Annotated in this window: 102 protein-coding genes and 6 pseudogenes (2 of these 108 cut by a window edge); 62 read left to right on the forward strand and 46 right to left on the reverse strand. The window is 37.9% G+C overall.

Annotation, left to right across the window (positions count from 1 at the left end; genetic code table 11):
• The 4 genes from AA637_RS08440 to pgeF form a co-directional block, all read left to right on the forward strand.
• Nucleotides 1–289, forward strand: the 3' end of a protein-coding gene (locus tag AA637_RS08440; protein WP_446682384.1) for an ATP-binding protein. 605 nt of this gene lie to the left of the window's left edge; the window shows 289 of its 894 coding nt (coding positions 606–894); the start codon falls outside the window, past its left edge; it ends in the stop codon at nt 287–289.
• A gap of 24 nt (nt 290–313) precedes the next feature.
• Nucleotides 314–490, forward strand: a complete 177-nt coding sequence (locus tag AA637_RS08445; protein ID WP_446682385.1) for a hypothetical protein — start codon at nt 314–316, stop codon at nt 488–490.
• A gap of 293 nt (nt 491–783) precedes the next feature.
• Nucleotides 784–1,971 carry a diguanylate cyclase domain-containing protein gene (locus tag AA637_RS08450; protein WP_446684561.1) on the forward strand — a complete coding sequence of 396 codons (1,188 nt, stop codon included), beginning with the start codon at nt 784–786 and terminating at the stop codon, nt 1,969–1,971.
• A 110-nt stretch (nt 1,972–2,081) separates the two neighbouring features.
• A complete protein-coding gene (pgeF, locus tag AA637_RS08455) occupies nt 2,082–2,876 on the forward strand; it encodes a peptidoglycan editing factor PgeF (RefSeq protein WP_446682386.1) in 795 nt (264 codons plus the stop codon).
• 43 nt (nt 2,877–2,919) lie between these two features.
• Here pgeF and nusB read toward each other — a convergent pair whose 3' ends face one another.
• The 3 genes from nusB to rlmB form a co-directional block, all read right to left on the reverse strand.
• Complete coding sequence (nusB, locus tag AA637_RS08460) at nt 2,920–3,546, reverse strand: transcription antitermination factor NusB (RefSeq protein ID WP_069791195.1); 627 nt, start codon at nt 3,544–3,546, stop codon at nt 2,920–2,922.
• 80 nt (nt 3,547–3,626) lie between these two features.
• Nucleotides 3,627–3,920, reverse strand: a complete 294-nt coding sequence (locus tag AA637_RS08465) for a DUF1816 domain-containing protein (RefSeq protein ID WP_446682387.1) — start codon at nt 3,918–3,920, stop codon at nt 3,627–3,629.
• A 150-nt stretch (nt 3,921–4,070) separates the two neighbouring features.
• Nucleotides 4,071–4,964, reverse strand: coding sequence for a 23S rRNA (guanosine(2251)-2'-O)-methyltransferase RlmB (rlmB, locus tag AA637_RS08470; RefSeq protein WP_446682388.1), 894 nt, complete (start codon nt 4,962–4,964; stop codon nt 4,071–4,073).
• Between the two features lie 465 nt (nt 4,965–5,429).
• Here rlmB and AA637_RS08475 point away from each other — a divergent pair, with 465 nt between their 5' ends.
• Together AA637_RS08475 and cpcA are read left to right on the forward strand one after the other, a co-directional pair.
• Complete coding sequence (locus AA637_RS08475) at nt 5,430–5,948, forward strand: phycocyanin subunit beta (protein WP_069791192.1); 519 nt, start codon at nt 5,430–5,432, stop codon at nt 5,946–5,948.
• Between the two features lie 71 nt (nt 5,949–6,019).
• Nucleotides 6,020–6,508, forward strand: coding sequence for a phycocyanin subunit alpha (cpcA, locus tag AA637_RS08480; RefSeq protein WP_446682389.1), 489 nt, complete (start codon nt 6,020–6,022; stop codon nt 6,506–6,508).
• Between the two features lie 200 nt (nt 6,509–6,708).
• Here cpcA and patD read toward each other — a convergent pair whose 3' ends face one another.
• Complete coding sequence (gene patD, locus AA637_RS08485; RefSeq protein WP_446682390.1) at nt 6,709–7,086, reverse strand: heterocyst frequency control protein PatD; 378 nt, start codon at nt 7,084–7,086, stop codon at nt 6,709–6,711.
• A gap of 319 nt (nt 7,087–7,405) precedes the next feature.
• Between patD and AA637_RS08490 the strand changes: the two genes are divergently transcribed.
• Nucleotides 7,406–9,646 carry a RelA/SpoT family protein gene (locus tag AA637_RS08490; RefSeq protein ID WP_446682391.1) on the forward strand — a complete coding sequence of 747 codons (2,241 nt, stop codon included), beginning with the start codon at nt 7,406–7,408 and terminating at the stop codon, nt 9,644–9,646.
• Nucleotides 9,647–9,836: 190 nt separating this feature from the next.
• The gene (locus tag AA637_RS08495; protein WP_446682392.1) at nt 9,837–11,078 is read left to right on the forward strand and encodes an FIST signal transduction protein; all 1,242 of its coding nucleotides are present in this window, start codon (nt 9,837–9,839) and stop codon (nt 11,076–11,078) included.
• Nucleotides 11,079–11,122: 44 nt separating this feature from the next.
• Here the strand turns inward: AA637_RS08495 and AA637_RS08500 are convergent, their stop codons facing one another.
• Nucleotides 11,123–12,211 (reverse strand): sulfate/molybdate ABC transporter ATP-binding protein, encoded by a 1,089-nt coding sequence (locus AA637_RS08500; protein WP_446682393.1) that lies wholly within the window; start codon nt 12,209–12,211, stop codon nt 11,123–11,125.
• 284 nt (nt 12,212–12,495) lie between these two features.
• Here AA637_RS08500 and AA637_RS08505 point away from each other — a divergent pair, with 284 nt between their 5' ends.
• Entirely contained in the window at nt 12,496–13,242 is a 747-nt protein-coding gene (locus AA637_RS08505) for a hypothetical protein (RefSeq protein WP_446682394.1), read from the forward strand.
• Complete coding sequence (locus AA637_RS08510) at nt 13,230–14,090, forward strand: hypothetical protein (protein ID WP_446682395.1); 861 nt, start codon at nt 13,230–13,232, stop codon at nt 14,088–14,090. Before AA637_RS08505 ends, AA637_RS08510 begins: the two co-directional genes overlap by 13 nt.
• A 38-nt stretch (nt 14,091–14,128) precedes the next feature.
• On the opposite strand, the gene modB is transcribed toward AA637_RS08510, so the two are convergent.
• Both modB and modA read right to left on the reverse strand, forming a co-directional pair.
• Nucleotides 14,129–14,770: a molybdate ABC transporter permease subunit gene (modB, locus tag AA637_RS08515; protein WP_446682396.1), complete on the reverse strand. Its 642-nt coding sequence runs from the start codon at nt 14,768–14,770 to the stop codon at nt 14,129–14,131.
• Nucleotides 14,770–15,564 carry a molybdate ABC transporter substrate-binding protein gene (modA, locus tag AA637_RS08520; protein ID WP_446682397.1) on the reverse strand — a complete coding sequence of 265 codons (795 nt, stop codon included), beginning with the start codon at nt 15,562–15,564 and terminating at the stop codon, nt 14,770–14,772. The genes modB and modA overlap by 1 nt, the downstream gene beginning before the upstream one ends.
• Before the next feature lie 130 nt (nt 15,565–15,694).
• On the opposite strand from modA, the pseudogene AA637_RS08525 reads away from it, so the two are divergent.
• The 8 genes and pseudogenes from AA637_RS08525 to rpmA all read left to right on the forward strand — a co-directional run bounded on the left by AA637_RS08525 (nt 15,695) and on the right by rpmA (nt 20,091).
• Nucleotides 15,695–16,437 (forward strand): annotated as a pseudogene (locus tag AA637_RS08525) (IS5 family transposase).
• Between the two features lie 69 nt (nt 16,438–16,506).
• Complete coding sequence (locus AA637_RS08530) at nt 16,507–16,827, forward strand: transposase (RefSeq protein ID WP_446682398.1); 321 nt, start codon at nt 16,507–16,509, stop codon at nt 16,825–16,827.
• Between the two features lie 305 nt (nt 16,828–17,132).
• Nucleotides 17,133–17,819 (forward strand): annotated as a pseudogene (locus tag AA637_RS08535) (ISAs1 family transposase).
• Nucleotides 17,803–17,997, forward strand: coding sequence for a hypothetical protein (locus AA637_RS08540; RefSeq protein ID WP_446682399.1), 195 nt, complete (start codon nt 17,803–17,805; stop codon nt 17,995–17,997). The pseudogene AA637_RS08535 and the gene AA637_RS08540 overlap by 17 nt, the downstream one beginning before the upstream one ends.
• Nucleotides 17,998–18,066: 69 nt before the next feature.
• A pseudogene (locus AA637_RS08545) lies at nt 18,067–18,946 on the forward strand (IS982 family transposase).
• A 13-nt stretch (nt 18,947–18,959) separates the two neighbouring features.
• A pseudogene (locus tag AA637_RS08550) lies at nt 18,960–19,235 on the forward strand (ISAs1 family transposase); the annotation flags it as partial.
• Nucleotides 19,236–19,400: 165 nt separating this feature from the next.
• Nucleotides 19,401–19,772, forward strand: coding sequence for a 50S ribosomal protein L21 (rplU, locus tag AA637_RS08555; protein ID WP_446682400.1), 372 nt, complete (start codon nt 19,401–19,403; stop codon nt 19,770–19,772).
• Nucleotides 19,773–19,827: 55 nt separating this feature from the next.
• Nucleotides 19,828–20,091, forward strand: a complete 264-nt coding sequence (gene rpmA, locus AA637_RS08560) for a 50S ribosomal protein L27 (RefSeq protein ID WP_069792118.1) — start codon at nt 19,828–19,830, stop codon at nt 20,089–20,091.
• Nucleotides 20,092–20,435: 344 nt separating this feature from the next.
• Here rpmA and AA637_RS08565 read toward each other — a convergent pair.
• Nucleotides 20,436–21,526, reverse strand: a pseudogene (locus AA637_RS08565) (transposase).
• A 65-nt stretch (nt 21,527–21,591) separates the two neighbouring features.
• Nucleotides 21,592–22,262: pseudogene (locus tag AA637_RS08570) on the reverse strand (IS5 family transposase); the annotation flags it as partial.
• Between the two features lie 671 nt (nt 22,263–22,933).
• On the opposite strand from AA637_RS08570, the gene AA637_RS08575 reads away from it, so the two are divergent.
• Complete coding sequence (locus tag AA637_RS08575; protein WP_446682401.1) at nt 22,934–24,145, forward strand: HhoA/HhoB/HtrA family serine endopeptidase; 1,212 nt, start codon at nt 22,934–22,936, stop codon at nt 24,143–24,145.
• A gap of 55 nt (nt 24,146–24,200) precedes the next feature.
• On the opposite strand, the gene AA637_RS08580 is transcribed toward AA637_RS08575, so the two are convergent.
• Nucleotides 24,201–25,532, reverse strand: coding sequence for a glycosyltransferase family 4 protein (locus AA637_RS08580; RefSeq protein WP_446682402.1), 1,332 nt, complete (start codon nt 25,530–25,532; stop codon nt 24,201–24,203).
• Nucleotides 25,533–25,609: 77 nt separating this feature from the next.
• On the opposite strand from AA637_RS08580, the gene AA637_RS08585 reads away from it, so the two are divergent.
• Together AA637_RS08585 and AA637_RS08590 are read left to right on the forward strand one after the other, a co-directional pair.
• On the forward strand, nt 25,610–26,341 hold the full coding sequence (locus AA637_RS08585; protein WP_446682403.1) for a tetratricopeptide repeat protein: 732 nt from the start codon (nt 25,610–25,612) through the stop codon (nt 26,339–26,341).
• Nucleotides 26,331–26,747 carry a hypothetical protein gene (locus AA637_RS08590; RefSeq protein ID WP_446682404.1) on the forward strand — a complete coding sequence of 139 codons (417 nt, stop codon included), beginning with the start codon at nt 26,331–26,333 and terminating at the stop codon, nt 26,745–26,747. Before AA637_RS08585 ends, AA637_RS08590 begins: the two co-directional genes overlap by 11 nt.
• A 44-nt stretch (nt 26,748–26,791) precedes the next feature.
• On the opposite strand, the gene AA637_RS08595 is transcribed toward AA637_RS08590, so the two are convergent.
• A complete protein-coding gene (locus AA637_RS08595) occupies nt 26,792–27,850 on the reverse strand; it encodes a hypothetical protein (protein WP_446682405.1) in 1,059 nt (352 codons plus the stop codon).
• Between the two features lie 625 nt (nt 27,851–28,475).
• Here AA637_RS08595 and AA637_RS08600 point away from each other — a divergent pair.
• From AA637_RS08600 to AA637_RS08620, 5 genes are all read left to right on the forward strand, one after another.
• Nucleotides 28,476–29,339: an ABC transporter permease gene (locus AA637_RS08600; protein WP_446682406.1), complete on the forward strand. Its 864-nt coding sequence runs from the start codon at nt 28,476–28,478 to the stop codon at nt 29,337–29,339.
• 28 nt (nt 29,340–29,367) lie between these two features.
• Nucleotides 29,368–30,834, forward strand: a complete 1,467-nt coding sequence (locus AA637_RS08605) for a transglutaminase domain-containing protein (RefSeq protein ID WP_446682407.1) — start codon at nt 29,368–29,370, stop codon at nt 30,832–30,834.
• Between the two features lie 100 nt (nt 30,835–30,934).
• Nucleotides 30,935–31,447: a flavodoxin FldA gene (gene fldA / locus AA637_RS08610; RefSeq protein ID WP_446682408.1), complete on the forward strand. Its 513-nt coding sequence runs from the start codon at nt 30,935–30,937 to the stop codon at nt 31,445–31,447.
• A 152-nt stretch (nt 31,448–31,599) separates the two neighbouring features.
• Nucleotides 31,600–32,628: a chlorophyll a/b binding light-harvesting protein gene (locus AA637_RS08615; RefSeq protein WP_446682409.1), complete on the forward strand. Its 1,029-nt coding sequence runs from the start codon at nt 31,600–31,602 to the stop codon at nt 32,626–32,628.
• A 234-nt stretch (nt 32,629–32,862) separates the two neighbouring features.
• Nucleotides 32,863–34,041 carry a M20 family metallopeptidase gene (locus AA637_RS08620; protein ID WP_446682410.1) on the forward strand — a complete coding sequence of 393 codons (1,179 nt, stop codon included), beginning with the start codon at nt 32,863–32,865 and terminating at the stop codon, nt 34,039–34,041.
• Between the two features lie 155 nt (nt 34,042–34,196).
• On the opposite strand, the gene chlG is transcribed toward AA637_RS08620, so the two are convergent.
• The 6 genes from chlG to apcB all read right to left on the reverse strand — a co-directional run bounded on the left by chlG (nt 34,197) and on the right by apcB (nt 41,425).
• Nucleotides 34,197–35,189, reverse strand: a complete 993-nt coding sequence (gene chlG, locus AA637_RS08625) for a chlorophyll synthase ChlG (RefSeq protein WP_446682411.1) — start codon at nt 35,187–35,189, stop codon at nt 34,197–34,199.
• A gap of 146 nt (nt 35,190–35,335) precedes the next feature.
• Entirely contained in the window at nt 35,336–35,536 is a 201-nt protein-coding gene (locus AA637_RS08630) for a hypothetical protein (RefSeq protein WP_069791478.1), read from the reverse strand.
• A gap of 145 nt (nt 35,537–35,681) precedes the next feature.
• Nucleotides 35,682–37,730, reverse strand: coding sequence for a GspE/PulE family protein (locus AA637_RS08635; protein ID WP_446682412.1), 2,049 nt, complete (start codon nt 37,728–37,730; stop codon nt 35,682–35,684).
• A 191-nt stretch (nt 37,731–37,921) separates the two neighbouring features.
• Nucleotides 37,922–39,013 (reverse strand): RNA polymerase sigma factor, RpoD/SigA family, encoded by a 1,092-nt coding sequence (locus AA637_RS08640; RefSeq protein ID WP_069791476.1) that lies wholly within the window; start codon nt 39,011–39,013, stop codon nt 37,922–37,924.
• A gap of 628 nt (nt 39,014–39,641) precedes the next feature.
• The gene (locus AA637_RS08645; protein WP_069791475.1) at nt 39,642–40,808 is read right to left on the reverse strand and encodes an HhoA/HhoB/HtrA family serine endopeptidase; all 1,167 of its coding nucleotides are present in this window, start codon (nt 40,806–40,808) and stop codon (nt 39,642–39,644) included.
• A gap of 104 nt (nt 40,809–40,912) precedes the next feature.
• Complete coding sequence (gene apcB, locus AA637_RS08650) at nt 40,913–41,425, reverse strand: allophycocyanin subunit beta (RefSeq protein ID WP_446682413.1); 513 nt, start codon at nt 41,423–41,425, stop codon at nt 40,913–40,915.
• A 358-nt stretch (nt 41,426–41,783) separates the two neighbouring features.
• Here apcB and AA637_RS08655 point away from each other — a divergent pair, with 358 nt between their 5' ends.
• Both AA637_RS08655 and AA637_RS08660 read left to right on the forward strand, forming a co-directional pair.
• Nucleotides 41,784–42,917 carry an HhoA/HhoB/HtrA family serine endopeptidase gene (locus tag AA637_RS08655; RefSeq protein ID WP_446682414.1) on the forward strand — a complete coding sequence of 378 codons (1,134 nt, stop codon included), beginning with the start codon at nt 41,784–41,786 and terminating at the stop codon, nt 42,915–42,917.
• Between the two features lie 133 nt (nt 42,918–43,050).
• A complete protein-coding gene (locus AA637_RS08660; RefSeq protein WP_446682415.1) occupies nt 43,051–43,761 on the forward strand; it encodes a M15 family metallopeptidase in 711 nt (236 codons plus the stop codon).
• Between the two features lie 47 nt (nt 43,762–43,808).
• Here the strand turns inward: AA637_RS08660 and AA637_RS08665 are convergent, their stop codons facing one another.
• Nucleotides 43,809–44,411: a nitroreductase family protein gene (locus AA637_RS08665; protein WP_446682416.1), complete on the reverse strand. Its 603-nt coding sequence runs from the start codon at nt 44,409–44,411 to the stop codon at nt 43,809–43,811.
• A 244-nt stretch (nt 44,412–44,655) separates the two neighbouring features.
• On the opposite strand from AA637_RS08665, the gene AA637_RS08670 reads away from it, so the two are divergent.
• Entirely contained in the window at nt 44,656–46,062 is a 1,407-nt protein-coding gene (locus AA637_RS08670) for a collagen-like protein (protein ID WP_446682417.1), read from the forward strand.
• On the opposite strand, the gene AA637_RS08675 is transcribed toward AA637_RS08670, so the two are convergent.
• A complete protein-coding gene (locus AA637_RS08675; protein ID WP_446682418.1) occupies nt 46,015–46,614 on the reverse strand; it encodes a molybdenum cofactor guanylyltransferase in 600 nt (199 codons plus the stop codon). The two genes, AA637_RS08670 and AA637_RS08675, sit on opposite strands and share 48 nt — an antisense overlap.
• Before the next feature lie 71 nt (nt 46,615–46,685).
• Here AA637_RS08675 and AA637_RS08680 point away from each other — a divergent pair, with 71 nt between their 5' ends.
• Nucleotides 46,686–47,141, forward strand: coding sequence for a DNA phosphorothioation-associated protein 4 (locus AA637_RS08680; protein ID WP_446682419.1), 456 nt, complete (start codon nt 46,686–46,688; stop codon nt 47,139–47,141).
• A 7-nt stretch (nt 47,142–47,148) separates the two neighbouring features.
• On the opposite strand, the gene ntcA is transcribed toward AA637_RS08680, so the two are convergent.
• Complete coding sequence (gene ntcA / locus AA637_RS08685; RefSeq protein WP_069791467.1) at nt 47,149–47,826, reverse strand: global nitrogen regulator NtcA; 678 nt, start codon at nt 47,824–47,826, stop codon at nt 47,149–47,151.
• 146 nt (nt 47,827–47,972) lie between these two features.
• Here ntcA and fabI point away from each other — a divergent pair, with 146 nt between their 5' ends.
• On the forward strand, nt 47,973–48,758 hold the full coding sequence (fabI, locus tag AA637_RS08690) for an enoyl-ACP reductase FabI (protein WP_069791466.1): 786 nt from the start codon (nt 47,973–47,975) through the stop codon (nt 48,756–48,758).
• A gap of 218 nt (nt 48,759–48,976) precedes the next feature.
• A complete protein-coding gene (locus AA637_RS08695) occupies nt 48,977–49,519 on the forward strand; it encodes a TM2 domain-containing protein (RefSeq protein WP_446682420.1) in 543 nt (180 codons plus the stop codon).
• On the opposite strand, the gene AA637_RS08700 is transcribed toward AA637_RS08695, so the two are convergent.
• Nucleotides 49,516–50,577 (reverse strand): hypothetical protein, encoded by a 1,062-nt coding sequence (locus tag AA637_RS08700; RefSeq protein ID WP_446682421.1) that lies wholly within the window; start codon nt 50,575–50,577, stop codon nt 49,516–49,518. The two genes, AA637_RS08695 and AA637_RS08700, sit on opposite strands and share 4 nt — an antisense overlap.
• Before the next feature lie 247 nt (nt 50,578–50,824).
• On the opposite strand from AA637_RS08700, the gene carA reads away from it, so the two are divergent.
• The 3 genes from carA (at nt 50,825) to AA637_RS08715 (ending at nt 54,570) form a co-directional block, all read left to right on the forward strand.
• Entirely contained in the window at nt 50,825–51,967 is a 1,143-nt protein-coding gene (gene carA / locus AA637_RS08705) for a glutamine-hydrolyzing carbamoyl-phosphate synthase small subunit (protein WP_446682422.1), read from the forward strand.
• Between the two features lie 349 nt (nt 51,968–52,316).
• Complete coding sequence (gene holA, locus AA637_RS08710) at nt 52,317–53,294, forward strand: DNA polymerase III subunit delta (protein ID WP_446682423.1); 978 nt, start codon at nt 52,317–52,319, stop codon at nt 53,292–53,294.
• A gap of 94 nt (nt 53,295–53,388) precedes the next feature.
• On the forward strand, nt 53,389–54,570 hold the full coding sequence (locus AA637_RS08715; protein ID WP_446682424.1) for an aldo/keto reductase: 1,182 nt from the start codon (nt 53,389–53,391) through the stop codon (nt 54,568–54,570).
• A 228-nt stretch (nt 54,571–54,798) separates the two neighbouring features.
• On the opposite strand, the gene AA637_RS08720 is transcribed toward AA637_RS08715, so the two are convergent.
• Nucleotides 54,799–57,117: an ATP-dependent helicase gene (locus tag AA637_RS08720; protein WP_446682425.1), complete on the reverse strand. Its 2,319-nt coding sequence runs from the start codon at nt 57,115–57,117 to the stop codon at nt 54,799–54,801.
• A gap of 130 nt (nt 57,118–57,247) precedes the next feature.
• Here AA637_RS08720 and AA637_RS08725 point away from each other — a divergent pair, with 130 nt between their 5' ends.
• A complete protein-coding gene (locus tag AA637_RS08725; RefSeq protein ID WP_069791458.1) occupies nt 57,248–57,544 on the forward strand; it encodes a DUF3593 domain-containing protein in 297 nt (98 codons plus the stop codon).
• Between the two features lie 163 nt (nt 57,545–57,707).
• Here AA637_RS08725 and AA637_RS08730 read toward each other — a convergent pair whose 3' ends face one another.
• On the reverse strand, nt 57,708–58,058 hold the full coding sequence (locus AA637_RS08730; RefSeq protein ID WP_446682426.1) for a TMEM165/GDT1 family protein: 351 nt from the start codon (nt 58,056–58,058) through the stop codon (nt 57,708–57,710).
• Nucleotides 58,059–58,263: 205 nt separating this feature from the next.
• On the opposite strand from AA637_RS08730, the gene AA637_RS08735 reads away from it, so the two are divergent.
• The 4 genes from AA637_RS08735 (at nt 58,264) to AA637_RS08750 (ending at nt 60,607) form a co-directional block, all read left to right on the forward strand.
• On the forward strand, nt 58,264–58,923 hold the full coding sequence (locus tag AA637_RS08735; protein ID WP_446682427.1) for a pentapeptide repeat-containing protein: 660 nt from the start codon (nt 58,264–58,266) through the stop codon (nt 58,921–58,923).
• Nucleotides 58,924–58,955: 32 nt separating this feature from the next.
• Complete coding sequence (locus AA637_RS08740; protein ID WP_069791455.1) at nt 58,956–59,279, forward strand: 2Fe-2S iron-sulfur cluster-binding protein; 324 nt, start codon at nt 58,956–58,958, stop codon at nt 59,277–59,279.
• Between the two features lie 79 nt (nt 59,280–59,358).
• Nucleotides 59,359–60,096 carry a cytochrome c biogenesis protein CcdA gene (locus tag AA637_RS08745; RefSeq protein ID WP_446682428.1) on the forward strand — a complete coding sequence of 246 codons (738 nt, stop codon included), beginning with the start codon at nt 59,359–59,361 and terminating at the stop codon, nt 60,094–60,096.
• Nucleotides 60,097–60,169: 73 nt separating this feature from the next.
• A complete protein-coding gene (locus AA637_RS08750; RefSeq protein ID WP_069791453.1) occupies nt 60,170–60,607 on the forward strand; it encodes a hypothetical protein in 438 nt (145 codons plus the stop codon).
• Nucleotides 60,608–60,674: 67 nt separating this feature from the next.
• On the opposite strand, the gene AA637_RS08755 is transcribed toward AA637_RS08750, so the two are convergent.
• The 4 genes from AA637_RS08755 to AA637_RS08770 all read right to left on the reverse strand — a co-directional run bounded on the left by AA637_RS08755 (nt 60,675) and on the right by AA637_RS08770 (nt 65,660).
• Nucleotides 60,675–63,236, reverse strand: coding sequence for a hypothetical protein (locus AA637_RS08755; RefSeq protein ID WP_446682429.1), 2,562 nt, complete (start codon nt 63,234–63,236; stop codon nt 60,675–60,677).
• A gap of 32 nt (nt 63,237–63,268) precedes the next feature.
• Nucleotides 63,269–64,378: a PulJ/GspJ family protein gene (locus AA637_RS08760; RefSeq protein ID WP_446682430.1), complete on the reverse strand. Its 1,110-nt coding sequence runs from the start codon at nt 64,376–64,378 to the stop codon at nt 63,269–63,271.
• A complete protein-coding gene (locus AA637_RS08765) occupies nt 64,305–64,778 on the reverse strand; it encodes a type IV pilus modification PilV family protein (RefSeq protein WP_446682431.1) in 474 nt (157 codons plus the stop codon). The genes AA637_RS08760 and AA637_RS08765 overlap by 74 nt, the downstream gene beginning before the upstream one ends.
• A gap of 111 nt (nt 64,779–64,889) precedes the next feature.
• On the reverse strand, nt 64,890–65,660 hold the full coding sequence (locus AA637_RS08770; protein ID WP_446682432.1) for a pilus assembly FimT family protein: 771 nt from the start codon (nt 65,658–65,660) through the stop codon (nt 64,890–64,892).
• A 677-nt stretch (nt 65,661–66,337) separates the two neighbouring features.
• Between AA637_RS08770 and AA637_RS08775 the strand changes: the two genes are divergently transcribed.
• Together AA637_RS08775 and AA637_RS08780 are read left to right on the forward strand one after the other, a co-directional pair.
• Nucleotides 66,338–68,362 carry a DICT sensory domain-containing protein gene (locus AA637_RS08775; protein WP_069791449.1) on the forward strand — a complete coding sequence of 675 codons (2,025 nt, stop codon included), beginning with the start codon at nt 66,338–66,340 and terminating at the stop codon, nt 68,360–68,362.
• A gap of 83 nt (nt 68,363–68,445) precedes the next feature.
• Nucleotides 68,446–69,447: an L-lactate dehydrogenase gene (locus AA637_RS08780; protein ID WP_446682433.1), complete on the forward strand. Its 1,002-nt coding sequence runs from the start codon at nt 68,446–68,448 to the stop codon at nt 69,445–69,447.
• A gap of 152 nt (nt 69,448–69,599) precedes the next feature.
• Here AA637_RS08780 and AA637_RS08785 read toward each other — a convergent pair whose 3' ends face one another.
• Together AA637_RS08785 and AA637_RS08790 are read right to left on the reverse strand one after the other, a co-directional pair.
• Nucleotides 69,600–70,301: a PEP-CTERM sorting domain-containing protein gene (locus AA637_RS08785; protein ID WP_446682434.1), complete on the reverse strand. Its 702-nt coding sequence runs from the start codon at nt 70,299–70,301 to the stop codon at nt 69,600–69,602.
• A 285-nt stretch (nt 70,302–70,586) separates the two neighbouring features.
• Entirely contained in the window at nt 70,587–71,336 is a 750-nt protein-coding gene (locus AA637_RS08790) for a class I SAM-dependent methyltransferase (protein WP_446682435.1), read from the reverse strand.
• Nucleotides 71,337–71,401: 65 nt separating this feature from the next.
• On the opposite strand from AA637_RS08790, the gene AA637_RS08795 reads away from it, so the two are divergent.
• A complete protein-coding gene (locus AA637_RS08795) occupies nt 71,402–71,713 on the forward strand; it encodes a cupin domain-containing protein (RefSeq protein ID WP_446682436.1) in 312 nt (103 codons plus the stop codon).
• A gap of 77 nt (nt 71,714–71,790) precedes the next feature.
• On the opposite strand, the gene AA637_RS08800 is transcribed toward AA637_RS08795, so the two are convergent.
• Nucleotides 71,791–72,855: a WD40 repeat domain-containing protein gene (locus AA637_RS08800; protein WP_446682437.1), complete on the reverse strand. Its 1,065-nt coding sequence runs from the start codon at nt 72,853–72,855 to the stop codon at nt 71,791–71,793.
• A gap of 136 nt (nt 72,856–72,991) precedes the next feature.
• Between AA637_RS08800 and AA637_RS08805 the strand changes: the two genes are divergently transcribed.
• The gene (locus AA637_RS08805; RefSeq protein WP_446682438.1) at nt 72,992–75,508 is read left to right on the forward strand and encodes a sugar phosphate nucleotidyltransferase; all 2,517 of its coding nucleotides are present in this window, start codon (nt 72,992–72,994) and stop codon (nt 75,506–75,508) included.
• 10 nt (nt 75,509–75,518) lie between these two features.
• On the opposite strand, the gene AA637_RS08810 is transcribed toward AA637_RS08805, so the two are convergent.
• Nucleotides 75,519–76,883: a CHAT domain-containing protein gene (locus AA637_RS08810; RefSeq protein ID WP_446682439.1), complete on the reverse strand. Its 1,365-nt coding sequence runs from the start codon at nt 76,881–76,883 to the stop codon at nt 75,519–75,521.
• A 353-nt stretch (nt 76,884–77,236) separates the two neighbouring features.
• On the opposite strand from AA637_RS08810, the gene AA637_RS08815 reads away from it, so the two are divergent.
• The gene (locus tag AA637_RS08815; protein WP_446682440.1) at nt 77,237–78,694 is read left to right on the forward strand and encodes a YifB family Mg chelatase-like AAA ATPase; all 1,458 of its coding nucleotides are present in this window, start codon (nt 77,237–77,239) and stop codon (nt 78,692–78,694) included.
• Nucleotides 78,695–78,697: 3 nt separating this feature from the next.
• Here AA637_RS08815 and AA637_RS08820 read toward each other — a convergent pair whose 3' ends face one another.
• The 3 genes from AA637_RS08820 to AA637_RS08830 all read right to left on the reverse strand — a co-directional run bounded on the left by AA637_RS08820 (nt 78,698) and on the right by AA637_RS08830 (nt 81,578).
• On the reverse strand, nt 78,698–79,426 hold the full coding sequence (locus AA637_RS08820; protein WP_446682441.1) for a M48 family metallopeptidase: 729 nt from the start codon (nt 79,424–79,426) through the stop codon (nt 78,698–78,700).
• A gap of 47 nt (nt 79,427–79,473) precedes the next feature.
• Nucleotides 79,474–81,063, reverse strand: a complete 1,590-nt coding sequence (locus AA637_RS08825; protein ID WP_446682442.1) for a glycoside hydrolase family 57 protein — start codon at nt 81,061–81,063, stop codon at nt 79,474–79,476.
• A gap of 224 nt (nt 81,064–81,287) precedes the next feature.
• Nucleotides 81,288–81,578: a hypothetical protein gene (locus AA637_RS08830; RefSeq protein WP_446682443.1), complete on the reverse strand. Its 291-nt coding sequence runs from the start codon at nt 81,576–81,578 to the stop codon at nt 81,288–81,290.
• Nucleotides 81,579–81,991: 413 nt separating this feature from the next.
• Between AA637_RS08830 and bfr (AA637_RS08835) the strand changes: the two genes are divergently transcribed.
• Together bfr (AA637_RS08835) and bfr (AA637_RS08840) are read left to right on the forward strand one after the other, a co-directional pair.
• On the forward strand, nt 81,992–82,456 hold the full coding sequence (gene bfr, locus AA637_RS08835) for a bacterioferritin (RefSeq protein WP_446682444.1): 465 nt from the start codon (nt 81,992–81,994) through the stop codon (nt 82,454–82,456).
• Nucleotides 82,457–82,519: 63 nt separating this feature from the next.
• Nucleotides 82,520–82,990: a bacterioferritin gene (gene bfr / locus AA637_RS08840; protein ID WP_446682445.1), complete on the forward strand. Its 471-nt coding sequence runs from the start codon at nt 82,520–82,522 to the stop codon at nt 82,988–82,990.
• Here bfr (AA637_RS08840) and AA637_RS08845 read toward each other — a convergent pair.
• Nucleotides 82,987–83,403 carry a secondary thiamine-phosphate synthase enzyme YjbQ gene (locus tag AA637_RS08845; protein ID WP_446682446.1) on the reverse strand — a complete coding sequence of 139 codons (417 nt, stop codon included), beginning with the start codon at nt 83,401–83,403 and terminating at the stop codon, nt 82,987–82,989. The two genes, bfr (AA637_RS08840) and AA637_RS08845, sit on opposite strands and share 4 nt — an antisense overlap.
• Before the next feature lie 254 nt (nt 83,404–83,657).
• Here AA637_RS08845 and lipA point away from each other — a divergent pair, with 254 nt between their 5' ends.
• On the forward strand, nt 83,658–84,548 hold the full coding sequence (gene lipA, locus AA637_RS08850; RefSeq protein WP_446682447.1) for a lipoyl synthase: 891 nt from the start codon (nt 83,658–83,660) through the stop codon (nt 84,546–84,548).
• Nucleotides 84,549–84,582: 34 nt separating this feature from the next.
• Nucleotides 84,583–85,833 carry a lipid-A-disaccharide synthase gene (locus tag AA637_RS08855; protein ID WP_446682448.1) on the forward strand — a complete coding sequence of 417 codons (1,251 nt, stop codon included), beginning with the start codon at nt 84,583–84,585 and terminating at the stop codon, nt 85,831–85,833.
• Nucleotides 85,834–86,055: 222 nt separating this feature from the next.
• Here the strand turns inward: AA637_RS08855 and AA637_RS08860 are convergent, their stop codons facing one another.
• From AA637_RS08860 to menD, 4 genes are all read right to left on the reverse strand, one after another.
• Entirely contained in the window at nt 86,056–87,183 is a 1,128-nt protein-coding gene (locus AA637_RS08860; protein WP_446682449.1) for an aldo/keto reductase, read from the reverse strand.
• 279 nt (nt 87,184–87,462) lie between these two features.
• Entirely contained in the window at nt 87,463–87,813 is a 351-nt protein-coding gene (locus tag AA637_RS08865) for a phenylpyruvate tautomerase MIF-related protein (protein WP_446682450.1), read from the reverse strand.
• A 176-nt stretch (nt 87,814–87,989) separates the two neighbouring features.
• Nucleotides 87,990–90,080, reverse strand: coding sequence for a recombinase family protein (locus tag AA637_RS08870; RefSeq protein ID WP_446682451.1), 2,091 nt, complete (start codon nt 90,078–90,080; stop codon nt 87,990–87,992).
• Between the two features lie 17 nt (nt 90,081–90,097).
• Entirely contained in the window at nt 90,098–91,855 is a 1,758-nt protein-coding gene (gene menD / locus AA637_RS08875; RefSeq protein ID WP_446682452.1) for a 2-succinyl-5-enolpyruvyl-6-hydroxy-3-cyclohexene-1-carboxylic-acid synthase, read from the reverse strand.
• A gap of 120 nt (nt 91,856–91,975) precedes the next feature.
• On the opposite strand from menD, the gene AA637_RS08880 reads away from it, so the two are divergent.
• From AA637_RS08880 to AA637_RS08920, 9 genes are all read left to right on the forward strand, one after another.
• Nucleotides 91,976–92,269: a hypothetical protein gene (locus AA637_RS08880; RefSeq protein WP_446682453.1), complete on the forward strand. Its 294-nt coding sequence runs from the start codon at nt 91,976–91,978 to the stop codon at nt 92,267–92,269.
• A gap of 224 nt (nt 92,270–92,493) precedes the next feature.
• Nucleotides 92,494–93,117, forward strand: a complete 624-nt coding sequence (locus AA637_RS08885; protein WP_446682454.1) for a class I SAM-dependent methyltransferase — start codon at nt 92,494–92,496, stop codon at nt 93,115–93,117.
• Nucleotides 93,118–93,141: 24 nt separating this feature from the next.
• Nucleotides 93,142–94,104 carry a CHAD domain-containing protein gene (locus tag AA637_RS08890; RefSeq protein ID WP_446682455.1) on the forward strand — a complete coding sequence of 321 codons (963 nt, stop codon included), beginning with the start codon at nt 93,142–93,144 and terminating at the stop codon, nt 94,102–94,104.
• 191 nt (nt 94,105–94,295) lie between these two features.
• On the forward strand, nt 94,296–95,492 hold the full coding sequence (locus tag AA637_RS08895; protein WP_446682456.1) for a Coenzyme F420 hydrogenase/dehydrogenase, beta subunit C-terminal domain: 1,197 nt from the start codon (nt 94,296–94,298) through the stop codon (nt 95,490–95,492).
• A 214-nt stretch (nt 95,493–95,706) separates the two neighbouring features.
• A complete protein-coding gene (gmd, locus tag AA637_RS08900) occupies nt 95,707–96,777 on the forward strand; it encodes a GDP-mannose 4,6-dehydratase (RefSeq protein ID WP_446682457.1) in 1,071 nt (356 codons plus the stop codon).
• A gap of 54 nt (nt 96,778–96,831) precedes the next feature.
• Nucleotides 96,832–97,764 carry a GDP-L-fucose synthase family protein gene (locus AA637_RS08905; protein WP_446682458.1) on the forward strand — a complete coding sequence of 311 codons (933 nt, stop codon included), beginning with the start codon at nt 96,832–96,834 and terminating at the stop codon, nt 97,762–97,764.
• 311 nt (nt 97,765–98,075) lie between these two features.
• Complete coding sequence (gene ruvB, locus AA637_RS08910; RefSeq protein ID WP_446684562.1) at nt 98,076–99,062, forward strand: Holliday junction branch migration DNA helicase RuvB; 987 nt, start codon at nt 98,076–98,078, stop codon at nt 99,060–99,062.
• 146 nt (nt 99,063–99,208) lie between these two features.
• The gene (locus AA637_RS08915) at nt 99,209–100,102 is read left to right on the forward strand and encodes an alpha/beta fold hydrolase (protein ID WP_446682459.1); all 894 of its coding nucleotides are present in this window, start codon (nt 99,209–99,211) and stop codon (nt 100,100–100,102) included.
• 96 nt (nt 100,103–100,198) lie between these two features.
• Entirely contained in the window at nt 100,199–101,254 is a 1,056-nt protein-coding gene (locus AA637_RS08920; RefSeq protein WP_446682460.1) for an aromatic ring-hydroxylating dioxygenase subunit alpha, read from the forward strand.
• Here AA637_RS08920 and pyrF read toward each other — a convergent pair.
• On the reverse strand, nt 101,251–101,988 hold the full coding sequence (gene pyrF, locus AA637_RS08925; RefSeq protein ID WP_446682461.1) for an orotidine-5'-phosphate decarboxylase: 738 nt from the start codon (nt 101,986–101,988) through the stop codon (nt 101,251–101,253). The genes AA637_RS08920 and pyrF overlap by 4 nt on opposite strands.
• Before the next feature lie 251 nt (nt 101,989–102,239).
• On the opposite strand from pyrF, the gene leuC reads away from it, so the two are divergent.
• Nucleotides 102,240–103,640, forward strand: coding sequence for a 3-isopropylmalate dehydratase large subunit (gene leuC / locus AA637_RS08930; protein ID WP_446682462.1), 1,401 nt, complete (start codon nt 102,240–102,242; stop codon nt 103,638–103,640).
• A 135-nt stretch (nt 103,641–103,775) separates the two neighbouring features.
• Nucleotides 103,776–104,228, forward strand: a complete 453-nt coding sequence (locus AA637_RS08935; RefSeq protein ID WP_446682463.1) for a single-stranded DNA-binding protein — start codon at nt 103,776–103,778, stop codon at nt 104,226–104,228.
• Between the two features lie 118 nt (nt 104,229–104,346).
• Here the strand turns inward: AA637_RS08935 and psbA are convergent, their stop codons facing one another.
• Nucleotides 104,347–105,414: a photosystem II q(b) protein gene (gene psbA / locus AA637_RS08940; RefSeq protein WP_069792042.1), complete on the reverse strand. Its 1,068-nt coding sequence runs from the start codon at nt 105,412–105,414 to the stop codon at nt 104,347–104,349.
• Between the two features lie 316 nt (nt 105,415–105,730).
• On the opposite strand from psbA, the gene dxr reads away from it, so the two are divergent.
• Together dxr and AA637_RS08950 are read left to right on the forward strand one after the other, a co-directional pair.
• A complete protein-coding gene (dxr, locus tag AA637_RS08945) occupies nt 105,731–106,900 on the forward strand; it encodes a 1-deoxy-D-xylulose-5-phosphate reductoisomerase (protein WP_446682464.1) in 1,170 nt (389 codons plus the stop codon).
• 18 nt (nt 106,901–106,918) lie between these two features.
• Complete coding sequence (locus AA637_RS08950) at nt 106,919–107,791, forward strand: hypothetical protein (protein ID WP_446682465.1); 873 nt, start codon at nt 106,919–106,921, stop codon at nt 107,789–107,791.
• Between the two features lie 86 nt (nt 107,792–107,877).
• On the opposite strand, the gene AA637_RS08955 is transcribed toward AA637_RS08950, so the two are convergent.
• The 5 genes from AA637_RS08955 to pflB all read right to left on the reverse strand — a co-directional run.
• Nucleotides 107,878–109,677 (reverse strand): choice-of-anchor Q domain-containing protein, encoded by a 1,800-nt coding sequence (locus tag AA637_RS08955; protein WP_446682466.1) that lies wholly within the window; start codon nt 109,675–109,677, stop codon nt 107,878–107,880.
• A 200-nt stretch (nt 109,678–109,877) separates the two neighbouring features.
• The gene (locus AA637_RS08960; protein ID WP_446682467.1) at nt 109,878–111,221 is read right to left on the reverse strand and encodes a DUF4214 domain-containing protein; all 1,344 of its coding nucleotides are present in this window, start codon (nt 111,219–111,221) and stop codon (nt 109,878–109,880) included.
• Between the two features lie 792 nt (nt 111,222–112,013).
• Entirely contained in the window at nt 112,014–113,639 is a 1,626-nt protein-coding gene (locus tag AA637_RS08965; RefSeq protein WP_446682468.1) for a hypothetical protein, read from the reverse strand.
• Between the two features lie 123 nt (nt 113,640–113,762).
• Nucleotides 113,763–114,152 carry a hypothetical protein gene (locus tag AA637_RS08970; RefSeq protein ID WP_446682469.1) on the reverse strand — a complete coding sequence of 130 codons (390 nt, stop codon included), beginning with the start codon at nt 114,150–114,152 and terminating at the stop codon, nt 113,763–113,765.
• 203 nt (nt 114,153–114,355) lie between these two features.
• A protein-coding gene (gene pflB / locus AA637_RS08975) for a formate C-acetyltransferase (protein WP_446682470.1) crosses the window boundary here: on the reverse strand, nt 114,356–115,343 show its final stretch. It continues 1,283 nt past the right edge of the window; only the last 988 of its 2,271 coding nucleotides appear in the window; its start codon lies beyond the right edge, outside the window; its stop codon occupies nt 114,356–114,358.

The following is a 115,343-nucleotide window of genomic DNA, read 5'->3' on the forward strand; positions in this document are numbered from 1 at the left end:
GCAACCTGATTTAATTTTTATGGATATGCGAATGCCCATATTAAATGGTTATGAGGCTACTAAAATAATTAAAAGCACTGTAATGGGTAATGCTACCGCAATTATTGCGGTGACGGCTAGTGTGTTGGAAGAAGAAAAAGAAATTATTTTGTCAGCAGGGTGTGATGATTTTGTGCGCAAACCCTTTCGCCAAGAAACCATTTTTGAAATGTTGAGCAAACATTTAGGGGTACGCTTTATTTATAATCAAGTGGAGTTAAATAAATCTTTTTCTAGTAATATCAAATAATTAAAACCATCGGATTTATTAATCATGCCCCAAGAATGGTTAAATCAACTATATCAAGCTAGTATTGATTTAGATGAACAATTAATTTTAAATTTAATTAAACAAATACCTAATATAGAAACAGATTTAATTGAGGGATTAACAAAAATAGTTAATTCTTTCGCATTAGATAGAATTACCAACTTGATCGAAGAATTATAACTAAAGATAAAGGCTTTTTCTAGCCAAAATATCAGTTATTTAGTAATTATTTTGTTTTTTTCTGCAACTAAAAATTAATCTTTAATAGCTATCAAAATATAAACCTTGTTTGGTATATATTATACCTTATTCACAATGTCAGAAAATTCTCAATATAATCTTTTAATTGTTGATGACATAGCAGAAAATATAAAAATTTTAGCTAATATCTTAAGTTCCTCTAATTATAATGTAAAAAAGCCCTGAGTGGTAAAGTTGCTTTACGCTCAATTCAGTCTAATCCTCCTGATCTAATTTTATTAGATATAACAATGCCAGAAATGGATGGTTATCAGGTATGTGAAGCCATAAAAAAAGATCCTTTTACTCAGCATATTCCGATTATTTTTATTAGTGCGTTAAATGAAGTATTTGACAAAGTAAAAGGCTTTCAAGTAGGTGGTACTGATTACATTACAAAGCCTTTTCAAATTGAAGAAGTGGTCGCCAGAATTGAAAATCAGTTGACTATTCAAAAACAAAAAAAATTATTAGAAAAAGAAATCACTAAAAGACAAGAAGCAGAAGAAATTTTATATCAATCAAGGGCATTACTGGCAAGTATTCTGAATACTTCTTCCGATGGCATTGCCGCCTTACAGGCAGTAAGAAAGTCTCTAAACACTGATATTGATGATTTTCGTTGTGTCGTGGTTAACCCAGTTTTTGCAAAAATGATTAACGCCCATAAAATAAACTTAGTGGGTAAATTAGTAGGTAAAAAATTGATCAATAAGATTGATCCTAATCTTTTTAATAGGTTAAAAGAGTTGGCACAAAATGGTAGTTTTTTATCGGAAGATATTTATTTAAAAACAGGAGAACATCGCCAATGGTATCATTTTATTGCTAATAAATTGGGAGATGGTTTTTCTTTGATTATCAGGGATATTACTCCACGAAAAAAAATGGAAATACAGCTAAAATCCCTTGCCAATAATGATAGTTTGACTGGAGTAGCTAATCGTCGTTTATTTGATAAGACCATAAAAAATGAGTGGCAAAGACATCTGAGACAGGAAAATCATTTATCCATTATTATGGCGGATGTAGATTTTTTTAAGGCTTATAATGATGGTTATGGGCATCTACAGGGAGATGAGTGTTTGAAGAAAATTGCCCATTGTCTTGGTGCTGTGGTGAAACGCCCGGGGGAATTAGTTGCTCGATTTGGAGGGGAGGAGTTTATTATCATTTTACCCTATACTTGCACCCAAGATGCGATCGCAATGGGGGAATTAATCCAAGAAAATATCAAAAGTTTAGAATTAAAACACGAATATTCTGATGTAAGTAATCAAATAACATTAAGTATGGGTATTACAACCACAATTCCCACTCAAAATCATTCATCTTCAGATTTAATTGCACTAGCTGATAAGGCTCTTTATTTAGCCAAAGAAAATGGTAGAAACTGTATTATTGCCAAGGAATTGAATTAATATTTTTTCGAGGATTATAATTAGTAAAATAATTTTGGTTAAATAGTGAGAAATTTGATTAAAATATAAGCAATTTATTTTTATTGATTATTATCAAAAATTATCCCACCATGACCTATTCATCATCTCATACTTCTCCGTGGCAATGGAAATCTACTTCCCAAGGAGAATTTTTGACCTGTGAATTGTTAAAAGATTGGTGTCATGGTTTTTTTTCGGTGGATTTTGCAGGGCAACCACCCAAGGTTTTGAGCCAATATCTGGATGATTCAGCAAAGGCTTTTCGTCTCAAGCAAATTCACACTAATATTATTTTTTCAACCTCGGCGGTAGAAGTGAGGAAGGATGAGGAGGGTAATGTTATATATTCTCAAGGAGATGGCATTATTACCGAAAAACTCCATGAGTCGGTATGGGTGGCTAGTGCTGATTGTACCCCAGTTTTGATGGCCGATCGCACTTTAGGAAAAGTATGTGCCATTCATTCTGGGTGGCGTGGCACTGCTTCAGAAATCGTCCCTGATGCGATCGCACTTTTCGACCATTTAGGCTCAAAAAAAGAAGACTTACTCTTTGCCCTAGGGCCTGCTATTCATGGAGAAGTGTATCAAGTGGATATTCCCGTGGCATTACAGGTATTATCAACCATTTTTGAAGGCACAGACCAAGAAATTTTGACCCAAGGTTATGATTCCCTCAACAAAGTTATTTTAGAGGACAATGAAGAAGGTAAGGTAAGGTTAAACGTAACCCAAGTAATAAATACTCAAATACAACAAAAGGGTATCGAAAAAGAACAAATTGCGATCGCACCTTATTGCACTTATCAAACCCCTGAGCGGTTTTTTTCCTACCGTCGCACCCATGAAAAAAATGTCCAATGGTCTGGAATTGTGGCTAAATAGGGAATGGAGAATAGTAAAATATTTAAAACCTAGCACCTAAAACCTACTTGGTAAGTTGATCACTAATTTTTCTTAAAACGCCATTAATAAAACGGAAACCATCATCATCAGAATAGGTTTTTGCCATTTCCACCGCCTCGTTAATAGCCACCTTTGGCTCAATTTGTAAAAAAGCCATTTCTGCCACCGCAATGCGCAAAATATTACCATCAATCAGAGACAAACGATTAAGTTTCCAATCAATCATCACATCGTCCAACATTTGGTTAATTTCTCCCTGACGACGATTGACAGTGGTAATTAACTCGATGGCATATTCCCTCACCTGTGCCTGTTGAGAAAGTTGGACAAATTCAGGTAACTCTAAAACAGTACCAAGACGGTTAATAGCTTTTTGGGTAAAGGCGATCGCATCTTTCAACATTTCCTTGGCACTACCCACATTAGTCGTGCGAGTTTCACTCTTAAAAATCTGTTCATTACTGCGATTCAACTCATCAGAAGCAGTTTCCAAAGCATTTTCTACCTCTGTGGTCAAACTACGGATTGCCCCTAACAATAAATCGTTAATTTCTAACTGCTCTATCTTTTCCGCATTGCCACGGAATTGAGCTAAACTAAGCAGTGCCAAAACTCTGGCGGTTCTTCTGGGTTGTTGTCTAATGGGCATTTTTTACTGGGGTAAAATCTTGTGATAGTGACCGAAGGCTATAAGATTATACCCCAAGACAGAGAATAAATGAATAATAATTACAAGTTTAAAGAAGGTTGGCCTGAAACCGTAACCCTTTGAGAAGGCTCATTAAATTCCCCTAACTCTTCAAAAATAGTTAATTCTGTGGGTTTAAATCTTTTCATGGAAATTTTAATTTCCTTTGCCCCTTCCTCCAGTAAATCATCAATATAACCCTGTTGGTTTTCCCTAGCTTCTTTTTTAGTCAAAAACGGCCCAAAATAATAGGTACATCTAGGATTTTCCGTAGTTAGTTTCATCCAACAAGCCAATCCCAAAAAGTTGAGAATTCTGATCAAAAGTTCCTTCATAAATGACACCTCGATAGTAGTGTTTGTTTAAGTTTAATCTTATTTATATGTTGCTAACCAAAAGTTTTTGAAGCGCATGAGAAATAATCTTTCCCTCTTACTTAACTTTAGTCCTTGATTTTGGGATTGACAAGGGGGGCATTTACCCAGTTATTTGGCCTCACGGACTAATTTTTGACGGCATACTTCATAAAGGCATATAGCCGTCGCCACAGAAGCATTCAAACTAGGGGTTTTCCCTGTCATGGGAATAGATACTAAAAAGTCGCAAGATTTAGCCACAGATTGGCTTAATCCCTTATCCTCCGAGCCTATAACTAAACCTACCGCCCCTTGTAATTTTGTGCTGTGTAAATAGTTACCACTTTCGGCTACGGTGCCATAAATCCAAAACCCTGCTTCTTGTAGTTGGGAAATGGCTTGGTTGAGGTTGATTACTCTGGTGACGGGAAAATGTTCTAATGCTCCCGCTGCTACTTTCATTACGGTGGAGTTTACCCCTGCGGCTCTGCGTTGGGGAATAATTAATCCTTGCATTCCTAGGGCTTCCCCTGTACGAATTATGGCTCCAAGGTTATGGGGATCACTGATCCCATCAGCTATAATGATTAAAGGGTTTTGGGTTTGTGCTTTTGCTTGGGAAATTAATTGCTCTAATTCTACATATTCGTAAGGGGCAACAGTTACGGCAATACCCTGATGGTTAGCAAAGTTGGTAACTTGACTAATTCTTTTGGAGTCAACTATATCGATGACAGCGCCGTTGCTTTTTGCTTCTTGAATAAGGTCGGCAAATCTTTTGTCATAGGCCATTTTACCTGTTACATAGATACGGTTTAAGGTGCGATCGCCCTTTAGAACTTCTAATACAGGATAACACCCATAAATCAAATCCTGATGACTTTCTTCTGTTTCTGAAACCAGATCATCACTTTTTTGGGGCTTTAAACGAGGGGCATCATCTCTTTTACGAGGAATTTTTTGATCCCCATAGGAATTTTTTGGAGAAAATGATTCTTGCTTCTTTCTAGGACGAGGTTTCATAAGAGTTCAATTAATAAATAGTTAATAAAATAAAGATAAATTCTAGTTCTAGATTTATCAACGAGAAAATGTTGATTCATTGTCATTATCCATCATCCATTCTTAATTATCAATTAAAGGACTTCTTAATAGTTGTACATTCCTAGGTTTATTAATATTTATCCATTCTAGTATTAACAAATGTAAAGAAGTTAGAGGAAAAAATTAACATGATGTAACGTTAAAAAGACCAAGAAAGATGTATAACAGTATTCGGGAAGTAAAAAAAGACCCATTGACAAAAAACAAATGTAAAAAAATTAAGTTTCTTTACAAATGCTTAACAAAAACTTGGTTTTAAGCTCATAATGTAGGAAACTAATTTGCAAGGGTTTACTCCCAAGGTTTAACGAAAAAAAAAAGTTAAATCAAATTTAATAAAACAAACACTAACAAAACTAATTCAATTTAGGAGATTAACTTAAAATGTACGACGCATTCACAAGGGTTGTTTCTCAAGCTGACGCTCGTGGAGAGTTCCTATCTACCTCTCAAATCGATGCTCTAAGCCAAATGGTTGCCGAAAGCAACAAGCGTATGGATACCGTTAACCGTATCACCAGTAACGCTTCTGCTATCGTTACCAACGCAGCTCGTTCCTTATTTGCTGAACAGCCTCAACTAATCGCTCCTGGTGGAAACGCTTACACCAGCCGTCGTATGGCAGCTTGTCTTCGTGACATGGAAATCATTTTACGTTACGTTACCTACGCTATCTTCTCTGGTGACGCTTCCGTATTAGAAGATCGTTGTTTAAATGGACTTCGTGAAACCTACTTAGCATTAGGTACTCCTGGATCTTCCGTTGCTGTTGGCGTACAAAAAATGAAAGACGCTGCTTTAGCAATTGCTAACGACACCAACAACATCACCCTTGGTGATTGTAGCCAATTAATGGCTGAAGTTGCTACCTATTTTGACCGTGCTGCTGCTGCAGTAGCGTAATTAAATAGCTACCAAAAAGTTAAAAAATCATTTCGTTAACACATACAAAAATTTAAGGAGAATATTAGACAATGAAAACCCCTTTAACTGAAGCAGTATCCGCAGCAGATTCTCAAGGTCGTTTCCTCAGCAGCACCGAAATCCAAACCGCTTTCGGTCGTTTCCGTCAAGCTAGTGCCAGTTTATCTGCGGCTAAATCGTTGACCGAAAACGCTCAACGTTTAGTTGATGGCGCTGCTAACGCTGTTTACAGCAAATTCCCTTACACCACTTCTACCCCCGGTGCTAACTACGCTTCTACCTCTGAAGGTAAAGCAAAATGTTCTCGTGACATCGGTTACTACCTACGTATGGTTACCTACTGTTTAGTAGCTGGTGGAACTGGTCCTATGGATGAGTATTTAATCGCTGGTATTGATGAAATCAACCGTAGCTTCGAGTTATCTCCTAGCTGGTACATCGAGGCTTTAAAATATATCAAAGCTAACCACGGTTTAAGTGGAGATCCCGCTGTAGAAGCTAACTCCTACCTCGACTATGCTATCAATGCTCTTAGCTAATTTCTAGCTTTGAAATGATAACGAGTTTCTCTTGATGAGAACCAAAAAATCCTTGTTAAATCAAGGTTGAAAGAATAAACATTCATCGCCTGAGATGGTTTGCGAATACAGATTTAACTCTTGTGTTTGTTGACTTTTTCAGGCGATGTTGGTTTTTAGTTAATAAATAATCGATAATCAAATTTTAATATTACCATTGCCTATTCCCCGTTCCCTATTCCCTGATGAATTAAATGTTCGCTAAGGGCGATCGCACCTTGCAACTTTTCATTAATACTATTAGCTTTAAGGTGTTTAGTTTGGGGTTGTTTGGCCGATGCAAAAAATAACAACTCCGTATTTAGAAGACGAATAAAACGATAACTTTCCGTTTGCCAAGACTGCCATTGAGAAAATGTATCCGTAGGAAAATCATCCTCAGAAAGTTTCATAATTTGTGAGTGTAAAAACTCATTAATTTTTTGCCATATAGGAGTTTGATAATAATTGTTTATTTCTTGTAAAAGCCATTGACTTTGAAAATCTTTAAGTAAAAATACCCAATTCTTTATCATAGAAAAATGTGATTTAGATAACATTGTTTTTATATTGCGTTACAATCATATAATTAAGCGTTTTTGATTATACTTAGATTAAAGTCTCTTTTCGGCAACCGAGAAAGTCAAAAACATAAACAATCTCAAGGTTTTCCGTAGAGTAAAACATTACCATCAACATTACTTAATTTAAGTAAATCTCCATTGTTTTTCTAAAACCAAAAAACATACTATCTATCTTCCCTTATTTCAAACATCATTAAAACACACTCCCTCATCAAGAGGCTATAGAGTTAAATTTAATGAAAAAAATTAGGGAAAAATTGGAATATTTTAACCACTACCCCAAAAATATAACCCTATGACTGTCGCAACTCCTAGTAAAGATAAAGAAAAAAAAATCCATCTTCCAGAATGGCTAAACCAATGTATGATCGGGGATCAAAATGATCCCCACAATAACCTTATTTGTAAAGCCTTTGAATATGCCTACAAACTCCATGAAGGGCAATATCGCAAATCAGGGGAGGCTTATATCATCCATCCCATCGCCGTTGCCGAATTATTAAGAGAATTGGGCGGAGACGCAGAGATGATAGCCGCTGGTTTTCTCCATGATGTAGTAGAAGACAACGAAGACATTACCCCTGACCATATAGAAGAATTATTTGGTCATAGTGTTAGACAATTAGTAGAAGCTGTTACCAAACTATCAAAATTTAACTTTTCCAACAAAACCGAAAGACAGGCCGAGAATTTTCGTCGAATGTTTCTTGCCATGGCACAAGATATAAGAGTCATTGTGGTGAAACTTGCCGATAGACTGCATAATATGCGTACCCTAGATTTTTTAGCCTCAGACAAGCAAAAATTAATCGCTACGGAAACCAAAGAAATTTTTGCCCCCCTAGCCAATCGTTTGGGAATGTGGCAGTTTAAATGGGAATTAGAAGACTTAAGTTTTAAATACCTACACGCAGAAGATTATCAAAATATTCGTAATCTAATTTCTGAGAGAAGAAGCGATAGAGAAACAAGAATTAATCAAGTTATCGACATTGTCAATGAAGGGTTAAAAGAGTCCAATATTAATCCCATCGAAGTAAAAGGGCGTCCTAAACATCTTTATGGCATCTATGAAAAGATGCAAAGACAACAAAAAGAATTTGACCAAATTTTTGACATTGCCGCCCTGCGTATTATCGTTAACACCAAACAAGAATGTTATCAAGCCCTTGCGGTGGTGCATGATGCTTTCCGCCCCATTCCAGGTAGGTTTAAGGACTATATCGGCTTACCGAAACCTAACCTTTATCAATCTTTGCATACTACCGTGGTTAGTTTAAATGGACGCCCCCTCGAAGTTCAAATCCGCACCATGGAAATGCACCATATCGCTGAATATGGGATTGCTGCCCATTGGAAATATAAGGAAGCGGGTAATTCTCAGAATACTAATTTGTCTAATGATGAACAAAAGTTTACTTGGTTAAGGCAACTTTTGGACTGGCAAAAGGATTTGAAGGATGCTGAGGAGTATGTTGATAACCTTAAGGAAAATCTTTTTGATGATGATGTATATGTGTTTACTCCCCAAGGGGCTTTAATTTCTCTTAATCGTGGCTCTACGGCGGTGGATTTTGCCTATCGCATTCACTCAGAAGTGGGAAACCATATGAAGGGGGCAAAGATAAATGGTCGTTGGCTGCCTATGGATCGTATTTTGGAAAATGGGGATATTGTAGAAATTATTACGGCAAATAATGCCCATCCTAGTCTTGATTGGCTTAATTTTGTTAAAACTCCTACTGCCCGTAACCGCATCCGTCAATGGTATAAGTTATCTCACCGTGATGAAAATATTGCGAGGGGTAGGGATTTATTGGAAAAAGAGTTGGGTAAAAATGGTTTAGAATCTTTGATTAAGTCTGACACCATGATGAAGGTTGCTCAAAAGTGTAATTTTCATAAGGTAGATGATTTGTTGGTGGCTTTGGGTTATGGGGAGATTACTTCTACTCAGGTAATCAACCGTTTGCGGGAAGAAAATAAGGAGCAATCGGTTAGTAAGCCCACTAGCCTTGAGGAAGAAACTCTTTTAACTTCTGCTCAGATTCATCATAAGCACTATAAAGAAATTGATGCCACTAAATATCCTATTGCCGGGATTGAGGGTTTAGAATATCATATTGCGGGGTGTTGTCGCCCTGTGCCTGGAGAGTCTATTGTGGGGGTGATTACCCATCAACGGGCTATTTCTATTCATCATCATGATTGTCCTAATTTAGCAAATGTTAAGGGCGATCGCTTTATTCCTGTAAAATGGAATAGTCAACCAAAATCTAATCGTGCGGTAACATATCCTGTGGATTTAATCGTTAAAACCATCGATAGGGTAGGTGTTTTACGAGATATTCTCGGTAGATTAAGCGACTATCATATTAACGTTAGTAATGCTTCGGTAAAAACTGACCTTGGCAACCCTGCTTCTATTTTTCTTACCCTAGATGTGAAGGATTCGGAACAATTAGGCAGTGTGATACAAAAAATCAAAAACATTAGTGATGTACTTAATATCCATCGTGTTAGTGATATACAATAATCGAACTTCACTTTCCCTCTAGTCCTAACCTCTCTCCCTAAGGGTGAGGGGTTTTTGTTTGTACGAAAAGCAAGGGCATGAAAATAATTGACAAGAGGCGAGCAAAAGTTAATAATTAGAGGTTGATGCTGTTGTATAAGACAGTTAGACAAATATTAATGGACTAGATTCCATCCATTTTAAAATGCCTATGTCACAAAAAATTCAGTGGATTAATGCCCTTTCTGTTCAATCATCTTTAGAAAAAGCAGTCGATGAGGTGGTGGAAAAATTACAGGAACGTTTGACTGGCAATCCAGATTTGGGCATTTTATTTATTTCCTCTGCTTTTGCCAGTGATTATGCAAGGTTATTGCCTTTATTGTTAGATAAATTTCCCATTGGTTATCTCATTGGTTGCGGTGGTGGAGGTATTGTGGGTATGGAAGATGAGGAGCAACCTGCGGAGGTGGAGTCTAGCCCTGCCCTTAGTTTGACTGTGGCTTGTTTACCTGATGTGGATTTGAATTTATTCCATATTCTCCCTGATGATTTGCCAGACTCTGATAGTCCTCCCCAAGAGTGGTGGGACATGGTGGGAGTGCCTCCTGAAGAAAAACCCAATTTTATTTTATTGTCTGATCCTTTTTCGGGAGCTACTAATGAGTTAATCGAAGGGTTAGATTATGCTTATCCCAGCGCTATTAAAGTTGGGGGTTTGGCTAGTTCTAGCACTATGGGGGTAGCTAGTGGCTTATTTTATCGTACTCCTGATGAGCCAGAAGGGTGTTTTGCTACTCAAGGAACTATTGGTCTGGCTATGAGTGGTAAGATTGTGGTGGAGTCCATTGTGGCTCAAGGATGTCGCTCTATCGGTAAGATTTATCAGGTGACGAAGGGGGAAAGAAATATTATTTTAGAGTTGACTGATAATCAAGGTAATACGGATTCACCTCTTAATTTTTTGCGAGAGTTGGTTAATGATTTGGATACGGAGGATCAAGAATTGGCTCAACACTCCCTCTTTATAGGTATTGCAAGGGATGAGTTTAAGTTGGAATTAAATCATGGGGATTTTTTGATCCGTAATTTGATGGGGGTTGATCCTAAACACGGTGCGATCGCAGTGGGCGATCGCATCAGGGCAGGGCAAAGGATACGTTTTCACCTCCGTGATGGTAACGCCTCAGCGGAAGACTTAGAAACCCTCCTTGATAACTATTGTGACCTCAAAGACGAACTTCCTGCGGTAGGTGCATTGATGTTTTCTTGTATGGGTAGGGGAGAAGGATTATACGGAGAGCCTAATTTTGACTCGGAATTACTATTAGATTACTTTGTAGATATTCCCGTATCAGGATTCTTCTGCAACGGTGAAATTGGCCCTGTGGGTGGTTCAACCTTTGTCCATGGTTATACTTCTGTATTTGCTATTTTTTCCCAACCAGAATAGGAGATGACCCCCTAAATCCCCCAATGTTGGAAGACTTGTGAATTTTAATCAGACATCAAAAACAACTGCATGGAATTAAACTTGACGTGCCAGGGAAAGGAACTATTTTTCAAAGTTAACCATTTATCCTGAGATACTTCTATCTGTACATGATAAGCATCATCCATGGGCGGAGTATGCAACTTGAGAAAAAGAATCATTTTTTCTGGGGTTTCCTGACTTTTGATTAACCAACAAGGAAAAATATTTTCATCGCAAGCATCACTAACTATTTTTAAATGATGTCCTCTGATGCCCACATGGGTAAATGAAAAAGGTATGGGTACAGATACTTTTAACCGACATTGCCAATCTATAGCCTCTATTTGATCACAAGAAATCATCTTTGCCCTAGATATATTCTTGCACCCTGTTAATTGGGCTACCTGAACATGGGAAGGACGATCAAAAATCGATTTTTTATGATTAAGGGCGATCGCTTCTGGATCTGCTCCGCAGCACGCACTTCCTTGGTAAATCACTAATAAATGCTCACAAATGGCGTAAACTTCCTCTAAATTGTGGGTAATAAAAAGAGTGATACCCCCATAATTATTGAGAATTTCCAATAGTTGTTCTTGCAATTGTTGCCTTAAATAGCTGTCAAGGGCAGAAAAAGGCTCATCTAATAGTAAAATCTCTGGTTTTACGGCCAATGCCCTTCCAAGGGCAACTCGTTGCTGTTGCCCTCCCGATAACTGTTGAGGATAACGATTTTCTAAGCCAAAAAGGCGAAATTTACGGATATATTCATCTAAAAGATGATTCTGTTGGGAAGATGGTAATTTTCTGATGCCGTAGGTAATATTTTCCGCCACGGTTAAATGGGGAAATAGAGCGTAGTTTTGAAATACCATTCCCACCCGACGAGCAGAAATAGGAACATTAATTTTTTGACTAGAATCAAACAAAACTTTTCCATTAAGGATAATTTTCCCTTTTTGAGGAGTTTCCATCCCTGCAATGCAACGTAGAGTCATAGTTTTACCTGAACCAGAAGCGCCTAATATCCCCAATATTCCTTCTTCTAGGTGGAAATTAATATTTAAGGGGTAACTTGCTAGGGGTTTATAAATGTTTACTAAAAGTGTCATTTGTAAGTAAGATTTCAGGAAAGTTGTGTCATGAGGTCAGGGAATGCGGGATGAGGAAACCATTGCTCATTATCTTTACTGGAAAAATATTTTTCTTTTAATTGTTCACTACACAAATAATCTGCTAAATATACTTTTTTTGCTATGAATCCTATTTTATCTACAATTATTAGTACATTCTATCTTTCGGATTGAGTATGAAATCATGGCAGAGAAAGACAAAAACATAAACCTAAGCTACGATTCATACATAGAATGTTGTAGCCAATTAAAGTGACCGAAGCATGATTAGCAATGAATTAATAAAAAAGACATTTGATTATTATGACAAGTTTAAGGATTATGATGTCGTTGTTTCCCCAAGTCTACCAATATTATATTTCGGTGATTTAGCTTCTTATGAAAAATCTGACCTTAAGATAGTAACTGTTGGAAAAAATCCATCTGATAATGAGTTTCGTTTGAAAAAAAATGATTCTTTTTCATTTGTTCGATTTTCTAATTGGGAAAATAATACAAGAAATTTAACACATACTTTAAATTCATACTTTGAAGATAAGCCATTAAAACAGTGGTTTTCCTGTTTTGAGCCAATATTAAATGGTTTGTCTGCATCGTATTATCGAAATAATTACCCAAATATTGTGCTTCATACTGATATTTGTTCTCCGTTAGCTACAAATCCAACTTGGAGTAAATTAACAAAAGGAATACAGTCAGATTTATACAAAGAAGGACTTGAAATTTGGAAAATGCTAATTGAAGAGTTACAGCCAGACTTAATATTAATTTCTATTCCACGAGATATTTTTCAATCAATTTTTAAATCAACAGGAAAAGAACTTATTAATTTCTCACAAAAAAAAGATGGGGAACTTCGTAGGAAACCTTACGTTGTCGAGCAGTATGAATATAAATTGAATAGCGGAAAGAAAGTTAAAGTTGTATTTGGGCAACCTGCAAACAAACCTTTCGGCACTATTTGTAACCAACAAAAGAATGAAATTGGAGAGATGTTATGCCGAAAATAGTACAATTCACTCACCCCGGGGCAGAACATAAACCAGACAACAACAATAGGAATCATAAATCATGGAATACTGGTGGGCATAAAAGAAAATTTTTACTCACTAAAGGTAAATATGTTGTTGAAAATAATTTAAAGGAAGCGGCACTGCTTTTTTGGGGCGAATGGGAGCCACCAAGCAGTGTTAGAGAACTTGAGAGTCATCCAACTAAGTTTTTCCCACAATGGTTACACAAACCCTATTTGCCATCAGTTTTACCCCAGTCATCAGAGTATCAGCAAAGTTATCAAAATACAGACCCATGTGTTTTTAATGGTCAATTTAAATATTTTGTGTGTAAGCAATTTAAAGCCAAAAACAAAAGTTTGACACCATTAGCCAAGTTAGAAAAAGGCTCTTTAATTTTATTTGGCTCAACAGGGTATCAAAATACCAAAGACGCATTTTTTCAATTAGATACTGTTTTTGTTGTGTCCAACTATTTAGAATATGACATATCAGACCCAAATGCTTTAGCAAATGCTGGTTTGGGAGCTTATAGAAATTATGTTTTTAAAATGGCATTTCCAAATCCAGTTAATTTCTCATTAAAGTTACGTTTGTATTTTGGAGCAACTTTTCAAAATTCAATTGAAGGAATGTATTCTTACAGTCCATCACAACTATGGAATAATCAAACGGAGGGTTTTCCGAGAGTTGCATTGAGAGATATGGATTTCATCACAAATAATTTGAATGCAGCTCCAAAAGTAACAGAAGTTTCGACGAGAACTGTTGTAGAATTTTGGAAGAGGATACGAGAAATATCAAGGAAAAATGGATGTGTAGAAGGAATAAACTTTACATATTGATTAATAGAGAGTATCTCCATTTTGTAAATAAACTCTCTTTAAAGTTGATCTTCTAAACGGCGAACCCATAGTAAAAGAAAAAATGCCCAAACCGTCATGACGAGTACCATAAAATTAGCCTTATCATATTGTTGATTTTGTACCGCATCATAAATAGCTAGGGGTAGGGTTTGAGTCCTTTCGGGTATATTCCCTGCTACCATCAGAGTCGCTCCAAATTCTCCTAATGCTCTGGCTACTGCCAATATAAACCCTGCTAAAATTCCCCGTTTGGCTAAGGGGAGGGTAATTTTCCATAATACTTCTATTTCTGAGTCTCCTAGGGTTCGGGCGACGGCTTCTAGTTCGTGGTTTACGTTGAGAATCGCTGCCCTTGATGCTTCTACAATTATCGGTAACGCAACTATGGTACTGGCGATCGCCCCTATTTGCCAAGTAAATAAAATATCAATACCCAACCATTCTTTGATAAAACCACCCCTACCAAAAGCCAAGAGGAGATAAAAACCCACCACGCTAGGGGGCAACACAAGGGGTAAATTCAGCATGGTGGAAATAATTATCTGCCCAGGGAAACGAACTTTTGCCAAAAAAATTGCCAATGGTAATCCGAAAATAACCAATAACACCGTCGCAAGGGCAGTAACCTGTAAAGAAAGAATATAAGGAGATAAGTTCATTAATCAATCATTTCTTGGGGTAAAACAAAACCATATTTTTTCATCAATTCTCGTCCTTTTATACCATTAATATATTCTGCAAAATGTCGTGCTTCGGTTTGATGGTTACTTTTCTCCATTACCGCCAACATTTGATCAATGGGTTGATGTAAATTATTGGGAATCAATTCCCATTTTCCCAGATGATTAAGACTCAAGGATAAAGCCATAATGGCCACATCTACATTGCCCGTTTCGGCATACTGCTTCGTTTGACTAATATTTTCTCCTAAAATCAATTTAGGCTGGATTTCCTGCCAAATACCCACCGATTCCAGAGCTTCTCTGGCAGCTATACCATAGGGGGCATGGTCTGGATTTGCGATCGCCACTCTGCCATATTCTGACCTAGTCAACTCCCGAATATCTCTAGGATTTAAAGGACTATCATCCCTCGTCCAAAGAGTAATCCTTCCCTGCCCGTACAGGGCTTTGGTTTCTGAAACAATCAAACCCAATCGATCCAAATCCTCAATATACGACTTATTGGCCCCTGCAAATAAATCCACTGGGGCACCTCGCTCAATTTGTTGGGCTAATTTTCCTGTGGAACCAAAGTTAAATAATACTTTATTTCCTGTTTCTTCCTCCCATAAAGTCCCCATTTCCTCAAATACATAATTTAAATCTGAGGCTGCGGAAACAGTAAGAGTTATGGAGTTATTATTGATGGTTTCGGTGGCAAATAAATTACAAGCACTAATAAAAATGGCAAGGAAAATAGATAGAAAAAAATATCGCTTTTTTATCCGCATAATATCAACTTTATTTTCACCTTTAGAACCTGTTTAAAAAGTCTTGATGTAGAATATTTTGGTTAATAACTGAATGAAAAACATGACAAGATTATCATATGATACTGACCTCACTGATGACCAGTGAAAAATTTTAGAACCTTTAATTCCTCTGGCTAAAACTGGTGGGAGAAATCGTAGTTTGGACATCAGAGAAGTTCTAAATGGGATCTTTTATCTTGTTACTAACGGAATAAAATGGAGAGCGATGCTTCATGATTTTCCGGAGTGGCAGAGTGTTTACACTTATTTTCGTGGGTGGGAATCTGATGGCACATGGCAAAAGATTAATCATAAACTACGAGAGCAATTACGCATTAAAGCAGGAAGAAACCCCTTGCCAACGGCGGGTAGCGTTGATAGTCAATCAGTGAAAACAGTTATGGGTGGTGAGGAAATTGGTTTTGATGGAGGAAAAAAAGTTAAGGGTCGCAAAAGAACAATCTTGGTAGATACCATGGGTTTGTTACTAGATTTATGTGTTCATGGGGGGAAAAGGTCGGAATGGAATTATTGGCTACCTTTGCCTCACAATTTTGGAGTTGCTTAAAAATAATTTGGGTCGATAGTACTTTTGCAGGAAAAGATTTTATCGCTAAAGTAGAGAGAGAATTTGGTTGGAATTTAGAACATGTCAAACGTACAGATTCAGACCCCGGTTTTAGTGTAGTTCCAAAAAGATGGGTAGTAGAGAGAGTAGAGAGAACTTATTCTTGGTTTAGTCACTACCGAAGATTGAGTAAAGACTATGAATTTTTGCCCACTACTAGTCAAATGATGATTTTTGCTTGTATGATTCATCTTATGGTCAGACGATTAGAACCTCAACCTTAAAATATTTAATTTTCTTTATAAGTAACTTTTCAAACAGGTTCTAGAGTAAATACACAATGGTTAAATTTAGTGTATGAAGCATTTGCCAAGGATGCTCTGGTAGACAATAAAAAAGTCTTGTTAGTAGAAGATAATGCCGGTTGGCATCGGAGTAAATCATCAAAAGTGCCTCAGGGAATTGAAATAGAATATTTACCACCATACTCTCCAGAACTACAACCAGCCGAAAGATTGTGGAGTTTAGTAGATGAACCTTTACTTAACCAATATTTTGAAAGTATAGAAGAAATCGAAGACATTTTTATCCAACGCTGTAATTTTCTTCGGCAAGAAATGCAGGAAGAAATTAGAAAGTTAACTAATTATCACTGGCTTAATTTTTCTCTCTAAATAAGTATACTACTTACACAGGATTTAGTATTATTAGTCTAAACTACAGTTGGAATCCTGCGAATATTTTTTTGTTTATCGGCTTATACTGAATCCGTCAAGAATAGTATGCGAATAGAACCAACAATGGGCTTAAGCCCATTGCCAAAAACAATAAATAAAAGTTTATTTTATAAATAGGACTTAGTATTATATCCCCATAACTGAACATAGGGGCTTTATGCCGACTTTTTGGTCAGGGCAAACGCATACTAAAAATTTATGAGAAAGTGATATGGTAAACATCATAGAGGAAATTAATAGCCGTGAGTTCTGAGAAATCATACTTGTGGAAACATTTTGAAAATATTGAAGACCCACGAACCAGTTACTTAATTGAATATAAATTAGTTGATATCATAGCATTAACAATTTTAGCCGTTATTTGTGGTGCCGACTCTTGGGTGGAAATTGAAGAATATGGTAAAAGTAAAGTATCTTGGCTAGAAACATTTCTCGAACTGCCCAATGGTATTCCTTCTCATGATACTATTGGTCGTTTATTTGCTCGTCTATGTCCAAAGCAATTACAATCAGCTTTCCTAGATTGGATTAATCATATTGCTCAGATAACACAAGGAGAAATAATAGCTATTGATGGTAAAACATTACGGCACTCTTATGATTCAAGTCAAAATAAAAGTGCCATTCATATGGTAAGTGCGTGGGCTAGTAATAATAACTTGGTTTTGGGACAGTTAAAAGTATAAGATAAATCCAATGAAATTACAGCAATTCCGAAATTATTGGCAGTTTTAGAACTTAATGGTTGTATTGTGACCATTGATGCAATGGGGTGTCAAAAGGACATAGCTAAAAGGATTATCGAGAAAGGGGGAGAGTATATTCTTAGCCTCAAAGGTAATCAAGGTAATTTATTTGAGGATGTAAAACAATTATCTGATTGGGCATGGAAAAATAATTATCAAGAAATCCTTGGCGGAAAAATATGAAACCATAGAAAAGAATCATGGTCGAATTGAAAAACGTCGTTACTGGTTGATGAATTCGGTGGCAGATTTCATCGATAGTGAAAAATGGGTGGGTTTAAAAACTATCGGAATAGTGGAATCAGAAAGAAAAATTTTAGGGCAAAAAGCCACATTGGAAAGAAGGTACTACTTAACCTGAGTTCGGGATAAGAGAAAGGACAAATAGTAAGCTAAAAGTAACCACAAATTTAAATTACTATATTGTCCTATGTCTAATTTAGATGAATTATTCTGCCATGTCGATGATTGGGCTCAAACATTTGAGCCTTTATTTCAAAAACAACTTTTATCGAGTGGAGTTGGGAAACGTATAAGAGCAAAAAGTCTTTGTTTAAGCGAATCGGATGACCATTTTGATTGCTTTTCATCAAAACAGTTATCGTAATTTCAAACATTTTTATCTCAATCATGTTCAGCAATATTGGAGATCAGCTTTTCCCAAACTTCCCAGTTATAACCGATTTATTGAATGGATACCATCAACCCTAATGCCTCTTTGTGTATATCTCAAACATTGTTTTGGTCGTTGTACAGGTATTAGTTTTATTGATTCAACCAAAATTCAAGTTTGTCATAATCGACGCATTTCAAGGCATAAAGTTTTTCAAGATTTAGCCGCGCGAGGAAAAACCTCCGTGGATTGGTTTTATGGTTTTAAACTTCATTTAGTTGTCAATGAATTGGGGGAAATTCTCAATATGAGTTTAACCCCGGGTAATGTAGATGACCGAAAACCCGTTACTGAACTCCTAGAAACACTTTGGGGTAAAGTATTTGGAGATCGAGGTTATGTCTCGGCTAAACTAGCCACAGAGTTACTTGAAGAATATGGCATTGAATTTTTTGCTAAACCTAAGCGTAATATGAAAAACAAACTCATGAAACTCCATGACAAGTTACTTTCTCGTAAGAGGTCTATTGTGGAAAATGTTTATGATCAACTCAAAAATATTTCACAAATAGAACATTCTCGTCATCGCTCACCTGTCAATTTTTGTGCCAACCTTCTTTGTGGATTAATTGCATACTGTCATAAACCCAAGAAACCTACGCTTCATTTAGACTGGCTTTTACCTCAATCTGCTTAACCCGAACTCAGGTTACTTAACGAGTTTAGATCATGGAGTAGAAACTTTCGCCCGAGGAATAAGAAGTCATTGGGGAATAGAGAATAAATTGCATTGGTGTTTAGACGTAGGGTTTAGGGAGGATGAAAGTAGAATCAGAAAAGAAAACAGTAGTGAAAACATGGCAGTCATTAGACATATTGCTTTAAATTTGTTGAATCAGGAAAAGAGTTGCTCTCGAGGTAAAAAAGCAAAACGACTTAAGGCAGGATGGGACAACGATTACTTACTTAAGATTTTGTCTGCTTGAGTATGCGTTTGCCCTGAATGTTAAACATAATTAGTTGACAATCGCTCAATAATAAAGATACAATGATTGGTTGTGTCTCAACTCCTGTTCGGATCAGGTAAAGGCATCAAGAAAAAGCAAAAAAAATTTTGCTACCTGTACGGCAGTATATATTAGGAAAAAATTATGACTTACGCAATAATCGAAATCTGCGGGAAACAACTGAAGGTTGAACCCAGTAGATTCTTTGAATTAGATAGATTTGACCTTGAAGTAAACGAAGAATTAAACATCGATAAAGTATTACTCGTTAGCCATGAGGGAGAAATTCATGTAGGACAACCCTACGTAGAAGGTGCTTCTATCAACGGAACTATTTTAAAACATAGCCGAGGCAGAAAGGTAATTGTTTATAAAATGCAACCCAAGAAGAAAACCCGTAAGAAAAGAGGACATAGACAGGAATTAAGTCGTTTAATGATTAATTCCATCAGTCTAGGGGGCAATGTCATCGCTCAAAAAGAAGCTGAAGCAACTACTGAAGCAGTAGAAGCATAAAATAACATACACTTAAAGAAACAGTACACTCTATTAAAGGAAATAGCATAATACCATGGCACATAAGAAAGGTACAGGTAGTACTCGTAACGGAAGAGACTCTAACTCGAAACGCTTAGGCGTTAAATGCTTCGGCGGTGAAACCGTGAAAGCAGGAAATATCATTATTCGTCAGCGTGGTACCAAAGTTTACCCTGGTGAAAATGTTGGACGTGGCAATGATGACACTCTTTTTGCTTTAATCCCCGGGATTGTTACATTTGAATTCAAAACCCGTAGCCAAAAGAAAGTAAGCGTTTATCCTTTAGAGGCTAACTAAGTTTTTTCATCAAAATCACTGAAGTTTTATTTCAGTCATCATTAACTAAATTGGGGTAAGTTTTGCGACTTGCCCTTTTTTTATTACTTTGACTTGAAAAATAATTATCGTTAATTTAACCTGAGTTCGGGATAAGAGAAAGAACAAATAGTAAGCTAAAAGTAACCACAAATTTAAATTACTATATTGTCCTATGTCTAATTTAGATGAATTATTCTGCCATGTCGATGATTGGGCTCAAACATTTGAGCCTTTATTTCAAAAACAACTTTTATCGAGTGGAGTTGGGAAACTTATATCCCTCTTTTGTCACTTTCCGAAATAACTAATCGGAAAAAATGAATTTATCCACTGAGAAAATGAATCATACAATTATTGCTGTGGTTCAGTAAATGATTAAACCCTATCCATAATAAATCGCTCTCCATTATTCTTAACCAAGGTAACATTGTGCAAAAGATGAGCATTGGTTTAACCATAATTCGATAGTTAATCAATGTATTTTTCCAACTACTAAAATCACGCCAATCTTCTGTGATGAAGATTTTCTTATCTTGAGTCTCTACTATTTTTTTTTGATTAATTAAGTCTGTAATAGGTTTAGTTTTTAAGCTAATCATCCAGTAAACACTATTAATAATTTCCCACCATTTTTCTATATCTTCTCCCTTGGTTAAACGATAATCTGTCCAGCCTAATTCTTGTTTACACTGCCGAAATCCATACTCTACCCATGTACGTTGACCATATAAATTTCCCATGGTTTTTTTCTGTTGAGTTCTCGTTTTTTGGATGTTAGTCATTACAAAACTAGTGCTGTTTTCTGGCATAGTTTCTGTGTTAGTAGTAATTTGCCAATAAGTTATTTCTCTTCTGAGACCATAAATAATTTCTCTAATGTATCTATCTTCTTTTTTACCATCACTAAAGGGAAAGTAATATTTCTATAAAGACCATAAACATTTACTGATACTATACCTTGATCTATTTTCCCTAAGCTTCCCAAATATTGTCGAGAAGTATAATCTGTGTTATTTCCTTATCTTGGTGCGCGTTCCCTTGCGTCTTTCGCCGACGCGGGATCGCACCGCTTTTTACGATCTCCTGTTTCATCAATGATTACTGTAATCGGTGTATCAATCAGTATACTTAAAATATATTTTAAACGTACTTTTTCCAAGTCTGATGAATTCCAATTAGATTTTGTCAAAAAATGATGTAAACCTTGAGAGGAAACATTAACAATTTTACTTATTTCTGGCAAAGATTTTCTTTTGAGTGTTGAAATTAATCCTAAGTGTAAATATTTAAAATATTCATAATTACGCACATCGGAAAATAAAGAACGATAAAACGAACAATAGTTATCAATCAGAGGAACTGTTTCTGTGGGATTTCGAGGTAAGTGTTGCCTGATTTGTTCAGCTATATCCATTGCCATAATTGCGTTTCATTTTTACTATCTTTTTATTTTGCCACTTTTTCTCTCGGAAAGTGACAAAAGAGGGATAATCGGGCAAAAAAGTTCTCAATCAAATGTCTTGCTTGATATAAATACTTATCATATTCTCGTTGTTCTTTTCTATTTCTTTTTGGTGGAATAACCGCTATTTTATCCTGCTTCTTTAGCTTTTCCAGAACTCTTCCATCTGCATCATAACCTTTGTCCCCTAACAAAATATCCGCCTTTATTTCTTTTAGTAAAACATCTGCACCGTCCAAATCACATTTTTGTCCTCCGGTGAGGAAAAAACCTGTAGGATTACCTAATGCGTCAACCGTAGTATGAATTTTTGTACTTAAACCTCCTTTACTTCGACCTATTGCTTCCTCGTTTTTATCCCCCCTTTTGCACCAGCACTATGCTGGTGTGCTCTTACTATGGTTGAATCAATCATGGCATATTCATCGTCACTATCTCCTGCCAAAATTTGAAAAACTTTTTCCCAGACACCTTTTTTATTCCAACGACTAAAACGAGTATGAACCACTCGAAAATCACCAAATCGACTAGGTAAATCTCGCCAAGGAATACCAGCTTGATACCTGTACAATACCGCTTTGACAAAAAGTCGATTATCTTTGGCGGTGACTCCCACTGTACCAAATCGACCCGGTAATAAATCTTTAATTTTTTCCCATTGATCGTCTCTCAAACCATACCTGCGCATCTCTACCATATCCTCACTTTTGTTACAATTACTATCATCCTTATTTTATCTGTTATTCTCTTCCATTTGATGACACGCCCTAGGTATGATAAACGAAAAATAAATTTTCTTGGTGCTATTTATCTAGCCGCAGTCGTTATATGGCTTAATTGATGGCACGCCCTAGGAAAACGACACTTAATTTGTTAACTTGATCTCAGAGACTGTTAAACCTGATTTAACTGACAATACTTGATATGCAAAGATTTGAAGGGTCTTAGTTTTAGATGAGACTAATCTGTTATCACGTCATTTAATCTGTTACTGTACAACATATTAATATCTTTTAGGCATTTGATGGTTTCAGGTCTTTATTGGTAATGAAACAAGATTGTGCGTTTAAGTATATCAATACATTTTTTCTCTAGGTAGATACTCTCGTATTATGGGAATATTGTTAATTGATTGAATTTTTTTGTTATTAGAATTGTTGGTGAATTATTTTCAGGAACAAAGTTCATCAAAAATTCATCTCAGGTTCACAGGAAAGTCATACAGAATATTTATATTAGATTTAGTCAGCTTAAAAAGGTTTTCCTCTTTATCTCCTTCGCACTTTAAGCTGACTCCCCCAAACAATATTTTTAAAAATCTATAATTATTAATAAGAGTAAGTAATAAGAATATATATTATGAGTAAAAAGTCTTTATTTTCTAAATTAACGGCGGGTACTTCTTTACTGGTAGTGGGCTTAGGAATTGGCATGGGGGTAAGCTCTTTAACAAATATTTCGGAAATGTCTGCTTTCACTCCTTCTTTCACTTCTACGGAGGAAAATAGTGATAGTGATGCTTCTTCATCCATTGCTAGAATCCCAGAAATGAATCGTAATGGCAATGTTAATTTTGTGGCGGAGGTGGTACAAGATGTGGGGCCGGCAGTAGTTAGGATTAATGCTTCTCGTACTGTCAGCACTAGGGTGCCTCCTGTTTTTAATGATCCTTTTTTCCGTCGTTTTTTCGGGGATCAAATTCCTGAGATGCCTCAAGAGGAGACTAGGGAAGGAACTGGCTCTGGTTTTATAATCAGTGCGGATGGTAAAATTTTGACTAATGCCCACGTGGTGGAAGGGGCTTCGGAGGTTTCGGTTAACCTTAAGGATGGTCGAGTTTTACAAGGTAAGGTATTGGGCAGTGACGCTCTGACGGATTTGGCAGTAATTCAGGTGGAAGCAGATAATTTGCCTGTGGCGAGATTAGGTAATTCCGATGATTTAATTATTGGAGAATGGGCGATCGCCATTGGAAATCCTTTAGGATTAGATAATACTGTTACTACGGGTATTATAAGTGCTACGGGGCGATCGAGCGCTCAAATCGGGGTAGGAGACAAACGCCTTGACTTCATCCAAACTGATGCAGCTATCAACCCTGGTAACTCAGGAGGCCCCTTACTCAACGCCCAAGGGGAAGTCATAGCCATCAACACCGCTATTATTCGTAATGCTCAAGGTTTAGGTTTTGCCATTCCTGTCAACCGAGCGGCGGAAATTGCCGAACAGCTAATTGCAGATGGTAGAGTAGATCATCCTTATATCGGTATTTCCATGGTTTCTATTACCCCTCAAAATCGCCAGAGAATTGAAAGTCAAGGATTTACCGTGGCCCCTGATGACGAAGGAGTATTAGTGGTGCAGGTGGCCCCCAACTCCCCCGGTGCTAGGGCTGGATTACAACCAGGAGACATTATCACAAACATTGGACAAGATAGCGTGAGAGATGCAGAAACAGTACAAAAAGCGGTAGCTTCTAGTCGTGTAGGTAATGATTTAGCATTGAGATTAAGACGTAACACAGAAGAAGTAAATCTTAATGTCACCCTTGGAGTTTTGCCTACCCGTTAATAAAAATTTCCATTGAATTATTGGCAATCACCCTCTGGGGATGATTGCTTTTTTTCTAAAGTTTAGATAGTATGTCGGAAATTTGCGATTGATAATTATCAAAAGTGTATTTACTACTTAGTTTTTCTCCATTGGTAATTAATTCCTCTCGTAAAGTATTATTATTAACCATCTCTAAGATACCTTCTGCAATTTCAGGAATACTATTAGGATTGACGTATAAGGCTGCATCTTGACAGGCTTCGGGAATAGCAGAGATTTTGGAGGTTAATACAGGGCAGCCCATAGCCATGGCTTCGAGGGATGGTAAGCCAAACCCTTCATACAAGGAAGGAAATACAAAACAATTAGCATTGCGCAATAATATTAATTTTTCTAGGTCGTTGACATACCCAATGTGTCTGATAGAGGCGTAATTACGCTTAGTTATGCGAACATCTTTATCCTCTGGGTTAATATCTATTTTATCCATAAATATTTCGTTACCATAACCGGGTGAACCGACTAAAATTAGGGGCATTTTTATTTTATCTTTTATGGCACTATAAGCATCAATGAGAAGGTCAATATTTTTTCTCATTTCTAATGCTCCAACATATAGTATGTAGTTATTTTTTTCTAGCTTATATTTACTTAAAATACCTTCATTAAATATTTCATTTTTAGCAATTTGTTTATCTGTATCATCAATGGGTATGGGCTGATAAATTACTTTGATTTTATCTTCATAGTTGGGGTTAGGAAAAGTTTTTAATATTTCTTGTTTAGAAAATTCAGAAATGGTAAGGACTAAATCAGAATATTTCAGCGCACCTAATAAGTTTTTGTAAAAAAGGGAGTTAAAGCGACTGGCTGGGGGATGATATAGGGTGACAAGGGGAATTAAATCGTGGACGGTTTGAATGGTTAAGCCATTTTTATAGTTATTTTTGGCTGGGGAAGGCGCGGTGGTGAAAAGTATATCGGCTTGTTTTGTATCAATTTTAAAGGGAGTATCGGATAAGACGGCATGAAGATTAATGGTTTTATAAATAGAAGTCTGGTTAATATATCCATCGACGGCAGATAGATAATTTAGTTTATTGTTGTTATAGTAACTAGAAGCTACTTGATTGACTTGTTTTGACTTTTTTTTGCCGATAGATGTGGAGATATAATCTAATATTATTCTTTGGAGGGATGGTTCGGTGGGATCATCAAAGTTTCTTAAAATATTTAGTTGTTGTAAGTTATTGATTTGATTATTTTTTGCACTAGTTAAAAGATAATTATCATAGCCTAATTTTTTTGTTGTTTTGATCACTGATTGGGCATAAAAACCGATACCACGATAATATTTTTCTTCTAAATCTGAGGCACAAAAAACAACTTTTTTATTGACGGACATTTTTTCTTGGTAATAATTATTTCTATACTAGGGTAAACTAAAAGTAGTAAGGTGTTTTAATTTTATTCCTATGGGTTATGGTTGAACAAAATAGTCTTTATCGCACCTTGGAATGTCGTCCTGATAATTATCAGGGTTGGTACAATCAGGGTAATATATTGCGATCGCACAATAACTTACTTGATGCGTTATTCTGTTATGAGAAGGCGTTGGAATACTATCCCAATGATTATTTTTCTTGGTATTACCACGGTAAAGTATTGGAGGAATTGGGGAGATACAATCAAGCCATAAAAAGTTTTCAGGAAGCCTGTGCCATTGAAAAAGATAATTATTGGGCTTGGTATAGTGCTAGTTATATATTGCAAGAAAAAATAGGACATCACAAAGAAGCAATTCCTTTCTTACTCATTGCCCTAAAAAATAATCCTTCTGACTATTGGGCTACTTATCGCTTAGGAAAAGCCTATTTATATCAAAAAAAATATCTCAAAGCCTTAGACTTTTTTCAACAAGCTCTCAAAATTAGACCAAATGATTATTGGTGTTATTATCGTTGCGGGCAATGTCGCCAAAAATTAAATCAATTAGATTTAGCTAAAATTAACTATCAAAAATCATTACAAATAAAACTCCAAGACTATTGGTCAATTGCTAGTTTAATAACTGTCGCTGAGTCTCAAGGATTATTTTATGAAGTTGTTGAACTTAGCAAAAACATTAGTAATATTGATAGCATATGTAGCGATATAGAGCAAAAAATATCTTTAGCTCATTTTATTACAGGTATAAATAATAGTGAAAATTAGCCTTTTAACAAATGTCTTGATCAGTATTTGTTTCTATTCATTTTTAGCTGGTTGCACCAACGAAAGAATATCAAGTTGCCGTCAATTGACTAACTCTATTTCCCCCATAGAGGAAAAAATGAATGATTTAGAGGACAATAATTTAGAAATGATACTTGATACGGCTCAAACTTTTGAGTTAACCAGTCAAGCAATTACTAATCAATCTTTTGAGAATGATAATTTAAGAGAATATGCTTTGCGGTTGTCTCAGGTATATCAAGAGTATGCTGATAATACCAAAAATTTTGTTGACGCCTATGAAAAAAAAGACCAAGAAAAAGGTATATTTTATCAACAGCAACTTATTAATTTATTTAGCCGACAACAGGAAATTGTACAAACAATTAACAACTATTGTATTTAACTGATTTGTATCACAAAAAAAATTAGTATTTATTATTAGCAAAATTAAGATTTATTACTAAAAATATTGATCATATCTTCATGTTTTACATAAATATCAATGCCTGGAATTTCTTTTAGATACTCTGGGGAAAGATTATATTCCTTGGCAGGATATTGAGCTCGATTATCCTCAATCATATTATATAAATTTGCCCATTGCCCCATAACTTCTATTAAACGAAAATATTGACCTGAGTTTTTTTCATGCTTTTTACTCAATGCTAAATATTGTAAGATAATAGCATAATTTTCTAAGGTTTCTTTGCTTTTTGGTAAACCAATAATGCGAGTTACTTGGAGGAAAATTTCTTGGTTTTTCCTCACTAAGTCGATAACAGCATTGGTTTTTCTTAAGTCTTTTGATTGTAAGTAATTTACCATATCAGACAATACTTTTAGAATACTTAAATCTTTAATATCTGTTCTTTTGAATAAGTATAATAATCGTAGCCCTAAGTCTTGCTTAGTAGCCAGTTGTTTGACGGATTCAGCATAATCATTAATAGCTATTTTTCCTTCTTCACTTTTGATTGTGGCGTTAATTTCCTCTCGTTTTGTTTCTAGTTTTTCTTTAAATTCTGCGGAAGAATATAGTTGTTTAGGTAGATATTTTTTCTGGGCAGTTAAAATACCGTTTTCTTTTTCTTCTTCTGTCTCTTTTTTTTCAAATATTTCTGTTAATATTGTTAATACATAGTCGTAATATTCCTGTTGTTTTGAGCTACGATAACGTAATTCTGTTTGCTCAATTTTTAGAAATATGGACTGAGCTGCGATCGCAACTCGTAGTAATTCTGCACTATTTTCTAAACCTTCATACTGACCAGTATTTTTTGCAAAAGACGCTCTAATATTGAGAAAAAATTTAAAATCAGACTGGTTTAAATAATCACTATCCAAAGTTTTGGCAATGGAAGTCAAAATTTTAAGTTCAGAAAATAGTTGATTGTGTAATATTACAGCACTTTCGGGAACATTTTGCTTATGGGGAGAATCAGAGGAACTGTTATCTTCAGAGCTAAATATATCTGTGGTTAAAATAGCTTTAATTTTTTTGAACATATTTTGTAATAGTTAAGCATACTTTTTCTTTATGACTATATAATAACGATAAATCTTCTATCCATAGTTAATTTTTTTACATTAATTAATTATTTTTATAATTTAATATATTATGTTTATTTAACTTCATAATATTTATCATCATAAGTAGGGTATCGAAATTAGTTATGACTTTTATTTTACTAAGTCTCCCACAAAAAAAGGGTTTAAACCTTTTACTTAAATAGATTTAATTATATCAACTTACTTCTTATTAGATTAATATTTATAGATTCTCTAGATTCGCCATCTGATTAATGATTAAATAAAAGACATCATAACTGTAGTTTTAAAAAATACAATTGTTTGACTAAATATAAGAATGTCATTTAAGAAGTAAAATATTTTAAAATAATCAAAAAATTTAACAATATTTCACCATAAAATTAAAATATAGCATTTTTTATAATTATGAGATACATTTATGATTTTCAAGTCCCCCTTATTAAGGGGGATTTAGGGGGATCATTTTGTAGCCCGTAACCACGATAATTGCTATAACTAAATAAATTGGAAAAGCCTAATTTTATAAAAAAGATTGGTAAAAACTGTTTAAGGTAAAACTAGATAATCATAATGTAATCAAATGATTTTTAAAAACAGAAAAAAAAGTATATTTCTATCCCTAAGTATCAACAACATTCTTCTTCTGTGTGGAATATTGATCACCTTATTTTTCATTATCCTTGCCTTAAGTGCTTCATTTTTACAAGAGCAAAATATAATTCAGAATCCCCTTGAATCTTTAATTAATCCCATACATCAGCCACCCAATAATGAGCATTGGTGGGGAACAACAGGACAGGGATATGATGTATTTTCAAGGACAATTTTTGGTACTCAGGCAGCTTTTAAAGTAGTAACTTTAGCCACAGGATTAAGTTTAGTAATTGGAGTGCCATTAGGATTAGTAAGTGGTTATTTCGGAGGAAAATTAGATAAACTTTTACTATTTTTAATGGATACTATTTATACTCTGCCTGGTTTGTTGTTATCTGTTACCCTTGCTTTTGTGGTGGGCAGAGGAATTTTTAATGCCGCTATTGCTTTATCCATCTCCTACATTCCACAATATTATCGGGTGGTGCGCAACCACACTACCAGTGTTAAAACAGAGTTGTTTATCGAAGCCGCCCAAGCCATGGGGGCAACACCCCAAAGAATTTTGACGAAACATTTATTTTTTAATGTGGTGCAAAGTGTCCCTGTTTTGTTTACTCTTAATGCGGCGGATGCCATTTTAATTTTGGGGGGGTTAGGTTTTTTGGGTTTAGGATTACCCGAGAATGTGCCAGAATGGGGTTATGACTTGAGATTGGCTCTGGATGGTTTATCTACAGGTATTTGGTGGACTGCTTTATTCCCCGGATTGGCAATGACGGCTATGGTAACGGGGTTATCTTTATTAGGAGAGGGCTTGACTGAGTTTTTTGAGCCTCGTATTCGCTGAGTTTATTTTTTTTATTGTTGAGGTTTTCATGAGAAGTAAGCATAATGCTGTTCGTAAAAAACAAAGAATAAGACAACAAAAGCGAAAGAAAAAGAATCGTTTTTTTCTGTTTTTAATTCTGGTGGGTTTTCTTCTTTTTAATCACTATGGAAATCCTCAATGGCGATCGCACTTTGAAGATAAATTAACCTATGAAAATATAGTTAGTTTTATTAATAGTTTCAATTTTAGAATCACATCTTTAAAATCATTAACCCAAGAATTTATTACAGAGTTTAATGGCCCCGTGGTTAAGGGGGATGTAAACAGTCTTGATAAAAATCGTTTTGCGGAAATAGATGCCAAGGCTTTACAGGTTGAATATTCAGGGAATTCTACCTCAGAATTAGCTAATCTTTTGAGTCAATATGCCACTACAGAGGAGGAAAAAGCAAGGATAATTTATACTTGGATTACCCATAATATTGCTTATGATGTAGTGTCTTTAAATACTTTTATGAACTACAACATTTATCCAGATGTTAGTGTTAAAACAGTTTTAAATACCCGTCAAACTATCTGCTCTGGTTATGCTAACTTGTATCAACAGTTAGCTAAAAATATGGGTTTAAAATCAGTTATTATCATCGGTTATGCAAAGGGTGTAGATTATGCTGTTGGTAATGATAATAATGTCAATCATGCCTGGAATGGAGTGCAAATTGAGGGAAAATGGTTTTTGTTAGATCCCACTTGGGGTGCTGGAACCATTAATGAAAATAGTTTTGAGAAGAATTTTAATGATTTTTACTTTGCAACTAATCCTGCTAATTTTATTTATACTCACTTTCCTGAAAATAATAAATGGCAGTTATTAGATCAACCTTATACTAGAGATAAGTTTGACAATTTGCCTACAATTTCCCATCAATTTTTTACAGGCAATTTTGAATTAGTTAGTCATACAAATAAGAAAATTATAACTAATAATATAGTTGATATTATTTTAAAAGCTCCTCGAAATTTAGTTGCGATCGCATCTTTACAACAGAATGAGCAAGAAGTAGAAGGACAACATACATTTGTGCAAAGACAAGGAGAATTTATTAATATAAAAGTCTCATTTCCCCATAGAGATAATTACCAACTAAAGATTTTTGGAAAAGAGCAAAATGACGATAATAATTTTCCTTTTATTGTAGGTTATGATATTGTTGCCAATAATCAAATTAATCAACAATTTCCCTTTATATTTACTCATTTTTCTGAAAATAATGGCTACCTAGAATCACCTTTTAATGGTCAATTAAATCCTAATCAGAATAACTATTTTAAATTAAGGGTTGATAATGCCACCGATGTCAGAGTTTTTGATAAGTCCTCTAACAATTGGACTACTTTAACCCGTTATGGCAACCTCTTCACTGGTAATGTAGCAGTTTCTCGGGGAGAAGTAATTGTTTATGCTCGGTTTCCAGGCGATCGCAATTTTTGGGGTTTATTACGCTATAACTAACAGTTGCAACTAGATCGCAATTAGGTTACTCTATTCGTAAAGCTAATGATAGTAATTATCAATAGTTTTAACCAGTAATCAAAATAAAAGATCAACAATTATGGCAAAAATAGGCTTATTTTATGGCACCCAAACAGGAAACACAGAAACCCTTGCCGAATCTATCCAAACAGCCCTTGGGGGAGACGGCATGGTTGATTTACATGACGTTGCCGATGTCGAAATCGAAGAACTTGACAACTACCAATATTTAGTAATCGGTTGTCCCACATGGAATGTAGGGGAATTACAAAGTGACTGGGAAGGACTTTATGAAGACTTAGATCAAATTAACTTCCAAGGCAAAAAAATCGCTTATTTTGGTGCAGGAGATCAAATTGGCTATGCCGATAACTTTCAAGATGCCATGGGGATTTTAGAGGAAAAAATTAGCGAATTAGGGGGGCAAACCGTGGGTTATTGGTCAGCGGAAGGTTATGAATTTAACGAATCAAAAGCCCTAAAAGACGGTAAATTCGTTGGTTTAGCCATCGATGAAGACAATCAATCGGAGCTTACGGACTCTCGCATTGAGTCTTGGGTGGCTCAAATCAAACCAGCATTTGGTCTTTAATGCTTTTACCCAAGGGCGGATCAACATTCCGCTCAAACCTGTTAATAAAAGTTAACAGTATTTTTATTGCATTATTTTTGCAATTAAGTTAGTTTATGAATACGCTTATTGAATAACTCTACTAATAAGCATCGTTTAAATTTTGATAATCTATGCAAACCTACGACAACCCGAACGCAAAATATGACTGGTGGGCAGGAAATGCCCGATTTGCCAACCTCAGCGGTTCATTTATTGCCGCCCACGTGGGGCAAGCAGCCCTGACAGCTTTTTGGGCTGGGGCTTTTACCCTTTTTGAGATCTCCAGATTTGACCCTAGTTTACCCATGGGTGAGCAAGGATTGATTCTTTTACCCCATCTAGCTACCCTTGGCTGGGGAGTAAGCGAAGGAGGAGCTGTAATTGATACTTATCCATACTTTGTGATAGGTTCGATTCATCTTATTTCCTCCCCATTTTTGGGGGCAGGAGCATTATTTCATATCCTCAAAGCGCCGGATGATTTAAAAAAAGCCGAAGGACAAGCCAAAAAATTTCATTTTGACTGGGATGATCCTGCTAAACTAGGACTTATCCTCGGACATCATCTGTTATTTCTTGGTTTTGGGGCTTTACTTTTGGCAGGGAAAGCCATGTATTGGGGAGGATTGTATGACTCTACCACCCAAACCGTCAGGTTAGTTACTAACCCCACCCTTGATGCGATGACTATTTATGGTTATCAAACCCATTTTGCTAGTATTTCTAGCCTTGAAGATCTTGTGGGAGGTCATATCTATGTGGGTATCATGTTAATTGGGGGTGGAGTATGGCATATTTTAGTACCTCCCCTCAAATGGGCAAGAAAAGTGTTAGTTTTTTCTGGGGAAGCAATTCTTTCCTATTCTTTAGGGGGCATTGCCTTGGCTGGTTTTGTGGCGGCTTATTTTTGTGCTGTCAATACCCTTGCCTACCCTGTGGAATTTTACGGGCCAGTATTGGAGGTAAAATTGGGAATTGTACCTTACTTTGCTGATACCGTTAATTTGCCCTACGGTGAAAATACATCCCGTGCATGGTTGGCAAATGCTCACTTTTTCCTTGCCTTTTTCTTCTTACAAGGACATTTGTGGCACGCTATCAGGGCTTTAGGATTTGATTTTCGCCGAGTGGAAAAAGCCTTTGAGTCTCTGGAAGCCTAAAAAAGAAATGGTGAGATAGGAGGCTACTACATTAGATAAATACTTAACCTTCTCTCACCAGTCCCTTATCTTGGACAAAATTGGGAAATTGTCCATAGCTTATTAATGATTCTCTTTTCATATTAGCAGAAGGAAGTGGTAACGATCGCCGTTATCCTTTCTTCTTTTTTTTGGTGTTCAAATTGATTGGCACTAAGATATATATATCTAAACACCTGAGTTTGTAAGAGTGCAATGTTATCAGAGATCAAAAAAATAGCTACGGAAATCAGCCCAAGATTAATTGAAATTCGGCGCCATTTTCACGCCCATCCTGAGTTGAGTGGCAGGGAATATCAAACAGCGGCCTATGTGGCAGGGGTATTGTCTTCCTGTGGTTTGAAAGTAAAGGAGGGGGTGGGAAAAACGGGAGTAATTGGGGAGTTGGAGGGGAAGGAAAAATCTCGTGGTTATCTTGCTATTCGGACTGATATGGATGCTTTACCTATCCATGAAACGAGTCAGGTGGAATATGCTTCTCGCAATGCGGGAATTATGCACGCCTGTGGGCATGATTTACATACTACGGTGGGTTTAGGTACGGCGATGATTTTATCTCGTCTTAAAGATGAAATGAAAGGGAAAGTTCGTTTTTTGTTCCAACCTGCCGAAGAAATTGCTCAGGGAGCTTCTATGATGGTGGAAGATGGGGCGATGAAGGGCATTGATGCCATTTTTGGGGTTCATGTGTTTCCATCTATTCCTGCCCAAGTAATTGGGGTTAGATACGGGGCGCTGACTTCTGCCATGGATGATATTGAGATTACGATTCAGGGGGAGGCCGGTCATGGGGCGCGTCCTCATCAGGCTATTGATGCCATTTGGATTGCGGCGCAGGTGATTACTACTCTACAACAGGCTATTAGTCGTACTCAAAATCCCCTTGATCCTTTGGTGTTGACTATCGGACAGATTCAGGGGGGTAGGGCTGCAAATATTATCGCTGATCAGGTTAAAATGGTGGGTACGGTGCGATCGCTCAATCCCCAATTAAGGGAAAATTTACCCCAATGGATTACCAATATAGTTAAGGGAGTCTGTGAGATTTATGGGGCAAAAGCGGAGGTTAATTATAAGTATTGTTTGCCCAGTGTACAAAATGACCCTGATTTAACCAAAATTTTGGAAAAATCTGCCCTAGAGGCCTTTGGGGAAGATAAAGTGATTTCTATTCCTGAGCCTTCTTTGGGGGCGGAGGATTTTGCGGTTTATTTGGAACACGCCCCCGGGGCTATGTTTCGCTTGGGGATAGGAAAGGAGGGACAACATAATTATCCCTTGCATCACCCCCGTTTTGTGTTGGATGAGTCCGCTATTTTTACGGGGGTGGTAATGATGGCTTATGCTGCTTATCAGTATTTAGAGCAGTTATGAGTTACTCCCTAAATCCTTCAATCCTGGGTAGGGTGATTCAAAATAGGTATCAAAATTGATTGCCCCTCACCCCCAACCCCTCTCCCAAAAGGCGAGGGGAGTTTAACCAAGTATTTCAACTTAATCCCTGATACCACCTAATCTCTTTAGATGAATTATGAGTTACCGATGGCAAGTCCTAATACGAGCATTCCTAAGACGAGGAAGGGTTGCGCACTGGCTTGATATTTGACATCATTTTCAAGAGGATCTCGTAAAAAGTACATATCTTGGAAAGTAATTTGAGGAATGATGAGAAGGAAGAGGATGGCAGCATAAAGGTTTTTGTGGATGCTCACTAAATATAAACCCATTCCAGCCTGAAACACATCAATCATGATTACACATATCCAAGCGGCGGTGGTAATACCAAACATCACTGGTAATGATTTTAAGCCTAAAGTGCGATCGCCCTCTACACTCTTAAAGTCATTAACCACGGCAATGCCTAATCCAGCCATACTATAAATGAGGGTCAAAACCACAATAGTCCAATTTAACTGCCCAAATAAAGCATGACCAGCCCACCAAGGAAGGGCGATATAACTAGAGCCGAGGGCGTAGTTACCTAACCAGCCATTTTGTTTTAACTTGAGAGGAGGAGCCGAATAAATATAGGATACCAATGAACCACCAATGGCCAAACAAGTTAATACAGGGAAATCATGACCCGCCCAAACATCCAAACCATAGGCGATCGCAATTCCTCCAATTAATAAAACGATAATTTGAGTAACCACTTGGGGAATGGTAATAGCCCCTGAAGGAATCGGACGATAAGGCTCATTAATAGCGTCAATGTCTCGATCATAAAAATCATTAATAGTCTGGGTATAACCCGTCAACATTGGACCAGACATGAACATACAAGCAAGAGCAATCAAGAAATGCTCCACACTCCACACATATCCTCCCGAAGAAGCAGCCCCACAAACAACCCCCCAAATAAGAGGAATCCAAGTAATAGGCTTCATCAACTGCAACCTTATCTGCCAGATATTTTTAGCTTGACTAGCTCCTTTCATGCCCAACATTTGACGGGCTTTTGAGCCTTTATCCTCTCGCTCCAAATCAACTTTTGTATAATCTTTATTTTCTGCTTCAGTCATAACCTTAATGAATAATTAATTTTTGCCTTAAGGAAATAGTAACCAAAACAGCCATTGTAATGGGGAAATAATCGATTTTTCATAAAAAAAAGCCCCCCAAATAATGGAAGACTGTTAATTAAACATATTTTCTCTCCTCAAAAACACTAACTTAGAGAACTATTACTGCGATCGTAATTACTAGCAAAACTAGACAAAGGAGCATTTTTTACCGTGTCGTAATACTCAGTATTACTAACATCCATACCAATCTCTGCCGCTACTCTACCCAACATGGATTGTTGACGGTTTCTCATCATCTTTTGGTGACGCATCATTAAAGCTCTGGATTGTTGTTTGGTATTCATAGCACTCTCCTTTAATCTCTACAGATTTTTTCCTTACACTTAGCATTTTAAATAAATTCTGTATAATTTGCTACAAAATAACCCAATTTTCAACAAAAGTTAACAATAAATAATCAATAACTCAATTATTCATTGTTAAATATTCCTAATCACTAAAACGAGGAGTCATGCAGTAAGGACAATCCATCCACTCCTGTTGCAATTCCGCTCCACAAGTTTGACAAGTAAGAGAACTTTTCCGCTTAGATTTTAACTCAGACTCTAACCCAGAATCAGTAAATGTAACCCTTTCTACTTCCTCTAGGGTGGTATGTCCTTGTCTTACCAAATTAAGACTGTAGGCCAAAATGGTAGTCATACCTTCTTCCACCGCAGTTTCTTTAATTAAATCCGTGGTAGCCCCTTTATTGATTAGTTTTTGTAGAGTTTCGGTGATGACCATAAATTCATATACCCCAACCCTTCCTTTATATCCTGAACCACCACATTTACTACAGACAGTACCATTGTTCACCGCTTCTTGGAGAGTGTCTCCCGTCAAAGTTCTAGCTTTGTAGAAGGTTACAGATTGTTCCCCAGAGGCGGTTAAACCAAAACGAGATAATTCTTCCTTGTCAGGGGCATATTCTTCCCTACATTGAGTACATACCCGACGCATCAACCTTTGAGCCAGAACTCCTAATAAGGCCCCAGAAATCATGAAAGGTTCCACTCCCATTTCATCGAGACGGGCGATCGCCCCTGCCGCATCATTGGTATGTAAAGTAGTTAAAACAAGGTGTCCTGTCAAGGCCGCCTCAATAGCCGTTTTAGCCGTTTCCACGTCCCTCGTCTCACCCACCAGAATAATGTCAGGATCTTGACGCATAAACGCCCGTAAAATAGAAGCAAAATTCATGCCCTTCTCCCGAATTACTTGCACCTGAGTGATACCGGGCAACGCATACTCGATGGGATCTTCTGCGGTATTAATATTTACCCCCGGCTTATTTCTTTCCGCCAATACCGAATAAAGGGTAGTAGATTTACCCGAACCTGTGGGCCCTGTTACCAAAATCAAGCCAAAAGGACGACTAGCAATTTCTCGAACCCTCAACAGGGTTTCCTCGTCACTAATCAAGAAGTCTAACCCCAACTGAGTTGCCGAGTTATCCAAGATCCGTAAACAGACCTTTTCCCCATAACGGCTAGGAAGAGTATTTACCCTGAAATCCACATTACGCCCTTGATATACCCTACGGATCTTTCCATCTTGGGGCAAACGACGCTCTGCAATGTCTAACTCTGCCATAATCTTGAACCTTGCTACCACCGCTGTGGTGATGTGACGGGGCAAACGGAAAAACTCTTGCAATACCCCATCCTTACGCATTCTTACTCGCAGAAGCTCCTCTTGAGGCTCGATGTGAATGTCAGAAACGCTCTCCTGTAGAGCTTTAATCATCACCTTATTAACTAGCTTGATGATAGGAGCTTGATTAGCGTCATTAGAACTTAAATCAGCATCATTGCTCTCGTCCTTTCCTTCCTCTAAACTGTCATAGTTTAAATCATCAATGACATCATCAACACTGGCTAATTTGTCCTGGGCTTTTTTTGCCTGTAGAGCCTCTTCCTTTTGTCGTTTTTCGCTTTCTTCCTTATAGTATATTTGTATGAGGCGATCGTAATCCTCTTCCGTAATCACAATCCTCTGTAAATCCAATCCCTTAAGACGAATTAACTTGCGTACCTCATCCAAAGCTGCCAAGTTGTCAGGATCTACCATGGCAATCACCAACACTGGGGGATCTTCGGTATTAATACGGCGCACAGGTAACAGCTTATGACGACGACATACCTTGATATTAATCACCGAGTCAATCAACTCCGTCATCTGATCCGAAGAAATTTCATCCGCATCAGGATCAACAGAATCAACCCCATAAAGTATTTTTAACTCAAAAAGATGGTGTTTTTTGTATTGTCTAACCAAATCAGGGGACAACGCCTTATGAGTCATACTCTCAAGCACTTTCACCAGAGGCTGTTTACTATTCCTCACCTCTACCAAAGCATTTTTAAGTTGGTCTTTGTCAATATATCCAGATTGAATTAACTTATTTCCGAAAGGGCTAAAATAATCTGGACTTACGAGGGCGGTACTTAACTTTTCTAATTTTTTTCCAGAAGAAGAAACAGGGCTTTGAGTCATAATATTTTATGGCAATGGACGAGGAATCGATCGCACTTAGCTGATAACACTTCAATTGTACTAAATTATATAGAATCTGAAATCAAACCTGTGTTTTAATTTGTTAACAGAAAAAATATTTATAAAAAAAAATCAGGGAAATCTAAATAACATAGACCCCTGATTTTATCATCAAATATTCTTAAAAAAAATTAGGTTAACCACCCCTTTAATCTTCTCGCAACCTGTGGTCTTCTTAACTTACGCATTGCTTTAGTTTGAATTTGACGTACCCTTTCCCTTGATAAATCAAACATTTGTCCCACCTCCTCTAAGGTATGAGGCTTAGAATGAGACAAACCATAACGAAGAATTATAACTTCTTTTTCCCGGCCACTCAATACATCATCCAACACAGAAACTATTTCCTGATTCATCATCGCCTCATTCATCTTCTCCTCAGGCAACAATAAATTGGTATCTTCCAATAATTCGAGTAACTCGGTATCCTCCCCCTTACCCACACGATGATTAAGAGACAAAGATTGACGTTTCAACTGCAATAACTGATGCAACCCCTGTTCATTGATACCCATTTCCTCCGCCAACTCAATCTCCGTCGGATTCCGTTGCAAACTTTGTTTTAATTCCCGTTGAGCCTTTTTAAGTTTATTTAACTTCTCAACAATGTGAATTGGTAGTCTAATAGTACGAGAATCATTAGCAATCGTTCTAGTAATTGCTTGACGAATCCACCAATAAGCATAAGTAGAAAACTTATAACCCTTGTCTGGGTCAAATTTTTCCGCCGCCCGATTTAAACCAATAGCCCCTTCCTGAATCAGATCTAAAAAAGGCACACCCCTGTTTAGATAACGTTTGGCAATAGATACCACCAAACGCAAATTAGAACGAATCATTTTACGTTTGGCAACCCTTCCCTTATAAAGACGATTGTCCAATTGACGCTCTGTTTCTAAGCCCATGGCACGGGCTAATTCCATTTTGCTGGGGGTTTTTTGTAATTGATGATGTAATTTTTGTTGTTTTTCTTCACACTCTGTTAAAAACTTGACAGCCTGGGCCAGTTCTACTTCTTCGGTTGCCGTTAACAAAGGGTAACGAGCCATTTCTTTAAAAAATGCCCCGACGGAGTCTTCTGATTTACTGCGATTACTCCTTACCTTTTTTCCGTTTTGCTCTGTCTCTTCAGAATATTGAGCAATCACCTCGTCTAATTCTCCATCAATTTCGGCTTTGATTTTATCATTTTCCTTGGTGAGGGGACTGGTAAATTGGTTCATGTTGTTACTCCTCTTTTTAACGCACTTTTTATCCTGCCTAGGGACATAATTTAATAAATCATCTTTTTTTTACTTGTTTTGTTATGGTTAATACTAAATTCATGTAATGGGCAGTGGATAAATGTCTAAATCCTAATGTAGCTAATAAAACTCGTTTTTGACTATTAAAATAAGATTCTTTTTAGATTTTTTTTAGATTTTAGTGTTGTAAACTACAAAATCATAATTTTTATTAAGAAAATTGACATTAATGGATAATACTGATAGACAAAATTAGAAAACAAACTGATCAATATTATTTCTAGCTTATCCAAAATAAAGTAATAAGAGTTAAATCACCTTCAAAATGGATAAGATCCTCTAGCCATCAAAAAATTAAAAAATACTTAAGTAATCAATAGCCCGAGACATTAGAATATATTTCATGGGAAGTATAACTATTTATTTTAGAGTCAAAAAAATAATAAAAATGATCCCCGTGGGTAAAGAGTAAATTTTAAAGCCATAAGGGGCAATATGGTTAATATTCGACACAAAAGTAAGTTAGTCAAATAGGGGCTCAATTGTCGGTTAAAATCTTTCTGATTTGAAGGTTTCAATGTAAACTCTGGTGAGTAATGATTAATAGTTACCGAGGAAATTCTGTGGGAATAACTTGTACTATCAAAGTCTCATTTTCTCTGTTAACAGTGATAGGAAGGGTTTCTCCAATGTTAGTTTGTTCTACCTGTTCTTGAACATCGGTAGTTTTGACGATTGGTTGCTCTCGAATTTGGATAATTAAATCTCCTGTTTTAAATCCAGCCTGTTGCGCGGGGGAGTTAGGCATTACCCTTAAAATTAATACCCCTTGTTTATCTTGATAAATGTCAGGAATGGAAAAATCATAATTATTGAAGGTGTAGGGGTTAAGTGTCACCATCTGAATCCCCAAGTAAGGATGTTCTGCTTTTCCTTTGGTGGCTAATTGTTGAGAAATGCGAGAAGCCGTTTCAATGGGGATGGCAAAACCTAATCCTTGGGCATTGGCTTTGATGGCTGTGTTGATACCAATAACTTCTCCCTCTATGTTTAATAGTGGTCCCCCTGAGTTGCCTGGGTTGATGGCGGCATCGGTTTGGATGAAACGAACTCTTTTATCTGGTACTCCTACTTCGTTGCTCGATCGCCCTGTAGCGCTTATAATACCTGCTGTGACAGTGTTATCTAGTCCTAGGGGGTTGCCAATGGCGATCGCCCATTCCCCCGTAATTAAATCTTGACTTCTACCCAACTTTACCACAGGCAAATCAGAAGCATTAATTTTTATCACCGCCACATCCGTCATGGTGTCAATGCCTAACACTTCCCCCTCAAAAAATCGACCATCCCGCAAAGAAACCGTTACCACATCAGAATTTTCAATTACATGGGCATTGGTAATAATTAAACCATCCTCTTGGATAATAAAACCCGAACCAGTGCCACTGTCCTCCCTCGGAGAACTTGGCATAGAGCCAAAAAAGTCTTCGAGAGATGGATTTTGACTCACCTGTCGAGACGCATTAATTCTCACCACCGCAGGACCAACCTTTTCTACCGCTGCGGCAATAAAATTAAAATTACGATGATTCTCTATATCCTGCTCCCTATCTGGAGAATCACTGAGGGGAATCGAATAATTTTCCGAAGAAACAGAAGGATTAATATAATCCTGAGAAGAGTAGTTAAATTGTCTGCCTCCCCATAAGCCGAAAGAAATACCAGCGACTAAAAACCCTGTAGAGATAGCGATTCTGGAAAATACTTTGCTCATCTTCGATTGCTTTTGATCTTAACCTTTAATCTAACACAATCTTTGGAGGCGATACAATCATTAGCAAACATCGAAAAACCTAACACCTAATACCTAACACCTAATTAGATAGAGACTTCACTTAACTCTCGGCTAAGATGATCAAAAGGTGCATCAATCAAAGAAGTATCTTCAATACCAGAAGCAAAAGCCATGTCTTTGATCATTTCTTTCATGATTTGAATACCTCTGACCGTAGGGCCAATGGGTACTCCAAGGGAATTATAGGTTTCTCTTAACCCTTGCAATACACGCTCATCTAATACACTGGTATCCCCTGCAATGAGGGCATAACTAACATAACGTAAGTAGTAGTCCATATCCCGTAAACAAGCCGAATAACGGCGGGTGGTGTAAGCATTGCCCCCAGCGCGAATAAGTTCGGGTACTTCTTCAAATAGTTGTTTTCCCGCATTTAAGACTAACTCAGGGGAGTTGGCATTAATAACATTAGCGATTTGAATTCTAGCAGTGCCAGATTGAAAGTAAGATTTTAAAGAATCAATGGCATCTCTATCAAGATAACGCCCTGAGACATCATAGTTTTTTATTAAGCTAGTTACGGCATCGAGTAACATTTTTTTCTCCCAACAAATATTTTAATTTTTAACTATTAAAGAGTTATATTTTATTTTAATCTTGATCCTGACTGGCTCGTCAACATCATTAAGACTAATTATTTCATACTTTCCCTCGGGTTAAGTTTACCCTGTGGGTGCTGTGTCACAAAACCTAAGTGCGATTTCCAAGGGATCTGCTAAATTATCCCAAAAAATAGACTTAAAAAACAGATTTCGGGAAAACACTACAAATAACTTTCCCTAGGAAAACTATTTCTAGCTATACAATAGGAATCATAAACAGCGAGACTATTATCTTATTTCTACACCTAGATTGATAAGAAAAGTATCAAATCTTTACATATTTTCTAATTTTATGGCTATTGTTTCTTTACTCAAAAAATTAATTTCTACCCTAGCTTTATCCTTGATAGTAAGTTGGGGATTGTTTGTTTATCCTTCTATGGCTTTGCCCACAGACATCAGCGCTGATAGCTTTGTGGCTCAGGCGGTAGAAAAAACAGGGGATGCGGTGGTACGCATCGACACGGAAAAGGTGGTTAGTGGTGGTTTTGGTTTTGCTCCTTTTATGGATGATCCCATGTTAAGCCCGTTTTTTGGTAATGGTTTGTCAGGAAGAATGCCCCAAGAAAGAAAGGTGGCAGGGCAAGGTTCAGGATTTATCGTGGATAGTTCAGGTATTATTTTGACTAATGCCCATGTGGTCAGTGATGCGGATAAGGTGACTATTACTCTTAAGGATGGACGCAAGTTTTCTGGGGAGGTGACAGGGACGGATCAAATTACTGATTTGGCTGTGTTAAAGGTGGATTCTCAGGGAGAACTTTTACCCGCTGCGGTGTTGGGGGATTCTGGAGCCGTAAAGGTGGGGGACTGGGCGATCGCCGTTGGCAACCCCGTAGGCTTAGACAATACGGTAACTCTGGGCATTATTAGCACCCTTCATCGCTCTTCTTCGGAGGTGGGTATTTCTGATAAAAGAATCGACTTTTTACAAACCGATGCAGCCATTAATCCTGGTAACTCAGGAGGCCCTTTGTTAAATGCTCAAGGGGAAGTAATCGGCATTAATACCGCCATCCGTGCTGATGCCATGGGAATCGGTTTTGCCATCCCCATCAACAAAGCTAAGGAAATTCAAACTACCCTTGCCATGGGGGGAGAAGTACCCCATCCCTACGTGGGTATTCAGATGGTCAATGTTACCCCTGATTTGGCTCGAGAAAATAATGATAATCCTAATTCTGCTTTTATGATTCCTGAAGTAGAGGGGATTTTGGTAGTGCAGGTATTGTCTAATACTCCTGCATCGGAAGCAGGAATTCGTCGGGGAGATGTGGTGGTAAAAGTTAATAATAGCCCCATTGGTGATGCGGCGGAGCTTCAAAATTTGGTAGAAAAAACTGGGGTTGATAAAAATATCCGTTTTTCTGTGGTTAGGGGCGATCGCACTTTAGATCTTAATCTTAAAACTGCACAGTTGAGATAATTAAAGGTTGTGGAAAAAGCGTAGTCGTGAAGGTGGGGAATAGGGAACAGGGAATGGGGAATAGGCAATTAATAAATAATTAAGTTTGATTTTCTCATCTCCCTATCTTTTATAACTAATTTATTATTAAGCCATGGAAAAACCTTATCAAAAAATACCGATTCAAGAGTGTGGAGAGGCATTAATTGCAATTCCTGAAGATTTATTTCTGATGGAAAGTCCTCCTCCCTACCAAAAACTGGGGGCTGATTATGGGGGTAAGTCTCCCTATTATTTGCGCCAAACTGTTGTTGATGGTTTAATTGTTGCCCAAGAAAAATTACAACAGCTTAAGCCCCAATGGCGATTAAAAATTTTTGATGCTTATCGCCCCATATCAGTACAGCAGTTTATGGTGGATTACACTTTTGAACAGGTTTGCGAGATGAAGGGTTTAAACCAACATCAGTTAAATTCTGCCCAAGAAAAAGAGGTTTATGAGGAAGTATATAAAATTTGGGCGATTCCTAGCCATAATCCTCTCACTCCTCCTCCCCATAGTACGGGGGCTGCGGTAGATTTAACTTTATTGGATGAACAGGGGCAAGAGGTTGATATGGGAGGGGAAATTGATGAGTTGTCGGGGCGATCGCACCCTAACTATTATCAAGATAGTTCAAACTCCCTCGAACAAGAGTATCACCACCATCGACAAATACTTTTACAAGCTATGGAGGAGGGCGGTTTTCTTCGTCATCCTGGGGAGTGGTGGCACTTTTCCCAAGGCGATCAAATGTGGGCATGGTTACAAAATTCGGTTAATCCTTCCCTGAGTGCGATCGCAAAATATGGCAGTGTGGAGTAGGAAATCATTCAAACCTCTTGCGGATAAGTCTCTCACAGATAAATCAATTAGAAACTATCAAAACTAACCACTTCAGAGAAATCTAACTGTCCGGCGCGAGGATTTGCCCCTTGAGTAGCCTTTCCAACCACAATCATAAAAGAAAGAATATAATCTTCGGGTAGGTTAATAATTTCTGCTACCTTCGTAGGGTCAAAACCAATCATAGGACAGGTATCATAACCCATTGCCTTCGCTGCTAACATGATATTTTGTCCAGCCATTCCAGAAGAACGCATCACCTCATCCCTTTGCAACTGAGGTTTATCATTATAAAAACCACCAATCATAGGCACAATCTGGTTTTGTACAGCCTCAGGGGTATTACGCCAATATCTCTGAGGATCTTTTTCAGAAGCCTTTAAATCTCCGCAAATGACAACCACAATGGAAGCATCACTAACTTGAGCTTGATTGAAAGAAACAGCTTTTAATTTGTCCTTAATTTCTTGATCTTTAACAACTACAAAACGCCAATTTTGCATATTAAAGGAGGTAGGAGAAAGCAAAGCCTGTTCCATTAGGGTATTGATTTCAGAGTCAGTCATTTTATGATTAGGATCATATTTTTTGATCGATCTTCTTTCCCTGATAGCTGTTAAAGTATCCATAAAATATTTTTTAGTTGATGATTTACTACTTAACATTACTTAATATAGCAAGTTATTCGATGGATAATTAAAAATAAAAAATTGAAAAGTAAGGCTAGGAACAGTAAATTAAGAATGGATGTAAGTTTATTGGAGTATGATTTAATCTCATAAACACCCAAGGAAATATATTTTTTTCATATTTTGATTTAGCTTTTCTATTCCTGTCAATTTTTTCATATTCACTAATTATCAATTATTCATCATGGGTTGGTTAACTAAAACTTCTCTCACTGTCGCTTTTTTGTTTTTGCCTGAAATTGTCTCTCCTATGGTTAAAGATAGTTTCTGTGGTTTAAGGGCGATCGCAAATCAGGCTAGTAATTTCGGTAACCGTGGCAATAACGGCGTAACAGGGGCAGATGGCTCAAACGGCAGAAATAGCGAGAGCATTACTATTTTTGCTGACGGCTCACCCCTAAACCTTAATTTAGCAGGACAAAACGGCACCACAGGGCAAAGTGGCACCAATGGCACTAGGGCATTATGCGAAAGCCAACCTAATAACCCCAGTCAAAACCTACAGGGTGCTAGGGGAGGCGATGGTGGAGATGGCGGTAATGGGGGCGATGGCGGTAACGGTGGAAATCTTACTATTTATGCTACCAATCGAGAAGATTTGAGACAGATTTCGGTAAATGCGTCCTCTGGGCAAGGGGGAGACGGCGGAGACGGTGGCCGTGGGGGGGATGGTTGCCAGTGTAGTCAATCATTTTGGACGGTGGAAAGTTGTACAGGTACTCCAGGGACTCCTAGTTATAGCTGTGGAACTCAAGAATTTCGTTGTACCAATGGTAATACGGGGCAAAATGGTCGCTCTGGGAGGGCTGGAAGGACTGGAAATCAGGGTAGTTTGACCTTGATTAATAGTAGTACCCCTTTACCTCCTGATCGTCTAAGTGCCTCTGTAACCATGGCAGAATTGAAGGATAGAGGTTTTAGTTTATCAAAAAATATTTGGGAAAATCGTACAGGGGCAGGAAATTTATTTGCTTCTGGTTCTATAATTGCTGATCAATATTTGGAATTGGTGGAGAGGGTAGAAAATTCCGTGGTAATGATTTGGAATGCCCCCCAACCTTTTGAGGATTTTGGCGATCGCACTGTAACCTTAAATTTACAAGATGATCGTACTGTAAATATAAATTTTCCTGATGACATCTGGTTACAAACCAATATAGTACCAAAAAATCAAGTCACAGAAGTATTTGTTTTCAATGCCATCCGAGCTAGTGAAAGCACCAGACTAGCAAGTGAAGGTATTTCAGGATTGGGATTAGGAGTACAAATGGAAATAGTTGACCAAGCCCAAATTTCCGACATCATGAACACCAGCTTTAAAATTAGGTACAGTACATCTTCATCTTCTCGCAATATAAACCCGAGACAAAGAAGCGATTATACCCTGCGCTACGAAGGAGAAATACCAGCACAATTTGTTAATTATCAGAACAACCGATTTATTGTTAATATTGGTGAATTAGATATTGATCCTCGTCACCTACAGGCCGACAGTTCCATTCAAATTGAACTAGAAATTACCCGCACCTTTGGGGAAAATCAGTCAACCCAAACCATTACCGAAAGAAGAGTCCTCGGCCCATTTCGCTAAATCATCGGGAGTGTTGCAATTATATAAAACCCTCTTATCTTTAACCATAAGGGGGCTTACTTTTTCTTGTTTTAACCATCTCTGAAATGACTTATTTCCCTGATTAATTGATTTTTGTAAGGATAGAAGACAACCACGGCGGTAAAAACCACATAAACACTCCCACCCTTTTTCATGGGATGGTAACAGGGCAATAGTTTCGGGTGACAGGGAGGATAATCGTTTTAACCATGATTTTATTTCTTGACTATGGAGGTAAATTAAATCACAGGGTAATAGTAAAACCCATTCAGTTTTGATAAAAGATAATCCATGGCAAAAAGCCACAAAAGGCCCTTGGTAGGGGTAAGGTTCAATGATAAATTGAGTAGTATTAGGCAAGATAGACTGATATGGATGTTCTGAGGAAGTAATTATAAATACTTGATTACTTAATTCTGTAGCGATTTGGTAAGTTTTGGTCAATAAATATTGTCTATCAATTTTAATTAAAGCCTTATCGAAGCCCATGCGAGAACTTTTACCCCCTGCTAAAATTAACACGGAAATCATATTATTTAAAATCTTTGCTACAAATAAATTAAAGTTTAATTATTAATTATCCACTCTTAATTAATAAAAATATGGCTAGTAGGATTAGGATTGACCAAAATAAAGCATCTTTCGTGCAGAGTCTAATTTTCAATAGTGATAACCCAGAGGGGATATTTGAAACCTATGCGGATATTGTGGCATTTGCGGCGGCGGTGGGTAAAAAATATGATTATCGTTCACCCCTTGAACATATAGCCCAAGAGCCTTCCCCTATTAGTTACGATGTTTTTATGTCCCGTGGTTATGATTTATTAATTAATGTTTTGGCAATCACCACCATGGGTAATTTAGATGTATTTTCGGAGCATGGGGGGCATGAGGATAAGATAAATATTTTTGAACAATATGCCAATGGTGGTTTATCTTATTTACAAGAACAGTTAACCGGGGCGATCGATTATCAGGAAAGACTTTTGTTACTTTTGAATAAAGAAAGACACAATACCAATTCTACCCAAGAGTTTGATTTAAGTCGTTTTTTGTAACATTCCTTTAGGCGAATTGTTGGCTGAGGGCAACGGGATTATGGACGGTGATTTTCTTCTTGGTAATGGAAATCATGCCATCTTGGCGGAGTTCCCCTAATAGTCGGGTAACGGTTACACGGGTTGAACCGATCGCCTCTGCGATCGCCTGATGGGACAGTTTTAAATCAATAGTAATACCATTTAGGCTAGGAATACCAAAATCACGACAGAGAATCAAAAGAAAACTGACCAAACGAGAAGCCATATCACGGTGGGCAAGGGTTTCGATCATCATTTCCGTTTGCAAAATACGGGAAGATAAACCCTGTAACATCAGACGAGATAACTCAGGATTTTCCTTTAAAGAACGTTGGAAATGCTCAATGGGAGCGGATAATAATTCCACAGGAGTAAAAGCTACAGCATGATAAAAGCGATCGCTCTTTTGCCCCGTAATCAAAGATAAAACCCCAAAAACACTATTTTCCCTCAAAAGAGCCACAGTAATCTCCTCTCCAGCCTCATAGAGACGAGATAATTTCACCGCCCCCTTCACTAAAAAATAGACCCTTTCCGCAGGATCTCCAGGAAAAAAAATAGTCTTACCCCGTTCAAACTTTTCCATCACAGGGGTGTACATTCCCCCTCCTATTTGACGAAATACCGAGGCGAGGGGTTGCTCTTGAGTAGGTATTGGTTGCATAGACAGTAGTTAATATTTAATAATTGATCGTGCGAATGACGCTTTCTATAAGAAAATAGCTTAAGTGTAAACTAGATAACCATTTTATCGTTTAATCGCTTTAACAGACCATTGTCTTTTATTTCAACCAATAAAATTTATTAATTATGTTAGATCTAACAGGAAAAAACGCCCTCATTACAGGTATTGCCAACAATCGCTCCATTGCATGGGGTATTGCTCAACAATTACACAAAGCAGGGGCAAACATCGGCGTTACCTACTTACCTGATGAAAAAGGACGTTTTCAAAAAAAAGTAGGAGAATTAGTAGAACCCCTTAATCCCAGTGTTTTCCTACCTTGTAACGTCCAAGATGACGCTCAAATTGAAGAAACTTTTAACGCAATCAAAGAGAAATGGGGCAAAATTGACATTCTCATTCACTGTTTAGCCTTCGCCCAAAAAGATGACTTAACGGGTGATTTTAGCAACACCTCCAGAGATGGTTTTAAAACTGCCCTTGATATTAGTGCTTACTCCCTAACCAGTCTGGCCCAAGCCGCCAAGCCATTATTAACTGATGGGGCAAGTATTGTCACCCTAACCTATCTTGGTGGTGTGAAAGTAATCCCTAATTATAATGTGATGGGTATTGCCAAGTCTGCCCTAGAAATGAGTGTGCGTTATTTAGCTGCCGAATTAGGTTCCCAAAATGTGAGAGTTAATGCTATTTCCGCTGGGCCTATTCGTACCCTTGCATCTTCTGCGGTAGGAGGTATCCTCGATATGATTCACCATGTAGAAGCCACTGCCCCCCTTAAGCGCACTGTTACCCAAACGGAGGTAGGTAATGCGGCCGCTTTCCTTTGTAGTGATTTATCCAGTGGTATTACTGGGCAAGTTATCTATGTGGATGCTGGTTATGAAATTATGGGTATGAGTCAAGGGTAAGTCTTTTTATTCTTAATTCTTGTTGGTAACTGTCCCTCTTCCTTTTGGGTGGGGGGCTTTTTTTATCGAAAAAATTGGGTCAAAATTTTAGTTAAATTAACTGCAGTGCATGGTTTTGGGATTGCTTTTTGTTGCATGACGGCACAAAAAAGAAAAAGACAAGTCACAATGGAAGGGTAGAAATATTTTATTGCGGTATTTTTTTCGGAGGCAGATTGATGAATAATGTTCCCACCAGTTATCTATTTTGGTTATTTTGGTTAGCTGGTTTTGCTGGAATACATCGTATTTATAATAAAAAGTACGTCAGTGGACTATTTTGGCTATGTACTTTTGGGGTTTTTGGCATCGGACAAATATTAGATCTCTTTTTGATGTCTGATATGGTGGAGGAGCATAATTGGAAAATGCAAAGAAGATTAGGGATGAGTCCTGAAGAAAAATATTTGGCAGGGGGATTTCACGCACCTAATCAAATTTATACTCCTTCGGTGCATCCTCCCGTGATGGAGGTTAATTTACAAAAACCATTGCAGGACAAGAATAAACCTCTATCTAATGAGGAGATTATGGTTAAGTTAGCGCAGACGGCTAGTAATCATAATGGTAGGTTGTCGGTGACTAGGGCGGTGGTTGATACGGGTTTAACTTTTGAGCAGGTGGAAAGGGGTTTACAGATAATGGCGGAAAAGGGTTATGTGGTTATTAATAATGATCCTGTAAAGGGTCATATTGTTTATGATTTTATGGATATTTGTTAGGTATCTCCATTAAGGTTAAATACTTTTCCGTTCATTAATACTCTGGTGATACCTTTGGATTTGAGACAGGATGCTGTTTTTTCGATGATTCTGGTATCGGGCAGTTTGATTACTTTGCCACGACGATCGCAAAATCTTTTGGCTACTCGATGATTTTCAAAAATCGGTAGGGTTTTTTGATTACTTTCCTCTTGGGGGATGTTTCCAAGTTCGGCAAAATCTTTGAGAGGACGTGTCATTAGTTCAGCGGTGCGATCGATGGCTAAATAACAGTTACGATTAAATTTAGCTTGGGAAAGAGGTCTTACAACCAATTCTTGAATGTCGATTTGTATTTCTTTATTATCATCTTCGTCATCAAAATCATCATCATCATCTTCGTCATCGTCTTCATCTTCAACTATTTCTTCCCCAAACATTTCTTTGACGGTGTTAACAGATTCTAAGTTTTTCTGATTTTCCTCGTCGTCGTCAATGTCTTCGTTTTCAGGTTCTGGGGGAGTAATATTAATGACTTTTTTACTTTTTAAAATTGGTCTTTCGACTTTTTCGGCAGGGGGATTTTCTGCCACAGGGGTAGGGGCTTCTTGAGGTAAATTTTCCTCGGTGTCTTCTGATTCTTCGATGATTTCGGTGGCTGAATTTTTTACCACAGGGGTAGGGGTTTCCTGATGTAAATTTTCCTCGATGTCTTCTGATTCTTCTACTGTTTCGGTGGGAGGATTTTCGGCTACGGGGATAGAAATTTCTGGGGGTTTATTTTCTTCTGTTTGTTCTAATTCTTCTGTGATAGAGGGTTTAGATTTTTTGGGGGTTGGTTTTTCTGATGGCTCAGATTCAGATTGAGTTTTTTTCTTTTTGGAGTTGCTACGGGCAAGGCGCTTTTGTTGAATTAGGGAGTCATATTCTTCTTGAGAAAGACTCATTTTTAGGAAACGGCTAACAGTAGAATTACTTACCCCATAGCGATCTGCAAGGGTGGATGATGTTGCATCTGTGCTACGATATAAATCTAATATCTCTGTGCGATCGCCTTCAGATAGTTTTCTGGGACTCATAATGCCAACCCTAGGTATTTTCTAAAACTTACTCTAATTCACTGCCTTTAATAATTTGACCTATCAATGGCTAGTTTGTCAAGAATAGCTGATTTTTGCTGTTAATAGTGATCAATTTGAGATAACTTTTTCATCAATGACCTAAATAATTTCAATATTTTATCCATGACTATATTATATTTCTTGGGTCATAATTAGTTGTCTCCCTTTGGGGAGAAAAAATATATTCAAAAATAAGTCTTTCCTTATGTCTATCTTACAAACCACAAAAGCGATTTTAGTTTTAGCTGACGGCACATCCTACACGGGCTATTCTTTTGGAGCAAAGGGAACAACCTTTGGGGAAGTGGTGTTTAATACGGGCATGACTGGTTATCAGGAAGTATTAACAGATCCTAGTTACTCTGGACAAATTGTTAGTTTTACCTATCCTGAGTTGGGTAATACGGGAGTTAATCCAGAGGATGAAGAATCCTATAAACCCCATGTCAAAGGTGCGATCGCCCGTAACATCAGTAAACGTCCTAGTAATTGGCGCTCTACGGAGTCTTTGCAGGACTATCTAACTCGCCATAAGGTAATCGGCATCTACGGCATTGATACCCGTGACTTAACCCGTCGTTTACGCTCCTCTGGTGCCATGAATGGGGCTATCTCCACAGAAATCCTGGAGCCTGATGAACTATTGATGGAACTGCAAACCGTCCCTTCTATGGCTGGTTTAAACCTCGTTAAAGAAATTTCCACCAAAGAAGTTTATGAATGGACGGAAGCCACAGATAAGGAATGGGAATTTAGTCACCGTACTAATTTAAGTGATGGGGAAGTATTCACCGTTGTGGCGGTGGATTTTGGCGTAAAACGTAATATTCTGCGTCGTCTAGCTAGTTATGGTTGTAAGGTGATCGTCGTTCCTGCCAACACAAGCCCAGAAGATATTTTAAAATATAATCCCGATGGTATCTTCTTGTCCAATGGTCCAGGAGATCCATCTGCCGTTGCCGAAGGTATTGCCACTGCTAAGACTTTACTCGAAGCTCAAAAACCTACCTTTGGTATCTGTATGGGGCATCAAATCCTTGGACTTTCTTTGGGGGCAGAAACCTTCAAATTAAAATTTGGTCATCGTGGTTTAAATCAACCTGCAGGATTGAGTCAGAAAGTAGAAATCACTAGCCAAAACCATGGATTTGCCGTTACCGAGGAATCTTTGGGCGCTGATATAGAAATTACTCACCTCAATTTAAACGATCGCACCGTAGCAGGTTTAAAACATAAAACTTTACCTTTCTTCTCGGTACAATACCACCCCGAAGCAAGTCCAGGCCCCCACGATGCTGACTATCTTTTTGAGCAGTTTGTGAAACTAATGCGAGATCATAAAAAATAAGAACCGTTAAGACTTTGTGCCCACGTTATTTAGGAAGACAGTTCACCAAAACTAAGTCTTATCTCGTTGATGCCGGAGATGCAAATGCGGCAATTAATATCCGAAATTAAGGATAATGAATAAGATTGACTCGGTTTACTTACAATCTCTGGAAACCATTTCCAGAGACACTTTCTCCCCTCTAAAACAGGACATAAAGTCTGTCACTAAATTTGTAAGACATAATAGTAAAAGATTTTTAAAATCTACTACTACGTTAGTTTTTGACAAGTCCATACCACATCATTTGTCGTGTGGGATAGTCTATTAGTTATTTATATTCTCGATTTCTCCTAACCTTAACTTTTCCATGCCAATTTATTATTATTGGGGCGAAGATGATTTTGCCTTGAATCGGGCGATCGCCCTTATAAAAGAAGATAAAATAGATCCAAACTGGGTACAGTTTAACTATGAACAAATAAACGGTGACAAAGAAGACAATATCAGACAAGCCTTGATGGAAGTGATGACTCCACCCTTCGGTAATGGCGATCGCCTTGTATGGCTAAATAATACAACCATATGCCAAACCTGTGGCGATGAATTACTTTCATTACTAAAAAATACCCTGCCACAAATTCCAGAAAACAGTCATCTACTCCTCACCAGTCGCAAAAAACCCGATGCCCGCATCAAAAGCACCAAACTAATCAATAAATATACTCAGATAAAAGAATTTTCCCTTATCCCCATCTGGCAAACCGATATTCTCATCAAAAGAGTAGAAGAAACAGCCCAAGAAAAAAATATCAAACTAAGCCCCTCCGCCATCAAAACCCTAGCCACCTGTGTAGGTAACGACACTCGCCTATTGTGGCAAGAATTAGACAAACTAGCCCTCTATCAAGGAGATAACCCCCAACCCATCAGCCAAGAAACTGTTTTTGCCCTTGTCAACGTCAGTAACCAAAACAGCCTCCAACTAGCCCAAGCAATTCTGAAACAAGACACAGGCAAAGCCCTCCAACTAACCCAAGAATTGATTAATTTAAACGAACCAGCCCTCAGAATAGTTGCTACCCTAGTAGGACAATTTCGCACTTGGGCAATGGTAAAAACGGTCATCGAATCAGGGGAAAAAGACGAAAAAAAAATCGCCACCCAAGCCGATGTTAGCAACCCGAAAAGGATTTATTTTCTCAGAAAAGAAGTTAATAATATTTCTGCCCACAAACTGCAATCATCCCTTCCCATCCTCCTTGATTTAGAATTAGGTTTAAAACGAGGAGAAAATCCTTTAAATGCCCTACAAAAAGCCATCATTCAGTTGAGTAACTTAAAATAGCCCAATAACTAAATGCTTTCTCAAAAGTCCATGGGTTCTGAGAAATATGGTAAAGTTATGTTAAGAAGACTATCCATCAACCGAACTTTTCTTTATGCTGTACCGTAGATTTGGTAGAACAGAATTACAAATGCCCGTATTCTCCTGTGGAGGAATGCGCTACCAATACAAGTGGCAAGATGTACCTTTCAAAGACATACCCCAAGACAATCAAGATAACTTAGAAGCGGTTATTAAACGCAGTATAGCCCTTGGGATAAATCATATCGAAACGGCAAGGGGTTATGGCTCATCAGAAATGCAGTTAGGGCGTATTTTACCCCAATTTCCTAGAGAAGAGTTAATAATTCAAACCAAAGTTTCTCCCCATAGCGATAGCCGTAAGTTTCGGGAAAATTTTGATAAATCCTTGGCATATCTCCAACTAGACTATGTCGATTTATTAGGTATCCATGGAATTAATACCCCCGAATTGCTAGAAATGAGTATCAAAAAAGGAGGTTGCCTTGATGAGGTGCGAAAACTACAGGCAGAAGGAAAAGTTAAATATGTGGGATTTTCTACCCACGGAGACACCTCCGTAATTATTGATACTATCAAAACTAATGAGTTTGACTATGTAAATTTACACTGGTATTGGATTAATCAAGAAAATTGGCCAGCCATCGTAGAAGCTAATAAACTCGATATGGGCGTATTTATTATCAGCCCTTCCAATAAAGGAGGTTTACTATATCAACCCTCGCCCAAATTAATAGAATTATGTCAGCCCCTTAGCCCCATAGTATTTAATAATTTATTTTGTCTTTCCCACTCCCAAGTGCATACCCTCAGTTTAGGGGCGGCAAAACCAGAAGATTTTGATGAGCATTTGAGGACTTTACCTTTATTAGAAAAAGCAGGGGAGTTGTTACCTTCCATCATTGAAAGATTAGAAAATGAGGCGAAAAAAGTTTTAGGAGAAAAATGGTTAAAGACATGGCGCCGAGGTTTGCCTAGTTATAAGGAAACCCCAGGGAATATTAATATATCTACAATTTTATGGTTACGTAATCTCGCTCTTGCTTATGATATGGTGGAGTACGGCAAAATGCGTTATAACCTTTTGGGAAATGGGGGGCATTGGTTTCCTGGGCAAAAAGCAGATAAGTTACAGGATTTAGATTTAACTTCTTGTTTACAAAAAAGCCCCCATGGTGAGGATATTCCCCATTTTTTGGCGGAGGCAGAGGCTTTGTTAGGGGGGCAAGAGGTTAAGCGGTTATCTCAAAAATAACTTGACTTGGTCAAAACTCGAAAACTAGCTAATTCAATTAGCGATAGTGAATAGACTTTTTTTAGACAATGGCTAGAATCTTTTGGGTTATAGATACGGAAAAGCAACTGTATTAATACACTCTTGTAATACTAGCCAAAATTGTTCTAATTATGGTCAGAAAGTGTAAAATCTCTATTAGGAATCATCTATTTCCTCACTGTAGCCATAGTGTCAATTAGTATCTAATTACACTTGATATAAAAGATTAAAAACAGGACAAGGATTAGAATCACTTAAACTGGCTATATCATTATTATCTTGGAAAAAAGACCAAGAGAAGGGAGCTTTTTTCTCCGCTGACATCCAAAGTAATCTTTTCGCCCTTGTCATGGCAACATATAAAAGCCGATATTCTTCATATTCTTTCTGTTTTTGTGCTTCTATCCATGCTTCATCAATGGATAAATATTTAGTTATTTTATTACTCAATTTTTCCTGATGAATTAAATATCTTAATTGACCTTTTGCTACTTCTGATAAATCAAAATTTCCTAAAAATTGAATATTTTTTGGCACATAAGAACTACCTGGAATAATATTGTCATTTATGAATGGTAAAAATACATAATCCCAGTCTAATCCCTTGGATTTGTGCATAGTCATAATAGTCACTTGCCCACATTTTGTATAAATATTTTCAGAATTATCTTCATCCGTAAAAGTTTCTACTGCCTCGAATTTTTCAGAATTTATTAATTCCTGAAGGCTACTAATAATAGTTTTCAAGGAACTGCGTCCCACTGTTTCTTTATCAATTTTTTCGCTAAGTTTATGGGTTGTAGCTAATTCTCCTTGATTGTAGTTAAGGATCATGGCAAGATAGGTAATTAGCTGATAATGGACTAATTCTATTTTTGCGGTGAGTAGATTTAGAATAATTTTTCTTGTATTTTCTAAGTTTTGATTATCTTGTTTTTCTAGTTCGGTGGGATACAAAAATCGTTCTGGGTAGTCAATGTTAATTGATGATGTTGATATATTGATTAATTGTCTTTTTTGTAGTATTTCAAGGACGTTTTTAAAATATTCTGGAGAGTGGGGACGATCAATAAATTGTAGTAGTTGTAAAACTTCTTGAGGCAATTCTGAAATGTTATTTTTACCATCAATAAAAATTACCTTTATACCATGATTTTCTTCTAGGTATTCAAGGTGAGATTGTATAAATATTCCTTGGCTTTTTTCCCTAACTAAAATGGCTAAGTTATGATTTTTTCGGCTTTCTTCATTACTCAAAATATCTTCAATTTGTTTTCCTATGGCTTTTACTGTTTGATAAATATTATCAAATTTATGTAATTCTAATCCCTTCCCAAAAGGTGCTGGATTAACATTTGTTTGATTTATTTTCTTTGTTACGGGTTGAATATATTGTTCTCGAAATGGTAGCTCTATGGAGTGAGTATAATTCGGGTTTTTTTCTTGAAATTTAAGAGTTTTATCTATGGATTTTTGGTTGATAAAGTCAAGAGTTTGATTTGCCCCATCAATAATAATTTGGGTGCTCCTTCCTGCTTGGGCAATGGTGGCAAGACTATTTTTTTGGGAACAAAGGTCACAAAACCAGTTAAAATACACAGGGTCAGCGGATGTGAAGGTGGAGTTAATCGCTTGATTTGGATCTCCTACTCTAACCAAGTTAGGCTCTAGGTGGGGGTTTTGGTCATCTTTGGCAAGAATTTCTAATAATTCTACTTGCAGGGGGCTAGAATCTTGGGCTTCGTCTTCAAAGATGGCATGAGTTTGCTGTTGCCATACTTTTCTGGCATCGTCATTTTGTAAAACTTTCAGCGCCCCTAGTATCATATCATCATAGTCGATGAAGTTATTTTCAATCATCAACTTTTGATATATTTGATAAAGTCCAGAGGCGATCGCCATTATTTGGTATTCATCACGGGTATAATCAATATAATGGGCAAGACTATGAGGACTTTTACCAGAACTTTTTGCTTCTCCTATAATATTGGTAGCAAATTTGGGTAATAATTCACCACGGATAATCCCTTCTCGGCGCATCCTTTCCGACTCCTCCCCATCAAAACCCTGTCTTCCCTCCACCAAAGTTTGATAAAGACTAGGATTTTCCTGAATCCATTGATTAACAGTATTTTTGATTAAACGATGGTTACGATTAAAAGAAACTAGATTACTATGATTTAAATTGAGTCCTGATAACTCAGGGTAACGACTAGCAATATTTAGAGCTAAACTGTGGATAGTTTGTACCGAAAAACCCACGGGAGGCAACCCTAGATAATGCAGATTTTGTTCCACTTTTTGTTTAATACTAGCTGTGGCAGAGCGAGTATAGGTAACAATAATTAATTGACGACGCAGATTAAGTTTTTCCCTTGCAATGGTAGCTGCCGCAGCTACTGCTAAACTATGAGATTTTCCAGCACCCGGCACCGCAGAAACCGCCATTTCTCCTTTTTGCCAGCGCCCTAGAATATCTTGCCCTGGGCGTAGTTGTTTGATTAATTTTTCTAGTTTTTCTGCCATAAACCTATTAGATAATTGACAATGGACGATGGACAATGGACAATTAGACTTTAATTCAGTTCGGATTAATTCTTTTTACTATCGGCTTTTAGCACAGGATTTTTTCACCACATCTTAATTATATTTATTTATGAGTATCGAAAATTTATTTGCTATCTCTTTGTTTCCCTATCTCGGTTTTTTGTGGTTTTTGACTAAATCTGGAAAAGCCCCCAAATTAGCTTTGAGAGGATTTTATGTGTTATTAATATTTGTTTTCATTACCATTCCTGCAGGGCTTTACGCCAAAATTCACTACGATACCTCATTAGCAAATGTTGATTGGTTACATGGGGGGGCAGAGTTTTTCCTTACCTTATCTAATATTTTAGTTGTCTTGGGGTTTCGCCAAGCTGTGATGAACAAGGAAAAAGAGATTAATAACTGATGTTAGGCAAAAATATAATTAGTTTAAGATGGTAAAAACGTTGGATGTTCATATTGTGTTTGTACACGTACTGGGTAGGGGGCTAGGAGTTGGGCAAGGGGCTTAAGCCCCTTGTTAAAATTTACAGATAAAACTTAACTTGTAAATGAGTGCGTAACGTCAGTTAATAATTAATAACATCCATAATTAATGATCCTGCTACCAATAACAGTAATAGAGAAAGGGATAAATCGAGAATTTTTGGTGTTAGTCTTTTCGATAGCCAGTAACCTAATAAAACTCCTACTAAACTCGTGGCGATTAGTGCTAATGCAGCACCAACAAAAACAATCCAAGGGGATGAGGATTGGGCAGATAATAAAAGAGTAGCTAACTGGGTTTTATCCCCCATTTCAGCAAATAAAATAGTTAAAAAAGTAGAGCTAAAAACTTTCCAAAAACTCCACTTTTGAATATTTTTTTTCTCGGCGAGGGCTTCTATCTCTTTTACTTCTTGTTCTAGTTCTACTGACATTATTTTAGATAATCTTGATCCAGTAAATTATCTTAACATCAAAATTATCATATTTTTTTCATAATTTAAAGAGCGATCAGGCGTACCCTGCCATTTCATGATCGCACAGCGGCATTTCATGAACCCACTTTAGCAATAATTTGTCAAAAATCATTAATAAAAGTTAGGTTAGATAGGAAAAATTTGCCATATTTTAATAAATCATATGCGATACAAAATATCATCAACCCTCAAACACCCCAAAGGAATTTTTCGTAATATTTTTCTGTTGATTATGTCAGGCACTTTCTTGGGTTGTAGCCCTACTATTAATATAGGACAATCATCTGAGCCTGATTCCATGGAGCAACCATTGACAGAAAATAGTCAGCTTTCCCCAGAATCCCGTGAGCAACTGAATGTTAGTCGGGATGAAAATGCACTTTCCCAATTGTTAAGCACTAGAGAATGTGTCGGCTGTAACCTTGAGGGAGTAGATTTAGAAAAACTTGATCTTCGTAACGTTAATTTAGAAAATGCTAATTTAACAGGAGCAAAATTAGAAGAAGCGGATTTGAGTGAGGCTACCCTGCGCAATGCTATTTTAATTCGGGCGGATTTAGATGAGGCAATTTTGACTGAAGCCGATTTAACGGATGTAGATTTAACAGGTGCTGATTTAGAAGATGCTAACTTGACGGGGGCAAATTTGAGCGGTGCTAATTTGACAGTAGCTGATTTGGATAATGCTATTTTAAATAATGCTAATTTGCAAAATGCTAATTTCACTCAAGCAGATTTGGAAGATGCTATTTTGACGGGTGCAAATACCACTGGAGCGAATTTTTCTGGTGCTGATTTAGAAGGGGTAATCGGGTTACAATAGTTATTTGTTAATTATTTTAATAATAAGTTTTTATGAGTAATATTTATAATGTAGAAGTCACCAATGAAGGTGAAACTTATACTTTTAAAGTAGCGGAAGATGAAGTTATTTTAACGGTGGCAGAAAGGGAAAATATACCTTTACCTAATTCTTGTAACGCGGGAGTTTGTACCACCTGTGCGGCTAAAATTATTAGTGGAGAGGTTGAACAAGGAGAGGGGATGGGGGTTTCTCCTGAGTTACAGGCAGAGGGTTATGCTTTGCTTTGTGTGGCTTATCCTCGCTCTGATTTAAAGATTATTGCAGGTAAGGAAGATGAAGTTTATGACCGTCAATTTGGCATGACTCAGAAATAATTAGGCTTTGCTGAATTATTTTCTTATTATCAATTAACGAAGGTGGGCATTGCCCACCCCACACATTTTTATTAACTTTATGAATTTTGAGTTAATTTCGGAAAAACTATATTATTTACAACAGTTTGCCAATGAGTTGGTTAATTCGCAACTAAGTCATCTGACGGTTTTTAGTGTAGGTATTATTTTGTTGACGGGGTTGTTAACCAGTCTTACTCCTTGTATGTTATCGATGTTGCCTTTAACTGTGGCTTATATTGGGGGTTATGAGTCTCGGGGTAGATGGTCTAGTTTTTTTCAGTCGATTTATTTTGCTTTTGGTTTGGCTACTACTCTGGCGGTTTTGGGAGTGGGGGCGGCAGTTTTTGGCAAGATTTATGGACAAATTGGTATTGGTTTACCTATCTTGGTAAGTGCGATCGCCATTATAATGGGTTTAAACCTATTAGAGATTATCCCTCTAAAACTCCCTAATTGGGGTAACACCGACTGGATAAAAGACAACTTTCCTGATAGTTTACGCTCATATCTTCTAGGAGTAACCTTCGGTTTAGTGGCATCTCCCTGTAGTACCCCTGTTCTAATCACCCTTCTGGCTTACATTGCCAACACTCAAAACATTTTATTAGGGACTATTTTTCTGTTGAGTTATGCCATTGGTTATGTATCTCCCCTCATCTTGGCAGGAACATTTACAGGTACCCTCAAAAAATTACTTAGTTTACGAATAATTACCCAGTGGATAAATCCCCTTAGCGGTGCCATTTTACTCGGTTTTGGAGTTATCTCTTTAGCTTCTCGGTTATCATTTCTCTAAACACCTGACCATTAATAGATTTTCGTTAAATTTGGTTTAGAATTGTCAAAATATATATTAGGAAAATTAACCCATGGAATATGTAAATATTTTTGAAAAAATAGAAGGGGATTTATCTCAGCGTGTCAAAGACTTACAAAAAAAACAACAGGAATTATTAGAACAAAAAAAATTTCTCACCGAAGCAAAGCAAAAAATCCATGGTTTTTTGAGTGATGCCAACGAAATCAGACAAGTATTAGAATTCCATCCCAGTTTAGTAGAAGTAGTCAGAGAGGAGTTAGACAAAATATTTGCCGTCAATTCTCCTTCCCATAACCTCAAACTACCCAACACAAACCCCAGAAAAACCAGCCCCAATAATCCCCTACCCCAAAGTAAGGAAGTAGAGGTAAATTTACCTACAGAGGGAATGAAAAAAACAAAAGAGCCAGAAAAAATACAATTTTTCCCCTACGTGAACATGGAAGGGAAAACCACTCGCCCCCCCGAATCAAAAGACAAAGAATAATCTTTTATTCTCCATTACCAGAATTTACCCTAACAAGGGGTTTAAACCCCTTGCCAAACATAAATAATTATTGATCGAAGCTACGGAAGAAGGAATCCTGTTTGAGATAAACAAACTGGGGGGTAAGAGGGGGAAGATTACGAGGATTATTAAAACTTTGATCATAATCCCATTCTCGATTGGGTGCAGCATAAAAATTCCCACCTTGTTGACCACTTACTCGCAAGGGTGGCGAAATATTAACAAAAGAACCACGATAACGAAGTGGAACTCCTCCCCAATCTTCTAAAAAGCGAGGGTAATTTTCTAAGCCCCCATTATAATAAGAACTATTACTAATGTCATTTCCTGCTAGAAAACCTGCGTTAATAACAGTTTCTTGAGCTTTACCTAATTTTTTACTATTATTTTTAGGGGTTTCATCACAATTTCGAGCGTCTCCACGATGATTGACACCCATATCATCATTTAAACAAGTATTTGATAAAACATTCAAGGAATCAGAGAGTATCGATGACGGTTGTTTATTTCTAGTGTTGTAATTACCTTGAAGATATACTGCCTGATCACTCGCAAAAGTTAAGCCCGTGGGGTCATCCTTATTAAATGAATTAGCAAAGCCTAACCCCGGCAACTGATCCCCTTCAATAACTGCAAAACCATAACGACTTTGATTAGTTGCTGCGTTAGAATAGGTAGTAGGATTAATAGTTGCGTGAAATACTAAGCCACCATCAGAAATATCCCGAGCGGCCATCCCTAGGCGCTGAAAAGAATTATTTGGTGCAGAGCTATCTTCGGGGGCTGTTTTATATAAAAGTTGATTAGTTGATGCTAGGTTAGAACCATTAAGATATTGTCCTTCAAAGTTCCACGCCACCATACTTTTCATATTTAACTGTAAAATTCGCATATCTCGTCCTTCCCGTTGATTACGAAAACGAAAATCAGTATTATGATTTTCAGAATCTCTACCAATATCAATTAAGGGCGCTGGAATAAAACAACGTTGAACAACGTCCCCACCATCACTTTCCCGGTAAGGTAAAGAAGCAATTTCGTTGGGAGTCAGGGAATTTAATTTCGCTATCATACTAACTTGAGCGGAAGCAGGAATATTGGGGATATTTAATCCTGTAAAGGTCAACCCGGGGATTCCTCCCGTTTTGTCTAAATTAGAAAATAAAAGAGGTGCTTTCCTTTCCTGAACCCTAGTAACCAAAATATCGTGAGCAAACTCGGCAATGTCTCTTTGTTGTTCCCAAGTTAAATTTTCCCATGTATTTTGAAAGGCTGGTGTACCAAGGTTAGGTTCAATTTTACCACTTTTAATATCATAGTCATGGGGTGCTGTACAGATATTATAATTGGGGTTTTGAGCAACGGTAAAATCATCGCTACCACGATTTGTATCGTTGATAGTGATAAAGTTTTCTCCACTAGAAGAAATACTAGCTAATTTTGAAGAAACTAAAATAGGTTGGCGCAAACTTCTACGCTGAGCTTCTGTTAGAGATATTGCAGTTGGGCTACTGATAAGATTACCGTTACTGTCTGTACGATTAATAACTTGAATAGAAAAAGGTACATTCTCTTCGTATTTCGCAACACTACTAGCTGTAGGGGTGTAATTAATGCGAATATCTGCTTTTTCAAAATATTCCCCTGTACTGTCTAAAATATCAGGGGTAGGAATGGAAATAGGATCTGTGCCAACTTGAACTTGTGTGCCAAATGCACTAGCAATTTTAACGGGATCCATCGGATTTTTTGTGCCACTTGTATTTCCTGTACCAGCTTTCACTAATTCAATCCACTGAGTATTATTAGCATTTCTAATTCTCACCCTTTCGGAAGGATAGGTATCATTATTACTTTGACGACGGCTAAATATATTTCCAGCAACAGTCACTTGACCATTAATATTTAATTGATTATTTGCCCCTAAGTATAAACTGCCATCGGTGTGGATGGGCCCATTTAGGTTCATGGTAGGACCAGGTAAGATTTCGAGATCATTTTTATAAAAAGCGGCAAACTGAAACATGGGAATTTCCCTTGCCCTTACGTCCATCTGTAAGATTGCGGAGGCTTGGTTCGCATCAGCACCTTCTTTTAATCCTAGGGCGTATAATGAGTAAAGGCTTTCGCTCATGCTGAGGTTTTGAAAGCGATCGCCCCTTGGTACAATACCTTCAGTTCTGTCCCCTTCTATAACATAGGTTGCACCAATATAGGGAGTTCTATTTTCTGCACTAGCAGATAAAGTGATGGTTTCACAAGCCAAATCTCCAGTACCTTTTGAGCCCACCTGAGCAACACAATCATCCAAATCCTGTGGTGAAGTGCCAGAAGGTACTTGACGGTTAAGAAATATTTGTCTTATATCCTGCGCCCTTTGATTTAGGGCTGCTTCTGCGGCAAAAAAACCACTACTACTATCTACCGTGCTGTCGGTGGAAACATTTTGGATACGGTTAGAACGTCCATAAACAGCCAATAAACCTGTTAAGGCAACAATTGTCCCCACGGCAATAACTAGCACATAACCAGCATCAGTGGAATTTTTTACAGCCTTTAGTTTAAGTAAGAAATAAAGGATAGAAAAAGGGCGATTATTACTATTCATGATTTTAAATAAAGGTAAAATAACAACAAAAATTAAAAGCTAAAGACATTTCGAGGGAAAAATCTTTCCGTCAAAACTAAATCTTCTTCCGTCAAACTACTACGTCTCAGCTCTTCCTCTTCTGGAGCAAGGGTAGTTATCATTTCAATGTATTGAATATTTGCCCAGGAGTATGACACTTCATCGGGTAAACATTCATCATCCCCAGGGGGAATTACCCTACATTCATAAGTTGTATCTTCAGTCACATCCTCAATAAGACTAACTACCACTTCAAAATTAGCGATATTTTCAGCTAAAGTCAGAGTGTCATAATCATCAACATTACTTAAATCACCATCAACAATCTCTTGAGGAGGATCAACTATTAATTTAAGAGCGCCAGTGTCTTCCCCATCTTTACGATGTAAGAAGTAGGTGCGCTGTTCAACAATATGAATTCTTCCAGTTCCATTTTTGCTGTAGTCATGTTGCCAAGTGTGGGTATTAGTTTCCATAAAGGCCTTGGAGGAATCGTAGGTTTCATCCGTATAGTCGAAGATCTCATAATTTTCCGAGCCATCGTAGATATAAGCCCTTGCAGAGCCACCACTCTTAACCCTGTTATCTCGAAATATTTTTAATATATCGGGCCACCCATCGGGGGTATTTCTTGGTAAATTATCCACAAAACTACATCCTCCCAAGTCTGGATCAGTGGTATCCATCACCGTAATATCATCTGTTGTTCCTGCATCAATATCAGCACAAATAGGTAGTGATGCTGAAACAAGAGCTTTTGTGATGGTTATGACTGAAGATTTATCATTGGTTCCGGGTATATTCGTTTGAACAACGCTTACCGCTTCAAAGTTGGGATCATCCGTTAAACCCTGACCTATTTGTAAAATATCTGGACCAATGAGGGAAGAAACTCCCGTCAAGGATTGATTAACAGAACTACGGGATTGATCTCGTACAAAACTTTGGCGATATACATCGAAGCCAGAAAACGCTACCCCCACCACCAACCCTGAAATGGCAATGGAAGCCAACATTTCAATAATACTAATGCCTCTTTCCGAATTACTAGTTCGCAGCAGGTGGCGGAATAACACGGGTAAAGGCTGTTTGAACGGTGTGTATTGGTTCTGTTTGTCCATTTCTTTTTATCTGTATTACAATGTGTCTAAGATCAGTGTTGTTGTCGCTAGTGCTACATCCTGTGACGTTAAAATCTTCATCAATATTAGGCTTTGTGGTACAAATGTAGGTAGTGGCATCATATTCATAGCCCAGTTTATCTAGCCCCGTTTGTAGTTGCCCATCAATAGGGGCGATCGCCCTTCTCGACCTAACTTCATCTAATAAATCCCGAGCCAAGGACGTTGCCCCAAGCCTGACTTTTGAAGTCGTATTTTCGTTTTGTAGTACCACCAATAAAGGAAAATTGAGCAGTATAGCAAAAGATAATAAAAACATCGATACCGTGGCTTCTAGGAGAGTAAAACCCCCCTCAGATTTAATCTTTTTTAGGTTTTTGTCATGGTGCAATCTATTCATCTGATTTGGTTTACTTGGGTGGATTAATTTTGCGCTTACAAATTAGCAATATTTTTTTATATAAAAACTTTATTTTTCTTAGATAGAGGAGTCACTCATAATGGTTTACCTTTATAATTCATTGGTTTCGGGCTTTGTGATTGCACCGCCCTTCAACACAAGAAGATCTAATTCTTCATCATTACTGGTATCGGAAATGGTGAGTTTTAAATCTTGATCTACCACCCCTTGGGCATCAAAAAGACGAGCAAAACCTCGACTATCAAAACACAAGCGCCATTCATTATTACTGACATTAGAGGCAATTTCCATGGGTTCATTAAAGGTTAAATCCTCCGTCAATAATGCCCCATCGGGCGCCCAGTTTTGTGCTAATTCCACCACTGCATCTTCAGGTTGGGTAGAGCCGATGGCTTGTCCAAGGGTAAGCAATGATGAGTTATCATCGATGGCAATTACCTGATTATCGGTGTCATCGCTACCAATTTTGAGTTTATCCCCCACACTAAAACCCCTTGTGGAAACCACTGGTATTTGTGTTTCATCACTCTCTACCGCCGCCGATAGGGCGCTGATGGCTTCGCATCCTTTGGTGGTGGCGGATTCTATTCTTAGAGCCGTACTAGGATTGTCGGGATCTGGTTCTATTCTGATGGCAGAGGTAGTGGCGATCGCCCGTGTGCGAGTTTGTTGCAAAATACCTTCTAACTGATACCCTGCATCATTTAATTTAGAAGTTTGCCCAAAAGGGTTGCTACCTATAGCCACAGCCCCCAAGATAGAAGCCATACCTATTGCTACCAATATCTCTGGCAGTGTATAACCTTGCTGTAGAGACTGGCTTCTCAATAGTTTTTTAACAATACCAGTTTTGATTTTCATAGCTTTTAATGTAGTAGGAAACAATAATTACACTGATGATTAATTTAAAATTATTATTTTATGTTTTATAGTAAGATGTTCAACATTATACCCTTTTTTTTGATTTTTATATCTACAATTAATAGCAAATTTTATGGGGACTTTTTAGTATCTTTAAACACCCTTAACAAAGATTCAGTATAGTTAAGTAAAAATACGCAAAGTTCGACAGAGCGTCAAACTTTGGGAGATAGTAAGACCCATGAAAAGTCTTTTATTGATGTTTAAAAAATAAAATATCAAGAAATAAAATAGTAATTACAACAATGAAAGTAAAGGAAGAAAAAGGCTAATTAAAGATAATGTTAGTTGCCATAAGATACTATTAAAACTGAACCATTGCATCTAAAAAAAATATTTAACCTCTTTATTTTCATACTTTGAACAAACATAAACTTTCCATGAAATTTGACTACAGGGTTTTTTCGTAAAAAAACTTAACATAAATTAGTCACAAAGCAATAACAACCCATCACCAAGTAATAGTAGGATAGAATCTAGTGCCATTAATTGTCACCTCAAGTGGATAGAGAGATTTACCAAAATTTTTAGGTAATGATGACCCGTAATTCATGACGGCTTTTCTATTGTTATTTCCGAACCAGAAATCAAAGCTGACCAAAAATTAAACAGATTCAATGAGCAACCCTAATTCTGTTGTCACAGATTTACTACAAGTTTTTCCCACGTGGCGAACTCAAATCTATTTCAAATCTTCCTTAACAGCACTATCTCACGCTATGGAAGATCAAGTTTTGGCAAATACAGAAGAAGCCTTGATTATAGCTAGTTTTCAGAAGGAAAGATTTTATCGCCAAGAGGCTCATCGTTATCGTCGCATCGGCAAAATTTCGCCCCATGTTTATGTTTTAGCCGCCCCAGAAACAGATTTTTCTAATACCACGGATGTTTACGAAAAAATAGCTTTTGATGAAGATGATGCCCTAACCAAAGAATGGCACTTGGTGGTAATTGGGGAAAACTACACAAGCTGTTTAATTTGTCGGGAGAAAACCCATTTACCCAAAACAGAGGCGGCGGAGATGTCTATGGATAATAGTCGTCGTTTTGAGGGAATCTGGACTTTTGATTCTGATGTTACCTTAGCCGCGGCATCGATACTTTTGGATAGAATTGCCAATTATCGTCCTGAGTTACAAGAAAAGGTGGAGAAGGCAAAAGAGCGTTATTGTCGTAAGGATAAAATGTCATCCACTGGGGTAGATTTTTTCCCCACAGAGGGGCAAATTAGTTCTCCGATTATAAATCCAGATCCTTTTGTACAGCGGTTGATTACTTATTTACAGTCGGGGCAGTACAAGTTAATCAAGGCAAACAATTTTTTGAGTACCAAGGAGAAAAAGGAAAGACTTTTAAATTCTGTTACCGATGCCATTCGTCGCTCGTTGAATCCAGAGGAGATTTTGCAGATGGCGGTGGATAAGTTGGGAGAAGGTTTAGGGGTGTGTCGTTGTTTGATTTATCGTTGTCAAGAGAGTGATTATAATGCGGAAATTAACCATGAGTTTTTGAGCGATGGGATAAAGTCTATTAAGGGGCAAACTTGGCCTTTGAAGCAAAATCCTTTGTTTCGGGAGGTGTTAAATTTACGGGAGTCCATTAGTATTGATGATGTGGAGTTGGATCCTCGTACTCAGGGTAAAACAAAGGTTTTAAAGAATTTAATTAGTAGTTGCTCTATTATTTCTTGGTTGATTGTACCAATTTTGTATCAGGGTCGTTTGTTGGGGGTGATGGAGTTACATCATTGTGATGATAAACCTATTAATTGGAAACCAGAGGATATTGCTTTGGTAAATGCGATCGCAACTCAGGTAGCCGTGGCACTAATTCAGGCAGAATCTTATACTAATTTAGAAGACCTTAATGAACAGCTAGAGGCGCTTGATCGCACCCGTTCCAACCTTGTAGCCATTACTGGTCATGAATTGCGTACTCCTCTATCTACTATTCAAATCTGCCTTGAGAGCCTTGCTAATGAGCCAGATATGCCAGAGGAATTAAAGCAAATTATGCTTAGTACCGCCCTTCAAGATGCCGAGAGAATGCGTAAACTGGTACAGGACTTTTTAACCCTTTCTCAACTAGAAAGTGGCAGGGTAGAGTGGAACCCAGAACCTTTGTCCCTAGAGGAATGCGTAGAGTTGTCCATCTCCCATATTCGCTCTCGACAAGACCAATCCATTATTCCTAGTATTGAAAATTTAGTACCTCAACAAATTCCCCTAGTGCAAGTAGATGGAGAGTGGTTAGTGGAAGTATTAAGCAAATTGCTGGATAATGCTTGTAAATTTTCCAATGGTAACGGACATATTCGTATTAGCGTGAAAGAGAAAGATCTTGCTAACTTAGAGGTTACTATATCCGATAATGGTAGAGGTATTGAACCCGATCGCCTTAATCAAGTATTTGATCGTTTTTACCAAGAAGAAGGCGCCCTAAGACGCTCTGCAGGAGGTACAGGATTGGGCTTGGCTATTTGTCGTCAAATTGTTAATAATTGGGGTGGAAAAATTTGGGCAGAATCTTCAGGAAAAAATCAGGGTAGCAAGTTTCATTTTACTATTCCTATTTTTGATGGAGCCGATTTTCCCCCTCCCAAGGTACAAAATAAGAGGTTAAAGTTAAGGGAACGCTATTAGTCGTATAAGAGAGAATAGGTCAGATAATATTAATTTAACTTTTACTATCTATCATTAATTATTCATTCTCAATTATTTCTGATATGTTTGATAAAATCTTAATTCCTAATCCCAGCGCCCAAGAATCTTCGTTTATTCGCCCCCGCAAAGGAGTTATTATCGGTTTAGGGCAGGTGGGTTTAGCCTGTGCCTATTCCTTATTAATTCAAGACTGCTTTGACGAGTTGGTATTACAGGACATTGCCACGGAAAAACTGGAAGGGGAAATCATGGATTTATCCCACGGAATGCCCTTTATTTCTCCCACGGACTTAAAATCGGGTACTGTTGTCCATGAGGGGAGAGATGCAGACATCGTCATTATTACCGCAGGGGTTGCCCAACGGCAAGGGGAAAGCCGTCTGAGTTTGGTGGAGCGTAATATTGCGATTTATAAAAATATTCTCGCTGATGTGGTGAAATACTGCCCTGATTCGATTATTTTGGTAGTGAGTAATCCTGTGGATATTATGACCCATGCCACTCTTAAAATTACAGGTTTTCCTAGCTCAAGGGTGATTGGCTCTGGTACAGTATTAGATACCGCTCGTTTTCGTTCTCTATTAGCTAAAAAAATGGGCATAGATGCTCGTAGTGTCCATGCTTATATTATCGGTGAACATGGCGACAGTGAAGTTCCTTTGTGGAGTATGGCTAATGTAGGAGGGGTGAAAATTGTGCCTAATGGTTGGGAAAACTTGGGTAATGATGAACAAGAGTTTTTAGCCAAAATTTATGATGATGTCAAAAATGCTGCCTATGAAATTATCCGTCGTAAGGGTAGCACTTCCTATGCTATTGGTTTAGCTACTACTGATATTGTAAAGGCGATCGTTAATTCTCAAGAACGTATTTTAACGGTCAGTGGTTTAATGAAGGGAATGTATGGCATTGATGATATTTGCTTGAGCATTCCTCGGGTTATCAATGAAAAAGGTATTTTACAAACTGTTAATTTAGCCCTTAGCCCCCACGAGGAAAAGTTATTACAAAACTCTGCCAATCTTTTGAAAGATATATTTCAACAGTTGAGCATTGATAACTAATAGTAGGAGTAAATATCTTATTAACTGATTTTACCCAGCTTGGATTAGTTATAGCTCATTCACCGTTTCTTGAAAAGCTTTATTTAATATAATAGATACATAGATACGACTTCTCAGAGCTAGAGTGGGCAATGCCCACCCTACTAAATAGACTATGCTTGTTGTTTCCGTTTTGAGCTACCTAAACCTAAGCCACCTATTGCTAATAAACCCAATATCGTCGCTGGTTCAGGAGTCTTTTGAGAATCGCCACCTGCTGTACTTGTACCCAAAGTAATATCATCAAAAATTATTTGATTAGCCGTACCGCCGAAATCAACAGATTTAGCAACACCACTAAAATTAACACCAAAGGGAACAAAGGGACTAAATGCTCCGTTGGGATCTGGGGCACCATTCGCGGGTGTTACTGGTAAGTTTAAACTAGCTAATAAGTTTCCTGTGCCATCAATGTCATCGTAAACATTAACCACTCCGGGATTATTGATTGCTGAATAAAAGAAAGAAAAACCAGTGGTAAATCCATCTAAAACGTTCATGATTGCTGCACCGCTCAGGAAATAGAGAGCAGTATCTGGACTAGGTTCACCTCCAAAATTTCCACCTCCACCAGCATCCGAATCTATAAGAGCTAAAGAACTTGAAGTAAATGTAATATTAAAATCAGGACCAGGTCCACTACCGTTACCTCCAAAACCGCCATTATAGAAATTATTGACAGGTTCATTATTCTGTAATCCCTCGAAGTCCAAGACAATGACTGCCGCTTGAGCCATTTCCATGGTTACTAAACTAAACATTGTTGTACTTGCAGCCGCTAAGGATAATTTAGCCAGTATTTTTGTTGTGTTCATTTTTGAAATTCTGCTGAAAATTTGGTTGTCAACAAATTATAGTTTATAAAGATAATAAATTTCTTTTTTCAGGTAACAAAAAACACACTTTACAGAATTTTTAAGAATTGGAGAAATAACTTTACGGAATCTTTATATTTGTTGGTATTGGGTCAACAATCTTCCATCGCCTCATAAGTGCTAGACCAATGGCGGGTTGGCTTATTTACCCTTCTTGTGTTTGGTTGATAGTTGCTTCTATTTTGGTGATTAGTATTTGGCAATTGAATGGAAAGGAGAAGATTTTTAGTTAACGGGTTTTTCAAAAACAATATAGTGTTGTTGGGGTAAAAATTGCTCTGTTGTCACCCATAATAAGCCCACTGCTTCCATTTCTTTTTTGACTTGTCTTTCTGTCATTTTATGGACTCCTTTGATAAGTATCAAGGGATTTTCTTTTCTATATTCTACTAATACAACCCTACCCTTGGGCTTGAGGGCTTTTACAATTCCTTCCATCATTTCTCTAGGGTGAGTAAATTCGTGGTAAGCATCTACCATGAGGACAAAATCAATGGATTCTTTTTTTAGGTTGGGGGATTTTTCTGTGCCTAATACAGGTTGCACTGGCAATTGAGGGTTTTCTTGACTAAGAAATTCGATGATGTTTAACATTTTGGGTTGCACATCTACAGCAAAAACTTTGCCTTGGGGTACTTGTTGGGCGAGACGAAAGCTAAAATATCCTGAGCCTGCGCCAATGTCGGCAATGTTATCGGTAGGCTGAAGATGGAGGGCGGAGATGACGGCGCTGGGTTTTTCTTGATTTTCTCGATTAGGGCGCTCTAACCATAAAAATTCTTGATGCCCCATGACTTTGGCGATTTCTCTGCCAAGGTAAAATTTTCCGATGCCGTCTTTGTTATGGAGGGCTTGGTATTGATAAAATTGGTTGTTTTTTCCTTGAGTTGGTTGGTAGGTGAGGGAGGAGGCGAATAATACGGAGGTAAAAATTAGGATGCTTATGGTAAGGATGATGTTTTTAAAAGATGACATTGTTTAAGTTTTGGGGGGGAATTTTTGCTATTATCTCAAAGGTTGGGAATAATGGTTGATAGCTTATGATGGCGAAAGTTCAAAATTTGTTTGATAATCTCCCTTTTTTGGTGGATGGGGAGGATTTTTCTGAGTTATTACGGTGTGAAAATGTGGTGGTAGAGAGGATTGTAAGTAGCGATCGCCCTTACCATAAGATATATAATCAAGATCACCATGAATGGATAATCTTGATAGAAGGGGAAACCCAATTAAAAATCAGAGATGACTTCATCAATTTAAAGGCTGGAGATTATCTTTTCATTGCAGCCCAAACCCCCCACCAAGTAATCAAAACATCCCCTAATTGTATCTGGTTAGCAATACATATTTACTAACTAGGTATTAGGGGTTAGGTGTAATAGTTAAACTTCAGTTTGTTTTATCTCCTCATCACCTTCTCCCCCATGGTTAATTAGGCAAAACCTTTGCCTTTTTTCTCTTCTTGTTGTTGCCAAATGATAACTTTACCATGGCGACTTCCCGCCACAAGTTTTGTACCGTCGGGGTGCCATGCGATCGCACTAAAACCGTCATTTTCTATGATAAATCTTTGTTGTATGCTTCTATTTTCATTCCAAAAGAATAACACTCCCTCATCATCCGCCGAAACAAAGGAAAAATCTTGGGGGTGAAACATTAAACTCTCGATAATGCCATCATGGGCTTGTAAAGGTAAAGAAGCCCAACCATCATTATCATCTTCGGCTTTTTTCCATAAAATGACACCATTAAAACAAGAAATAGCTAATAAAGGGGCAAAATCGGCTGAGGAAGTAGACCAAGTAATATTACGAATTTTGCCCCCAAATCCTGATAAATGCCAAGTTTCGAGATTTTCCCAACACCATATCCAAACACTATTATCAAAACAATTTCCAGCCAAATAATTACCGTCCCCAGACCAACCGATTTTACTACAAGCCCCCTGCATTTCGGCAATGAAAGGATCTTCATCCCAATCAGAAGCCGTCCAAATATGAATGCCGCCATTTCCTGCCATGGCCAAATATTCCCCCGTAGGATGCCATTGTAAATCTAATACCGAAGAATCAGGAAAAGGTAAAGTAGCTATTATTTGATTGTTTTGTGCATCCCATACTTGAACATAATGACCAAAACTAAAGGCGAGGATGGGTTGGGAAGGATGCCAATGTACATTCTCAATCCACTGTTTAGGAAACTCAAACATTTCCACCAAATTGACTTCAGGATTTACTTGCCACACCCTTAATTTTCCATCCAGAGTACCTACGGCGAGTAATTCTCCTTGGGGAGAAAATGCCACACAACCCACGGGGTGTTCATTGGTTTCGGAAGCATCCAAAAGGGTTTCTACAGCATCATTTTTTGTCCTTTTTACCATTACTTCTCCTCGGGCAGAGGCGATCGCCAAGTCACCATTTATAGACCAACTCACGGCCATGATGTACTCATCCAAAGATTTCTGCCATTGTTTCTTGTACTTTGTTTTACTCATAAAAAATTGAATTAGTGATTATTATTAAAAATAAATTAAAGTTAACTTATTAATTAATGGAATTGTTCATTGTGGATTAATAAATGTTAGGCTAAAAACTAACCATACCATTTTGACAAAATAGAAGGGAGAATTTATGCGAGCGGTTTTAATGGCGGGAGGCTCAGGCACTCGATTGCGTCCTTTAACCTGTGATTTACCTAAGCCCATGGTACCAGTGTTAAACCGCCCCATTGCCGAGCATATCCTTAATTTACTTAAGCGTAACAGCATCACCGAAGTGATTGCCACCCTTCATTATCTTCCTGATGTGATGCGAGATTATTTTCAAGATGGTAGCGAATTTGGGGTAGAAATGACCTATGCGGTGGAAGAAGAGCAACCCCTTGGCACCGCTGGATGTGTGAAAAATTTAGAAGAATTATTACAAGAGACATTTTTGGTCATTAGCGGAGATAGTATTACTGATTTTGATCTCCAAAAGGCGATCGCCTTTCACCGTGAAAAACAATCAAAAGCCACCCTTGTATTAACCCGTGTCCCCAATCCCATCGAATTTGGCGTAGTCATCACCGACAAAGAAGACAGAATTCAAAGATTTCTCGAAAAACCCTCCAGTAGCGAAATTTTCTCCGACACCGTCAACACAGGCACCTATATCCTCGAACCAGAAGTTTTAAAATATCTCCCCAAAAACGAAGAATCAGACTTTTCCCAAGACTTATTTCCCCTTCTCCTCGAAATCGGCGCCCCCATGTATGGATACGTAGCCGAGGGTTATTGGTGCGATGTGGGACACCTCGAAGCCTATCGTGAATCCCAGTACGATGCGATCGACAAAAAAGTATTAGTGGATTTTGCTTACCGTGAAATAGAATACGGCATTTGGATGGGAGAAAATACCTATATCGATCCCACCGCCATCATCGAAGCCCCCGTCCTCATCGGTAACAACTGCCGTATCGGCGCCCGTACCAGAATAGAAGGAAGTACAGTAATCGGCGATAACGTCACCATCGGCAACGACGTAGAATTAAACCGCCCCATCATCGGTAACGGTGTCACCATCGGCGATGAATGTTCCCTTTCCGCCTGTGTCGTGGCAAGGGGTACCAGAATGGATAGACGAGTACAAATCGCTGAAGGGGTAGTCGTGGGTGCATTATGTAACATCGGCGAAGAATCCCAAATCAACATCGGAGTGAGAATTTGGCCTCAAAAAAGAATCGAATCAGGAGCAACACTCAATATCAACTTAATTTGGGGCAATATAGCCCACCGTAACCTATTCAGTCAAAGGGGAGTAACAGGACTTGCCAACATCGACATTACCCCAGAATTTGCCGTCAAACTAGGGGCGGCCTACGGTTCAACCCTTAAACATGGCTCATCGGTGGTAGTATCAAGGGATCAAAGGAGCGTATCAAGGATGGTAAGTCGCTCCCTCATTGCAGGATTGATGTCTGTGGGCATTGACATTCAAAACCTAGAATCTACCGCCATTCCCATCTCCCGTACCATGACACCCAAATTAGGAGTGCAAGGGGGAGTCCATGTGCGCCTACACCCAGAGCGCCATGAGGATATGTTAATTGAATTTTTTGATGAAAAAGGTATTAACATTCCCAAACCCAAAGAAAAAAAAATTGAAGGGGCTTATTTCAAAGAAGACTTAAGAAGAGTCCATAGTATTGACATTGGCGATATGTCTTACCCTTCCCAAATTATTGAAACCTACCGCAAAACCTTCGAGACACAGTTGGATGTAGAAGCTATTCACACTAGCAATACCAAAATTGTGATTGACTATGTTTACTCCGTCTCAGGGGCTATATTACCTCAGATATTAGGTAAATTTAGTTGTGATGCGGTGGTATTAAATGCTAGTTTGCGACAAAGAGCTATTTCTACCGAAGAAAGGGAAGTTTTATTGGTGCAATTGGGTCATGTAGTGGAAGCCCTCAAAGCTAATTTTGGGGTACAGGTTTCTGCCAATGGAGAATTATTTATTTTAGTAGATGAATCGGGTTTACAAATTCGAGGGGAAGAATTAACAGCCCTGATGGTGAATACTATTCTCACGGCCAACCCAAGGGGGACAGTAGTTGTCCCCGTAAATACATCTAGTGCGGTGGAACAAATTGCCAGACGCCATGATGGCAGGGTGATTCGTACCAAAGTTAATCCCACAGCGCTTATGGAAGCAACCCAAAATAATCCTAATGTGGTGTTGGGGGGTAGTGGAGATATGGGCTTTATTTTTCCCCACCTTCATCCTGGTTTTGATGCTATGTTTTCCATTGCCAAACTCATTGAGATGTTGACGGTGCAAGAGCGCTCTCTAACCCAGGTAAGAACGGAATTACCAAAGGTGTGTCACAAATCCCAGTCTCTCCGTTGCCCTCTCAAAACGAAGGGGGCGCTAATGCGTTATTTAGTGGAAACAGAATCTCCTGAAGCATTGGAATTGATTGACGGGGTAAAAATTGTTGAGCCTCATTCTGATAACTGGGTGTTGATTCTCCCTGATGCGGGAGAGTCTTTGGTTCATATTTACACTAATAGTGATAGTAAGGAATGGGCTGATAAATACTCCCAAATTTACCGCTCTAAAATACAAAAGTTTATCATTACTCAGCAGGTAAATGATTGATTAGGGTTTATTACCAAGGACTACCGATAATGGTAAAAGGAGCCCAATAAAAGGGATGGGATAAGTCTTCGTCACCGAATTGTGTGGATATAGATGGTAGAGATAAGTTACCTCTGGTGCTTCGGAGTTGTCCATCAGCTATATATACTTGACGATTAATCATAGATACTTGGGTATCTCTTAGGGCATCGGATTTGAGTAACAAATCGGTTTTAGTTTCATAGGATTTGAGATGTTGATAAAATTCACTCATGAGGGCTAAAGTACCCGCATCACTTACCTGCCAGTAACTGCCTAATGCCGATCGCACCCCAGATTGTACTGCTAAACCTCCAAAACCCAATTCTGCCTCCGCATCCCCCATGGCTGTCTCACAAGCACTTAGGGTTAAAAGGGATACGGGGGGGCTATGCCAATTTAAATCTCTGATGTCTGTAAGGGTTAAGGGGCGATCGGACAATTGAATAAAAGAGTCAGCAGGATCTCCAGGTTGAAATTTAGCATGGGTGGCTAAATGAATTATTTCATAAGGGTTTTGCTCTCTTTGAGTTCTCAAATTTTCGAGGGTAAATAGATTTTCGGTCATTTTTACCCCATCCCAAGGCGCTGGAACAATGTTATTAATTTCAAGGGTTACTCCAGGTAAGGGACTAAGAAATTCAAAATTAGACATTCCCATGGCCAAAATTTGGATTTCATCTTGATTTTTTCGACTTATATCAAGGTTGGTTAGGGCAAAAGAAGGCACCATGGAGATGCTATATTTTTCCACTAAAAAATTAGTACCATCGGAAAAAGCCGCAAAAGGAATACTTCTTAATCTAGGCCCTACACAAATAATTAGGGTATCGATATTTTCTTGTTGTAACTGGGTTTCGAGGGGTTTTATTATCCATTGGTACAATTTTTGAGCAGAAGCGCTTGAAGTTGAGGATTGTTGAGATAAGAATGGTTTTGTAATATAGTTAGTATATTGATCAATTACAGTATCGATCTCTAAGGCATTAACATCTGAAAATCTTTTCCCCACTGGTTTATTTTCGGCGGTAATCATGGCTAATTCTAAGGCTTCAGGATATGACCATACCCAGATAGCCGCAGCATTTTTTCCTGTCTCTTGTTTTAGGGTTTTTAATTGGGTAGCTACTTGCTCAATTTGTACAGGTTCATCGGTAAAGTTAGTACGAAAAAAATTCTGATAGTCTTCTTTACAATCTTCATCTATTTTGATTATTTCTTGTGACCAATCTATCCTATGGTCAATATCATCCATGGCAATGAGATTATTATTACTCCATTGACTACTAAAAAAAAGAATTGATAAGCAAGTAAGAATAAAGGTAAAAAAGTAAACTATTTTTCTTTTATTAAACATAATTTTAATTTTTTATGGAGATCATTAATTTCCAGATTATCTATTTTAAAGGTACTGTGATAATTATTTTTATATTATTTTAGTTAAGGTGAGGAGTGGAAAATTAAAAATTATGAGAACATTTAAAACCCTAAATGTATATTGCAATTTAATAAAAATTCTTACTATTATTAAACAAAGCTATTTTTTTACTTAACATTATAAATGGTTCTTTATTCACTAATTGTGTGTGAAAATGTTACCACAATTTAATGTTCATTATTCCTTATTTAAAGTTTTATCAATAGAATCTTTATTTTTCATCCTAAAAGTAACTAAAATATGGTGAAGATAATCTAGGAGAAATACTTGATATGTTAGCCAGGGTATGGAGCGCTACGGTGGTGGGCTTACCTGATGCGGCGGTGCAGGAGTCGAGGGAGAGGGTGAAGGCAGCCATCAGAAATTCTGGGTTTGCGTTTCCTATGCGCAAGGTGACGATTAATCTTACCCCTGCTGATTTGAGAAAGGAAGGCCCTAGCTTTGATTTACCTATTAGTGTTGGTATTTTAGCGGCCTCTGAACAAATTGATCCTCTTTTGTTGGGGGATTATCTTTTTTTGGGGGAGATGTCTTTGGATGGTAGTTTACGCCCCATCGCAGGGGTTTTACCCATGGCAGCGGTGGCAGTGAAGTTGGGCTTTAAGGGGATAGTTTTACCCAAAGCAAATGCTCAGGAAGCAGCGGTGGTGCAAGGTTTGGAGGTGTATGGTTTAAATAATTTGGATGAGGTTGCCCAGTTTTTGCAAGAGCCTGAGAAATTTAGTGCCACAAGGGTAAATATAGGGGAAGATTTCGAGCCTCTTTTTGCTTTGATGGATAATTTGAAGGATGTGAAGGGGCAAAACCATGCCCGTAGAGCTTTGGAAATTGCGGCAGCAGGGGGACATAATTTGATTTTTGTGGGGCCTCCTGGGTCAGGAAAAACTATGTTAGCACGGCGTTTACCGAGCATCTTACCGCCCCTAAGTTTTGGGGAGGCGTTGGAAGTTTCTCAGGTTTATTCGGTGGCAGGATTGTTAAAAAATAGTGGTTCTTTGGTGCGATCGCGCCCTTTCCGTAGTCCTCACCATTCGGCTAGTGGGGCATCCTTGGTGGGGGGTGGTAGTTATCCTAAACCGGGGGAAATTTCTTTGTCTCATCATGGGGTGTTATTTTTGGATGAGTTGACGGAGTTTAAAAGGAATGTATTAGAGTTTTTACGGCAACCCCTAGAAGATGGTTTTGTAACTATTTCCCGTGCCCGTCAGTCGGTGGAGTTTCCTGCCCAGTTTACCCTGGTGGCGAGTACCAATCCTTGCCCTTGCGGTTATTATGGGGATTCTATTCAGCCCTGTAGTTGTTCGCCCCGTCAAAGGGAGCAATATTGGGCGAAGTTATCGGGGCCTTTGTTGGATAGGATAGATTTACAGGTGGTGGTTAGTCGTCTGAAGCCAGAGGAAATGACCAGTCAACCCCAAGGGGAAAATTCGGAGTCAGTGAGGGAGAGGGTAAAAAAAGCAAGGGCGATCGCCCAAGAGCGCTTTAAAGAAACTAAAATTAGTAGTAATGCTCAAATGCAATCCAAACATCTACGGGAACATTGTGTATTAGACGAAACTTGTCGTACCTTGTTAGAAAATGCCATCCGTAAACTAGGACTTTCCGCAAGGGCCATGGATCGAATTTTGAAGGTATCTCGCACCATCGCCGACTTAGCAGGAGATACCGATTTACAAAGTTATCACCTTGCCGAAGCTATCCAATATCGTACCATCGACAGAATGCAATAAGACTTAATTATCTCTATTAGGAGGTAAACTATTGAGCATTTCTTGGTATTCTCGCCATGGGGGCAAAAAAGTATCCATGAGGGCGACAAATTTTTTACCATGATTGGCTTCTAGTAGGTGCGTCATTTCATGGACAACGACATATTCTAAGCATATTTTTTGTCTCTTTGCTAGTTCAGTATTAAGGCGAATATTGCCATGGGTAACATTACAACTGCCCCATTTTGTCTTCATTTGTTGGACAAAAAACCTGTTTACTTTTACTCCCATGATGGGTTGCCATTTTTCGATGAGGGGGGGAATAGCTTGTTTTAACTGCTCTCGATACCATTGCGCCATGATAGCTTGTTTTGTAAGGCGATCGCGCTGTGCCACTTCGTGATCGCACTCAGGAGGTATTTGTAATAAAATAGTTTTATGGCCGAGAGTTACCCTAGGTGCGTTATTTGATTCCATAATTTTCAGTAAATAACCCTCCCCCCAAAGATAATGGGTTTCCTCATCGATGTAGTGACGAGGTGCTTCCCTTGTGCGAGATTGTATGGCTTTTTGTTGTTTTTTTATCCATGGCAACTTTTTGAGGGCAAACATTCTTATGGTTTCCAGTGTCATGGTTTCTGGGGCGCAGATTAATATCTCTCCTTCGGGAGGGCGCACTTTGAGATACATATTTTTGATTTTTTTGCGCTCAAGGGCGATCGCAATGTCACCAACCTTAATACTTTTTTTCATCAAACTTTAATCATATTGGGTGGGCTATGCCCACCACAAAACAACAACTATACAGGACGATAAACACGATAATTAATACTAGGAAAAATATTATCAATGGCCTCTACCTTTTGCAACCAACCAGAATCAATTTCTCCGCTCCAAATATCCTCCTCCAACTTCTTCAACCGTAATAAATGACTTTTTGTCCGTTTTTCTGCATAGGGTACCATGGTACCAGTACGCATGATGAATGCCCAGTCAGAGGATTGAGCCAACAACAACTCCCTCGCGGCTTGGTTTAGGGCGCGCCATTCCAACTCATCCTTCGGCTCTTTAGTCGCCAAATTAATCATTTTTTCCGCCCCTTTGTGGAGGTGAGGATAAATCCAAGCATTGGTATGATTTAACCAATATTCATGGAAACCCTTATAACCCCAACTAGACTGAGAAGGAATCGCCACCTGTTGATTTGGATGTCCTTTTAGATAATCTGCAAGGTGAATCATATACAAAGTATCTTGGTCAAACCATGCCTTGCGGAAAAGGTAATCGATAAATTTAGGGCCTTCATACCACCAATGTCCATACAACTCCGCATCATAGGGAGAAACCACAATGGGCTCTCTTTGCATAATTCCCGCTAGGTGCTGAACCTGTTGCATTCTGTTATATAAGAAGTTTCCAGCGTGTTCGGCGGCTTTTTCATTGGCCCAATAAGGATCATAAAGCGCCTTGTCCGATAAACCTGCTTGACGACTGGTAATTTTGTGGTACTTTACCCCCACATTTTTCCGTTGTCCATTGGGCATGATATAGGGCTTGATATAGTCGTAGTCAGCTTCCCAACCAATATCTTTGTAAAACTCTCGATAAACTGGATCCCCAGGATAACCAACTTCCGATGACCACACCTGCTGAGAAGACTCATGATCCCTTCCAAATACTGCAACTCCCGTTTCGGTAAAAATGGGAGCATAGGTACCAAAACGAGGACGAGGACGGGCATAGAGCAAACCATGACCATCGGTAAGGAAGTAGCGTAAACCAGCATCCGCCAACATTCTTTCTAAGCCTTCAAAGTATGCACATTCGGGCAACCAAATCCCCCTAGGGCGAATGCCAAAGTTTTCTTCGTAATGTTCACAGGCTACTTCTATCTGCGCCCACACCGCTTGGGGGTACATCTTCATGAGGGGTAAATATCCGTGGGTAGCACCACAGGTAATAATTTCTAGGTTATTACTATCTTGAAATTCTTTGAAGGCACTAACTAAGTCTCCTTTGTAGTGTTCCCATACTTTGCGGGTTTCACTAAATTCTTGGGCATAGTATTCCGCAAGATATTTGATATGACCATTATCTTTATTATGATCTATTTCTTTTTGAACTAATTTTTCTAACTGAGTAAGATGTTCGTCATATCTTTCTTGGAGGAGTTTATCCCGTAGCATGGACACAAGAGGGGGTGTCATGCTCATGGTCATTTTAAAGTCAACGCCATCTCTTTTTAGTCCATTGAATACTTGTAACAGTGGTATATAAGTTTCGGTGATTGCTTCATACAACCACTCTTCTTCTAGGACGTAGTCACTTTCTGGATGGCGGACAAAGGGTAAGTGTGCGTGTAGCACTAAGGCAAGATAGCCAAGAGCCATAATTTGTCAATCACTATTTTTTTTGTACAGTTTAACAGTTTAATTTTTTACTGTTACTAGCAATATTAAGCGACTTTGAACATTTTTATCACTAAAAATTATTCCCTCTTTTGTCTTATTTTTTGGTTTTATTGTTTTTATTTTCTGGTTTCACCTATTTTTTTGTTGATCCCTTTTTGGTAGTTATGGGGGATCACTTATTTTTCTGCTTTCTTTTCTATGGTTTAAGCTCCTGCGGCGATCGTTTCGGCTCCTAGTTTTACCTCGATACCTTTGATATGTCTTACTAGCCAATGGGCTAATTCTTGATGGATTTGAAGGGCGATCGCGCAGCGCCACTTTGTGATCGCACTTTGTTGTTCAGGATTTTCTCGGTACTTAATTTGATACTTTTTGATGGTATCTAAAAATATAGCATCGGCTAAATCATTGATGGCATGAATTAACTCTTTATGATGAGTGTCAATGATTTTTACTCCAGTTTTCAAGGATTCGTTAAGTTCATATCTTTCCATGGTTGTTTTCCTAAATTTGCTCTATTTCTCAATGTTCGCAACAAAAAAAACTCGTGAACTGGTTTTAAACAATTAGGGCTAATTAGGTTTTATTGTTGTCATTTTTTTTCTGTTTTAGGACTTTGTTGGTTATCACTGATGAAATTATTTTTAGGGTCAAAATAGGATAAATTGTTTTTGGTTAAATTAAATTTTTAGCAATAATATTTTTAATATTTTTTTTATGTTTGTTTATTTCGTTTATCACCATTGACTTTTATGGATTAAATCTAAGTATTTTGTCATGGAATCATTGTCAATAACTATTGTCAATAAGCAAGATTAATTGAGAGAGGCTATATACATCTGAAGTTTTAACCTTGCTTTTTTATTGAGAATGGTATATGATGAAATGGTAACAGAGAGGTAAAAGTATGCAGGGAAATCAAGATGTTAAGGCTCAACTTAATACAGTCTTAAAGATTAAATTGACTGCGATTAACCAGTTTTTTTTACATGCTAGAATGTGCAAAAATTGGGGTTTAGATCGTTTAAATGGATATGAGTATAGTTACTCAATCAAGTTGATGAAACAGGCTGACAAAATTATTGAGCGTATTTTCTTTTTGGAAGGTTTACCTAATTTACAAGATTTGGGTAGTCTTTTGATTGGGGAGGATGTACCTGAAATTTTGGCTAATGATTTAACCCTTACTAGCAATATGGCGGAAAGTTTACGAGGTGCGATCGCCCTTAGCGAAAATCAACAGGACTATGTAACTAGGGATTTATTCCGAGATTTATTAGAAGAAGCCGAAGAGCAAATTGATTGGATTGAGTCTCAACAGTGGTTAATTCAAGAGTCAGGTTTACAGAATTTCTTACAGTCTATGATGTAGGTAATGGAAGCATTTAATGGTTCTATTCGTAGATAGTTTTATAAAGATAATAAAGAGGAAACAATGAAAGGTAGTAAAAAAGTTATCAAAGAGTTACAAAAGTTACTTCGTAGCGAGTTGTCAGCAAGGGATCAATATTTCACCCATTCTCGTATGTACCAAGATTGGGGCTTAAATAAACTTTATGAACGCATTGACCATGAAATGCAGGATGAAACCCAACACGCAGACATGATAATTAAGCGTATCCTATTTTTAGAAGGTTCTGTGGATCTGGGAGATCAGGCTGATTTGAATGTGGGTAAAACCGTTCCTGATATGCTCAAAAAAGATCTTGAGTTGGAGTATGAGGTCATCGGTAATCTTAAAAGTGCGATCGCCCTTTGTGAAGAACAACAGGACTACGTCACCAGAGATTTACTCCGTCAGATGTTGGATGATACCGAGCAAGATCATGCACACTGGTTAGAACAACAGTTATGGTTAATTGATAACCTTGGTTTACCCAACTACTTACAATCCCAAATGGGTTAATTGTTAATGTGAACTGCGATTTGGCGTAAGTGCGATCGCATCCTATGTTCCCAAAGGTAGATGCCTTGCCATGTTCCCAACAACAAATTACCCTGATTAACAGGAATAGTCAGGGAAGTATTAGTTAAAACCGAGCGAATGTGGGAGGGCATATCATCTGGTCCTTCTGCACTATGATAATATTCCGTAGCACTTTCAGGAACAAGTTTATTAAAAAAATTACTCAAATCCGTCAATACATCAGGGTCAGCATTTTCTTGGATAATTAAACTAGCACTGGTATGCATGATAAACACAGTACATAATCCCGTTTTAATGCCCGACTCCCCCACCATGGAAGCCACATCACGGGTGATATTATGTAAACATTTACCGCTGGTTTTGATTTTAAGGATGTTTTGATGACAAGCCATAGTATTAATTAATTATTTGCTCAGAGTAAATAAATCTCCAAGAATAATTAATAAAGGTATTTACTCAAACAGTTTAATAGAAAAAGACCATAAAATCCATAATCATTCATTACTCTAACATTGGTTACACAAACCTTTGGAATATTGCTCAAATAGCGAGATATAATTGTAAGCAAGAGCTTTGATTTTGCTTTGTGAAATGGAGAGTAGGATCAGGGTTAGCAAACAATAGTTAAGACATAGCATAAAATACCGTGACTGTAAAACCAGAATGGCTGAGGGTAAAAGCTCCTCAAATACAAAGAGTTGGTAGCGTAAAAGATATTCTTAGGGATTTAAGTTTAAATACTGTGTGTGAGGAAGCCTCTTGCCCTAATATAGGTGAGTGTTTCAATGCTGGTACTGCCACTTTTTTGATTATGGGGCCAGCTTGTACCCGTGCTTGTCCTTATTGTGACATTGACTTTGAAAAAGTACCCAAGGAATTAGATTCCACTGAGCCTTTAAGGTTGGCAGAAGCGGTTAAACGTCTCAAACTTAACCATGTGGTAATTACTTCTGTGAATCGTGATGATTTGCCTGATGGGGGGGCTAGTCAGTTTGTGGCTTGTATCGAGGAAACCCGTAAGTTATCTCCTAATACTACCATTGAGGTTCTAATTCCTGATTTGTGTGGTGATTGGGATGGTTTGGCAAAGATTTTAAGCGCTAACCCAGAGGTTTTGAACCACAATACGGAGACAATACCCCGATTATATCGTAAGGTGCGCCCCCAAGGGGAATATGGGCGATCGCTCGAACTCCTTGCCCAAACTAGAAAGTTAAACCCAAGTGTTTATACCAAGTCTGGAATTATGGTTGGCTTGGGGGAAAGTGATGAGGAAGTTAAACAAGTAATGCAGGATTTACGGGCCGTTGATTGTGATATTTTGACCATTGGGCAGTATTTACAACCTTCTTCCCATCATCTACAGGTAAAGGAATTTGTTACTCCTGAAATGTTTGATAGTTGGCGTGTTTATGGAGAGGAAATAGGATTTTTACAAGTGGTTTCAACCCCCCTCACCCGTAGCTCATATCATGCGGAGGAAGTGCGCAATTTGATGAAATTGTATCCTCGTACCATGGAAACGGTTAAGGGGTAAATGGATAATGAAAATATATTTCTAACTACTTCCTATGGCACATTTTGACATCCTTATCCTATCCAACGGCCCAGGGGAAATTGCCACTTGGGTTATACCTGTGGTGGAAGAAATCCAACGTCTTCTCGATGAAGGGTTTAAGGATGTTAGAGTGTCTGTTATTTTATCCCCTTGCCCGAATAGTACGGGGAATGAAGCTGATGTTGCCCTTCGTTGTGACGGCATTCATCGGGTACAGTCAGCGGCTCATTTTTTCAATTTTTTACTGTTTGGTAGGACGGTAGATAATTGGGATTGGTGTAAAAATGGCTTGGTTTTGTTTTTGGGTGGTGATCAATTTTTTACGGTGGTAGCTTCCAAAAGATTGGGTTATAAAAGCATTGTTTATGCGGAATGGGATGCCCGTTGGGCTAGTCGGATTGATCATTTTGCTGTCATGAATTCATCGGTAAGGGATAAGATGCCCCCTCGTTTTCATCATAAGGTGACGGTGGTGGGAGATTTGATGGCGGATGTGCCTGATCATGGAATTAATAACACTTCGTCACAATTTCATGTTGGTTTGTTACCCGGTTCTAAATCTAGTAAACTAACTCAAGGTGTTCCTTTTTTCAGTGCGATCGCCCATTATGTGTATAATAAAAATCCTGATATAAAATTTAGTATTCCTGTCGCTCCCACCATTTCTCCACAAATATTGGCTAGTTATGGAGATAAAAATAAAAATGAATTTGTTAATACTTTTACTGATTTAACTATAAAATTAGTAGATAATAAATCATTACAAATATCTGATAATTTAACTATCGAATTAATTACTAAATTTCCCTGTTACGAAGAAATAAAAAACTTTGATATTTGTATTACTACAGTGGGAGCAAATACGGCTCAACTAACATCATTAGGAGTTCCTATGATAGTTTTAATTCCCACTTATCAATTAGATGCGATGAAATCTTGGGATGGTATTTTAGGTATCTTGATGAATTTACCTTGGTTAGGAAACAACTTTGCAAAGTTAATTAACTGGCTCATAATTAAATATACTATTAAAAATAAGAGGTTATATGCTTGGCCTAATATTTGGGCAAAAAAAGAAATTGTCCCCGAATTAATTGGTCATTTAAAGGTAGATAACATAGGTGATCTTATTTTAGATTATTACAACAATCCTCAAAAACTAGAGAACATAAAAAAAGATTTATCCTCTGTCACTAAAAGTAAGGGCGCTCGTAGAAAAATAGCAAACTTAGTTATTCAATACATTAACCAAAACAAAGACTAACATTGTTTTCTTCTTGGCTTTCCTCTTTTTTGTAACAAAATTTTAAAAAATCGTTTTTTATTATTGACTTTTGATTCTCGGTATGGGATTATCGTAATGTCTTTAATATAATAAAAATCTGTACCTTCATAAATAGTCACTAAGATTTCTATTATGGTATAAGCATACCATGAATCGGGTGCATAATTATCAAAAGACAAGGATTTTTTTTAAAATAAAAGATTATTCCCATAATCGGCGCCCTTGGCTACCCTTAAAGCGAGAGTGAGTATCCCGTAGTAAATCTGGAATAGATAAATTTTCGGGGCATCTAGGTAAACAATCCCCACAATCGGTACATTTATCACCCTTGTTTCCCCAAAACCAATGACCTGCATTTTCAAACATTTGGTAACGATAACTAGCAAAATCCGTCATATCCAAACCAACACCCAAATTTCTGAGACGTAATACCTCTGGGATATTGATATTCTCAGGACAGGGTAAACACTGATAACATTGGGAACATTTTTGAGTGGTTAAGGTGCGCTGTAAATTTTGTTCTATATTATTAAAACTTCTTTTCTCCTCATCGGTTAAAGGATAATCATTGTCTGCAACTTCTAAAGGAGTTAATAACTCTTGTGGATTAGCAGCCCCAAGGCTAAGGGTTGTAATAGCTGGGTTATCTAGTAAAAATCGATAATTTAACTCTAGGGGAGTAAAAGGTTGACATAAATCTTTCAGTTTTTGGGGTGGTTGATACAACATCCCTCCTTTATCTGCGGGGGAAATAATAAAGATGCCTAAGTCTTTCTTTTTTGCTAATTCAATAATGGGATAGTTTCGCTGAAAAAAATAATAGTAATGAAGGTTAACAAAGTCGAATAAACCTGTTTGGATAGTTTTTGTTATTATCTCTAAACTTCCATGGGTAGAAAAGCCTAAATATTTTATTTTGCCTTCTTTTTTAGCATCTAATAACCTATTGATATAACTGTCAGGCTCTAGTAATTGTTGATAGTGTTTTTCTGTATTAATGCCGTGGATAGCTAAACAGTCAATATAGTTTGTTTGTAAATTATTAAGAGATTCTTCTATGGAAGACTTATCTATATTTTGGCAATCTGATGGGGTTAACTTGGTAGTAACAATAATATCTTGACGACTAATGTTAGAAGTCTTTAAAAAGTTTCCAAAATATTGTTCACTTTTACCATAAGCCCTTGCCGTTTCAAAGTGATTTATTCCTAATGCTATGGCTTTATTAACTGTTTCAAATAATTGTTTTTCGGAGTAGCAACAACGCATTAATCCTAAAGAAAAAACCGATATATTTAAGTTAGTTTTGCCAAACCTTCTATATTTCATTGATTAATAAGACTAAATAGACTTTAAAGAAAAGTTATGGAAGGAAAAATATATAGCAATTATTATGGTTACGGGTTACAAAATAATCCCCCTAAATCCCCCACAAATTCGGGGGACTTGAGAATAATAAATGTATCTCATAATTCTAAAAAACGCTATAATCAATAAAATAAAATTAAAAAAAATTGCGATAGATAACCTGTTAAATTTGTATGACTATCAATCATGTAACAAGGGGTTTTAATCCCTTGCTTTCAATCCTAATTATGGAATATCTATCTAAAAAGTAGAGCCATTCCAATCCCACATTGAACCTTTAGCATCGGCAAATTCAATATAAATACGGTTTAAATCAATGTGTAATTGTTGATTTATTTCATTACAAAAATCTTGACTCATTGCTTTAGTTTGATTAGGCGACATAGTACCAACACTCTTTATTTCTACATAACAAACAGGCTCAAATGTTCCTCCAAAAGTCATATTTGTATTTTGTTCAAAAGCTGTCATTACGTAAGATTCTGGTTTACTTAAATGTTTTGCCAGTTTAGCTGATAAAGTAGTCAATAATTTTTGTATTTGGTTTTCTTCGATGTTACTTATGGATGATTGAACTTTGATTAATGGCATAATTATTAAAAACTGTTTTACTTTTTATATCTTATCCTTATAATTGCTTTTTAAAGATAACTCATCGTTGAATAATTTATGTAATCCTGTTTGAATATTACTATTTATTTCTTTGCTTTATGGTCAATGTTTGATTGTTTAGTATCTTTAGTAACTTTCACTTTTGTAAGAGAAAATTATAATTTATGATGAATTGGGGAAGCAAGATAAGTTAAACCTAAAAGAATACCCATTTGCTCATTACCATTTACATCTAAATCACTGTGACATAAAAAGATTTTATCAGTGGCACGGGATAATAAATCATGGATAACTCGATCAATTCTTTCCTTTTCTTGTTTTTCTTGATATTCTATGGTTAAGGGTTTTTTATTCCACCCCCTCAGAAAAAGAGGAGAAGCGAACAATTCAGCGGCGCCTCCTTTACTCCAAAGATTTGAACTTATATCAAGCCAAAATTGCCAAGGATGACTTTGGTTAGAAGTACGATATTGATAAATGGTAGCGAGGGTAATTCCTTTTTGTTTTTTCTCTTGCAATAAAGGGTTAATAGGATAAGGGTTGGCGGTAATGGTGCCTTTTCGCAGGAGAATGATAAATTCTGTTAGACATTGGATAGTTTGTTTTTCTTTGCCTAATCGGTTTTGAATTGCCCAGAAGTGGGAAGCGGTTTGTTTAAATTCTCGTAGGTTGTTTATCTGGGTGTAGGTAAGAGATTTAATGTCATGGAAATATTGTTGATTGATTTTATCGATGACGGCGAGGGGAGACAGTTTTTTGGCTTTGGTTTCTTGTTTGAGTTGATTAACCCAGTCTCTAATTTTGTTGTAGGCGATAAAGGTTTTGTAACCAAGACGCTCTCCTGATGTAAAATTATCGATAGATAAGAGAAGGGGTGATTCTATATCAATGTGATAGCAATAATCGGCTAATAGTCCAGCCCTAATGGGATCAATGTCGGGTTGTAAGCCCCATTCCGTGCTACATTTGGGGGATAATACTGTTAACATCTCCGCTATCATATCCCTTTCAATTAGTCTCCCATTGCCCCCAAAAATCAATCCTAGGAGGGTTAAATGCGATCGCACTAGGGGGGAGGCGATAAGGGGACGTTTCTCCTGTAAAGGCTCTACAGGGATGTTGTTTTCTTGGAAAAAATGAAGAAAATTAAAACGGGCAACTTCATCTAAACCAGGGGCAATAATGGCAACATCTGCGGGGTTAATTTTTCCTTGTTGAATATTATCAATTATAAAATCTGCTACTTCCTGAATTAATTGTGCTCTTGCCCTAGTTTTTATAGAAAAAACATTTTCATAATTATCTCCATCGGGAGTATTTTCTTCCATTAAGAGTTTGACAGAAGATTCTAGTTTCTTCAACCCATTATCAATAGGGAATACGGTTAAAAATTCCTGCTCACAATCTTGGGCAATAGTTTTTAAATAATCTGGATCTGCATTTAATCCTAAACGCACTTTTCCTTTATTATTATAAGTAAAAGCACATCTATAATTATTGGAGAGAAAAAACTTAAATAAGTCTCCCATGGTAGCAGGAAAATTGTCTAAATCATCAGCAAAAACAGCACCATATCTATTCAATAAACTCTTTTGATACTCCAGATTAGGTAAAAGATAACGCCAGTAAAGTTCATAAATAATCCCATAGCTTAATAAACCATTGTCTAAACACCATAAACGCCATTGTAATAAGAGTTTATCAATGGTTTGCCATAAGTCACCATTTATATTATCTAGTAAAAATATTTCTCCCTTTTCTAAATTACTAGAAATATCTTCTGGAGGAATTCCCGCCATTCCAGCTAGTTGTAATAAGTCTAGTAAACGACGGACAAAAATAGACTCATTGCCAAATAAAGATAGTATATCTACGGTAATATATTCACGCCATAATTGTGATGCTAATTCTTGCTCGGTTTCAGGATATAAACGAATGGGAAATAAACTTTTTATATTTAACTGTTTTGCTATTAAAGGAAAAAATAACTCCACTTCATTCATCATAAAAGCTGAAGGGGTTTTTATCTCAATAGTACAATTGAGTGTTTCAGTGTGACTAAAAATTAACTCCTGTAAATTAATTCTTTTGTCTCTATTGAAAGCCAAAATAAGAGGTGGTTTTAGTAAGGGTGTAGATTGTTGTTTACTTTCTTTTTTTATCCATTGTGTCAGTTGACTAACCAATGCTGTGGTTTTGCCACCACGACTATTTCCTTCTATCCAAAGAGCATTATTTTGTGTCATTAATTTTAAAAAATCTTCTAACTTTGACTAAGTTGTGACAAATTATTTTTCAACCACCATGAATCATATTTACGATTGGTTTTAATTTCTAATAAGGTAATTCCTTGAGAGGGTAAATTTTGAATACTATTTATTAGTTGTGACCAGTTTTCGATTAGTTTATATTTTACACCATAGGTTTTACTTAAATTTTCAAAATCTATTTGTTGGGGCGTAGCAAAATATTCTTCAAAAATGTTTTCAAATTCGGCAATGGGTAACATTTCAAAAATCCCTCCTCCATCATTATTCACTAAGATAATGGTTAGATTTCCTGATAAGTTTTTGCTCATTAAAAATCCGTTGGTATCATGTAACAATGCCAAGTCACCTGTTAATAATACTGCTTGTTTCTTTTCTTGGGCAATGCCTAGGGCGGTGGATAAAGTGCCATCAATACCGTTAGCGCCACGACTAAAGTAAACATCTCTTTCGGCTTGATTAGTTTGCCAAAAATATTCAGCATATCTCACGGACATACTGTTGGCGATGAAAATAGGTATCTGGGGAGGTAAGTTTTGAGATAACAGCCATGATATTTTACCTTCAAATAATTCTTCATGGTTATCCATGATAGTAGTAAGGTTTTGTTTAATTTTTTGGTCAATTGTTAACCATTTACTGAGGTAGTCTTGAGGTTTTTTTTCTGAGATATGGGATAAAGTTTGTTTAATATTTTTTACTAACTCAATAATACTAATTCTGATGGGCTGACTGTTGCTATGAATAGCATCTAAGTTGTCGTCAGTGGGGGTAATAATATAGGTTAATGTTTTGTTTTCTGTTAGCCATCTTCTTAATTCTTTACTGGTAGGATATTCTCCTATTAAGATAACTATTTCTGGTTTTAATATGTCTCGATATTCTTGATTTCTTAAAATAGTGTCGTAGGTAGAAATTAAGTTTTTATTATGGTGAGAGTAGTTTCTGATGGGGGATAGGGCTTCTGATAATACGGGAAAATTTAATTTTTGAGATAAAAGTGCGATCGCACTGGTGTACAATACAGAGTTATCAGGGCAATCTACCCCCGCAATAATTATTCCTTTTTGATACTTTTGCCATTGAGAGAAAATTGCTTCATAATCTCCACTATAGTTAATTTTAAAAGAGTGATGATTTATATTTTTAAGTAAAATTTTATTCTCAATTGCTTCTTTTTCTGATTCAGTATAATTTAGTTGTTTAATAGGTGCTAAAGGTTCCCGAAAAGGCACATTAAAATGGACAACTCCCCTCATAGGATAGATAGTTTTTCCCCATCCATGAATAATATTTTGTCGAAGATAAAAAAGCATTTCTAAATCCATTGATGGTAATGATAATTCTGTTTGCCATCGGGGATAATTACCATATAAATTCACTTGATTAATAGTTTGCCCTGCGTGACATTCTCTTAGTTCTGGAGGGCGATCGCCTGTTAAAATAATTAAAGGAATATGACTATATTTAGCTTCAATTACCGCAGGAAAAAAATTAGCTCCCGCCGTGCCAGAAGTACAAACTAATGCCGTGGGTTTACGGCTACTTTTGGCAATACCAAGGGCAAAAAAACTTGCCGAACGCTCATCCAAAACAGAAATTGTTTTTATGGTAGGATGTTGAGCAAAGGCAATGGTTAAAGGAGTAGAACGAGAACCGGGGCATATGACAGCATTTTCTAATCCTAATTTAGCAAAAGTATCAACTATTAAAGAACTCCAAACAGTATTGATATTACGAAAATCTAAACTCATTATTTAAAATAAATTTATCCTATTTATTAATAATTTATTTTACCATATATATTGTATTAGCAATAACTATTTAAATTTTATTGTTCTAAGAAAAACTGATCACAAAAAATATTTTTAACTATGCAAAGTTATCTTCAAGATAATATTCTTTATATCAAGAAAAAAGATCTTCCTGAATATAAAAAAAATGCTTCTATTGTGAGAAATAATTATTTCTGGGCTTTAAAATCTATTAGTGGGTATTCTCCCCCTTCTAAAGACTGGGAATTTGAAGAAGAAGTATGGTTTGCCCTCTCTCGAATGTTACTATTTTTCACTAATTCAGGTTATCTTGGCTATAGTGAGACTATTTTAGAGTTTTCTGAAGATACTATTATCCCCGATGTCTTACGACAAGTATCTAGCAAATTATAAATTGGGGGTTACTAAATTTAGTTTAATGGGGAATAGGCAATAGTAACAGTATTTTAAATATAATTCAACAATATTCCATAATTAAGTAACTTCATAAATTAGGGGATTTAGAAAGCAAAATTTGAGCTATTTAGATAATCTAATCTTTTATTTTAATAAGTAGCTAGGCAAACACGAAATAAATTTAATTATCCATATCAATTATCCATTATTAATTATTTATCATGGCAACTTTTTTACGTCCTCTCAGTTATAAACATCAGTGGCTGTATGATACTATCTCTCGTTTAGCCGCTTTACCCGTAGGAGGAGAGAAAAGATTTCGTAATTTAGCCCTGCAAAATATTACCCTAGAAAAAAATACAAAAATCCTAGACTTATGTTGTGGTAAAGGGCAGACTACTAAATTTTTGGTGCAACATTCCCACGAAGTGACAGGGTTAGATATATCTCCTTTTGCCCTAGAGGAAGCGAAAAAAAATGTACCTCAAGCAGAATATGTGGAGGGTTTCGCCCAAGAAATGCCTTTTAGTGCGAATAAATTTGATATTGTTCATACTAGCGTAGCTTTACATGAAATGAACACGGAAGAGTTAACGCAGATTTTTGCAGAGGTTTATCGAGTTTTGAAACCTAACGGAATTTTTACTTTTATTGATTTACATAAGCCCCATAATCTTCTTTTTATCCCCGGATTAAATATTTTTATGTGGTTGTTTGAAACTGAAACGGCATGGCAATTAATCAAGACTGATTTACCGCAAATGTTACGGAGTCAAGGTTTTAAAGTTATTACTAAAAAGTTTTATGGTGGTGGTAGTTTACAGGTAATTCAGGCTCAAAAATAAGCTAATAAAAAGGAGTTATTATTTATGGATATTAATACTAGAAGTCCTCAAACTTTCGCTGATTATGCCTATAGTGCGATCGCCCTTAGTACGAAAAAAATAATTAAAAATGAAAAGGGAGTTTTAGCTGATGAAGATCCAGAATATGTACATCAAATGAGGGTAGGATTAAGAAAATTAAGAAGTGTGTTAATAGGCTTTTCTCCCGCTTTAGATTTACCGAAGATAGTAGAGGAAAAAAGCATAGGCAAAATCGCTCAAATTTTAGGAAAAAAAAGAGACAATGATGTTTTAAAAGAAAATTTACTTAAATACTATTATGACTTTCTTAATGACTCTGAAAAAGAAATTTGTCAACAGTTTATTGAAAAATTAGAGGAGAAAAATAAAGGCTGTCAAAAAAACATCATCAAAACATTAAAGGGGAAAGAATATATAGAAATAAAGGTTTCCCTAAAACAATGGTTAAAAAAACCTCAGTTTAATCTAGTGGCTTCCGTACCCATCGAGAGGGTTGCCAACCATCTTATTTCCCCCCAAGTAAGTCATTTATTATTACAATCAGGATGGTTAGTTGGTACTCAAATAAATGAAAAAAATCAAATTATTGTAAAAGAAAACTATAACCTTGAAGAAGTAGATAGTTTATTACTATACCATGAAGAAATTATCCATAATTTACGGAAAGAAGCAAAAAAAACTCGTTATCAAATGGAACTATTAACTAACTGTTATGGACAGTCCTATGATGATTTTTTGCAGTTGGTAGTACAAGCACAAGAAATTTTAGGTAATATTCAAGATAATACAGTTTTAATCGGCACAATAAAAAAAATAATTGGTAAAAATTGGAGGAAAAAACTACCTAGTTTAAATAATTTAATTATCAATAATCAACGGCAGCAATGGATGAATTGGCAGAAAATACAAAGGATATTTTTGTTAGAGATGAAAACCTTAAATTTGCACGAAATATTTAGTTTATAATTACTGCTCCTATGGTAAATAATAGGTGTTAATAATTAAGAATGAATAAATAATATTTATTTCTTTTTGCTTTTTACTAACTATTTATTATCAATAATCCATTATCCATTATCCATTATCATTTCTTGCTTTGCCCTTGGTTGGTTAAAATAAAGAGAAAAGCCATAAGATAACTAAATTTAATAAACTAAATGTCTGCAACTACAAGCCATAAAAAAGCCAAAGCCCTCAAAGCAGGTAGTCGTCGCCCCGCTAAAGAGTTGTGTAGTGAGTGTGGGTTGTGTGATACCTACTATATCCATTATGTAAAAGAAGCCTGTGCTTTTATTCATCAACAAATTGCGGAGTTAGAAACCCAAGCCCATGGGTGCTCTCGGGATTTAGATAATGAAAATGAAGTTTATTTTGGGGTGCATCAACAGATGATTACAGCCCAGAAAAAAGAACCCATCGAAGGGGCGCAATGGACAGGAATTGTAAGTGCGATCGCCTGTGAAATGTTAACCCAAGGGCTAGTAGAAGGGGTTGTATGCGTCCAAAATAGCGAAACAGATCGTTTTCAACCTAAACCCATAATTGCCACCACTACAGAGGAAATTTTGGGGGCGAGGGTAAATAAACCCACCCTTTCTCCTAATCTATCCGTATTAGAACAAATCGAACGCTCAGGGATGAAACGGCTATTGGTGATTGGGGTAGGCTGTCAAATTCAAGCCTTGCGAGAAGTAGAAGATAAGTTAGGTTTAGAAAAACTCTACGTTTTGGGTACACCCTGCGTTGATAACGTTACCCGTGCGGGATTACAAAAATTTTTAGATACCACCAGCGATTCTCCTGATACCGTGGTAGCTTACGAGTTTATGCAAGATTTTCGGGTACATTTTAAACATGAAGATGGACGGGTGGAAAAAGTACCTTTCTTTGGTTTAAAGACTAATCAGTTAAAAGATGTGTTTGCCCCTTCTTGTATGACTTGTTTTGATTATGTCAATTCCTTAGCCGATTTGGTGGTAGGTTATATGGGTTCGCCTTTTGGTTGGCAATGGATTGTGGTAAGGAATGATACGGGGCAGGAGATGTTAGATTTAGTGCAAGAGCAACTAAAAACTCAACCTGTGATGTCTAAAGGCGATCGCACTCAGGCCGTCCAAAACAGCATACCAGCCTATGATAAAGGGGTTACATTACCCATGTGGGCAGCAAAATTAATGGGGGTAGTAATCGAAAAAGTAGGCCCCCAAGGCTTGGAATATGCCAGATTTTCCATTGATTCCCACTTCACCCGCAACTATTTATACGTCAAGCGTAACTATCCTGAAAAACTAGAAGCCCACGTACCTAATTATGCAAAAAAAATTGTATCTCAATATAAATTACCTAAAGATTGAGAAATTCAAATTTACCATGTAGAATTGCAGAAATATAGCATTTTTTAGATAAATCGTCATAGAATGATGATGCTTCAACGATAACGATAAATGGAGCGTGAACAAAAGATAACAAGGCTAAACAAGACACATTGAAGATAGATTTAATTGTCCATTATCCATTGTCAATTGTTCACCGTCCATTGCTTGATAATTAACTATTGATATAAATAAGATGGAAAACCGCACCAAGGCACTAATTACAGGAATAACAGGGCAGGATGGCTCCTATTTAGCAGAATTACTCCTAAGCAAAGGCTATGAAGTCCATGGCATTATCCGCCGTACCTCCACATTTAATACTGACAGAATCGATCATATTTATCAAGATCCTCATCAGCCCGATGCTCAATTGTTTCTCCATTACGGAGACTTAACCGATGGTACTACTTTAAGGCGAATTTTAGAAGAAGTACAACCCGACGAGGTTTATAACCTTGGGGCGCAATCCCACGTTAGAGTTAGTTTTGATGCCCCAGAATTTACCGTAGATACCGTAGCCATGGGTACCCTCCGACTTTTAGAAGCCATCCGAGACTATCAAAATTATCATGATACCCAAGTAAAATATTATCAAGCAGGGTCATCAGAAATGTTTGGTAAAGTGGTAGAAGTTCCTCAAAAAGAAACCACTCCCTTTTATCCCCGTAGCCCCTACGCCTGTGCCAAAGTTTACGCCCATTGGCAAACCGTTAACCATCGGGAATCGTATAATATGTTTGCCTGTAACGGCATTCTTTTTAACCATGAAAGCCCCCGCCGTGGAGAAACCTTTGTAACTCGTAAAATTACAAGGGCGATCGCCCGTATCGTCGCAGGGCAACAAAAAGAACTATTTTTAGGAAACCTAGACTCCAAAAGAGATTGGGGCTACGCAAAAGACTATGTTGTGGCTATGTGGTTAATGTTGCAACAGGAAAAACCCGATGATTACGTCATCGCCACAGGAGAAACCCACTCCGTCAAAGAATTTTTAGAACTAGCCTTCAACTACGTTAACTTGAAATGGGAAGACTATGTACGCTTTGACGAACGTTATTTACGCCCCGCCGAAGTTGACTTATTAATCGGAGATCCTACAAAATCAAAAGAAGTCTTGGGGTGGAAACCCTCCGTTACCTTCCCCGAATTAGTCGCCCTCATGGTTGATGCTGACTTAGAAGCCTTCGGTTTAAAAACCCAAACAGGAGTACCCGTAAAAGATCAAGCCTATATCCGTCATGGCGTTTTACACAACGTTAATTAAATTTTATTGATGTCAATTATCAATTATCCATTATCAACTATCAATTAACTCCCCATGATTGAATTAACCAACAAAAAAATATTAGTAACCGGAGGCTCCGGATTTCTTGGAAAACAGGTAGTAGCCGAACTACTAAAAGCAGGGGCTACCATGGATCATATCACCATTCCTCGCTCCAAAGATTGTGACCTCACCATCTGGGAAAACTGCCAAAAAGCCGTAGAAAATCAGGACATCGTAATTCACCTCGCCGCCCATGTAGGGGGTATTGGTTTAAACCAAGCCAAACCAGCAGAACTGTTTTACGATAACCTCATGATGGGGACGCAACTTATCCACGCTTCCTATCAAGCAGGGGTAGAAAAATTTACCTGCGTTGGCACCATCTGTGCCTACCCTAAGTTTACCCCCGTACCTTTTAAGGAGGAAGACTTATGGAATGGTTATCCCGAAGAAACCAACGCCCCCTATGGTATCGCTAAAAAAGCCCTTTTAGTACAACTAGAGTCCTACCGCCAACAATATAACTTTAACGGTATTTACCTACTGCCCGTTAACCTCTATGGCCCCGAGGATAACTTTAACCCCGAAAGTTCTCATGTAATACCAGCCCTAATTAAAAAAGTCCATGAAGCCTTACAAAAAGGAGAAAAAGTAATTCCCGTTTGGGGTGATGGTAGCCCTACCCGTGAATTTTTATACTCCAATGATGCAGCGAGGGGTATTGTCATGGCAACTCAGTTATATAATTCCCCTGAGCCAATTAATTTGGGTACTAATTTTGAAATTTCCATCAAAGATTTAATTGAGTTAATCTGTGATTTGATGGGTTTTGAAGGGGAGTTGGAGTGGCAAACCGATAAACCCAATGGGCAACCCCGCCGATGTTTAGATACTTCTAAGGCAAAGGAGACTTTTGGTTTCACTGCTAATATGGAACTACGTCAGGGGTTGAAAAATACCATTGATTGGTATGTTAGTAATTGATAATTGAGAATTGAGAATTGTAGAGTTTGAATCTTTTACAGTAGTATCGGTTGCCCTCATACTTCTAATATCAAGTCCGCTTGATCACTTACAAATTATTAGTGTTAAAATCTTAGTTCAATTTATTGAACGAAATAATATTAGCCGTGTAATTCATTACACGGTGGGGTGACAGGGAAGACTGTATCTCCATCAGAAAAACCTCAATCTTAATCAAAATAATGGCAATAAAAAGATCATCATCTCAGGATAAAAAAGAGCGTTTACCCCTTCAGCGTAAGAGTAAATTTCAAGCTCCTTCCTCGGAGGATATGGATATTTTATTGCCTCAACAAATTGCGGAAGATGGGGAGCAAAATGAGGATAAGATTAGACCTCAAAAATTGGCTGATTATATTGGCCAGAAAGATTTAAAAGGGGTGCTAAACATTGCGATCGCAGCGGCGAAACAACGCCAAGATCCCTTAGATCATATCCTATTATATGGTCCCCCCGGACTGGGTAAAACCACCATGTCCCTAATTTTAGCTTCGGAAATGGGGGTAAACTGCAAAATTACCGCAGCCCCAGCCCTCGAGCGCCCTCGGGATATTATCGGCTTATTAGTCTCTTTACAAGCAGGGGATATTTTATTTATCGATGAAATTCATCGTCTCAATCGGGTAACGGAGGAATTACTGTACCCTGCCATGGAAGATAACAGGTTAGATGTAACCATCGGGAAAGGGCAATCGGCAAAAATTCGTAGTATTCCCCTAAAACCCTTCACCCTCATCGGTGCCACCACCAAAATCGGTTCATTAACTTCCCCCCTGCGCGATCGTTTTGGCTTGATTCAAAGGTTACAATTCTATCAACTCGATGAATTAACGGAAATCGTCAAAAGATCTGCCCAAATATTCGATGTTAATATTGATGAACAAGGGGCGCAAGAAATTGCCCGTCGCTCGAGGGGTACTCCCCGCATCACTAATCGTCTTTTGCGCAGGGTGAGGGATTTTGCTCAGGTAAAAGGTGTTAAAAAAATTGACCAAAACACCGCCAGTGAAGCCCTTGACCTTCATAATGTTGATCGCCTAGGGCTAGATTGGACAGATAGACTGGTACTTTCCACCATCATAGAACAGTTTAACGGTGGCCCAGTAGGGCTAGATGCGATCGCCTCTGCCACAGGAGAAGACGCAAAAACCATCGAAGAAGTTTACGAACCCTACCTATTACAAATCGGCTTTATCAACCGTACCCACCGAGGAAGAATCGCCACGGAAAAAGCCCAAGAACATTTATTACAAATATAGTCAAGCACAATTCAGGATTTTACTGGCGTGGATGATGGGATTGAATTTGAACCCCATCCCAAAGACTTCCCTAATTGAAAACCCATAGAGCTTAACATTACTTTACAATAGAGATTAAAGGAATAAAAAAAATCTGAGCATCAATAATGTTGAACTATCAAACATGGCAATGGCGGGGTTATAACATCGGCTACCAATCCTACGGAAAAAAAGAAGGCCCTGCGGTGGTGTTAGTCCATGGCTTTGGAGCAAACTGTGGTCATTGGCGCAAAAATATCCCCGTCTTAGGGGAAGACTTTAATTGCTATGCCTTAGATTTAATAGGCTTTGGGGCATCCGCAAAACCCGAACCCGATGACGATATTAGCTACACTTTCGACACATGGGCGCAACAGGTAGCAGATTTTTGTAAAGAAATAGTCGGTAGCCCCGTATATCTGGTGGGTAACTCCATCGGTTGTGTGGTGATAATGCAAACCGCCGTAGATTTTCCTGACCTAGTATTGGGCATTGCCGCCCTAAATTGTTCCCTCCGATTGTTACATGAGAGCAAAAGAAAAAGTCTTCCTTGGGTGCGTAATGTAGGGGCAACAGCCATGCAAAAAGTATTAAAAAATAGAGCCATTGGTAATTTTTTCTTTCAACAAATCGCCAAGCCCAAAGTTATTCGCAGAATTTTATCCCAAGCCTATCGCCGTAGTGATGCCATTACCGATGATTTAATTGAGTTAATCTATCAACCCTCTCAAGATGTAGGTGCGGCGGCGGTATTTCTTGCTTTTACGGGATACTCAGGGGGGCCATTGGCGGAGGAATTATTACCTATTTTGCCCTGCCCTGCGATCATTTTATGGGGTACAGAAGATCCATGGGAACCCATTGAGATGGCGAAAGAATGGGCTAATTTTGCCACAGTGAAACGGTTTATTCCCCTCGAAGGTTTAGGGCATTGCCCCCAAGATGAAGCCCCAGAGGTGGTAAATCCTATTTTGAAAAATTGGATTATAGATAGCGAAAAATTACAACCGTTACAGGTTTAATTATCCATGGTGAGAGTTAGACTATTTTTTCTTAGTTTGTCGATTTTTGGTTTTGTAATATATTATATTTAGGGTTATTACTGAGTTACTAAGGTTATGGGACAATTAGAATACAAGCCAAATGTGCGCACTTGCGGAATAAATTTAAATCATTGGTATGTGGTAGCTAGATGTGTAGAAGTTACTGACAAACCTGTTAGTGTAACCCTTTGGCATAATGAAATTGTCCTTTTCCGAGATAGCCAAGGAAAAATTAATGCTTTGGAAGATCGTTGTCCTCATCGTCAGGTAAAATTGAGTGCGGGGAAGGTGGTGAGTGATAGTGTGGAATGTGCTTATCATGGGTGGCGATTTGATGAGGGAGGAAGTTGCTCTTTTGTACCTTACCTTGAAGAAAAGCAAAAGTTACCTAGTTGCAAAATTAAAAGTTATCCTGTCCAAGAGTTGGATGGTTTTATCTGGTTATTCCCGGGGGATGGAAATAGTGATGCGGTTAGCCCCATGGGTTTACCTGAGTGGGAGCATTTAAATTATATTGCTAGTGTGGCCCAAGTTGATTGCCCGGGGCATTATTCTTATTTAATTGAGAATTTGATGGATATGCACCATGGACATCTACACGACAACTATCAGGCGTGGGCTTCAGCTACTCTGAATAAAATTGATGTGAGTGATACGAGGGTGGATGTGTTATATGATGCCCAGAGTTATTATCGCATTGACAAAATTTGGTCTATTTCTCAGCTGTTTTTCCCTTCATTACGGAAGTTACACCCCGAACCTTTGAGGGTTAGTTATGTTTATCCCCATTGGAGTTCTAGTTTAGGGCAAGATTTTAGAATCTATTGTCTTTTTTGTCCTGTGAATGAAACTACGACGAAGGCTTATTTGATTCATTTTACTTCTTTGGAGTCTTTTTGGCGTTTACATAAGTTGCCTGTGTGGTTTAGACGGTTTATAAAAGATAGTCTTTTTAATGCGGCTAAGGGTTTATTACAGGGGTTAATTGTTCAGGATGTGGAAATGATTATCCAAGAGCAAAAGGCTTTTAATGAGAATCCTTTACAGCGTAATTATGAGTTAAATCGTGCGATCGCCAAGGTGCAACAGTTGATCATCACTCAGTTTACAAAGACGATTGACAATAACTAATTATTATCTTTTCCCTGTTCCCTATTCCCCTTTCCTTCGATTTCCTCGATGATTTTCGCCCATGCCTGGGAGGGATTTTCAGCTTGGGTAATGGGACGCCCAATTACTAAATAATCAGCTCCAGAGGCGATCGCCCTTGCGGGGGTCATAATACGCTCTTGATCGCCTTTTACTGCCCATGCAGGACGCACCCCAGGGCATACGAGAATAAAATCATCTCCGCATACTTCCTTTAACTTTGATGCTTCTTGGGGAGAACATACCGCCCCATCCATACCTGATTCTTTGGCCAGTAAAGCATTATTTAAGGCATATTCAGGCAGTTCTATGGGAACTTTGAGGTCAAAGGCGAGTTGACGACTACTAATGCTCGTCAGAACGGTAATTGCGAGAAGTTTTGGGTGACCCTGCCCCCCTTCCAAAATGACTTCCTTCGCTGCTTTGAGGGCTTCCCGTCCTGCGGTGGCGTGGATGGTGAGTAAGTCCACATCATATTTTAAAACTGATTTTGTGGCGTTTTTGACGGTGTTGGGAATGTCATGAAATTTGAGATCGAGAAATATTTTTTTACCTTCATCCTTGAGGAATTGTAATACTTCGCCCCCCGTAGCAACAAACAACTCTAACCCGACTTTCCAAAAATTGACCTCGGGTAAACTACGGATAAGGGAGATCGCACTTTGTGCATCGGGAACATCTAAAGGAACAATAATTTTATCGCTAGGACTTTCCATATACAAACCAACTAAAACTAGACCATTTTACCAGAAATTGAGAGATAGGAGGATGGAGACATAACGGCAATAAAAGTAAATAATTGTTGGCGTTGTTTAATGACAGTGTGAAATGTTATTGAATCACAATCAACATTCAATATTTAAAATATTATTACTATTCCCCGTTCCCTGTTCCCTATTCCCTTGCCTAAAATATCGCTTGTCAAGGATAATAGATATATTAAGAGCAGTTCGTAAAAATAATTATTATGAGTAAAGGAACACTATTCGATAAAGTTTGGGATTTGCACACCGTTGGAACATTACCCTCTGGACAAACTCAATTATTTATCGGTTTACATTTAATTCATGAAGTAACCAGCCCCCAAGCCTTTGCAATGTTGAGAGAAAGGGGTTTGAAAGTCTTATTTCCCGATCGCACCGTCGCCACAGTAGATCACATCGTACCCACCGAAAGCCAAGCGCGCCCTTTTGCTGATACCCTCGCCGAAGAAATGATCCAAGCCTTGGAAAATAACACCAAGGAAAACGGCATCAGATTTTACAACACCAACTCAGGAAATCAAGGTATCGTCCACGTAATTGCCCCCGAACAAGGTTTAACCCAACCCGGCATGACCATTGCCTGTGGTGATTCCCATACCTCCACCCATGGAGCCTTCGGTGCGATCGCCTTTGGTATTGGTACATCCCAAGTCAGAGACGTATTAGCCTCCCAAACCCTCTCCCTCACCAAACTAAAAGTAAAAAAAATTGAAGTCAATGGCACCCTACCCCAAGGAGTTTACGCCAAAGACGTAATCCTTCATATCATCCGTAAACTAGGAGTAAATGGCGGTGTAGGCTATGCCTACGAATACGCAGGAACAACCTTCGAACAGATGAGCATGGAAGAAAGAATGACAGTCTGTAATATGTCCATTGAAGGGGGCGCCCGTTGCGGTTATGTAAATCCGGACCAAACCACCTTTGACTATCTCAAAGATCGTGATTTTGCACCCAAAGGAGAAGCATGGGATCAAGCTGTGCAATGGTGGCAAAGTCTGCGTAGTGATGACGATGCCCAATATGATGATGTAGTTACCTTTGATGCCTCCCAAATCGAACCCACCGTCACATGGGGTATCACCCCCAGCCAAGGCATAGGTATTAATGAATCTATGCCCAACCTCGACATCCTCTCCGAAAATGATAGGGAAATTGCAGTTCAAGCCTTTGAATACATGCAATTACAACCGGGGCAACCCATTAAAGGTACTCCCATCGATGTATGCTTTATTGGCAGTTGCACCAATGGCCGAATAACTGATTTAAGGGAAGCAGCCAAATTTGCTCAAGGTCATCACGTCGCCGAAAACGTTAAAGCCTTTGTGGTTCCTGGTTCTGAAAGGGTTAAAAAAGTAGCCGAAGCCGAAGGATTAGACAAAATTTTTGTAGAAGCAGGTTTTGAATGGCGCGAACCTGGTTGCTCTATGTGTTTAGCCATGAATCCCGACAAACTACAAGGGGATCAAATTAGTGCATCTTCTTCTAATCGTAACTTTAAAGGTCGTCAAGGGTCAGCCCAAGGGAGAACTTTGTTAATGAGCCCTGCCATGGTGGTAGCTGCCGCTGTTCATGGTAAAGTTGCCGATGTTAGAGAATTGTAAATATAAATAGGGGGTGGGCATGGGGATAGTTTTTTCGTTTAAAAATAATCCCCTAGAGAAAATAACAAACAGTGTTGAGATTTTCAATAAATGAGCGATAATAGTAACTAAGTACTGAATTACTAACTCAAAACCATGAATAGTTGCGTTTTAATGGCAAAAATAATTCGTAGCCCCCAACTACGATACACTCAAGAAAGTCAACTAGCTATCAGTGAAATGATGGTCGAGTTTGAAAATATCTCTCCCAATAATCCCCCATCAACCCTTAAAGTAATTGCTTGGGGAAATTTAGCCACCGACATTGAGCAAAAATATAAAGAAGGCGATGAAGTAGTCCTAGCTGGGCGCCTAAAAATGGATTTAGTAGAAAGACAAGGATATAAAGAAAAAATTGCCGAGTTAACTATCTCTCAAATTCACCCTGTAGGAAGTAATGATCCTTCTTCCCATGATAATGTTGTCACGATTGAGGGCAATAATAATTATGATGATCACGGAGCCATTCTTGAGGAAGATCATAGCACTGAAGATTTACAAGAAAGCTATGGCAACGATGACACAAATTTAGATACTATTCCTTTCTAATAACCTTAAAATCGCCTCTGACCCTTGGGCATTTTAACACCTACGCAAAAAGCACCCCCCAACTAAGGAGAGTGCTTTTTAGTTATTATTTAGTTGTTAAACTAACTTCCGTTAGATATTAACCGTTGATTACAGGAGCAGAAACTGCTTCAGCAGAGGCTAAGTCTAAGGGGAAGTTGTGAGCATTACGTTCGTGCATTACTTCGATACCGATGTTGGCACGGTTTAATACGTCTGCCCAAGTTCCAATGACGTGACCTTGGCTATCTAAGATAGACTGGTTGAAGTTGAAACCATTTAAGTTGAATGCCATGGTGGATACACCCATTGCGGTGAACCAAATACCAATTACAGGCCATGCACCTAAGAGGAAGTGTAACGCGCGGCTGTTGTTGAAGGATGCATATTGGAAGATTAAACGACCAAAGTATCCGTGAGCAGCTACGATGTTGTAGGTTTCTTCTTCTTGACCGAATTTATAACCGTAGTTTAAAGACTCGGTTTCGGTGGTTTCACGTACCAAAGAAGAGGTTACGAGAGAACCGTGCATTGCGGAGAATAAAGATCCACCAAATACACCAGCTACACCTAACATGTGGAAGGGGTGCATTAAGATGTTATGCTCTGCTTGGAACACGAACATGAAGTTGAAGGTTCCAGAGATTCCCAAAGGCATACCATCAGAGAAAGATCCTTGACCGATAGGGTATACTAAGAATACTGCAGTGGCAGCAGATACAGGTGCAGAGTATGCAACACATATCCAAGGACGCATTCCTAGACGGTAGGATAGTTCCCACTGACGACCCATGTAACAGAAGATTCCGATTAAGAAATGGAATACTACTAATTGGTAAGGGCCACCATTGTACAACCACTCATCTAAAGATGCTGCTTCCCAAATAGGGTAGAAGTGTAGACCGATAGCGTTGGAGCTAGGTACTACTGCACCAGAGATGATGTTGTTTCCGTATAATAAAGAACCTGCTACAGGCTCACGGATTCCGTCGATGTCCACAGGGGGAGCAGCTACGAAAGCGATTAGGAAACAAGTGGTTGCAGTTAGTAAACAAGGGATCATTAACACACCGAACCAACCTACATAGAGGCGGTTATTGGTAGAGGTGATCCACTGACAAAACTGCTCCCATGCGGAAGACTGTTGTTGTTGTAAAGTGGTAGTCATGTTTATTATGATTGCGTTATGAATTTTTCTAGGTACTTTGTGAAGTTGTTTGCCTCACATTTATATATTAACGAATATGTAAAGTTTTGTCAAGGACTTTTCTGAAAAAAAAAGTTAAACTATTGTTACTTATCGTTACATTTGCTTACTAAGAAGTAACCTTAAGTCTTTGTAAGGAAGTGGTTGTGGAGATTATGTATATATTCTCACCCAGAGAAAAAAAGGAAATAGATATGTAAAGAAGATTAGAAAAAGACTATCCCGTGAAAAGCCAATGTGTAATAAGATATTGATCATCACCATGACACACTAAGCTATGAAATCAATTTCTATATTAGGATCAACAGGATCTATCGGTACTCAAACCTTAGATATTGTTAGGGAAAATCCTCAACAGTTTCGGGTAATTGGATTGGCAGCTGGTAGTAATTTAACTCTCCTTGCCCAACAAATTAAGGAATTTAGACCAGAAATTGTTGCTATTCGAAATGAGGATAATTTATCTTCCTTAAAAGAATTGTTAAGCAATCTTGATTATCAGCCGATACTATTGGGGGGGAGTGATGGTATCTGTGAGGTGGCAAGGTATGGAAGTGCGCAAAGTGTGGTCACGGGTATTGTGGGGTGTGCTGGACTGTTGCCCACCATCGCAGCTATCAAGGCTGGAAAAGATATTGCCCTTGCGAATAAGGAAACGTTGATTGCTGGGGGACCTGTGGTGTTACCCCTGATTGAAGAGTACGGGGTGAAGTTGTTTCCTGCGGATTCGGAACATTCCGCAATTTTTCAATGTTTGCAGGGAGTACCTGACAAGGGTTTAAAAAAGATTATCTTAACGGCTTCTGGGGGTTCTTTTCGTGATTTGCCAGTGGAAAAGTTGGCTTCAGTAACGGTTAAGGATGCGCTTAAACATCCTAATTGGTCTATGGGTCAAAAAATTACTATTGATTCTGCGACTCTTATGAATAAAGGGTTAGAGGTGATTGAGGCTCATTATCTTTTTGGTCTGGACTATGACGACATTGATATTGTCATTCATCCTCAAAGTATTATTCATTCGATGATTGAGTTACAGGATACGTCGGTTTTAGCTCAGTTGGGATGGGCTGATATGCGTTTACCTTTACTTTATGCGCTTTCTTATCCCGATCGCCTTTATACTAATTGGGAGTCTTTGGACTTAGTAAAAGTAGGTAGTCTTACTTTCCGTGAACCTGATCATCACAAATATCCTTGTATGCAATTGGCTTACTCCGCTGGTAGGGCGGGGGGTTGTTTACCTGCGGTATTAAATGCGGCTAATGAACAGGCGGTGGCTCTTTTCCTCGAAGAAAAAATTGCTTTCCTTGATATTCCACGTTTGATTGAGACTGTGTGCGATCGCTTTTCGCCCCAGAATAAAGCTCAACCTTCCCTAGATGATATAATTGAAGCGGATCAATGGGCAAGAAGAGAAGTGTTACAATCTCTCACAGTGTTAGCTTAAAACGAGAAACGATAAATTATGGTATGGAATTTCGAGCCAAAAATATTATTACAGGGTATCAACGAACCCGAAGCCTTATCCTACGTCAAAGCCACCCAGTGGAAAAATACTAATCAGTTAGTGGGAGTGCCATCAGACTATATTGGCGATTCATACCATGATATACCCCTATTTGACCTTGTCAGCGAAGCTGTAGAGCATCTTGGGGGTATCAACACCAGTATTATTTTCAATCATCCCTTCCTTGTGTTAGATGCCGCCCTCGAAGCCATAGACGCTGGTATCAAGCAAATTATTATCAACGCTGGAGGAATTCCTCCCCTTGACTTATTCAAGTTAAAACAAAAAGCCCAACAAAAACAAGTACAACTTTTAGGCACTAATGGGGCAGGAATATTAATAACCGATAAAGCCAGTTATGGAGTCCTCAATCCTCAACTATATTTCCCTGGCAACATTGGAATTATTAACTATGGAGATAGTAAAATAAGTTTTGAATTAGCTTTGCTATACCAAGAAAATAATCAAGGAGTATCTACAGTAATAAACTTAGGAAACTGCACTTTTCAAGAGGTTGATTGGGAGATGTTACTTGCAATCTTTCATGATGATCAAGATACCGAGAAAATTATTATCAATATCAATAATATCCTTTCTATCAATTACGAAAAACTCGCCCATAGTATTCTGAATTATCAAGAAAAACCTGTTTTTCTATATAACCTAGATTCTCATGATCTTAATGCTATTATGAGCGGACCTCAACCGAGAATTATTACTGATCAAATCCCTTTACATCTTAATCAGGTTCAATCACCCCAAGAAATTATTAATTATTGGCAGGAATTGGGTTTAAAAGTTATTTCTAACCCCCTCGATATTTTTTCATAAAGTCGTCAACTTTAATTTGAAACAAATATTACAAAATTTGTAGGGTGGGCATTGCCCACCATGGGCTAACTAAGTTTTTTTAAAAATTAAATAAAGAAAGAGAAAAATGCCTGACCAATACCATTATTCGTATTAACAGGAACGATAGTATTAGCAGTTTCTAGGGAAGGAGCAATATTTTCTGGTTCAACATTATCTGCCCCAAACTCAAAACTACCAATGTCCACATTACCATTAACAATACGGGTTAATCCTCTTTGATCCCTTAATATTTCTTCAAAGATGGACACTTGCTCAATGGAAGTGTTATTTCCTGTATTAATAGCTGGACTACCTTCCAATAAAGGGTAAAAACCTGCTCCATCAAAAGTACCCAAAAGAGGATCAACAGGATTATTGATACCCCCTGCGATGTTGCCATTAACTCCATTAACAATTAAGCCGTTACCGTTGCCCACAAGGTTAGAGCTACTATTTACGCTGAAGAATCCTTCAATATCGGGACTGCCTGTATTTCTGGCAACAATACTATTTCTGATTAGAATCCCCTCTAAGTCACCGTTAGACAAAATACCAGAACCTAATTCGGCATCATTATCAACGATGGTAGAATTGACTATTATTACTTCTCCCGGGCCACCTTCATTTACTAGATCAATTAAGATTCCACCGCCCCCAGCAAAAGCATCATTGTTAGGATTAGTCGGATTTACGGCTTTGAAACCTGCGAGTAAGGCTCTGTTTTGGGCAATGGTAGTATTGAGAATTGTAAGGCTTCCTCCGCTGTGCCAGATGCCACCACCCCCTTCTACTTGGTCAACGTAAAAGGTTCTAACATTGGCATCGTTACCAATAATGGCACTATTATTAATGGTCATCGCCCCATTATTAAAAATACCTCCTCCATTAACTTCTGATTGGTTATTTCTGATGATGGAGTTGTTAATTTGTACTGTGCCGAGGAGATTGGCGATCGCACCGCCGTTCACATTTGCAGGGGAAGATTCACCATCCCAACCAGCGGTATTTTCTTGGAGAATGCTATTATTAACGGTCAGTTCGCCATTTTGCAAAACCCGAATCGCTCCACCAAGGAAAGAATCAGGATCTAAACTTTGTTCAATGGGGCCTCCCTCCGCAAAAGTTCCTTGGGTTAAACCCCCTTGAAGGGTGACGTTCTCTAAGATCAGATTACCCCCTTCTTTGATGTCAAAAATGCGATCGCCCAAAGCACTAGCATCAATAATTGTATTACTAGGATCTTCCCCCACAATGGTTACACGGGTATTAATATCTAAATCACCAGTTCTGAGGACTGTATTATCAAATAATCCTAAAACACTATCAGGGGCTGCTTCCTCCTCACCATTACCATTATCACCATTATCAGTATCATCCTGATTTTCTCCACCATTATCACCGCCGCCATTTTCTCCCTCATCGACAGTTTCTTCTTGTTCTTCCTCCTGCCCGTCATCTCCTTCTACTCCTTCTGTCTCTGCGGGAGTACCAACTTGCTCTTGGAAACGAAAATCTTCTCTACCCTCAATGGTCAAATTATAAGTTCCTGCTGCCAGTTGAATGATATATTGTCTAGCAGGATCTCTATGGGCAATAATGATTGCATCTCGCAAAGACAAGCCATTACTGGCATTACCATCATTTTGATCTTCAAATACATCTACCACTAGGGTAATGGGTTCTAATGCCGTCTCCCCATTATTCATCTCATTAAGAATAATGGAATTATTATTTACAAACTCACTAAATCCCTCATCATCAAAGGAATCACCTAAGCCCTCCACCATACCGTTATTCGCCCCAAAAGAACTGACGATACGATCAAATTCAGCTACCCTCGCACCAAAATCAATACGCTCTAACATATGATTTATCCCCTATTTATTATATTGATTGATTTATCTCATGATACCCTTTCTTCTCTATGGAGACTAACAAACATAGAATAAAAAAGCCTCATCTTTTGTATCGAAACGATGGGCAATTTAGTTTTAATTAAGACCTAAATTGACATAAAAAAACCCCCCGATGTCGGAGGGTAATAAAAAGATGTTTCGCAAATAAATTATGCTAAACCAGCTAAGAATACATTAACTTGAGCTTGAGAAGCAACGCTTCCGCCAATAGGTTCTAAGAAACCACGACCAGCTTCAGTGGTGTAGTTATCTAGGAAAGAAGAATTAGAACCTAAACCAGTGGTAACTAAATCAGCAGATGCAATTTTGTTATTGAGAGTAACTCGGTCAGTACCAGTAGCACCCAAAGCAATTTCGATGGCAGCGGTACTAGCGCTTACGCTACCTGAGTTGATTTGTTCAGTCCAAAAGTTTCTTCCTGCGGTGTCAGCAGTTCTGTTGAAGGTTTGCTGATAAATTTCCTCTACAACACCTAGGGTAGTGAAGTTGGCAAAGATGCTATTTGCTTCAGTAGAAGTACCAAAATCAGTGGTGAAGTTGTTGTAGAAGTCAAGAGCTGCACCAGTTAGTACATCTCCACTGTTAGGGGTGTAACTGAAATTTTGAGCTGCAATAGCATCTTCCCAGAAATCTAAACCAGAGGGATCCGCAGGTCTTCCATAGTATGCAACGTAAAGAAGCTGAGCGTTATCAGAATTCAAGGTTAAAGGACCACCAAACTCAGGATCTGCCAAAGAAGGTTGTCTAGAGTCAGTGAACTCACGTAAAGCGATGTTTAAACCTTCACCATCAATGCCTAAATCATAGGATTTAATAGTAGGTATATTGTTAGCATCATTTTGATTAGCCGTAGAATCAATTACTTGAAGTACAAAACCATCATCTAAATCAAGATTTCCAAAGTTTGCGTTGGTTATTTGAATAGCGTTCAATCCACTGGTAATTAGTTCTCCAGTTGTTGCATTGAACAATCTTAAGTTAGCTCCATTGGCGGTAAGGTCTAAATTTTCACCAGTATCCAATGCTCCAGACAAATCTAAGCGATACTGATCAACTAAAAGAGTGTCTAAAGGATTAAGAACATTGCTAGTTTTGAAACTATCAGTTGGTGTGAAAGAACCAACAATGTTTACAGAGTCAGTACCAGTGCCATTACTAACTGGGGATAATCCTGTATTAAATTGATTAACACTGGCAATTATTCCATTCCCTGGAACAGCTGCAGGTGAAACAGTTAAACTATATTGATAGTTACTTGCATCAAAGTCAAATGCACCAGGATTTAAAGCAATAGGTCCTGCAGGAAAAGCCGTAAACTTGACTCTATAGGTTTCCTCTGCATCAAATGCTGTAGCAGTGTTGAAAACTAAACCACCGTTGCTTCCAGCATTTCCAGTCGAACCAGTAACAAATTCACCAGTTTTAGCATTAAAAATAGTGATGTTTGCACTACTTAAAGCACTAGGAACAGAAGCGGCAAAGGTAAAGTTCAAGTTAGTTATGTCTTCATCACCTACGGTGAATTCAAACTCATCGAAAACGCTAGTAGATGTAGGTGCAAGTCCTGGATTATAGAAAAAATCGTTACTGTTGAAAACTCCAGTAAAGTTAAATGTACTCATATTTTTTTATCCTGAAAGAAGGTGATGTTTTTGTATTTTTGGTCAATAAAATTATTCTGATTAATACTACCATAGCATTTTAAAACTTGTCAATATTTCCTCAGAATGGAGTTAAAACTTATTATAATGCCCTAAATTAAAATATTTAATCTAATTTAGAAGTACATTTTATCTTCATATCTTGACTTTTTTATGAGTAAGATAGAAAGGCTTTTTATTACTTTATTTTTAAGTATTTTAGTTTAACTCCTCACACACTCTTATATAAAGAGATGTTCTATTACGATTAAGATTATAGCGATAATAACGGAAAATGAAACACTTTTTCCAAAAAAATCTACTTTTTTGATTTTTACGATTATTCCCTACATTAAAAAGAAGTGGATCCCTATCCGTAAAAGTAAAATCGTAAAGCTAAAGTCTAATCCCCTACAACAAGACGTTAAAGACCGAGGTTTCGTTCCCTTCGATCTCCCTAAATCCCCCTTATTAAGGGGACTTGCCATATTTAGTTCTCTTGTGAGCGTAAAATACAGTTTAAGGAATAAATCAAAACTTTTACCCCTTCATTATTTTAAAAGCCTTATCTTACTCCCCCCCTATCAAGGGGGGCAGGGGGGATCTCTAACGCTGAAACTTGAGTAAGGGGCAAGGGAGATCCGATTACACCACAGGAAGACTATTAATAGAAGTATTAACCTGTCCTTGGGTAGCTACCGATAAACCAACAGAATCAAGGAAATTACGCCCCACTGTGACCGCATCAGCACCACTATAACGAGAAGTAACCCCCTGATTTACCAAGCTATTAGTAAATAGGTTTGAACTATCGATCTTGTTTTGTATGATAGTTAAATCTCCACTGGTGGCACCCAAAGCAATTTCCAAAGCTGCGGCTGGTAAAGAAACATCCCCATTATTAATGGCATTGAGCCAGAAATTTAACCCCTCAGAATCCGCAGGACGATTAAAGTTTTGTTGGTAAATTTGGTTAATACGAGCAACGGTATTTAAACCACCAAACAACTGCCCCGACTCCGTGGAGTTACCAAAATCATTAACAAATTGATTGTAAGCATTTCTGGCAGACTCAGAAAAATTGGCTAAAACATCGCCACTACGGGGAGAATAACTAATACCACTGTTACCCAATACATTAGACCAAAAAGTACGTCCTGAAGGATCAGCTGGCCTGCCATAATAGGCTACATAGGCAATTTCTGCGTTACTGCTATCAAGGGTAAGAAAATTTTCTCCTCCCCCAGCGCTAGGAGTCCTTTCTTCCAAAGAAAGATTACGTCCAGAGGAAAAAACATTGACATTGTAAGCAAGGGTACGACTGGGATTAACATTACCAATTTCTGCGCCTCCCTCCACTTCAAAACCGGCTACTTTTAACCGTAAATCATCCCCATTAGTAATCAGAGTGTTAACTGTCGCCGCAGGGATAGTAATAAGGGTACTATCATTATCAGCAACAAAATCATTACCGAAGCCAAAAGCAGTATAAGCAGTCTGCCCCAAAATCTCTCCAGTACTATCATTTAGTATGGCGATATAAGGACCACTGTTATTGTTCCCTAGGGCATTTCCTCCAACACCAGTAATAGTAACAACCACATCGGAGGCACTACCCGGATTATCAAAAGAAAAACGATATTCATCAGCAAAACCCACTCGACCATTACCGATTCCAGCAATGTCTCCAGCTTCGCCATCGGTAAAACCAACTATTTTTTCATTACCAGCATTACTACTTTGTCTTGCCACAAAAAGAGTGTCAGTAATTTCCAAAATTTTGGTAGTACCAACACTATTTAATCCAGAGGAAATAGTAGTAAAGTCACTATTTTTGGCTTGAAAAGTTTGAAACTGTGGTACTCCAACTTGAGGTAAGGTCGCTTGGAGGGTATAGTTAGGGGTAGGAGTAAACCCAAATAGATTAGGTAAAGCCCCTGCCGCACCCCGTCCAACTACCTGTAAGCGATAGTTGGTTCCTCCATTTAGAGGTGTACCACTGATGGTAGCATTGCCCCCCGCAGAAGTGACAGAGCTAACCACTTGATTAGTGTTAGTGTTCACCAAGATTAACTTAAAGTCCGCGGAGTTGGTTAAGCTCGGAGATGAAACCGTTAGGGTAGGACTTGCGTTACCTGTTAAGCTGAACTCAAATTCATCCACAGGGCGCCCGCTAGGACGACGAAAATTGACAAAGTCAGAGAATCGGTTAAAGCTACGAAGGAAATCCGTAGAGCTAAAACTTCCTTGTAAAATTACATTTTGTGTCATTTTTTTATGTATAGTGTTTTCTGTCACTGACGAAATTTTAAAGTTTCCGTTCCAAATAAAATTAATTCTTAATAAAACTTTTTAATGTGGCTTTCTTGGTTGTGATAAAAGGGATTTAGTGCGTTATGCCAAAGTTTTTGGACAATAACCTAAACCTTGAGAAAACTGTAGGCGAAATGCTTCTATTTCGGCGGTGTTGGGAATACCATGGGAAACGATCGCCACTTGATAATCAACCATTACTTTCACAGGGGTTTCTCCCATATCTAGGCTACAAAATACCAAGTTCATTTTGACTTTGGGATGATAAATATATCCTATTTCTTCAAGAAAAGCCCTCAAATTGCCGTATTGCAATTGAGTTAAAAAGTAGGGTGCCTTGAGACGAATTACCCAACCATTAATCTGATTCACCACAGTTAATTCTGATTCCTTAAATAAAGGCGTTTTTATCAAAAAGTTAATTAGCCTAATTACTAAACTAGCGTTATCAATAAAATAGACATATTCCATGGTTTTCCCCTCAATTCCCTTTGTCTTTATCTTTTCTTTATATTCCCAGATCAAGGTTCCTTTACATAAGGGGTAAACCACCCTTTATCGGCAATAATGTATGGGGAATATTACCCAATTGAGATTCTCGTTTAAAGCCGATTTGATGCTTACAAAAAAAAATCCCCCCCAAAAGGAGAGGAAACAAAAGAACGAAATTAGCACTATAACTGAGCGTGGAAAGTACGGTTAATAACGTCTAGCTGTTGCTCACGGGTAAGTTTAATAAAGTTCACCGCATAACCTGATACCCTGATGGTAAGCTGAGGATATTGTTCAGGATGATCCATGGCATCAAGGAGAGTTTCTCGGTTAAGGACGTTAATGTTGATATGGTGTCCTGTATCGTGGAAATAACCATCTAGCATTCCAGCGAGGTTACTAATCCTCATATCCGCTGTTTTACCCAGCGCCTCGGGTACGATAGAGAAGGTATAGGAAATCCCATCTTGCGCATCTTCGTAGGGTAGTTTCGCCACAGAAGCCATAGATGCGATCGCACCATTAGTATCCCTGCCGTGCATGGGGTTTGCCCCAGGGGCAAAAGGTTCACCAGCTTTTCTGCCATCGGGAGTGCTACCCGTTTTTTTACCATACACCACATTAGAAGTAATAGTTAACACCGACTGAGTAGGAATGGCATGACGATAGGTTTTGTTTTTGCGTACCTTATTCATAAAGGCCGTCATAATATTAGCAGTGATGGTATCCACCCGATCATCATTATTACCAAACTTAGGATAATCGCCTTCCACCTCATAATCTATAGCCAAACCAGCTTCATTACGGATAACTTTTACCCTGCTGTATTTCATTGCCGAGAAAGCATCACCCACCACCGACAAACCAGCAATACCACAAGCCATGGTGCGGTAAACATCTCGATCATGGAGTGCCATTTCAATACGTTCGTAAGAATACTTATCGTGCATATAGTGGATAACATTCAAAGTATTAACGTATAACTTGGCTAACCAGTCGATGAGCAGATCAAATTTTGCCGATACCTCATCATAATCAAGATATTCCGTCGTGATAGGCGCATAGGCAGGGGCAACCTGCATGGCAGTATTTTCATCCTTACCACCATTGATGGCATATAACAAGGCTTTGGCAAGGTTTACCCTTGCACCGAAAAACTGCATCTGTTTA

Source organism: Cyanobacterium sp. HL-69, from assembly GCA_002813895.1.
Taxonomy (GTDB): Bacteria; Cyanobacteriota; Cyanobacteriia; order Cyanobacteriales; family Cyanobacteriaceae; genus Cyanobacterium.

Excerpts from the sequence above, each read along its gene's own strand:
- holA (WP_446682423.1), top strand. The coding sequence starts at position 52,317 with ATGCCAATTTATTATTATTGGGGCGAAGATGATTTTGCCTTGAATCGG.
- AA637_RS08955 (WP_446682466.1), bottom strand. The coding sequence starts at position 109,677 with ATGTTAGAGCGTATTGATTTTGGTGCGAGGGTAGCTGAATTTGATCGT.
- AA637_RS08495 (WP_446682392.1), top strand. The coding sequence starts at position 9,837 with ATGTCACAAAAAATTCAGTGGATTAATGCCCTTTCTGTTCAATCATCT.
- AA637_RS08890 (WP_446682455.1), top strand. The coding sequence starts at position 93,142 with ATGGATATTAATACTAGAAGTCCTCAAACTTTCGCTGATTATGCCTAT.
- AA637_RS08720 (WP_446682425.1), bottom strand. The coding sequence starts at position 57,117 with ATGGCAGAAAAACTAGAAAAATTAATCAAACAACTACGCCCAGGGCAA.
- AA637_RS08790 (WP_446682435.1), bottom strand. The coding sequence starts at position 71,336 with ATGTCATCTTTTAAAAACATCATCCTTACCATAAGCATCCTAATTTTT.
- patD (WP_446682390.1), bottom strand. The coding sequence starts at position 7,086 with ATGTTATCTAAATCACATTTTTCTATGATAAAGAATTGGGTATTTTTA.
- AA637_RS08880 (WP_446682453.1), top strand. The coding sequence starts at position 91,976 with ATGCAAAGTTATCTTCAAGATAATATTCTTTATATCAAGAAAAAAGAT.
- fldA (WP_446682408.1), top strand. The coding sequence starts at position 30,935 with ATGGCAAAAATAGGCTTATTTTATGGCACCCAAACAGGAAACACAGAA.
- AA637_RS08575 (WP_446682401.1), top strand. The coding sequence starts at position 22,934 with ATGAGTAAAAAGTCTTTATTTTCTAAATTAACGGCGGGTACTTCTTTA.
- modB (WP_446682396.1), bottom strand. The coding sequence starts at position 14,770 with ATGAACTTATCTCCTTATATTCTTTCTTTACAGGTTACTGCCCTTGCG.
- AA637_RS08620 (WP_446682410.1), top strand. The coding sequence starts at position 32,863 with ATGTTATCAGAGATCAAAAAAATAGCTACGGAAATCAGCCCAAGATTA.
- AA637_RS08805 (WP_446682438.1), top strand. The coding sequence starts at position 72,992 with ATGCGAGCGGTTTTAATGGCGGGAGGCTCAGGCACTCGATTGCGTCCT.
- AA637_RS08950 (WP_446682465.1), top strand. The coding sequence starts at position 106,919 with ATGGTATGGAATTTCGAGCCAAAAATATTATTACAGGGTATCAACGAA.
- AA637_RS08870 (WP_446682451.1), bottom strand. The coding sequence starts at position 90,080 with ATGACACAAAATAATGCTCTTTGGATAGAAGGAAATAGTCGTGGTGGC.
- AA637_RS08750 (WP_069791453.1), top strand. The coding sequence starts at position 60,170 with ATGGAATATGTAAATATTTTTGAAAAAATAGAAGGGGATTTATCTCAG.
- AA637_RS08830 (WP_446682443.1), bottom strand. The coding sequence starts at position 81,578 with ATGGAAAGATATGAACTTAACGAATCCTTGAAAACTGGAGTAAAAATC.
- AA637_RS08605 (WP_446682407.1), top strand. The coding sequence starts at position 29,368 with ATGAGAAGTAAGCATAATGCTGTTCGTAAAAAACAAAGAATAAGACAA.
- AA637_RS08465 (WP_446682387.1), bottom strand. The coding sequence starts at position 3,920 with ATGAAGGAACTTTTGATCAGAATTCTCAACTTTTTGGGATTGGCTTGT.
- AA637_RS08760 (WP_446682430.1), bottom strand. The coding sequence starts at position 64,378 with ATGGACAAACAGAACCAATACACACCGTTCAAACAGCCTTTACCCGTG.
- AA637_RS08825 (WP_446682442.1), bottom strand. The coding sequence starts at position 81,063 with ATGGCTCTTGGCTATCTTGCCTTAGTGCTACACGCACACTTACCCTTT.
- AA637_RS08635 (WP_446682412.1), bottom strand. The coding sequence starts at position 37,730 with ATGACTCAAAGCCCTGTTTCTTCTTCTGGAAAAAAATTAGAAAAGTTA.
- AA637_RS08510 (WP_446682395.1), top strand. The coding sequence starts at position 13,230 with ATGCCGAAAATAGTACAATTCACTCACCCCGGGGCAGAACATAAACCA.
- AA637_RS08770 (WP_446682432.1), bottom strand. The coding sequence starts at position 65,660 with ATGAAAATCAAAACTGGTATTGTTAAAAAACTATTGAGAAGCCAGTCT.
- rplU (WP_446682400.1), top strand. The coding sequence starts at position 19,401 with ATGACTTACGCAATAATCGAAATCTGCGGGAAACAACTGAAGGTTGAA.
- AA637_RS08630 (WP_069791478.1), bottom strand. The coding sequence starts at position 35,536 with ATGAATACCAAACAACAATCCAGAGCTTTAATGATGCGTCACCAAAAG.
- AA637_RS08800 (WP_446682437.1), bottom strand. The coding sequence starts at position 72,855 with ATGAGTAAAACAAAGTACAAGAAACAATGGCAGAAATCTTTGGATGAG.
- AA637_RS08745 (WP_446682428.1), top strand. The coding sequence starts at position 59,359 with ATGAATTTTGAGTTAATTTCGGAAAAACTATATTATTTACAACAGTTT.
- AA637_RS08775 (WP_069791449.1), top strand. The coding sequence starts at position 66,338 with ATGAGCAACCCTAATTCTGTTGTCACAGATTTACTACAAGTTTTTCCC.
- AA637_RS08810 (WP_446682439.1), bottom strand. The coding sequence starts at position 76,883 with ATGTTTAATAAAAGAAAAATAGTTTACTTTTTTACCTTTATTCTTACT.
- AA637_RS08780 (WP_446682433.1), top strand. The coding sequence starts at position 68,446 with ATGTTTGATAAAATCTTAATTCCTAATCCCAGCGCCCAAGAATCTTCG.
- AA637_RS08500 (WP_446682393.1), bottom strand. The coding sequence starts at position 12,211 with ATGACACTTTTAGTAAACATTTATAAACCCCTAGCAAGTTACCCCTTA.
- AA637_RS08655 (WP_446682414.1), top strand. The coding sequence starts at position 41,784 with ATGGCTATTGTTTCTTTACTCAAAAAATTAATTTCTACCCTAGCTTTA.
- AA637_RS08740 (WP_069791455.1), top strand. The coding sequence starts at position 58,956 with ATGAGTAATATTTATAATGTAGAAGTCACCAATGAAGGTGAAACTTAT.
- AA637_RS08730 (WP_446682426.1), bottom strand. The coding sequence starts at position 58,058 with ATGTCAGTAGAACTAGAACAAGAAGTAAAAGAGATAGAAGCCCTCGCC.
- AA637_RS08965 (WP_446682468.1), bottom strand. The coding sequence starts at position 113,639 with ATGACACAAAATGTAATTTTACAAGGAAGTTTTAGCTCTACGGATTTC.
- menD (WP_446682452.1), bottom strand. The coding sequence starts at position 91,855 with ATGAGTTTAGATTTTCGTAATATCAATACTGTTTGGAGTTCTTTAATA.
- ntcA (WP_069791467.1), bottom strand. The coding sequence starts at position 47,826 with ATGCAACCAATACCTACTCAAGAGCAACCCCTCGCCTCGGTATTTCGT.
- cpcA (WP_446682389.1), top strand. The coding sequence starts at position 6,020 with ATGAAAACCCCTTTAACTGAAGCAGTATCCGCAGCAGATTCTCAAGGT.
- AA637_RS08665 (WP_446682416.1), bottom strand. The coding sequence starts at position 44,411 with ATGGATACTTTAACAGCTATCAGGGAAAGAAGATCGATCAAAAAATAT.
- AA637_RS08445 (WP_446682385.1), top strand. The coding sequence starts at position 314 with ATGCCCCAAGAATGGTTAAATCAACTATATCAAGCTAGTATTGATTTA.
- pgeF (WP_446682386.1), top strand. The coding sequence starts at position 2,082 with ATGACCTATTCATCATCTCATACTTCTCCGTGGCAATGGAAATCTACT.
- AA637_RS08725 (WP_069791458.1), top strand. The coding sequence starts at position 57,248 with ATGAGTATCGAAAATTTATTTGCTATCTCTTTGTTTCCCTATCTCGGT.
- AA637_RS08855 (WP_446682448.1), top strand. The coding sequence starts at position 84,583 with ATGGCACATTTTGACATCCTTATCCTATCCAACGGCCCAGGGGAAATT.
- AA637_RS08695 (WP_446682420.1), top strand. The coding sequence starts at position 48,977 with ATGAATAATGTTCCCACCAGTTATCTATTTTGGTTATTTTGGTTAGCT.
- AA637_RS08765 (WP_446682431.1), bottom strand. The coding sequence starts at position 64,778 with ATGAATAGATTGCACCATGACAAAAACCTAAAAAAGATTAAATCTGAG.
- rlmB (WP_446682388.1), bottom strand. The coding sequence starts at position 4,964 with ATGAAACCTCGTCCTAGAAAGAAGCAAGAATCATTTTCTCCAAAAAAT.
- bfr (WP_446682445.1), top strand. The coding sequence starts at position 82,520 with ATGAAAGGTAGTAAAAAAGTTATCAAAGAGTTACAAAAGTTACTTCGT.
- AA637_RS08865 (WP_446682450.1), bottom strand. The coding sequence starts at position 87,813 with ATGCCATTAATCAAAGTTCAATCATCCATAAGTAACATCGAAGAAAAC.
- nusB (WP_069791195.1), bottom strand. The coding sequence starts at position 3,546 with ATGCCCATTAGACAACAACCCAGAAGAACCGCCAGAGTTTTGGCACTG.
- AA637_RS08715 (WP_446682424.1), top strand. The coding sequence starts at position 53,389 with ATGCTGTACCGTAGATTTGGTAGAACAGAATTACAAATGCCCGTATTC.
- pyrF (WP_446682461.1), bottom strand. The coding sequence starts at position 101,988 with ATGGAAAGTCCTAGCGATAAAATTATTGTTCCTTTAGATGTTCCCGAT.
- leuC (WP_446682462.1), top strand. The coding sequence starts at position 102,240 with ATGAGTAAAGGAACACTATTCGATAAAGTTTGGGATTTGCACACCGTT.
- AA637_RS08490 (WP_446682391.1), top strand. The coding sequence starts at position 7,406 with ATGACTGTCGCAACTCCTAGTAAAGATAAAGAAAAAAAAATCCATCTT.
- AA637_RS08640 (WP_069791476.1), bottom strand. The coding sequence starts at position 39,013 with ATGAACCAATTTACCAGTCCCCTCACCAAGGAAAATGATAAAATCAAA.
- carA (WP_446682422.1), top strand. The coding sequence starts at position 50,825 with ATGTCTATCTTACAAACCACAAAAGCGATTTTAGTTTTAGCTGACGGC.
- AA637_RS08885 (WP_446682454.1), top strand. The coding sequence starts at position 92,494 with ATGGCAACTTTTTTACGTCCTCTCAGTTATAAACATCAGTGGCTGTAT.
- AA637_RS08615 (WP_446682409.1), top strand. The coding sequence starts at position 31,600 with ATGCAAACCTACGACAACCCGAACGCAAAATATGACTGGTGGGCAGGA.
- AA637_RS08915 (WP_446682459.1), top strand. The coding sequence starts at position 99,209 with ATGTTGAACTATCAAACATGGCAATGGCGGGGTTATAACATCGGCTAC.
- dxr (WP_446682464.1), top strand. The coding sequence starts at position 105,731 with ATGAAATCAATTTCTATATTAGGATCAACAGGATCTATCGGTACTCAA.
- ruvB (WP_446684562.1), top strand. The coding sequence starts at position 98,076 with ATGGATATTTTATTGCCTCAACAAATTGCGGAAGATGGGGAGCAAAAT.
- AA637_RS08660 (WP_446682415.1), top strand. The coding sequence starts at position 43,051 with ATGGAAAAACCTTATCAAAAAATACCGATTCAAGAGTGTGGAGAGGCA.
- AA637_RS08670 (WP_446682417.1), top strand. The coding sequence starts at position 44,656 with ATGGGTTGGTTAACTAAAACTTCTCTCACTGTCGCTTTTTTGTTTTTG.
- AA637_RS08680 (WP_446682419.1), top strand. The coding sequence starts at position 46,686 with ATGGCTAGTAGGATTAGGATTGACCAAAATAAAGCATCTTTCGTGCAG.
- fabI (WP_069791466.1), top strand. The coding sequence starts at position 47,973 with ATGTTAGATCTAACAGGAAAAAACGCCCTCATTACAGGTATTGCCAAC.
- AA637_RS08700 (WP_446682421.1), bottom strand. The coding sequence starts at position 50,577 with ATGAGTCCCAGAAAACTATCTGAAGGCGATCGCACAGAGATATTAGAT.
- chlG (WP_446682411.1), bottom strand. The coding sequence starts at position 35,189 with ATGACTGAAGCAGAAAATAAAGATTATACAAAAGTTGATTTGGAGCGA.
- AA637_RS08675 (WP_446682418.1), bottom strand. The coding sequence starts at position 46,614 with ATGATTTCCGTGTTAATTTTAGCAGGGGGTAAAAGTTCTCGCATGGGC.
- bfr (WP_446682444.1), top strand. The coding sequence starts at position 81,992 with ATGCAGGGAAATCAAGATGTTAAGGCTCAACTTAATACAGTCTTAAAG.
- AA637_RS08735 (WP_446682427.1), top strand. The coding sequence starts at position 58,264 with ATGCGATACAAAATATCATCAACCCTCAAACACCCCAAAGGAATTTTT.
- AA637_RS08475 (WP_069791192.1), top strand. The coding sequence starts at position 5,430 with ATGTACGACGCATTCACAAGGGTTGTTTCTCAAGCTGACGCTCGTGGA.
- psbA (WP_069792042.1), bottom strand. The coding sequence starts at position 105,414 with ATGACTACCACTTTACAACAACAACAGTCTTCCGCATGGGAGCAGTTT.
- AA637_RS08820 (WP_446682441.1), bottom strand. The coding sequence starts at position 79,426 with ATGAAAAAAAGTATTAAGGTTGGTGACATTGCGATCGCCCTTGAGCGC.
- AA637_RS08505 (WP_446682394.1), top strand. The coding sequence starts at position 12,496 with ATGATTAGCAATGAATTAATAAAAAAGACATTTGATTATTATGACAAG.
- AA637_RS08905 (WP_446682458.1), top strand. The coding sequence starts at position 96,832 with ATGATTGAATTAACCAACAAAAAAATATTAGTAACCGGAGGCTCCGGA.
- rpmA (WP_069792118.1), top strand. The coding sequence starts at position 19,828 with ATGGCACATAAGAAAGGTACAGGTAGTACTCGTAACGGAAGAGACTCT.
- AA637_RS08595 (WP_446682405.1), bottom strand. The coding sequence starts at position 27,850 with ATGTTCAAAAAAATTAAAGCTATTTTAACCACAGATATATTTAGCTCT.
- AA637_RS08755 (WP_446682429.1), bottom strand. The coding sequence starts at position 63,236 with ATGAATAGTAATAATCGCCCTTTTTCTATCCTTTATTTCTTACTTAAA.
- modA (WP_446682397.1), bottom strand. The coding sequence starts at position 15,564 with ATGCGGATAAAAAAGCGATATTTTTTTCTATCTATTTTCCTTGCCATT.
- AA637_RS08815 (WP_446682440.1), top strand. The coding sequence starts at position 77,237 with ATGTTAGCCAGGGTATGGAGCGCTACGGTGGTGGGCTTACCTGATGCG.
- AA637_RS08585 (WP_446682403.1), top strand. The coding sequence starts at position 25,610 with ATGGTTGAACAAAATAGTCTTTATCGCACCTTGGAATGTCGTCCTGAT.
- AA637_RS08645 (WP_069791475.1), bottom strand. The coding sequence starts at position 40,808 with ATGAGCAAAGTATTTTCCAGAATCGCTATCTCTACAGGGTTTTTAGTC.
- AA637_RS08970 (WP_446682469.1), bottom strand. The coding sequence starts at position 114,152 with ATGGAATATGTCTATTTTATTGATAACGCTAGTTTAGTAATTAGGCTA.
- AA637_RS08600 (WP_446682406.1), top strand. The coding sequence starts at position 28,476 with ATGATTTTTAAAAACAGAAAAAAAAGTATATTTCTATCCCTAAGTATC.
- AA637_RS08795 (WP_446682436.1), top strand. The coding sequence starts at position 71,402 with ATGATGGCGAAAGTTCAAAATTTGTTTGATAATCTCCCTTTTTTGGTG.
- apcB (WP_446682413.1), bottom strand. The coding sequence starts at position 41,425 with ATGTTACTCGATGCCGTAACTAGCTTAATAAAAAACTATGATGTCTCA.
- AA637_RS08860 (WP_446682449.1), bottom strand. The coding sequence starts at position 87,183 with ATGAAATATAGAAGGTTTGGCAAAACTAACTTAAATATATCGGTTTTT.
- AA637_RS08895 (WP_446682456.1), top strand. The coding sequence starts at position 94,296 with ATGTCTGCAACTACAAGCCATAAAAAAGCCAAAGCCCTCAAAGCAGGT.
- AA637_RS08845 (WP_446682446.1), bottom strand. The coding sequence starts at position 83,403 with ATGGCTTGTCATCAAAACATCCTTAAAATCAAAACCAGCGGTAAATGT.
- AA637_RS08935 (WP_446682463.1), top strand. The coding sequence starts at position 103,776 with ATGAATAGTTGCGTTTTAATGGCAAAAATAATTCGTAGCCCCCAACTA.
- AA637_RS08580 (WP_446682402.1), bottom strand. The coding sequence starts at position 25,532 with ATGTCCGTCAATAAAAAAGTTGTTTTTTGTGCCTCAGATTTAGAAGAA.
- gmd (WP_446682457.1), top strand. The coding sequence starts at position 95,707 with ATGGAAAACCGCACCAAGGCACTAATTACAGGAATAACAGGGCAGGAT.
- AA637_RS08920 (WP_446682460.1), top strand. The coding sequence starts at position 100,199 with ATGGGACAATTAGAATACAAGCCAAATGTGCGCACTTGCGGAATAAAT.
- AA637_RS08785 (WP_446682434.1), bottom strand. The coding sequence starts at position 70,301 with ATGAACACAACAAAAATACTGGCTAAATTATCCTTAGCGGCTGCAAGT.